Below are 110,780 nucleotides of genomic sequence, written 5' to 3'. Positions count from 1 at the left end.
GGGGCGACGTCTTTTAATGCATCGCAGACGGCCAGGATGCCGGGACGCTCAGAATTCACCTCCGCCGTCCATTTGCTGCGGGCGGATGAAACCTCGTTTGCAGTCCAGTCGGTATCAGCGGTGGCAGGCGCATCAACCAAGAGCGCGGACAAAAAAAGCCTGCGCATCCGCGTATACGGTGGTTCCTGCAGTGTGGTGATCTGTCAGAACTTCTGTGTCCACGTCGATGCGGACAAGGGGTGCAGTGCCGCCAAGATCATCGCGCCACAGATCAGTTTCGGACAGGGTGGTCCCGACAGCGATGATCAGATCAGCGCCGCCGAAAATCTCGGCCGAGGTTGGTCGGGCAAGAAAACTGCCAAAGTTCAGGGGATGGGCCGAGGGGACGACGCCGCGCCCCGCATAGGTCAGAAAACAGGCGGCGCCAAATGCATCCAGAACAGGTCCGGCCAACGCGCTCGTTTCCCCATCCGCGCAGCCACCGCCGAAAACGAAAACAGGGCGTCGTGCTGAGATCAAGCGCGCCGAAATTTCGGAGACATCCAGCGTCCCGCCCGACAGCTTCGCGGCACGTCCACGGGGTCCCTGCGCCTCGGATCGCGCTTCAAGGACTTCAATCGGAATTTGAATATGCTTGGGGCGCGGTCTTGCGCTGTCGAACTCTGTCAGCGCTTGGTCAATGAGCTGATAAGCGGTCTGCGCATCCATCGCGATCTTGGACCAATCCGCAACAGTCTCGGCGGCCGCGCGTTGGTCCTTCATCTCGTGCAGCCGCCCGCGGGCCATGCCCAGATCAGACCTGTTCAGGCACGAGGATAACACCAACAGAGGCACGCTGTCCGAATAGGCCTGCCCCATCGGTGTCATCACGTTCGTCAGGCCCGGCCCGGTGATCACGTAGCACACACCGGGCTTGCCCGATGCGCGCGCATAACCATCCGCCATGAAACCAGCGCCCTGCTCATGGCGCGCCAGAACATGGGTCAGCCCCGCTTCTTCGATACCGCGATACAGTTCCTGATTGTGGACGCCCGGAATGCCGAAGATGACATCGATGCCGCGGTCTTTAAGCATATGGGAAATCTGGGCGCCCAACGGCTTCATCTCGGGGGATGGCATCAATCTCTCCAGAATTGAATTGTCAGGATCGCGTAGACGGCCAGCAGCTCAAGACGCCCAATCAGCATAGCCGCACACAGAATCCATTTTGCACTGTCGTTCAGGCCTGCAAAATTGCCAGCAGGCCCAATCTGATCTCCAAGACCCGGACCGATATTGGCCAAGGCCGTGGCCGCGCCAGACACTGACGTTATCAAGTCCAGGCCTGTCAGCCCCAGAAGGATCGACACAACCCCCAATGACACAATGAACAGCACGAAGAACGACATGACGGAACTCAGGACATCCTGCCCCACCGGGCGGCCCTGATAGCGCGGCTGAAACATGCCATGGGGGGAGTGAATCTTCCGGATCTGCGCCTTGATTGATGCAAAAAGCAGTTGAAAGCGAAACACCTTGATGGAGCACGATGTCGATCCAGCGCATCCCCCAATCAGTCCCATGAAAAAGAAGATAGCGACCGCGAAAGAGCCCCAAGTGCCATAGTCTGCGCTGGCATAGCCCGTGCCTGTCAGGATGGAGACCACGTTGAAGAGCGACGAGCGGAAAGCCGTTTCAAACGCGACCAGATTGGCCTGCATCTGAAAAGCCGTGAGCGTCAGAACAAGGATTAGAAGTGTGATTAGAAACGCGTGGATCTGCGTGTCTCGGAACAAAGGATTGGCTGTCCCTGCGACCAGTTGCACATAGCGCACGAACGGCAAAGCAGACAGGACCATGAACCCGGCGGCGACGTATTCAGCGGCTGAGCTGTAAGGCGCGAAAGAGCCGTCAGTGTTGGCAAAACCACCCGTGGCAATCGTCGTCATGGCATGGACAATGGCATCAAGGGGCACCATCCCGGCCGCCAGATAGGCCAGCGCGCAACTGATCGTCAGCCCCAGATAAATGACCGAGATAGATTGCGCGATTTCACCTGCGCGCGGGAGGATCTTTCCAAAAGTATCAAAGCCTTCCGAGCGGAATATCTGCATCCCACCAATGCGCAGTTCCGGCAGGAACACCATGGCGACAACGATGATACCGATGCCGCCGAACCACTGCAGAAGGCCGCGCCACAGCTTCAGCCCTTCTGGCAATTCCTCAAGGCCCGACAGGACAGTGGACCCGGTCGTGGTCAGGCCCGACATCGCCTCGAAGAATGCGTCTACAAAGCGCGCTTCGGTCGCCCCCAGATAGAACGGGATCGCGCCAAAAACGGGCAGCGCCAACCAAACACCTGTGGTGAGCAAAAACGTCTGCTGAATGGTGAGCCGGTGCCCCACCCCGTTTGACGATGCCAATGCGATCAGGCCGCCCGTCACCGTTGTCAGGATCGCACCCTCGGCGAAGACAGGCCAGTGGCCGTTGCCCACCACAATGTCGAGCGCCATTGGCAGGATCATCGTCGCACCAAGACAGGCCACCAACAGGCCCACGACATATCCTACTGGTCGAAAATCAAACATCTTCGAAAGGCTTGGCGCGCGGTCCAGGCGGTGTCAATCGCTCAGAAGGTAAGAGCCTCAGGATTTTCGTTTAAAGAGAAGCTCCTGCGCTTTCCGGTCCTGCTCGATATTGGATCGTTTTTCGGCCGCGACGGCGCGTCCTGCCTGGACGCCGGGTCTTGCCGCACATGTGTCCAGCCAACGGGCGAGGTTCGGTTTGTCGTCAAGCGTCTGTTGCTGTCCTTCCCACAAGGACGCCCAAGGCCAGATCGCCATGTCCGCAATTGAAAAGAAATCGCCCGCGACGAACTCGCCTTTCGCGAGCTGGCGATCAAGAACCCCATAAAGCCGCGCCGTCTCATTTCTGTAGCGATCCTTGGCATAGGGAAGGTCATTGGGGGGATCCATTGCAGGTGCGTATTTCAGAAAATGGTGCGCCTGCCCCGCCATAGGCCCAACACCCCCCATCTGCCACATCAGCCATTGATCCACTACGATCCGCTCCCGCTCTGACTCGCCGCAGAATTTACCGGTCTTGCGCGCAAGATATTGCAATATCGCGCCGGACTCGAAGATGGAGATCGGGTCGCCATCGGGGCCGTCAGGATCGACAATCCCGGGCATCCGGTTGTTTGGCGCAATCTCAAGAAAGTCAGGCGCGAACTGTTCACCCGCGCCTATATCGATCAGCTTGACCTCATAGGGTAGCCCCATCTCCTCAAGCGCAATTGAGATTTTCCAGCCGTTCGGGGTGGGCCAGTAGTAAAGCTCGATGGTCATGGGATGCTCCGTTACACGTCAATCCCCATGACCATCCTGCGGATAACACCGGGACGCAAGCACCTCACGGGGTGTTGAGGCGCAGAACATGAAGGGATAGTGAACTGCCCGGTCGGCACGAGCGACTTGACCTGAGCGTGGCTCGGGCGTATCCGACACCCGTGGCGCTTTGTTACCGGATTGCGGGCCACGTTAAACAAACCGCTAAAGAGGTCGGATGCTGAAGCCTCCCCCCTTGTCCCGGTGGAGGCTTTTTTATTGGGCACGGCCCGAAGGATACGACGATGACAGACTGGTCCCCGCGCACGAAGGCAGTTCACTCCGGCACCCGGCGCAGTCAGTACGGCGAAATGGCCGAGGCCCTGTTTTTGACGCAAGGGTTCATCTATGACAGCCCCGAGCAAGCCGAGGCGCGGTTTATTGAAACGGGCCCGGACGAGTTCATCTACGCCCGATATGGCAATCCGACAGTGCGGATGTTCGAGGAACGCATCGCGGCGCTGGAAGGCACCGAGGATGCCTTTGCCACGGCCTCTGGCATGGCGGCGGTCAATGGCGCGCTTTGTGGGCTTCTGAAAGCTGGCGATCATGTGGTCTCCAGCCGGGCGCTGTTTGGATCGTGTCTCTACATCCTGGAAGAGGTTCTGACCCGCTACGGCGTTAAGGTCACTTTTGTTGACGGCACCGATCTGCAGCAATGGAGGGACGCTATCAGAGCAGACACCAAAGCTGTGTTCCTTGAAACCGTCGCAAATCCGACCTTGGAAGTCATTGATCTTAAAGCGGTCGCGGACATTGCGCACGCGCAAGACGCTATCGTGATCGTAGACAACGTCTTCGCGACGCCGGTCTTCGCAAACGCCGTGGCGGACGGCGCGGATGTGGTGATCTACTCCGCCACCAAACACATTGATGGCCAAGGACGTTGTCTAGGCGGCGTGATCTGCGGCACGAAAGACTTCATTCGGAAGGTTGCGGAGCCCTATCTGAAACACACCGGCGGATCGCTATCGCCGTTCAACGCATGGGTGATGCTTAAAGGTCTTGAAACGGTCCACCTCAGATGCGGCGCGCAAGCGGACGCAGCTTTGAAGATCGCGCAAGCCGTAGAACACCATTCCAACCTGGCGCAGACGCTCTACCCGCATTTACCATCGCACCCGCAACATCAGGTCGCGACGCGGCAGATGCGGAAGGGTGGAACGGTGATCGCACTGGACATTGCCGCAGGCAAAGAGGCCGCGTTCCGGTTCTTGAATGCGCTGAATATCGTCTCGATTTCCAATAATCTGGGCGATAGCAAGTCGCTGGTTACCCACCCTGCGACGACCACCCACCAACGGCTGACCGAAGACCAACGGGACGCGCTTGGGATCACCGATGGTCTCGTCCGTTTGAGTGTTGGGCTTGAAGATGCGGATGATCTTGTCGCGGACATCGTGCAGGCTCTGGATATGATCTGACACGCCTTCTTGTACGTATATTTCGCGTATTTCATTTTGTTTTGGGCCCAAAGTGCCCCATATGTGAATTGCGCGAACCGTAAGGAGGGACTGACATGAACGTCCACACGCCGGAAATTGACCGCTTTCCCAGCCGAGATGACGCTGAGCGAGCCCTGCAACTGCTAAGGGACTGGGCGCAGAGCGCTTCAGACACCGAGATCACGGATCTTGATCCGCAGATTGGCCAGTTGCGACAGGGCAACGCCGTCGCGAATTATCCTGCCTTGGCACGGGCCTACCCCGAAGATTTTGCGGTCGACGAAGCCTACAAGGCGTCCATGCCGGATCTGCAGAATGGGCCGTCATCGCTGATACGGGGCGCACAACAGCTTATTCAGCACGTCGGTATCTCGAACTTTCGCCTGCCGATCCGGTTCCATACGCGCGACAACGGCGACCTGACGCTTGAGACGTCGGTGACGGGCACCGTATCACTTGAGGCCGAGAAGAAGGGCATCAACATGTCCCGTATCATGCGCACCTTCTACAAACGTGCCGAGGAACGGTTCAGCTTCGAGGTGATTGAGCAGACTTTGGATGCCTACAAGGAAGATCTCGAAAGTTTCGACGCGCGCATTCAGATGCGGTTTTCTTTCCCGATGAAGGTCAAAAGCCTGCGATCAGGGCTGGAGGGATTTCAGTACTATGACATCGCGCTTGAGGTCGTGGATGCGAATGGCGTGCGAAAAAAGATCATGCATCTGGATTACATCTATTCATCCACCTGCCCCTGCTCTTTGGAACTCAGCGAGCACGCCCGTCAGGTGCGCAGCCAGTTGGCTACACCGCATTCTCAGCGCTCCGTCGCGCGGGTGTCTGTTGAGCTGGATTGCGATGCCGATTGCCTGTGGTTCGAGGACCTGATCGAGTTGTGCCGCGACGCGGTTCCCACCGAGACGCAGGTCATGGTCAAGCGCGAAGACGAACAGGCGTTCGCAGAATTGAATGCGGCGAACCCGATCTTCGTAGAAGACGCGGCACGATCCTTCTGTCTGCAACTTCAGGCGGATGAGCGGATCAAAGATTTCCGCGTGATCGCAAGCCATCAGGAGTCGCTTCATTCTCATGACGCGGTTTCGATTCTGACGGAGGGCGAAACCTTCTCGTCAGACAGCCTGGACCCGAAGCTCTTCAACACGCTTTTCCATATCGGTTAGCATGCGATACGTACGGTTTAGAGGCCAGTGTCAGCTTTCGCTGTCGCTGGCCTCTTCTTTGGCGTGGTTCTGGAAAAGTCCCGTCTGCGCCATAAAGAAAACGAACAGCGCCGCCGGAAATCCGAAGGTCTCGATCTTCACCCATGTGTCAGTCGACATGGTTCGCCAGACAATCTCGTTTGCAATTGCAAGTGCTGCGAACATGGCCGTCAGGCGCTTGGTCAGGATCATCCATCCCTCGGGCTCCAGCGGCATCATGTCTTCCATTACATATTCCAGCCAGCTTTTGCGCAAAAGTAACCCCAAACCCAGAATGGCGGCGAAGAACCCATAGACGATGGTGGTTTTTATCTTGAAGAACTTCTCGTCGTTGAACCAAACGGTCAACGCGCCAAAGAAGATCACCATGACTGCGGTCAGCACCTGCATGCGGCTCAGCTTGCCGGTTAGTTTCCAGACAATCGCCATCGACGCCAGCAGCAGCGGAACAAACAGCGCGGTCACGACGATAAAGCCCGAATATTCAGTGCCACCAATGGTGTAGACCTGATCGCGCATACGCAGGTACGCCACGAAGAACAGCAGGACGGGTCCAAGTTCCAGCGCTGATTTAAGGCCTTGAGATATCTGCTTTTCGGCCATTCAGCCCCCCATTTCCACGATGACGGCACCCGCCGCGATCAATGCCATCAGTGCAAGCCTGCGCGGGCCGACACGCTCTTTCAAAACGAACCATCCAATCAGCGCGGCGAAGACGGTCGATGTCTCGCGGAGTACCGCAGCTTCCCCGACCTTGTCGAGACGTGTCGCCATCATAACACCGCCAAAACTGACCCAGGCGATCACAGCTCCGAGAAGTCCGCGCATCATCAAGGGGGCAACATCGGGCTGCACGGCGGCTCGCTTGTATCGCCAGTAGGCCAGACCGGGGAAATCCATTGCTGTAACGAAGAAAAACCACGCGAGAAACGTAAAGGGATCGGGCGTCGCTCGGATCGCATAGGCGTCATAGGTGGTGTAGACTGCGACGAGGATCCCGCCCAGACACGCCCATGCCAACCCGATCTTGAGCGCGCGCGGGTCAAGCTCCTCCTCTGACAGGTTGCGCAATGCCAAAAGCAGGATGCCCCCTGACAAACACGCCACACCAGACCATTGGACGGCCGTAAAATGCTCCCCGAAGATAACGGCTGCGGCCGCCACAGTGACCAAGGGACCCGTGCCGCGCACAACGGGGTAGACCACCGTATAGGCGGCCCGTTCATAGGCCAGCGCCATTGTCAGCTTGTAAAAGAAATGAATGACCAAAGCGCCCGCAAGAAATGCTGCTGTTTGTGCATCGGGCCAAGGGACCAGAAACAGGGCCACCGGGGCAGAGATAATGATCAACCAGAAATCAATTGCGCCGCGTGTCAGCCACGGATCATGGCGGCCTTTCTGAAGGGCGCCAAACAGCGCATGAGCAATGGCGGATGTGAGAGCAAGAAGTGTGGCGAGCCGTGCACCCTCAGGCGTTCCTGCAATCGAAATGAGCCATTCGCTCACTCAGCGGCCCCGGTCAGCGCCCTTGCAAATTCCTCTGGGTCGAACGGCGCCAGATCGTCGATCTGTTCGCCAACGCCAATCGCATGGATGGGTAGGCCAAACTTATCGGCCAGCGCGACCAGAACGCCGCCCTTCGCCGTTCCGTCCAGCTTGGTCATCACAAGACCGGATACATCCGCGATCTGCCGGAAAATATCGACTTGATTCAATGCGTTCTGACCCGTTGTTGCATCTAGAACCAGAAGTGTATTGTGGGGTGCAGTCTCGTCCTTCTTACGGATCACGCGAACGATTTTGGCAAGCTCTTCCATCAGATCAGAGCGGTTCTGCAAACGACCCGCCGTATCAATCATCAACAGATCCGCCCCATCTTGCTGGGCTTTGGTCATCGCGTCAAAGGCCAGTGAGGCGGGATCCGAACCTTCAGGCGCCGTCAGAACAGGCACCCCGGCCCGATCGCCCCAGACCTGAAGCTGTTCGACAGCAGCCGCTCGGAACGTATCGCCTGCCGCAATCACGACCTTCTTGCCAGCCGCGCGGAATTGCGACGCCAACTTACCGATGGTCGTCGTTTTGCCGGAGCCGTTGACGCCAACGACCAGAACCACCTGTGGCCTGTGGGGGTAAAGCGGCATGGGGCGCGCGACGGGCTCCATGATATTCGCAATCTCGCCCGACAGAAGGTTTTTGATCTCATCCGTGGACAGGCGCTTTCCGAACCGGCCTTCCGCCATGTTCGACGTCACACGCAAGGCGGTGTCGACGCCCATATCCGCGCTGATCAACAGCTCTTCCAACTGCTCGAGCATATCGTCGTCCAACTCACGCCGGACAACTGTCTTTGTCTCTTTCCGTCCAAGCAAACGGCCGAGTAAGCCCGGTTTCTCTGCGCTTTCAGGGGGTGTGCTCTCAACTGTGACGGTTTCGGTCGGAATAGGCTCGGGCGAAGGGATAGGAACCACAGGCGGGTCAATCGACTCAGGCGCAGATGGCGCTTCGACCGGTTCAGACGGGATTTCCAGCGGCGGCACACTTTCGGGCGGTTCCGGTGTCTGCGGCTCCTCGACCGGCGGTGGCGTCGCGGGCTCTTCAGTCGGTGCAGGCTCTGGCTGAGGCTCCGGGCTGGGCGGTGTTTCGGGTTCGGGCTGAGGCTTCGGGTCCTCAGGCGTTACCGTAGGGGCAAGCTCTTCCTGCGTCCCACCATCTTCGACGATCGCATCAAGCCCCTCGTCAATTTTGGACGACGAGCGGGTTAAACGGTCTTTTAGCTTACGAAAAAACGACATGGAGCCCCAAGCATCAACGTTGACCTTCACCTAGTACGCCTTGGCGCGGGTGAAAAGCCCAAGAGCTGGATTGGGAAATCAGACCTCTTCGGGAAAGTGCTTCATCGTGAGGCGGATCGGGTTCGGTGCAGCCTGCCCGAGACCACATATGGATGCGTCAGCCATCGCTGTGCAGAGCTCTTCCAACAAGGGCTGGTCCCAAGTATCCGCCTGCATCAGCTTGACCGCTTTTTCACAGCCCACCCGACACGGCGTACATTGCCCGCAGCTTTCGTCCTCGAAAAACCGCAACATATTCAATGCAGCTGCCTTTGCACTGTCTTGATCGCTGAGGACGACCACCGCAGCAGACCCGATGAAGCTGCCCAAGGGTTGCAGCCTGTCGAAATCAAGCGGGACATCATCAATGGACGCGGGCAGAAGGCCAGAAGACGGCCCACCCGGCTGATAGGCCTTGAACACATGGCCCTCAGCCATACCACCTGAAGCCTCGATGATATCGGTGATCGTGGACCCCGCGGGCAGAACGTAAATGCCCGGCCGCGCAATCCGCCCGGAAACAGAGTAGCTGCGCAGCCCCGTGCGGCCATTCTTTTCAACGCTACTCAAAATCTCAGGACCTTCGCGGCAAACCCGCGCGACCCAATGAAGCGTTTCGATATTGTGGACCAGTGTCGGCTTCCCGAAGAGACCAACCTGCGCCACGTAGGGCGGGCGATGCCGAGGAATGCCACGCTTGCCCTCGATGCTTTCGATCATCGCACTTTCTTCACCGCAGATGTAAGCACCTGCCCCACGCCGCAGTTCCACATAGCCCGGCTCTACAAGAGCTGCGACCTCCAAAGCTTTGATTTCGCGCCTCAAAATTTCCAGAACAGCTGGGTATTCGTCGCGCATGTAAACGTAGCAGCGGTGCGCCTCGACCGCCCAAGCGGCGATCAGCATACCTTCCAAAAATAGATGTGGCGTGCGTTCGAGATAGTACCGATCCTTGAAGGTTCCCGGCTCGCCCTCGTCGCCGTTTACAGCCAGATAGCGCGGACCCGGATTGCCGCGCACAAAACCCCACTTTTTGCCGGACGGAAATCCTGCCCCGCCCAAACCGCGCAAACCGCTGTCCAAAACTTTTTGCTGGACATCTTCCCAATCGCCACTTCGCCTTAGCTCCTTCAGGGTGTCGTAGCCGCCCGCCGCGCTATAGGCATCGAAGGTCTGATAGTCCGGAATATGCGGGTGTATGTCACCGGTGTTGATTGCATCCCGCACCATAGCGGGTGTGGCGTGGTCGATATGGTTGTGACCAATCTCAAGCGTCGGGGCGGTGTCACATCGGCCCATGCAAGGCGCCCGGACAACCCGCACCTCAGCCGGATCGAACCCGTCTTCCAATGCCGATTTCAGCGCCTGTGCGCCTGCCAACTCGCAAGATAGGGAGTCGCAGACCCGGATCGTCAAAGCGGGTGGCGGCACCTCGTCTTCGCGGACGACATCAAAATGAGCGTAGAAGGTGGCAACCTCGTAGACTTCCGCTTGGCTGAGGCGCATTTCTTCCGCCAAGGCCCGCAAATGTGCCGCGCTCAGATGCCCGTACTTGTCTTGGATCAGATGCAGGTGTTCGATCAACAGATCGCGCGCAAGGGACCTGTCTCCCAGCAAAATGCGCACCTCGTCCCACGCCTGATCATCAAGCTGGCGTCCCTTCGGGGTCGCACGCCCCTTGCCGCGCCCAGATTTCCAGACACCGGCTTTGGATTTGTCGTTGTGATCAAGCGCCACTGCGGAACCTCCTACCTCATGAGCGGAAACTACACCCCGGTCGGAACCTCAGACAGATGCAAATGCGACCTATTCCGACAGAACCGCGCAAGTTGCGTTCAAATTTGACACGCATTTCGCCGATAGGCGTCAGAGACAGGGCCCAAGGGTGGATTTCACAGCTGGTGTCTGAGATACAAAATTCATGAAAGTATCCTATATTGCCCTCGCCCTTTTGGCCACGCCTGCGGCTGCGACCGACGATCTTGATCTGATCTCACCGTCCGAGTTCGAGGCATTCACATCGGGCAGCACGCTTTATTTCAATCGCCGGGGCGCACCTTACGGCGCGGAGCAATATCTGGGCGGGCGCAAGGTGATCTGGACCTTTCTGGACGGCACGTGCCAGCGTGGCATCTGGTACGCGGCGCAGGACGAGATTTGCTTTGTTTACGATGGACAGGCAGGCGCCCAATGCTGGTACTTTTTCAAGACAGGAGACACCAAATCGGCGCGCGTGGTTGGCGACAATCCTGTCAATGATCTGACAGTTGTAGGACAGGACACCCAGCCGCTGTCCTGTCCCGGTCCAGGTGTCGGCGTAAGCTATACGCCCGCAGGTTGATCTCATTCGTCAAAGAGGGATCCTTGGCTGGGTGGCTTTGACGCGGCTTTGGCTTTTCGGGGAATTGTGGTCGGCGTAAATCGTCCGTCCTTGAACTGAATTTCGAGCGCCTTCGCCGCCTTGGCTGCTTTCTTGGTGGTGACCACTTTCTCATCGGACCAGATCACAGCGTAGCCTCGATCCAATGTGGCTTGATACCCAAGCGTTTCGCGCAACTGGTCGAGACGCGTCAGATCTCTCGTCCAAGTGTTCAACTGCGCGCGCGCTGCCGCGTTGAATGCGCGATTGGTACGGGCCATGCGGTCAGCTTGTGACGCAAGGTCCTGCCTCAGCCGGTGTGGCACCAAGCCTGCAGACATCCGATCAAGCCTGCCATGTTCCCGCTCGACCCGAGTGGTCAGGGCGCGGTTCAAGCCATCGGATATTCTGCTGAGCCGGTCTGCCATTTGACTGGTTTTCTGACGCAGAAGATTGGGACGCAGCGGGGCAGCGGCCCGCTCCAACGCAACGCGTCGGGTCTGGGTCGCAGCGCGCAAGGCCGTTGGCAACCGCACAGCGGCGGCGTCCAATCGCTGAGCGGCGTTTTGTGTCAACTCATCCGGACGGGGCAAAGCCCGCGCCATATCGCGCAGCCGTTGTCCTTTATTCTGTATCATCGTCGCCAACGCACGGGTCAGACGACTGTCATAGCTATCCAACGTCGAGAGCAGCTCAAGACGGACGGGCACGGCCATTTCCGCTGCCGCCGTGGGTGTCGGCGCACGCCTGTCCGACACGTAGTCGATCAACGTCGTATCTGTCTCGTGCCCCACGGCGGAGATCAACGGGATTTCCGAGGCCGCAGCGGCGCGGGCCACGTTTTCCTCATTAAAGCCCCACAAATCTTCGATGGATCCGCCGCCCCGCGCGACGATGATCAGGTCGGGTCTGGGCACAGCACCGCCCTGTTCAAGCGCATTGAAGCCCTGGATGGCGGCTGTCACCTGAGGCGCACATGCCTCGCCCTGTACTGCCACGGGCCAAATCAGGACCTTGCGGGGAAACCGGTCGCGAAGGCGATGCAAAATGTCACGTATCACCGCCCCTTGCGGAGAGGTGACGACACCGATGACATCGGGCAGAAACGGGATCGGCTTCTTGCGTTCGGCAGCAAAGAGCCCCTCTGCTTCCAGAACTTTTTTCCGCTTTTCAAGCATCGCCATCAGCGCGCCAACACCCGCGGGTCGGATGTCTTCGATCACCATCTGATAGCGTGACTGGCCGGGGAACGTGGTCAGACGCCCGACGGCCACAACCTCCATCCCCTCTTCGGGTTGAACCGCAAGGCGGGCCGCCTGCCCTTTCCAGATGACCGATGACAAGACGGCGCGGTCATCCTTCAGGTCCAAATAGACATGACCCGAGCGGGCAATCATCACGCGGCCACACTCACCTTTCACACGGACCCGTCCGAACTCGCCCTCAATGGTGCGTTTCACGGCGCCCGATATTTCGGAGACTGTGAATTCCGGCTCGTTGCGGCCAGGTGCGTCGTCTTCGATGAGGTCCATCTGCTCTGCCCTTGTGATGGCTTTGACGCCAGCTTAGAACGCGGCCAAGCAGAGGGGAAGCAGCGATGAACATCTTGATCCTGGGCGGCGGCGGTCGTGAGCACAGTTTGGCATGGGCGGTAAAGCAGAACCCGAAATGCGACCGCTTGATCGTGGCGCCGGGCAATGCCGGGTTGACGTCCATCGCCGAATGCGCCGCTTTTGATATCGAGGACCCATCTGCGGTTGTGGAGTTTGCGGTGGCGCAGTCCATCGACTTCGTCATCGTCGGCCCGGAGGCACCGCTGGCCGCCGGTGTGGCAGACGCCCTGCGAGCCGCAGACATCCTGACTTTCGGACCATCTGCCGCCGCTGCGAGGCTTGAGGCCTCGAAAGCTTTCACCAAGGAAATCTGCGACGCCGCAGGCGCCCCGACCGCAGGCTACGCGCGGTTCACGGATGCGGCTGCCGCAACCGCCTACATAGAAGATCAGGGCGCGCCGATCGTAATCAAAGCCGATGGACTGGCGGCAGGCAAAGGGGTCGTGGTCGCGATGACCGAGGACGAGGCCATCACTGCCGTTCAGGATATGCTAGGCGGCGCCTTTGGCGAGGCAGGCGCAGAAGTGGTCATTGAAGAGTTCATGGACGGGGAAGAGGCCTCGTTCTTCGTACTCTGCGACGGCACTGACGTCCTACCCATCGGCACCGCGCAAGATCATAAACGTGCTTATGACGGCGATGCTGGGCCAAACACCGGCGGCATGGGCGCATACAGCCCTGCCCCGGTTCTGACCGATGCCAGCGCGGCCCGTGCCTTGTCAGAGATCATCCAGCCCTGTGTTGATGAGATGGCCCGCCGCGGCACGCCCTATCAGGGGGTTCTCTATGCAGGTCTTATGATCAAAGACGGCCAGCCGCGCCTTGTGGAATACAACGTCCGCTTTGGCGATCCAGAATGTCAGGTGCTGATGATGCGTCTGGGGGCTCAGGCGCTGGATCTGATGCATGCCTGCGCTGAAGGCCGTTTGGCGGGACGCCCCGTTCACTGGGCAGAAGACCACGCGATCACTATCGTTATGGCGACTGACGGGTATCCGGGCAGCTATGAAAAAGGCAGCGCCATTCGCGGTCTGGATGAATTACCGGAAGACAGCAAAGCGATGACGTTTCACGCTGGAACCGCTCTGAAAGACGGACAGATCGTTGCAACAGGTGGACGCGTCTTGAATGTTACCGCGCGGGCTGAAACGCTGAGCGAAGCACGGGACAAAGCCTATGAAATGACGCGACAGATCGACTGGCCTGAGGGCTTCTATCGGAAAGATATCGGCTGGCGCGCCCTAGGCGACTAGCGCGTCACATTAATTGCAGGCCATGGCGCGATCAAAGGAGCTTCGATCTACATGGGAAAACAGCGCTTCTGACGCCCATGTCCCGTCCGCGTACAGCGTGCGCATGACAAACCGCCAATCCTGAGAAGCCGTAATCATCTCAGGTCCACCCCCGCAGTCCCTGATGCCGCCTGCGATATCCGGCTCCCCGATGCGGTGGTTGGTCAAGCCAGCCACATCGGCAACAGGTGAAAGCATCTGATCTTCGTAGCGCCAGATCCGCAGAGTTTTGGCCAGATGCGGCCGGTCAATATAGGCGATCTCAATGCGGCCATCACCGTCCAGATCTGCCGCCCCAACGGGCGCCAGCCAGCGATTGCTGCGGCCGATATGAGGCGTCGCAGTTATCTTGCCCTCGGGACCATAGACGGCGAACTGCGCGCCTAGGGCCGCCTGCGTCTCCACCACCAGAACCTCCAACCGACCATCATGATCGAGATCGGCGACACGGGGCGCTACGTCTTCGAACACCCGATCCTGTGGGAGCACGAACTGTCGCGTGGTCCCGTCATCCAGCGTTATCTGAAGCGTGCCCCACTCGATGGCATCCCCAAGGACGCCGTGTGCATAGCGGGTGGTTGGTTCCGTGTATGTGGCGGACGCGATATCCTGCGCGTTCAGCGGGCCCGCGAGGACCCCCGCCAAGACACAAGCCCGGATCAAATCTGCTTTTCAGGCATCCGCACGACGAGCCCGTCCAGATCATCCGTGACTTTCAACTGACAGGTCAGGCGGGACAGTTCGGGATCAGGCTGATACGCGAAGTCCAGCATATCCTCTTCCATTGAGTCCTTTTCGGGCAACTTTCCGACCCATGACTGATCCACATAGACATGACAGGTCGAGCAGGCACACGCGCCACCACAATCAGCTTCGATGCCGGGAATGTTATTGTCCCGGGCGCCTTCCATGACGCTCAGACCGTTGGCCACATCGACCACATGCTCTGTCCCGTTGAACTCGATATAGGTGATCTTCGCCATAGGTGCTGTCCTGTCTTCAAACTGTGCTCATCCGCATTTAGTGCAGCAGCCCGGCATTTGCCAGCCTAAGCTGGTATCGATGCGCCTTAACCGTGGTCCAACAAAGAAAAAAGGCGCCCCGCAGGACGCCTTTTTCATTCTTAGTTCGAGATCGCTTACTCTTCTTCAAGGCTCAGCGCTACAAAACGTGGATCGCCGTCCCGACGGATCAGCATGAGGAACGACTTGCGCCCGGCCTCTCTTGCGTCTTCGACGCGAGACTCCAGATCGGACAGATCCTCGATTTTTTGCTGGCCCGCTTCGACGATCAGATCACCGGCGCGCAGACCTTTGCCGTAGGCGTCGCTATCTTCCTCGACATTCACGACCACCAAACCGCTCTGGTCTTCGTCCAATCCAAGTTGCTCGCGCAGCTCGTCATTGAGCGCAGCAACCGTCATACCCAGAAGCTCTGTCTCGGCCGGATCAGACTGCTGAACAGCAGCTGGAACTGCGGTGTTTTCCGCCTCTTCGCGGCGGCCCAAGGTCACCAAAAGTGTTTCGGTCTCACCCTCACGGACGACGATCACCCGGACCGCCTTGCCAACGGTTGTGTTACCGACCAAGCGCACAAGCTCACGGGTATCGGTCACATCCTTACCATCAAACGTCGTGATAACATCGCCAGCCTCAAGGCCTGCTTCTTTCGATGGGCCTTCGGGAACATCCGTCACAAGCGCCCCTGCAGCAGCGGCAAGACCAAGAGCCTCCGCCACATCATCGGTGACGTCTTGGATACGAACACCAAGCCAACCACGGCGGGTTTCGCCGAACTCCTGCAGTTGGTCGATCACGCGGGTCACGACTTCGGAAGACATCGCGAAACCGATGCCGATGGACCCACCTGTCGGGGACAAGATCGCAGTGTTTACACCAATCACTTCGCCTTCGACATTAAAGAGCGGACCACCGGAGTTCCCCCGGTTGATCGCAGCGTCGGTCTGGATGAAGTCATCATAGGATCCGCTCAAAGCACGCTCCCTCGCGGAGATAATGCCAGCGGATACCGAGAACCCCTGGCCCAGCGGGTTACCAACGGCCATTACCCAATCACCGACGCGGGCGGCATCGCTGTCACCAAACGGAACGAATGGCAGGGGCGTGTCGCTTTCAACCTTCAGAAGCGCGATGTCTGTCTTGGGGTCTGTGCCGATCACGGTTGCGTCCAGACGTTCGCCGGAGAAGAATTCGATCTCAATCTCGTCCGCTTTGTCGATGACGTGGTTGTTCGTCACGATGAAGCCGTCCTCGGAAATCACGAAGCCCGACCCCAGAGCTGACGATCTGCGGGGGCGCTGACCTTCCCGTTGCCGGTCGAGGAAGTCCTGAAAGAAGTCTTCCAGCGGGCTACCTTCCGGCACGATCGGACGTGGTCCGCTGTCGACGCCGGCGACTGTTGTTGAGGTCGTGATGTTCACGACGGACGGGCTGACACTTTCGGCCAGGTCCGCGAAGCTTTCCGGCATCTTCGCCTGTGCGGCGATTGTGTGAGCCAGCATGAACGCAAGCCCCAGAACCAGCGCGGAGATAGCGCGCAAGATGCTTCGCGATCTATCCGGCTGTGTCATGATTTGTGCTGTCACGGCACTCTCCTTCATCATCATGTCTACTCTTGTTATTTCCTGTCAGATCCAAACGCCCCGCCAATGGCGCCTGAGTTGCAGGACAAATGTGAGGCATTTTTGCTCAGTTGCAATATTTGTAGCTCGTTTCACTGAGCACTTGGCGTAAAGATGTGGTGAGCATTGTGACAGTGCGGCAGCCTATGACATAGAGCTTTCTGCACCATCGCTACGCGCCTGCCGTGAAAGCGGATTTGGCGAGCCAGACCAGAATTGTCCCAAATGTAATGGCCGCCAGCCCCAGCATGCGCCGCGTTTCGGGTGGAATTTGCGCCAATGCGCGCAACAGGTCCTCCAAACGCGAAGGGGCCAGTGCAATCACCAGCCCCTCTACAACCAACACCAAGCCGATCGCCAACGCGATATGGCTGATCATTCTTTAGTTCCGTCCGGTGTCTGACTTCAAATAGTCGAAGAACGCATCGTCAGGATTGATCACAAGCGTCGAGTTGCGTCCCTGAATAGCGCGTTCATACGCGTCGAGGGAGCGACGGAATTCAAAGAACTCTTCGTCCTGACCGAAGGCTTCCGCGAAGATTGCATTCCGACGCGCATCCGATTCACCACGGATAATGTCAGCATCCTTCTGGGCTTCCGACACCAATTCAACCACTGTCCGGTCCGCTTGGGCGCGCACACGTTGGGCGGCTTCTTCACCCCGTGCAATCTCGTCCGCAGCTTCCCGTTCCCGTTCAGCCCGCATCCGGGAGAAGGTCGCCTCAAGGTTTTGTTCCGGAAGGTTCGTTTGCTTCAGCCGCACATCGACCACTTCCAGCCCCAGAGGACGCGCACGAGCCCGCGCCTGCGTTGTGATACGCGCCATCAACGTTGCACGGTCTGCCGACAGAATGGTGTTCGAGGTTACTCCTTCCGAACCCAGAACTTCCCGGATCACAGGATTGAGAATGCCTTCCAGACGATCCTCTGCCGCCCGCAGACCGCCGACGCCGACCGCTTGTCGGAACTGCACGACGTCAGAAATCCGGTAGCGGGCAAACGCATCGACAACCAGACGACGGTCATCCGATGGTGTGACCTCGGTCGCAGGCGTATCAAGGGCGCGGATCCGGTCATCATAACGCACGACTTCTTGGATAAGCGGGATCTTGAAACCAAGACCTGGATCTTCTTTCACAGCCTTGATTTGACCAAACTGGAGGACAAGCGCCTTTTCACGCTCGTCGACGATAAAGAGAGATGACAGTGCAATCATGATGACCACACCGACAGCAATCAACAGTACGAGACCCTTGTTCATCAGTTGTTTGTCCCCGTTTCAGCGGCCGCTGGGTTAGAGCGACGCAATTCATTGAGTGGCAGGTATGGCACAACGCCAGATCCCGATCCGTCAGCGGCGCTGTCCAGAATGATCTTGTCCGCATCGCCGTAGACGCGTTCGATCGTCTCAAGCCACAAACGCTTGCGCGTTACTTCGGGCGCTTTGCGGTATTCGTTCAAGACTGCGAGGAAGCGGCTTGCCTCACCTTCGGCCTGATTGACCTGTTGTGCGCGATACGCTTCCGCCTCTTCCAGACGCTGCGCTGCCTCACCACGTGCGCCAGCCAACACGCGGTTGGCATAGGCATCAGCCTGACGCTGCAACCGGTCCCGTTCCTGTTCAGCGGCCTGAACTTCACGGAAGCTGTTGATTACATCGGGCGGCGGATCCGCTTTGTCCAGGTTGAGACGCACGATATTCACACCGGCATCATACTGATCCATCGTACCTTGGATGAGTTGTTGTGCGGTATCGGCAATCGCCTGACGATCCCGGTTCAAAATCGGGGCCAGTTCCGAGCGCGCAATCACCTCACGCATGGCGGACTCAGATACAGCGCGGATCGTCTGTTCCGGCTCGGCTAGGTTGAACAGGAATTTCGCGGGATCATTGATGTTCCAGACAACCTGGAAATCAATGTCGACGATGTTCTCGTCCGTGGTCAGCATCAAGCCACTATCAGCACGACTTCCAACGCCAATATCTTCGGTTTGTTCGCGGGTCACTGGGATGACTTCGGCGGTGACCAACGGCCACGGCGCGAAGTTCAGACCAGGATTGCCGGTCGAGGAATACTCGCCCAGAAAAAGTTCAACGGACTGTTCCTCCGGACGCACGGTATAGAACGAGTTAAACGCCCAGATCGCGACCAAAACGAGACCACCCATGACCCAGGTTGTGCGGGAAAAGCCGCCACCGCCGTCGCCGCCGTCGCCCGTACCATTGGACCGACCGCCACGGCCACCCATGAGCACCCGAAGCTGCTCTTGGCCCTTTTTCATCAGTTCATCAATCTCAGGAATTTGCGGCCCGTCACCACCTGGCCCGCGTCCGCCACCGTTGTTGCGGTTTCCGCCGCGGTCATCACCGCCACGGTTCCCGTCATTTCCGCGGTTTCCGCCGCCCCAAGGTCCGCCATTATTACCGGCCATCCAGTACATTCCCCTTCTAAACTACTCTTGTTTTTGCTCTGCTCACTAATTGGGGTGCAACCCCTTCAATTCAAGCAAACACACCAACCTGTGTCAGGCGCTGCGCATCGGCGTTTTCATTGTCACCATTTCTTCGGACATCGTCGGATGAACCGCGCAGACCTGATCGAATTGCGCTTTCGTCGCCCCCATTTTTACTGCCACGCCCGCAAGCTGGATCATTTCCCCTGCCCCCGGCGCTACAATATGACAGCCCAAGACCTTGTCCGTCTCCTTACTTACGATGAGTTTCATCAAAACGCGATCCTCTCGACCGATGAAAGCACCTTGCATAGGGCGAAATGAGGTACAGTAGATATCGACGGGCTCCTGCTCGCGCGCATCTTCCTCAGTCATTCCTATGGTGCCAAGCTCCGGCTGCGTGAAAACGGCCGACGGGATCAGGTCGTGATCAACAGGTGTCGGATTACCTTTAAACACGGTCTCGACAAAAGCCATCCCTTCCCGGATCGCAACCGGGGTCAGATTGACCCGGTTGGTCACATCCCCGATTGCATAAACAGATGGCTGCGCGGTCTGAGAATATTCGTCTACGATGATCTCGCTGCGGCGACCAACCTCAATCTCTGTATTCTCAAGGCCTAAGTCTTGCGTGTTCGGCGTGCGTCCTGTCGCAAAGAGAACCTGATCAAAAACGGCCTCTCGCCCATTGGAGCTTTTGATCCAGATCGGACCATCCGTGCCGCCATCATCATTGGTCCGCATCTCTTGCTGCTGAAGATTAGACGGCCCCATGGAAGCATCTGACGCCGTGACTGTATGTGAGGTATCATCTACGTCGCCCGCCAAGCGCATCTCGACAATGTTTGTGCCCAGATGAATATTGATCCCGCGCTTGCCCATCATGTCAGAGATCAGCCCGCGCGCCTCGTCATCGAAACCGCGCAAGATCTGCGCCCCGCGGTAATAGAGCGTCACATCGACCCCCAAGCCATGCATGATGCAAGCGAACTCGCACGCAATGTAACCACCACCGATGATCAAAAGGCGCTTGGGCAACTCTTTGAGATGAAAGATATCATCAGACACAATGCCAAGGTTGGCATTGGGCATATCTGGTTTGACCGGATGCCCCCCTGTTGCGATCAGGATATGTTTCGCGGTGACGTCCTTGCCGTCCTTCAACGAAATCGTGTGCGGATCCTTTAAGGTCGCGCGTGTGTCAAAGATTTCGACATCCGAGCTTTTCAGTAGATCACGATACACGCCTTCCAATCGCTCAAGCTCTGATCGAAGATGTGAATGAAAACCACCCCACTCGAAATCGCCGACCTCAACGGACCATCCATAGTCCTTGGCCTCTTGCATTCGGTCACGATATTCAGATGCAAACACCATCAGCTTCTTGGGAACACAGCCGCGGATAACGCAGGTACCACCCAGACGACGTTCCTCGGCCAAAGCAACTTTCGCACCCGTCGCAGCTGCAACACGTGCCGCCCGCACACCACCCGATCCGCCGCCGATGACGAAAAGGTCATAGTCGAAACTCATATCTTTCATTCCTTGCTGAAAAGGCGCGTTTCGGTCACTGGTCAGTCAATGATATCGGCAAACAGATTGTCCGTTTCGCCAACATCGACCTGCTCATGTTCCACCGTTCCACTGTTGATATCGCGGACCTCAACGGAGCCATCACCATTTCCGATGATCACGATGTCGCAAATGTCGATGAATAAGCCATTCTCCACCACCCCCGGGATCTGATTCAGAACAAGGCTTAGCTGCCGCGGATTCCCGATGCGACGCAAATGCAGATCTAGGATGTAGTTGCCCTCATCCGTAATGTACGGCTCATCGCGGTTCATCCGCAGCGACGTCGTCTGACCCAACACGTCTAAGCTGACGAGCGTTTCTTCCACCAACGCCTTGGTCGTCTGCCATCCAAACTTCAATATTTCGACGGGCAATGGGAAGGCACCCAACGCCTCTACCTGTTTCGAGATATCGGCGATGACGATCATCTGATCGGACGCCGTGGCCACGATCTTTTCTTGCAAAAGTGCACCGCCGCCGCCTTTGATCAGATGCAGATTGTGATCATACTCATCCGCACCATCAATGGTAAGGTCCAGCCAGCGGGCCTCGTCCAGCGTCACAATTGGAACGCCCACCTGTTGGGCCAGCTCCGCCGTCCGCTTCGATGTCGCAACACCTGTGAATTTCAGACCTTCATCGCGCACCAGCTCACCCAGACACTTCACCATCCATGCAGCGGTCGAGCCTGTTCCCAAACCGACGCGCATCCCGTCCTCCACATATTCGACCGCGCGCTTGGCAGCGACAAACTTGGCGCGGTCAATGGGCGATAGATCTGCAGTCATGGCATCCGCTCCGGGTTTCTGTGGCGTTCTCTTGGCATATTCGCACGGCGGGTTCGAGAGGCAAAACCGTTAACATAAATGAACCTCATGGGATCGCATCAGGTACGAGAGCCTTGATGACAGCGCCAAGATACGCGCGCGGCAACAGAACCAACATGAAGCGCTGATCGAATGAAAGCTTGACTAGGCCGGTGGTCTCGTTTGACGTTCCGATTTGCGACCATGGGGCAAAAGACAACCCGGTGATGTCGTATTTTAGGCCCTCGCCCTGCCCTTTCACCTGCCCCATCGGAAACAACGAAAACCTTGTTCCCATGGGTAAATCGATCTCGAAGGTCAGCGGCGCCAAAAAACAAATATCAGTGTCACCCACCAACACGCAGGTCTGTTCCGGATGTCGCACTAAGGCGGTACATACCGCCAATTCATGGTCCAGCCGCGCGCCTGTGAAGCCCACAGCCAAGATCAGCGGCGCCGTGATGCGCCGAAGGCATTTCTCGAAATCTGTGCTGTCCTGCTCGGCAATAAAATGAAGGGCTTCCGACGGAATTTTAAGTTTTGCATCAGGCGAAATTGAGTCCATATCGCCGATAACCGCACGCGGCGTATGCCCCGCCTTCAAGGCCGTGTCCGCGCCACCGTCGGCGGCGACGAGAATCGGGGCAATGTCAATCACCTGCTGGACATGGCAAGATTGTGTTGGCGCGCCACCCAAAAGTGTCAAAAACATGTCCGTCTGAACAATTTTGTCATACATATTAATATTATCGACCCTGCGAAGCCCAATCACCGCCGATTTTCCCGTGAAAGCACATTTCGTTAACTGTTTTTGGCTGGGTTTGCGAAATACTGGGTGATAAATCTCTAGAGGTCGAAAGACAACAAGCGAGAGTTTCATGGTTAACGAGAACAAGATCCTTACTGTATCCTACGGGACATTTTCCTGTACGCTAGAAGGGTTTGACGATCCGTTCTCGACCATGAAGGCGATCGCAGAGTATTTCCGCGATCTTGCAGCTGGCGACCGGTTTTTCGGGGCCGAGCCACCACAGCCAGACACCGAGATGCTGCACCGGATTGCAGAACAGACCATTCAGCAGCGGGTGAGCGTCACATCCAACGACGACAATTCCGTGGTGTTGCGGCAGACGCGCAGCCCCGAAGAGCTTCCGCCCCCTGCGATGCCGATGACGCTAGACCTGCCAGACGCGAAAGCCCCGGAGAAGCAAGCTGTGCTTCGGGATCCAAGACCAGAGAACGAAAATTCGGTCGCAGCCAAGCTTGCGCGCATCCGCGCCAGCGTTGATGGCGGTCAAAGCGATACCCCGGATGCCAAGCTGAGTTACAGCGAAGATGAGCACGCGGGCGATCAGACAGCCGCGCAGTCTGCCCTGCGCGACAATATTTTCATGGATGGCGGCGTGCAGACCGCACCGTGGGATGCCGAAAGCATTGAGCACGGTGAGTTGACGGTCGAAACTGATCCTGTCGCTGAAGAACCTGCAGATAAAAAGAGCGATGAGCCTTCTATCGTTGTGGAACGCATTTCGCAGGAAGATCTTTCTGATCCGGCCGAAGAGGACGCCTTAGATGCCGAGCGACCTGAAAAGCTTTCCGCAGACGAGGAAAGCGACCTTCAACGCCTCCTCGAAGACGCCGAAGGCCCCGCCATTGATGGCAATGAAGGCGTAGAAGCTACGCTGGAAGAACAAGGCGAGGCGGAGGATGATCTCCCTTCGGTCAGCGACTCTGAAGGCACTTCGATTTTCAGCGATACCGATGACGTTGCTGAACTTGTGGACGTTCCTGAGAACTCTGCGCCGGACGTCGAACCCATAGATGACCTACCGACCTTGGAAGAGGACGCCATCACAGGTGAACCGGAAAAAGCGGTTGAGCCGGACGCGCCTCTGGCCGCAGAGGAAGCGGAGGACGACCCTGAAGAAGATCACGAGGTCGAAAATGTTCGCGCCTCTCGCTTGCTGCGCCGGAAAGCCTTGACCGCGGCGGACGAGGACGTCGCCGTTGAGCGGTTGATGGATGTGACAAGTTCTCGCCTTGGCGAAAGCGACAGCAGCGTGCGCCGCGCCTCTATCGCCCACCTCAAGGCAGCCGTTGCCGCGACAAAGGCAGACGCCAGTATCGTAGATGAGGCCGCGCAAAAGGAAGAGCGTGAAATCAGCCAGTATCGCGATGATCTTGCGCGGGTTGTCCGACCCGGTCGCCCTGATGTCGAAGGTGGACAAAAAACGGACCGACCAGAACCGCTGATGCTCTTGAACGAGCTGCGCATTGATGAAGAAGAGGCGAAGCGTCGCGGGCCATTCGATGCTGAGGGCAAGCCACGTCGACTTACGAGATCCGAACTGGTGATGCAGGAGGATGCCGAAGACTATGCGGCAATGTCGCACGACAAGACCTATGAGAAGGAGCAGGTGCGTCAGATCGAGGATCGCCCAAGCTTTGAGGACTACGTAAAAGAGAAAGACGCACTGGAAATGCCTGATCTGGTCGAGGCCGCAGCAGCGCATTTCACCTTCGTCGAAGATACGCCCGAGTTCACCCGGCCAATGCTGATGCGCAAAGCGGCGTCGATCTCGGCGGGTGGCAATATCACGCGGGAGGCTGGCCTCAGGGCCTTTGGCTCGATCCTGCGCGAAGGCCGGATCGTTAAGGGGCAGGAAGGCCGCTTTACCCTGTCCAAGAAGTCCCGCTTCTACAGCGGTTGACTATTATCTAGCGGGTATCGTTTTCGGCATCGGGATCCGGCTGCCCTACCCCTTTGAACAAGAACTTGAAGGGCAGAGCCCAGACGATGCCGAGCGCGACGTAGATGATCAGCTCAACGATGAAGCTTGGCCGATCCAGCAGCCCGACCAAACTGACCGCGGCCACAATATAAAGCGGTAGGCCCACGACGAGCACCAGCAGTGACAAGCGTTTGCGGGCTTTGTATCCGAGCGCCATTCCCATCTCCTCAGTCAGCGAACGGATCGGTCACGAGGATCGTGTCTTCCCGCTCTGGTGAGGTCGAAAGTAGGGCAACCGGACACTCGATCAATTCCTCAACACGTCGCACGTATTTGATCGCCTCGGCAGGCAGGTCCGCCCAACTGCGTGCGCCTTCGGTGCTTTCCGACCAGCCCGGCATGGTCTCGTAGATCGGTTTGCAGCGGGCTTGGTGATCGGCGGCGGTGGGCAGATGATCAATCCGTGTTCCGTCCAGATCGTAGCCTACACAGATTTTCAGTTCCTCGAACCCGTCCAGCACATCCAGCTTTGTAAACGCGATCCCCGAGACACCCGATGTGGCGCAAGTCTGCCGCACCAGAACCGCGTCAAACCACCCGCAACGGCGCTTTCGACCGGTAACGGTGCCGAACTCATGACCTCGTTCACCAAGCCGTTGCCCGTCTGCATCATCAAGCTCGGCCGGAAACGGGCCTTCGCCGACGCGGGTGGTATACGCCTTTACGATGCCAAGGACGAAATCAATCGCGCCAGGGCCCACGCCCGTGCCGGTCGCCGCTTGGCCCGCGATTACATTGGAGGACGTGACGAAGGGATAGGTCCCGAAATCAATGTCCAAAAGTGCGCCCTGCGCCCCTTCAAAAAGGATCCGTTTGCCCGCTTTTCTCTTCTCAGACAGCACTTTCCAGACCGGCGCTGCATAAGCCAAGACGGTCGGCGCAATTTCTTCGAGTTGGGCGATGAGGGCCGCGCGATCCACTTCGGGCAGCGCCATACCACGTCGTAACGTGTCGTGGTGCTGAAGCAACCGATCCACACGTTTCTCAAGGGTTTCGCGGTCGGCCAGATCCGCCACGCGAATGGCGCGACGTCCGACCTTGTCTTCGTAGGCAGGCCCGATCCCCCGTCCGGTCGTACCGATCTTGGCCACGCTGTTCTGGTTTTCCCGTGCGCGATCAAGTTCTCCATGAACCGGCAAGATCAGAGGTGTATTTTCTGCAATCATCAGATTGTCCGGGCTGATCTCGACGCCCTGTGCCTGCAGCTTGGCGATCTCATCTTTCAGGTGCCATGGGTCCAGCACGACCCCGTTGCCGATGACACTCAGCTTGCCACCGCGCACAATCCCCGATGGCAGCAAGGACAACTTGTAGACTTCGCCGTCAATGACCAGAGTGTGACCAGCATTGTGTCCACCTTGGAAACGAGCAATGACGTCCGCCCGTTCGGACAGCCAGTCCACGATCTTGCCCTTTCCCTCGTCACCCCACTGGGCGCCGACAACGACAACATTTGCCATGCGCGAGATCCTTTCGGTCTTTGATGAAACCCGCGCTCGTATAACGGCGCGTCCCGTCAAGGGAAAGCCGTAAATGGCGACTTGCACGTACAGCGTCGCCCGACTACATACCCCCGAATACAAAGGTTCCGGGACCCTTCGCTTTATGGAAAATATCGTTCTCACCGTCCACCTGATCATCGCGTTCTGCTTGATCGGCGTTGTGCTGTTTCAGCGGTCGGAGGGCGGCGGCCTTGGTATTGGCGGCGGCGGGGGTGCAACTTCTGGCCGCCCGGCTATTTCCGCGTTGGGTAAGCTAACATGGCTGTTTGGCGTAGCTTTTGTGATCACCTCGGTCACTTTGACCATTCTTGCGGCGCGCAACGCGACGGGCGGATCGGTTCTGGACGGCACAGATTTGACACCGCCTCCAACGACGACGGTGCCTGCAGATGACAATCTGTTGCCGCCCACAATCGGTGACGCACCGCTGGTGCCGCCCCGCGCTGACGATTGATCGTCCACGTCAATAATTTCCACTAAAACTGGGGGCTTACGACTGGCCTCCTACATTATGTAGCGCAACCAGTTGCGGGACGCTGACGAATCCGTTATGTCTTAACTCCCGTGGGTAGAGGTTGATTTGACCTCTCTGCACCAAGAAAATCTAGGGACACGGGGTCACATCAGCATGGCACGATTCATATTTATCACTGGTGGCGTCGTGTCTTCGTTGGGCAAGGGTCTGGCGTCTGCGGCGCTTGGTGCGTTGTTGCAGGCACGTGGCTATACTGTGCGGCTCAGGAAACTCGACCCCTATCTCAACGTTGACCCCGGAACCATGAGCCCATTCGAGCACGGCGAAGTATTTGTCACCGATGACGGGGCCGAAACTGATCTGGATTTAGGCCACTACGAGCGGTTCACCGGTGTCGCGGCCCGCATGACAGATTCGATCAGTTCAGGGCGGGTCTATTCCAATGTGCTCGAAAAGGAACGACGCGGCGACTATCTGGGCAAGACCATTCAGGTGATCCCCCACGTGACAAACGAAATCAAAGACTTCATCTCGATCGGCGAGGACGAAGTCGATTTCATGCTGTGCGAGATTGGCGGCACTGTAGGTGACATTGAGGGCCTGCCGTTTTTCGAAGCGATCCGTCAGTTCAGTCAGGACAAACCCCGCGGCCAGTGCATCTTCATGCATTTGACATTGCTGCCCTACATCGCTGCGTCGGGCGAATTGAAAACAAAACCCACTCAGCACTCCGTCAAGGAATTGCGGTCCATCGGGATAGCGCCGGATGTGCTGGTCTGCCGCTCTGAAGGTCCAATTCCGGAGAAGGAACGGGAGAAGCTCGCACTTTTCTGCAACGTCCGTCCAGACAGCGTGATTGCGGCGCAGGATCTATCGACCATCTATGATGCGCCCTTAGCTTACCATCGCGAAGGTCTCGATCAGGCGGTTCTTGACGCATTCGGCATTGCGCCGGCACCGCAGCCTCAATTGGCCCGGTGGGAAGACGTATCAGATCGCATCCACAACCCCGAAGGTGAGGTGCGTGTCGCCATTGTGGGCAAATACACCCAGTTGGAAGACGCCTATAAATCCATCGCCGAAGCCCTGACACATGGCGGTATGGCCAACCGGGTGAAGGTTAAGATCGAATGGGTCGATGCCGAAATTTTCGAGCGTGAGGACGCTGGCGCGCATCTGGAGGGCTTCCACGCCATTCTTGTGCCCGGTGGCTTCGGCGAGCGTGGCACAGAGGGCAAGATCAAGGCGGCCCAGTTCGCGCGCGAGCACAATATTCCCTATCTAGGCATTTGTCTTGGCATGCAAATGGCGGTCATCGAAGCTGCGCGCAATCTAGCGGGACTTGGGGATGCCGGATCCGAGGAATTCGACCATGAGGCAGGCAAAAAACGGTTTACGCCCGTTGTCTATCACCTGAAGGAATGGGTGCAGGGCAATCACAAGGTCCAGCGCAAAGCGACCGATGACAAGGGCGGCACCATGCGGCTTGGAGCATATGATGCCGTACTGAACGAGGGATCAAAAGTTGCAGCGGTTTATGGCTCCAACACGATCGAAGAACGTCATCGCCACCGCTACGAAGTGGACATCAAATACAAGGATAAGCTGGAAGAACAGGGTCTGGTCTTCTCAGGTATGTCCCCAGACGGCCGCCTGCCAGAGATTGTCGAGGTGAAAGATCATCCTTGGTTCATTGGCGTGCAATTCCACCCCGAACTGAAGTCGAAGCCGTTCGCACCGCACCCGCTCTTTGCCGATTTCGTGAAGGCTGCTAAGGAAAACTCGCGTCTCGTCTGACGCAGGCCCGCCTATCACAAAAAGGGGAAGATCATGGCCAAAGCCTACTGGGTCGCCCATGTAGATGTTCACGATGCAGACACTTATGATGCATACCGCGCCGCAAATGCGGAGCCCTTTGCCAAGTACGGCGCGCGCTTCGTTGTGCGCGGCGGCACGCAGGAGGTCCGGGAAGGCGCTGCCAAGAAACGAACCGTGGTCATCGAATTCAAGGACCTCGCCACCGCTGTCGCATGTTATGAAAGCCCGGAATATCAGCGGGCGAAAGAGATCCGGGACCCGGTCTCGGATGGCGATCTCGTCATTGTCGAGGGATATGACCCGGTCTGAAGCGATTTACAGGGAAGATAAAACACATCAATGATTTCTGACTTTTTCAAACGCCTCGCCGCGCCCGGCCCGTCTGAAACACCTGACGCGGATGCACGCCTCTCATTGACGGCTTTACTGGTCCGCATCGCGAAGGCCGATATGGATTACGCGGACAGCGAAATTCAGCAGATCGATGCGATCATCATGCGCCGGTACGGCCTGGATACGGCAGGTGCCGCCACACTGCGGCAGGAAGCGGAGGAAATCGAGGCCTATGCCGCGGACACCGTTCAGTTCACCCGGACCATCAAGGATGCAGTCGTTCACGAAGACCGCGAAACCGTTGTGGAGGCACTCTGGGAACTGGTGCTTGCAGATGGCGCGCGGGAGGCGGAAGAAGACGGTATCCTGCGTCTTGTCGCGCCGCTCTTGGGGGTGAATGATCTCGAGTCCGCGCTCATCCGCCAACGCGTGCAATCCCGCCACAAAAATGCTGCAGAATGAAGGTTTTGCGTCGTTTCCGATGTATGATCGGCCGGAAACCGCAGACGCCTACGACCGGATTTGGCGCAGCATTCGGGACTATCTGAGGCAAAACAACCTGATCGCACCAGATCATTTGACGCGCAGCGGTGATCCGTGGTCCGACTGGACCCGCAGCGATCTCATTCTGTCCCAGACCTGTGGCTATCCCTATCGCGCGCGTTTGGCGGGAGAAGTCTCGCTTGTCGGGTCGCCTGTTCTGGCTATCCCCGATTGTCCCGAAGGGCAGTATTTCAGTGTTTTTGCGGTGCGGCGGGAAGACGGCCATCTTGCCCCGAAGAAATTCGCAGAGAAGATTCTCGCCTATAATGATCCCATGTCCCAAAGCGGATGGGCCGCACCGCAAACCTACGCTACCACCCATGGGTTCAGTTTTGGCAAGCATACATGCACCGGCTCTCACAGAGCGTCCGCGAAAGCCGTCGCAGACAGCCACGCGGATATCGCCGCGATCGATGTGCTGACATGGCGCCTCATTCAGCGCTACGATCCTTTCGCGGCCGCTTTGACGGTGATCGGCCAGACCGACCCGTCGCCTGCTCTGCCCTATATTACATCGAACACCATGGACGCGAGCGTAATCCGCGCCGCGCTGGATCATGGCTTTGCGACACTCAGCGCCAAAGATTTGGACATTCTGGGGATCACCGGCATCACAACGATCCCGCTGGACGCCTATCTCGCTGTTCCCACGCCCCCTGCCCCTGCGTAACATCCCGCAGACACCAGCAATTCCACGAAATTACGTTGCACGCAGACCAATTTTGGGGATTACTGCGGCATCGGGGACAACACATAAGCGGACCACGTGACGACACCGGACACGCCAGTCATTGAGCTACGCGATTTGCACAAGGCTTATGGGGAGCTTGAGGTGCTGAAAGGAGTCAGCCTGACTGCGCCTGCGGGACAAGTGGTGTCACTCATCGGGTCCTCCGGTTCCGGAAAATCCACATTACTGCGCTGCGCAAATTTGCTGGAAGACAGCCAACAGGGCGAAATTCTGTTTTGCGGTGAAGCCGTAAAGTGGAAAGGTCGCCCTGCCGACAGACGTCCGGCAGACGCAAAGCAAGTCACACGCATCCGGACGAACCTGTCCATGGTGTTTCAGCAATTCAATTTGTGGGCGCATATGAGCATTTTGCGCAATGTGATGGAAGCGCCCGTCACTGTTCTGGGCGAAGATCCATCGGTGGTGGAAACCCGCGCGCGCGCCCTGCTGGACAAAGTCGGGATCGGTGACAAATGCGACGTCTACCCCGCTCAGCTTTCGGGCGGTCAACAACAGCGTGCAGCCATTGCGCGGGCCTTGGCCATGGAACCAAAAGCGCTGCTTTTCGACGAACCGACCTCTGCCCTTGATCCAGAGTTGGAGCAGGAAGTGGTGAAGGTCATCAAGGATCTGGCCGCTGAGGGGCGCACAATGATCATCGTCACCCACGACATGCGGCTGGCCGCTGATGTCAGCGATCACGTCGTATTTCTGCACCAGGGTCTGATCGCCGAGGAAGGCCCGCCCGAAACACTTTTCGGATCCCCACACACCGAGCGTCTGAAGCAGTTTCTCAGCGCGACGGTTCCTGCATAACACACCGTTCAACAAGGAGACGACCATGAAACATATCATTCTGACCACTGCCGCTCTTGCCCTGTCAGCGGGCATGGCACTGGCCGACGGCCACGCCAAAACCATCCGCATGGGCACCGAAGGCGCCTACCCTCCCTACAACTTCATAAATGATGCCGGGGAAGTGGACGGGTTCGAGCGGGAGTTGGGCGATGAGCTTTGTGCGCGTGCTGAATTGACCTGCGAATGGGTGACGAACGAATGGGACAGCATCATTCCCAACCTCGTATCGGGCAACTACGACACCATCATCGCGGGCATGTCCATCACCGACGAGCGTGACGAGGTCATCGACTTCACCCAAAACTACACCCAGCCTGATCCCTCCGCCTATCTTGCTGCATCTGCCGACGTTGATCTGGAAGGCGGGGTTATTGCCGCTCAAACGAACACCATTCAGGCCAGCCATATCGCAGCCTCGGGTGCCACGCTGGTCGAATTTGCAACACCTGAAGAGACCGTCGCCGCCGTAAAAAACGGCGAGGCCGACGCGGTTTTGGCGGACAAGGCATTCCTGGAGCCCATCGCGGAAGCTGAGGCCGATCTGTCGCTGGTCGGCGAGGATGTACTGCTGGGCGGCGGCATCGGAATTGGTGTGCGTGAAAGCGACGGCGAGTTGAAAGAGAAGTTCGACGCAGCCATCCAGTCCATGAAGGACGACGGATCCCTGAATGCGCTGATCGAAAAACACCTGCCAGGTTCGGCCACGTTCTAAGACATCGAGCGGGCGGCCCTCGGGCCGCTCGCCTGCCCATCGGGGCATACGCAAAACCTTCAAGCGCAAGAGCCCGCCATTTTTTCCTATTGCTCAGATCCGGATACCCTTGCTGGCCTGCAATGGCTCAGTTGCTATCTGACGACCGGAAAGCATATGGCCTTCTACTGGTCATTCGGGACGGTTCTGATCCTGTTGGCCATCACAGCCCCGGCGGCCCTGATTTTCGGCTTTGGCGGCGCGGTCGCCGCGCGATCTTCGGTGCTGCCGCTGCGGTGGTTCGGGCGCAGCTACATCGCCATCGTGCGCGGCGTGCCCGACATCGCCTTCTTCCTGTTTTTCGTGATCGCGCTGGATCAAGGCTTCGAATGGATACGCCATCAAGTGCTGTGTCCGGATTGGGATCAACCCATTCGCCAGGGCAATGACTTTGTCGTATGCCAAGCTGCCAAACTGCCGCTCGGCTCTGCGCCACAATGGGTGCACGAGATATACGGTTTTGCGATTGCCGTTTTGACCTTTGCCATTGTCTTCGGCGCGTTTGCGGCCAATGTGCTTTTTGGTGCGATGCGCGCCGTTCCCAAGGCTCAGGTCGAAACGGCGGCTGCCTACGGCATGACCCGCCGCCAGACCTTTCGCCAGATCGTCGTGCCACAAATGTGGGTCTATGCCCTGCCCGGTCTGGGCAACCTGTGGATGGTTCTGATCAAGGCAACCCCGCTTCTGTTTCTCCTCGGCGTCGAGGACATCGTCTACTGGGCCAGGGAGCTTGGCGGCGCAAAGACGCCGCGCTTTACGGATTACCCTCACGGAGATTGGCGGCTCTGGTACTTTCTTGCGCTTCTGGTCTTCTATCTTGCCTTCACCCGTGTCTCGGAGATTTTTCTGGAGCGCCTGATGAAACGTCTCACCCGTGGCCAAGCCACAATGGGCGGCACTGTATGAGTTGCTGGGATACGATACAGGCCTACGGATTGCGCAGCATCGGCATCGGTGAGCGCTTGTTGCCCCGCGATGATTTCACGCTTTGTCAGCAATTCACGCTCATCGGCTCGGGCATGTTGTGGAATATCTACTTTGGGATTTTGGCGCTTGTGGCCGGGTTCTTTCTTGCCAATGCCGTGGCGCTTGCAAAGGCCAGCGCGTCGCCCATTTTAAGCAAACCAGCGAACCTGTTCATTCTGGTCTTTCGTGGCTCACCGCTGTTCATCCAATTCTTCCTCGCCTACTTTCTGTTCCTGAACCTCAAGCAGTCGACCGGTACCTTTTCATGGCTGACTAACGCGGCCGCCGGTGCATTGGTTGTGCTTTTCCTCAACACCGCCGCCTATTCAGCCGAAATTTTCTATGGTGCGCTGCGTTCCGTCCCACGTGGCGAGGTCGAGGCTGCCGATGCCTATGGACTGACGGGCTGGTCAAAGTTCCGCCGCGTGGTCTGGCCAACGACCTTGCGGCTTGCGTGGCCCGCCTACACAAACGAGGCGATCTTTCTGTTCCACGCGACCACGCTGGTGTTCTTTGCCGGGTTTCCTGCGTGGCAGCAAAGGGGCGACGCCCTTTATTACGCAAGCTACTTTGCCGATAAGACGTTCAACCCGTTCGTTCCGTATCCCATTCTGGCGATGTATTTCATTCTGCTGACGCTCGTCATCATCAGCATCTTCGGGCTGATAAATCGCCGCTTGAACCGGCATTTGCCGCAAGAGGCGAGGCGACGGTTGAGGTTCAGACCACAGATTATCCGATGAAGACCATCCGCTATGCCGCATGCGATCTGAACGGTCAGCTACGCGGCAAGCGTACCCTGGCCTCAGACGTAAACAAGCTAAGCGAAGGCACTGCGCGGTTGCCGCTGTCAGTGCTCAACCTGGATCTCTGGGGGGAGGATATCGAAGACAGCCCCCTCCTGTTCGACACCGGTGATGCAGACGGAATATTGCGCCCGACGGGGCGCGGTCCGGTGCCAATGCCGTGGCTTACCAATCCGTCTGAGTTACATCCGATGTGGGTGTTTCTCGAAGACGGCACCCCGTTTGAAGGCGATCCCCGCCATGCGCTTGACCGTGTCCTATCGAAGTTTCGCGACAAGGGATTGTCCGTTCTTGCCGCCACGGAGCTGGAATTCTATCTCTGCGACGGGGCCGAATTGCTTCGGCCGCCCAAAAACCCGCTGACCGGATCGCCCCTGAAGCGGAGCGAGATCACTGGGCTTCAGACGCTTGATGCCTTCGATGCATTTTTTACTGACCTCTATGACGCGTGTGCCGCGATGGAAATTCCAGCTCAGACGACCATCAGCGAAGGGGGTATTGGGCAGTTCGAAGTCAACTTGACCCATCAGGATGCAATGAAGGCCGCCGATGACACGTGGCTGTTCAAGCATATGGTCAAGGGCCTCGCGCGGAAGCATGGGATGGCTGCGACGTTCATGGCCAAGCCTTACGACGAAGATGCGGGCAGCGGACTTCACGTACATTTCTCGGTGATGGGCGAAGCGGGCCATAACATTTTCGACGATTGTACTGCGCGCGGCGCGTTGGCGTTGCACCACGCTGTCGCAGGCTGTCTGAAGGCGATGACCCCCTCGACCCTGATTTTTGCGCCGCATCTGAACAGCTACGCGCGCCTTCAACCCGGCAGCCATGCGCCAACGGCGATCTGCTGGGGCTATGAGAACCGCTCGACCGCGTTACGCATCCCCGGGGGTCCGCCGGCGGCCCGCCGAATTGAACACCGAGTACCGGGTGGCGACATCAACCCGTATCTGATGCTGACCGCAATCCTCGGGGCGGCCATAAACGGCATCGAAGCCGAACATATGCCGTCACCCCCGATAACCGGAAACGCCTATAATCAAAACCTTCCGCAATTGGCTGGTGATTGGCAGACGGCAATCGACCTCTTTTCAACGTCGTCAGAAATCGCCGGGATTTTTCCCGCGACACTTATCGAGAACCTGACCCGGACCAAGCGGCAAGAACTCGCAAAGTTTGCAGCGTTGAGCGAGACAGATGCCTTGGGCCTTGCCCTCGAACGGGTATAGCCCGCGCTTGGGTACTTCTCAGCCTGAGGACAGTTCGATAGGTTGCGCGAAAGAAGACGGAGCAGGTCATGAAAATCGGCATTCTTCAATGCGGCCACACATTGCCGGACACACGTGCACGGTTTGGCGACTTTCCGGAGATGTTCGCAAGTCTTCTGGATGGGCACGGGTTCACCTACGCTGCCTATGATGTTGAACAGATGGTGTTTCCGGAGACCGTAGATACGTGCGACGGATGGCTTTTGACCGGATCGCGCCATGGGGCGTACGAAGATCATCCTTTCATACCGCCGCTCGAACAGTTCATCCGCGACGCGTACGCAGCTGCCGTGCCAATGGTAGGGATCTGCTTTGGTCACCAGATCATCGCGCAAGCACTCGGCGGCCATGTTGAGAAGTTTAAGGCGGGCTGGTCTGTGGGTCTGACGGATTATCGGTTTGAAAGCGAAGGCAATGCAAAGCTGAACGCATGGCACCAAGATCAGGTTATTCGCATTCCCGACGACGCGAAGATCATCGCGTCCAGTGATTTCTGCGAGACTGCTGCCCTCGCTTACGGAAACCGCGCCCTTACCATACAACCCCACCCGGAGTTTGGCGGGGATTTCATCGAACACTATGCCAGCAGTCGAAAAGGAACGTTGGACTATCCCGATGATCGCATGGACCGCGCGCTCGCGCGGGCGTCCGAGCCTGACGATAACGGGAAAATCGCCACTCAGATCGCGGCGTTTTTCAAACAGTCACGCACGGTGAAACATGTCTGATTGGCTGACTTCCATACCCGACGCCGCAAAGTCTTATCTGGAGGGAAGACGGCTGGATGAGGTCGAATGCATCATCTCAGACCTGCCCGGCATTGCGCGAGGCAAAGCGGTGCCGGCCTCCAAATTTGCACGGCAAACGCAATTCTTCCTGCCGAACTCAATCTTCTTTCAGACGATCACCGGTGGATGGGGCGAGGCCGCGGGGGAAGACGGCTTCACCGAGCCTGATATGATCCTGAAGCCGGATCTCGAAACAACAACCGCAGCCCCGTGGACGGGGGACTGGACCCTTCAGGTCATCCACGATGCGACCGATCAGGATGGCGTACCCATTCCGATGGCACCCCGCAACGTTCTGAAACGCGTGGTCGAGCTGTACCGCGCCGAGGGGTGGGAACCGGTCGTCGCACCGGAGATGGAATTTTTCCTCGTCGCCCGCAATCTCAATCCCGCCAATTCCATAGAGCCCATGATGGGCAGGTCTGGGCGCCCCGCCGCCGCGCGGCAGGCTTATTCCATGAGTGCCGTCGACGAATACGGGCCCGTGATCGACGACATCTACGATTTTGCCGAGGCTCAGGGGTTCGAAATTGATGGTATCACCCAAGAGGGCGGCGCGGGTCAGGTCGAAATCAATCTTCGCCACGGCGACCCGGTCAAACTGGCGGACGAAATCTTCTATTTCAAGCGTCTGATCCGGGAGGCCGCGCTGCGCCACGACTGCTTCGCAACCTTCATGGCAAAACCTATTGAGGGTGAACCGGGCAGTGCGATGCATATCCATCATTCGATTACGGATATTGCGACAGGTCAGAACATCTTCTCTGCCGCTGACGGCGGTGAAACGTCCGCGTTTTTGCATTTTATCGCGGGGCTTCAAAACCATCTGCCCAGCGTGATCGCCCTGCTTGCCCCTTATGTGAACAGCTACCGGCGTTACGTAAAGGACCACGCTGCGCCCATCAATCTGGAATGGGGCCGCGACAACCGAACCACTGGCATCCGCGTCCCGATCTCTGACGCGGCCTCGCGCCGGGTGGAGAACCGTCTCGCTGGCATGGATTGCAATCCCTATCTCGGCATCGCGGCATCTTTGGCCTGCGGATATCTGGGACTGAAGCAGGCAAAAGACCCCACAGCCATGTTCAAGGGCGACGCCTATGACGGGGTCGAAGATATCCCCCGTGGTCTGTTCTCAGCACTCGATCTATTCAATGAGGCGTCAGACCTGCATGACATCCTTCACCCCGACTTCGCGCGGGTTTACGGCATTGTGAAAGCAGCGGAATACGATGAGTTCCTGCAGGTCATCAGCCCATGGGAACGCGAACACCTGCTTCTGAACGTATGAACTTGCTCTATGCCAACGACCAGCACGGCAAATACCCCGACAGTTGGTATACGGCGACTGCGACCCCTCTGCCCCCGTTTCCGCCCCTCCGCGGCGAGGCACGTGCCAACTTGTGTGTCATTGGTGCGGGGTACACTGGCCTTTCCGCAGCGCTTCACGCGGCCCAAGCCGGAATGGACGTGATTGTCATAGACGCGCAGCGCGTCGGCTTTGGCGCATCAGGGCGAAACGGGGGGCAAGTCGGGACAACCTTCAACGCCGCGCCCCGTGCTCTTGCCAAAGCCGTCGGCTCCGAAGACGCCGAAAAGCTGATCGAGATGGGGCATGCAGCAGCAGACCTGACGCGAGACCTGTGCGCGAAACATGCGCCCGATGCATCCTTCAAGCCTGGTCTTGTCCATGCGGACCGCACAATCGGTGAATTCTCGGAGACGCAGGAAGAGGTTGAACAGCTTCTCAAGGTGTCAGACTCTGAAGAAATTGAGTTGCTGGACCGCACCGCTTTGCAAGAAATCGTTGGCAGCGAGGGGTATGAAGGCGGCTTTATCAACACCAGAGCCGGTCATCTGCATCCGCTGCGCTACGCTTTCGGTCTTGCGCGGGCATGTGTTGAAGCGGGTGTTCGCATTCACGAGGCGACCGCCGCCCATCGCGTGACATCCCAGCCGTATCCTCTGGTCCAAACCGCGCATGGAAGAATACGTGCAGAGAATATCATCGTCGCCACGAACGGTTACGGTACGGGTCTGACGAAACCGACTGCGTCGCGGGTGATGCCACTCAACAACTTCATCGTCGCGACGCAGCCATTGGGCGATTTGGCACAGTCGGTCCTGTCGCGCGATGTGGCGGTGTACGACAGTCGCTTCGTCGTCAATTATTTCCGGTTAAGCGAAGACAAGCGCCTGATTTTCGGCGGCGGTGAGACTTACGGCTATACATTCCCAAAGGATATTGCGGGATTGGTCAGAAAACCTCTCGTCAGAGTTTTCCCGCAACTTAAAGATGTCGATATCGACTATGCGTGGGGCGGCACTTTGGCGATCACGACATCTCGCCTGCCCCTCATTACGCAGCCCGAGCCGCACATATGGGCGGCATCTGGCTACTCTGGTCAGGGCGTTGCGCTGGCCGGGTTCGTCGGCAAGATCATCGCTGACGCGGTCTCAGGCAATGCCGCCTGCGCGGATCTGTTGAAGCGGCTGCCGACCCGGGCTTTCCCAGGCGGCGGGGCGCTCCGAACTCCGCTGCTGGCACTGGCGATGACATGGTATGCGATGCGGGACCGCTTGGGCGGGTAGATTTCTCATGATATTTATTTTATAAAATCGGAAAGTTAATTTTCGAAAGACTGAATATAATGCGTGACTTCTCTGTTGAAGCCCCCGATCTTTACAGCGCGGAACCGATACCAGCCTCCGCCCAAGCAGCGATTGAAGCACTGCTCGAAAGTGGCGATCTGTTTCGCTACACCACACCCGAGACCTCACCTGCGGCGCTTCTGGAGCGGGCGTTCGCCGAAAAACTGGGTGCACGATTTGCACTTGCAGTCTCCTCCTGCTCCGCGGCGTTGTTCCTGTCGCTGAAAGCCCTCAATCTGCGGTCGGGCGCCCGTGTCCTTATTCCGGCTTTCACCTTTGCCGCCGTGCCGTCTGCCATCGTGCATGCCGGTTGTGTTCCAGTTCTGGTGGAGGTGGATAGCACGTACCGCGTTGATCTGGCGGATCTTGAAGAGAAGGCTATCACCGCTGACGCCATTCTGATCAGTCACATGCGCGGCCATACCTCTGATATGGACGCGATCCTAAAAATCGCGCACACCAACGAAGTGCCGATGATCGAAGATGCGGCCCATTCGCTTGGCACGACATGGAACGGGCGAAACATCGGCACCCTCGGCAAGATCGGATGTTTTTCATTCCAGTCCTATAAGATGCTGAACGCAGGCGAAGGCGGGATGTTGATCACAGACGATCCAGAGTTGATCGCCCGGGCCGTCATCATGTCGGGCGCCTATGAGCACAACTGGAAGAGCCATGCGATTGTACGCAACGCGGCGGAGCCGTGGCAAAACAAGCTACCCCTTTACAACATGCGGATGCAGAATTTGAGCGCCTGCGTCGTCCGCCCTCAGCTGGACATGTTGGACCAACGGGTCGTTCAGGGCCGCGCCAATCACGACCAAGCGGCAAAACGGTTGCAGGACAGCGGCTACTTCACTGTGCCTGCCTCTCTGCCCTTGGAACAGCGAGCACCGGACTCGATCCAGTTCAATTTGGTCGATTTCTCTGAAGATCAGGCGCGGTCTTTCATGGTCAATGCCAAGGAAAACGGTATAACCGCTTCCGTATTCGGTCTGTCCACGGACAACGCGCGGGCGTTCTGGAACTGGCAGTTCATCGATGACATTCCAGAGTTGCCGAAAACCCGCGCGATGCTGTCAAAAGCCTGCGACGTACGGCTCCCTGCCCGGCTTGACCGTGCGGAGGTCGACTATGTGGCAGACGTTCTGATCGACGCAGCGCGGCGCGTGAAAGGCTAATTCAGAACTTCCATCTGCCCTTTGAGCCAAGGCATTTTGTGCAAACAGAAATCGACGATTTCGCTCTGGATCAGCGGTCGAACTGTCTCGGCAATCCGTTCCGGCATATCGGCGACGGAGTCCTTGCGCGCAACCAAGGAGATGGTCCGCGATAGAGGCTCGAAAGGCAGCGGGAAGGTTTCAACACGATCCAGAAATCGCTTTGCCCGAAGAACTCCAAGTGGCGTTAGGATGCTCCACCCTTCGCCCTTGGCGACCATTGCCATGATGGCGTGGTAGCTGTCCAACTCGAACCGATGCGATAAAGGCAATCGCGTGCGCGCGAGATGGGCCGAAATCTGACGCCCCATGACATGGCGAGACGTGTACTGGATCAACGGCATCTGCCGGAGTGTTTCGATGATCTTCGCTTCATCGCGCACGGCGCGCTTCGGGGCCACAACGACAAACGGCTCGTGCAGGAGCGGCAGCACATCCCATATTCCGGACAGGTCATTGGGTTCGGCTGCAATCGCTACATCCAAGCCCCGCGCCTCGAGTTGATCCAGCAGGCGATGGCTGGCACCAGTCTCCAGCAAGAATTGCGCGCGCGGCATCGTCTCCGACAGACTCATCAGAAGCGATGGCGTCACGTCCGCGTCGAAATCTTCAACCACGCCTAATCGAAGTCGCACCCGCGCCGCCATATCCTGCAAAGTCAGTTCGGACACTGCTTCGGCGGCTTCGTTCAGGATTGTTTGTGCACGCTGAAGGAAGGCTTCGCCTGCAGGCGTCAAGGGCATCGGACGCTCCCCCCGATTGAGCAACGGGGTACCAAGGGAGGTTTCCAAGTTGGTCAACTGCTGACTGACTGCCGACGCGCTTGCGCCCAGACGACGGGCCGCTGCCGTAATCGAGCGCTCCTCAGCAGAGGCCACGAATATCTCGATTTGCCAGAGAGTGATCTTACCCGGCGTATCCACCATAGCTCTGTCCCCAACGAGGGTCAGAACCCAATTGCCCCGCGCCCCATCGCACCATAGCTTATGCGCAACCATCTGAAAAAGGCCAGAGATATGCGTGACGAGACACCAAACAGCTGGGAAGCACGCGCCGATGCAGCCAGCTTCTACGGGTTCACTGATCTGCCCTCTGTCCGGGATCGCGGCACGGTCGTTCTGACCCACGGCGAAGGGCCTTACGTGTTCGATGTCCACGGACGCAGGTACCTCGATGCAAATTCGGGTCTCTGGAATATGGTAGCGGGCTTTGATCATCCCGGATTGGCCGCCGCCGCCAAAGCGCAATACGACCGCTTCCCTGGGTATCACGCTTTTTTCGGGCGGATGTCGGATCAGACGGTGATGCTGAGCGAGAAACTGATCGAGGTTTCGCCCTTCGAGGGCGGGAAGGTGTTTTACACCAACTCCGGCTCAGAGGCGAACGACACCATGGTTAAGATGCTCTGGTTTCTGGCCCAGTCCGAAGGCCAGCCGGAACGCCGCAAGATACTCACCCGCAAGAACGCGTATCACGGGGTCACGGCTGTGTCGGCCTCTATGACCGGGAAGCCCTACAACTCCGTCTTTGGTCTACCGCTCGACGGTTTCATCCATCTGACCTGCCCGCATTACTGGCGAGAAGGACGGCCCAGTGAGAGCGAGGCGGCGTTCACCGCCCGCATGGGCATAGAACTGGAGGAGACAATCGCCCGGGAAGGCGCCGATACCATCGCGGGCTTCTTTGCAGAACCTGTAATGGGCGCTGGCGGTGTTATTCCACCCTCTGCCGGGTATTTTCAAACGGTCGTTCCCATCCTGAAAAAGTACGGCATCCCTCTGATCTCGGACGAGGTCATCTGCGGGTTTGGCCGGACGGGGCACCGTTGGGGGTGTGAGGCGTATGAGTTCATGCCGGACGCTATCATCTCATCGAAAAACCTGACCTGCGGCTACTTTCCGATGGGCGCGGTCATATTAGGACCGGAATTGACCGACCGCCTGCAGGCCGCCAGCGACGCGATAGAGGAGTTTCCTCATGGCTTTACGGCATCTGGCCACCCGGTGGGATGTGCGGTCGCGTTGAAGGCCATCGAGGTTCTTTTGGAGGGCACCACCGGTGCCCCGCCGCTGATTGAAAACGTCAACGCGCTCACGCCCGCCTTTGAAGCAGGCCTCGCTCGGCTAGCAAATCATCCTCATATCGGGGAGGCTCGGGGCAAAGGGCTGATGGGTGCGCTTGAGGCTGTCAAAGACAAGTCCAACAAAACGCCCTTCGACAGCCATCTGTCGGTCAGCGAACGCATTGCTAATACATGCACTGACCATGGTCTCATATGCCGCCCTCTTGGACAGGCAGTGGTCCTGTGTCCCGCCTTTATCATGACTGAGGCGGAGATTGCGGAGATGTTCGAGAAGCTTGAGACAGCCCTCAACGCTGTTTTCGACGAGCTGACCTAGCTCTTGTTCATCTTGGCAAGGGCGGCCTGCATCTCTGCCAACTGTTTCTTGATCGCATCAAGTTCGCTGGTGTCTTCGTCCGGCTTTGTCTCTTCCTCCGCCTGAGGCGCGCCCATCTTGCCGGCGCTCCATCCGCCCATCATGGTCTTCAGGAACGCCTCTTGCTGGGCCTTGATCTGGTCAAAACCAGGAACAGCGCTCATCGGGCTCGTCATTTTCTCGACCATCTTGGCCTGCCCCTCCCGCAACATCTCAAAGCTTGCTGCAAGGAAATCTGGCACCATCGTATGTGCATTGGAGGTATAGCTGCGGACCAGATCCGTCAGAACATTTGTCGGCAGAACGTTGTCGCCGCGACTTTCGTGCTCCGCGATGATCTGCAGAAGATATTGCCGGGTCAGGTCATCCCCGCTTTTCAGGTCAACGATCTTCACTTCGCGCCCATCGCGGATAAAACCAGCGATATCTTCGAGTGTCACGTAGTCGCTGGTTTCGGTGTTGTACAACCTGCGGCTGGCATAGCGTTTGATCAGCAGCGGGGTTTCTTCTTGTTGTTGGGCCACGGCGTGCCCTCCCAGATATTGCAGTGCAGAAAACGCTAGCGCAGACATATCCAAAAGGAAACCCACCAAAGAAAAAGGGGCGAACCGAAGTTCGCCCCGTCAGAGTATCACCGTCAGGGAGGATCAGGTGATCATATCTGTGATGCTCGACCTTAGGCTGCTTTTGCAGCTTTCTTGGCTGTTGCAGTCATTTCGTCGGTTGCTTTCTTAACAGCAGCTGTCGCGTCTTCGGACATGTCTTTGCCTGCCGCCATCAGAAGTTCAACGGTTTCCATCTGAACTTTCTTCGCAACTTCAGCGAAAGCGGCCATGTGCTCGGCAGTGGATTCTGCTTGAGCGGAAGCGAAGTCAGTCACTGCTTTGGTGTAGTCAGCAGGCTCTTTCTGCGCTTTGGTCACACCTGTCATTTTGGACAGAGTTTCTTTCGCATACTTCGAGGACAGATCTGTCGACGTTGCGGCAGCGTCCAGTGCAACTTTGGACATTTTCTCGCCCAGTGCTGCGGATGTTTTCATTGCGTCATTCATGACGGACATGTCGACCGGGAATGCAGCCATCATGTCAGACCATACTTTGGTGAAATCTTGTGTTTTAGTAGCCATGTGTAAACTCCTTTAGGTTGAAGCCTTTCAGCGGCTCCTGCTCATCTTCTGCAAATGAATATACGTGCTGCAGTGCAGCATTGCAAGCATTTTTCTGCGTTGCAGCAAAAAAATCTGCGCAGCAGGGATTTAGCCCTTCGGCACGCATCTAACTATCTAAATGAATTTACTTTTTGGGAATGACGTAGCTTCCGGGGGCTTCACCCAAGACAGGATGAGACTTTGTTCCGGGTGCACGTGCAGCGACTTTTTTGCCGGAACGCCCCCTTAGCCACCCTTCCCAACGGGGCCACCATGAGCCTTCATGATAGTCCGCTTCAGCGAACCATGTGTCATCATCTTCCATAGGACCGTCATTGGTATAGTGTCCGTACTTCTTCTTGGAGGGTGGGTTGATGATCCCGGCGACATGGCCGGACTCGGACACGATAAACGTTTTGCTGCGCGACCCAAGCTGCTTCACACCGCGGAAGCTGCCTTTCCATGCTGCGATGTGGTCCGTCTCACACGCTATCGCACACACCGGAACCTTCACATCTTTCAGGCTTAGCGTTTCCCCCAGAATTTTCAGTTCCCCTTTCGCGAGTTGGTTGTCCTGGCACAGCCATCGCAGGTATTCGACAACGAACCGTCCCGGAAGGTTGGTGCTGTCACCATTCCAGAAGAGAAGATCGAAGGCAGGCGGCGCCTCCCCCATCATGTAGCTGCGGATCGCGGGGGCATAGACCAAGTCGTTGGCGCGCAGATAGGAAAACGTTCGGCTCATGAAGAAGGAATGCAGAAACCCTTTCTGCGCAACCTGACGTTCGATCCCATCCACAAAATCGTCATCCAGGAAAACGGCCATTTCGCCCGGATCCTCGAAATCCGTCAGTGTTGTGAAAAATGTTGCGGACTTGACTGACTTGTCCTTCCGTTTCTCCAACAGCCCCAGCACCATGGCCAGCGTCGTTCCCGCAATACAATAGCCGACGGCGTTCACTTGGTCCTCACCAGTGATCTTCTTCACCTCACTGATCGCGGTCAGGTAGCCTTCGTCGACATAGGTATCGATGCCAACATCCGCGTAGGTTTCATCCGGATTGACCCAGCTGACGATGAAAAGCGTATAGCCTTGATCGACAATCCATTTGATGAGTGAGTTGGCGGGCTTGAGATCCATAATGTAGAATTTGTTGATCCACGGCGGAAAGATCACCAGTGGCGTCGCGTGAACCTTCTCGGTCGTGGGCGTGTATTGGATCAGTTCGAACATACGGTTGCGGAAGACGACAGAGCCTTCGGTCGCCGCAATGTTCTGCCCCACCTGAAATGCCTCTTCATCGGCCAGAGAGACGAGAAGATCGCCTGAATTCGCCTCGATGTCGTGGACCAGATTTTCGAGCCCTTTCACGAGGGACTCGCCATCCGTTTCTACTGCCTTGGACAGCGCATCAGGGTTTGTCCCGAGAAAGTTCGCGGGCGACAGCATATCGACGATCTGGCGGGCAAAAAACGACACGCGCCCCTTCTCGGTCGGGTTCAGCCCGTCAAGGTCCCCCATCGCCTGTGTGATCGCCTCGGACGAGAACAGGTACTGCTGCTTCACAAAGTTGAAATACGGGTGACTGTCCCAAAGTTCAGACTTAAATCGACGGTCGCTGGGTCCTTTGTCTTTGGGGGGCTCCAACTTGCCTTGGGCAAGCGCCTGCTGCGCTTCTACATAATGTTTTAACGATTTCCCCCAATAAGAGACTTGCTGTTCAATAATTTTTGAAGGGTTGGTCATCATCTCTGCCATATAGGCTGCGGCGGCCTTGACGTAGACGTCGTTACCTGGCCCCTGAAGTCCGGGATCAGCCAGTTTACGTTGGCCCATGGCGGCGATCAGACGTTTTGACAACTCATCCATTTTCGCAAGGTTTGCGTTAAGACGGGCCAGCTTTTCTGCGTTGTCAACTTCGTCTGACGTGTCGGTTTTTGTTGTCATTGTCACGTTTTCACCATATCCTATGCTGCAGATGCGAAATACCGTCGACTTCCGTGGGGGGCAAAGCGACGACCTGACCTAGCGGTACTATATCCGCGAAAGGAGCGCCCTGTGAAGTACATGGCAACTTACGACATGATGGAGGCCATGCGCCTCACCAATCAGTGGCTCGGGGCGACGGCGCAAGCGTTTGGCGCACATCCTGCTTTGGCATTGTCACCGAATCCCATGATCAAGATGATGGCGGCCTGGGGCGAAGTCACAGAGCGCACTTTCAGCCGCATGGTGGCGAAGCCTGACTGGAACATCCCGACCGTTGTTGGCGAGGATGGCAGGGACCACGTCGTTCAGGTCCAGAAAGTTATGACGCGTCCCTTTGGCGACTTGTTGCATTTTTCCGTGTCCGATCGCCCGCTGATGCCCCGCAAGATCTTGCTAGTGGCACCAATGTCAGGCCACTACGCGACGCTGTTGCGATCCACAGTCAATTCGCTGCTGCCTGATGCGGAAGTTTACATCACCGATTGGCACAATGCCCGCGATATTCCCGTCAGCGTCGGTAAGTTCGACATTGAAGACTATACGCTGTACCTCGCAAATTTTATTCGCGAAATCGGCCCAGACACACACGTAATCGCCGTTTGCCAGCCCGCACCGTTGGCATTGGCGGCGACAGCGTATCTGGCGGCAGAAGACCCCAAAGCACAACCACGGACGCTGACGTTGATCGGGGGACCAATTGATCCTGACGCGGCCGCAACCGATGTGACCGACTTTGGCCGTAGGGTTACCATGGGCCAGCTGGAGCAAATGGCGCTGCAACGCGTCGGCTTCAAATATGCGGGCGTTGGCCGGATGGTCTACCCTGGTCTCCTGCAGTTAGCGTCATTCATGTCGATGAACGGCGAAACCCATGGCCGCGCATTCTCGGAGCAAATCCTAAGGACGGCCAAAGGGGAAGCCGGTGATCATGACCGCCACAACAAGTTCTACGATGAATACCTGGCCGTAATGGACATGACCGCGGAGTTCTATCTTTCCACGGTCGAGCGGATCTTCAAGGGTCGCGAGATTGCGACGAATTCGTTCGTGGTCGACGGCAAACTCGTCGATATTGGCAAGATCACTACCGTCGCCGTGAAGACTGTTGAGGGCGCGGATGATGATATCTCGGCGCCGGGTCAGTGCGTTGCAGCATTGGATTTATGCACAGGTTTGCCCGACAGCAAGAAAGCCAGCCATCTAGAGCCGGGCGCCGGGCATTACGGAATTTTCGCGGGCAAGAGCTGGCGCAACAACATCCGGCCTGTCGTTCTGGATTTCATTGACGCAAACAGCGATGTGCCAGAGCCGAAGAAGCGCCGGAAGTCGGCTAAGAATGTCACGCAGTTGCGGACCACCAAGACCGGCTGATAGGCTTGCAGGATGTAACCGACGGGTAGCATTCGAATGGACCTTGCGTTTTCTTGCGACTGCGGTGCGCTCAGAGGGCATCTTAAGGACAGCAGTTCTAAAACCGGAACCCGGATTGTCTGCCATTGCGGACAATGCAGGCGGGCGCAACTCTATTTCGAACAACCTGATCCAGCGCCTCAAGGGGTGGACCTATTTCAAACGTCCGCCGATAGGGTGATCTTTGATCAGGGCCAAGAGCATCTATCGGTCATGCGCCTACCCAATACAAAACTTCTGCGGTGGTATGCAGATTGCTGCAAGACACCAATGTTCAACGTGGTTGGCGTGCCGCGTATGGCGTTTGCCAGCATTCAATCTCAGCGCCTTGATGATCCGAGTGTTCTTGGACGCATTAAGTCAGAGGGTTTCGTTCGAAAGGCAGATGGTCGTCAGGTCCATAAAGGGATGGGCCATCTCCTGACGGGACTGTTAAGCCGTGCGGCCGCGGCAAACCTAACCGGGACTTGGCGGAAGTCACCGTTTTTCGGTGAAGATGGAAAACCGGCGAAGCCAATCAAGCAGCTCACTAAAGAAGATGTTGCGCATCTGAGTTAGCGGGCCAACCACGTCTCCATTGCCTCGATCACCTCTTGCGGTTGCTCTAACGTTGGAAGGTGCCCCGCATCGGGTACAACCACCAATTCAGCATCTGGAATGAGATCGGCCATAAATGTGTGACGCTTGATCGGGCAGAGCGCGTCATGTTCGCCGCATAAAACGAGTGTTGGCACATCACAGCGGCGCAGCGTGGCCTGCTGGTCAGGGCGGCGTTGTAGGGCACGGGACTGGCGCAGAAAGACCCCCTCGCCTAGATCAAGCGCCATATCCATGACCAGATCCAACACTGCATCGCGGCCATCCCCCGGTGCAAGGTAGTTCGGCTTCATCTCTTCACGCATGACCTCGGGAAGTGCCCCCGCCAAGACACGAACGATCTGCGGCTCCCGTGCAGCAGCGACCTTGGGTGTTTCCGACAATGCATTGGTATCCATCAGCGCAAGCCGGGTCACACGACCGGGGCTCTGTCGCAAGACCTCCATCGCTACAATTCCGCCCATGGACAGGCCCGCCAACGCGAACTTTGAGGGGGCGTTCGTCAATATATCCGCGGCGAGTGCCTCGACCCGGTCGTGAGCTGTGATGGCTGCAAGATGAATCGCGCGATTACGCCCAAAATGCTTGATCTGTGGGCCATACAACCGCGCGTCACACATCATCCCGGGGATCAAAACCAAGGGATCAGACGACGCAGGCGCAAGAACCAGCGGCGTGCTCATGCGCGCGCGTTCGCCAGCCGGGTGCCTTCAACCAAGGCGCCGAGTTTGGCGTAGGCAATCTCGGGATCGACCGCCCCGAACCCCGCAAATGTTCCGAAGCCGCAATCCGATCCGGCAATCACACGATCCGTCCCCATGAACGGCAAGAAGCGTTCAAGCCGTTGCGCGACGACTTCGGGATGTTCCACAAAGTTGGTCGTCGTATCTACAACACCCGGGACCAGTATCTTGCTCGCCGGAATATCATCGACACGGTCGCGAAATACCGTCCACTCATGGGCGTGGCGCGGGTTGGATGTCTCGAACAGAAGCTGGTTCGCATTCACCGACATCAGAGTATCAAAGACCTTCGCCATGTCGATGTCACACACATGAGGGCCTTCGTAATTGCCCCAGCAGATATGAACGCGCACGCGATCCGGATCGATCCCGTCCAGCGCGCCGTTGAGCGCCTCGACGTGAGTTGCAGCGATCTTCAGAAACTCCTCATCGCTGAGATCACCGAAAAGCATGTGTCGGGACAGCGCCAGATCAGGACAGTCGAGTTGCAGATAGAGCCCTGCATCAACGATGGTGCGGTATTCGTCTTTCATCGCGTCGGCCAGAGCCCCCAAGTATTCGTCGCGGGAGCCGTAGTATTCGTTTTGCAGAAACAGAGAGATGACCCCCGGCGACGCGGCGTTCATGAAACCTTCAGCGGCCCCGTGCGCTTCCATCCCGGCCTTCAGGTTCGCGATGTCGGCCAGAAGGTCAGCCTGTCCTTTCGATTTCACCGGGCCGGTGCACATAGGACGGGCATATTGGGGGGTGCCGCCCGCCTCGGCCAAGCGCTTCAGAAAACTCGGAAAGAGCTTCAGGTCGCCCGGAGCATTCCGCGGACTGTCACCCGAGAACCCTGTATAGCGGTCTTTCACATAGGTCGCATAGCTGATCTTCGAGGTCTCTCCGTCGCTGACCACATCTATGCCGGTTTCGACCTGACGGGCGACGGTCGCTGCACTGGCATCTTTCATCACCGAAGCGAAGTCATCCGCATTGTAAGCCTCGCCGTTTTCCCTGGCAAAGATCATATCCACCACGTCCTGTGTGCGTGGCAGGCTGCCCGTATGCGTGGTCTTGATGGTCATTCGCCGCTCCCAGGTTTTTCTTGTTTCATCACGAATGCGCGAGCAGGAAAAGAGCTAACCGGCCGTCCATCCCCCATCAACAAGGATGGAGGTGCCCGTGACCAGAGACGACGCGTCCGACGCCAGATAGACTACGGCGCCCATGATATCTTCAACCACACCGACCCGGGGCAGCTTGATTTTCTCATCAATCCAAGCTCGCTTGGCCGGATCGGCAAATGTCGCTTCGGTCAACGGGGTCAGAATGAAGGTGGGACAGATGGAGTTCACACGGATGCTGTCGGGCCCGAACTCGATCGCCATCGCCTTGTTGAAACCTTCAACGCCGTGCTTCGTTGCGCTATAGACCGCTCGGTCCTGACCGCCCACATGCCCCATTTGGCTGGAGATCTGGATGATTGACCCGCCTCCCCGGGCTTTCATGCCAATCGCGGCCTGCTGCGCCAGGAAATACGCGGCTTTCAGGTTCAGGGCCACCACAGCATCAAAGTCGTCCGGCGTTGTTTCAACCGCCTTCGAATGGCGGGCCAGACCAGCTGAGTTGCAAAGGATATCGAACGGTCCATGGTCCGAGAATGTCGTTTTGACTGCATCCAAGTCGGTGACATCCAAGGCAAGACCGGTCGCGCTATAATCCGCTTGAAGCATCTGTTCCACTGCGGCGTCTACCTGATTGGAACTGCGCGCGGCGATCAGCACCTCGGCCCCGGCCTCTGCCAGTGCCGTGGCGCAGGCCAAGCCGATCCCACGTGATCCGCCTGGGACAAAAGCGCGTTTGCCATCTAGCTTAAAGGACGGGGTTCTGGGCAATGTCATTGGGCGCCTCTCCATGCTTTCGGGATTTCTGGGATTGTAATTCCGCGAAACGGTGGAAAATCTGCGTAGCGCGCCGCCCGGCTTGCATCATCTTCGTCCGGGGTCGCCCCCGCTGCCAGCAGCTTGCCACGTGGCGCAATGTAACTTGAGATTGTCCGACGCGGGATCGGCTCCCATGTTAAATTGAACGCGGCCAGCTTCGGAAAATACCACTGCTCTGAATAGGGCAGATGGTCATGGATCCACCATGCAAGGTCCCGCCAATCCCGCCCTTGGCTGTATTGATCGGCAAACCACGGGATCACGATAGATGCCCCACCAATCCGCGCGTCCCCCTCGTCGCGGTCCCAGATATGGCATTCGCCCGGGTAATCGTTCCGCGCGCAATTCAATTTGTTTTCATTACCGAACCGGTTGAGTGATGGGGATCTGTAACCAGACCGCACAGCAATCTGTCCGAAGGTTTCGTGAAGCGGGTCAAGCAAGGTGGAGCAGAACGCCTTCCCCACCTCAATGGCGAGGTCAGGGTTTTCGGGAATGTTCTGTCTTTCGTGAAAGTTGCCGATTTCAGAGTAGAGAAACTCGCGCATGAAAAAGTATTTCGACAGGCGTATCCGCCCCAATGTCTCAAGGCTCCACATGGAGGCCGGGCGTCTCATAGCTGCGCAACCCAGTTGAGAATGCGATCGACCATCGGAGCGGTCTGGCCCGGACTGAGGATATCGCCTGCAATTACATGGTTGAATCGATCATCCCCCTCCCCCAGTACAACGGGGATCATCGTGGTATCTCCCCCCCAATCTGCGGCGACATCCTTGGTGGCAGACGGCGAGACGACCCAGTCATCCTCGGAATAGACGAAAAGCGCGGGCACTGTCGTTTCCGAGAAGTCTTCCGCACGGGCGTGATCGATTACGGCCGAAAGTGGAACAGTGGCAATCGTAGGATATTGATGGGTCCAGTATTTTTCGTGGGCTTCGCTGCTTGGGGTGAACCCGAGCGTCTCACCCACGACAAGCGGCCCCCAGTAGCGCACAAATGGCCATCGCAGCATTCCCGCTGCCGGGTTCACCACCGCAAAATTCGGGGAGATGAAGACAAGGCCCGCGACGTTTTCCATTAGCGCGGGCTGGGTTGCGGTAATGGCTGTCAAGGTGCCGCCCGTGGAGGTTGAAATCACTAAAACGCGCTGACCAAGCCTGCGGCCAATCGCCAGTGCCTCTGCGGTGTCTTCAAGCCAATCGCCCGCCGTGGGTTCCGCCATCGCCGCCCCGTCCCGGCCGTGCCCCGCGAGGCGGGTGTAAAACAGGTTTGCGCCAAGCGCCTCGGCGACGTTGTCCGAAACAGGACGAATTTCTTCAGACGTCGCCGAAAAACCATGAATATAGATGACAGACAGGTCGGTCTTTTCACCCGGCGCCCCCGCCCAAATGATGCGTTTCTGGACGCCGGGCACGATATCGTCAAAGCGCGCTTCACGGCTGGCAAGGTATTCGTCAAGATCTTCAGGCAACATCTTGGCACTGAAAGATATTTCGGTATCAACGCCCTCACGTGGAGCAAAGACGAAGATCAATGCGATGATCGATGAGAGAAGCAGGCCGGACAGGATCAGCCATTTCAACGCTGTTTTCACCGAATTTGCTCCAGTACGTTGTGGATCGCGTCCTCGATCAATCGCAGGGCTTTCGGCTCTGAAAAGCGGTGATCTGCATCCTTGAGAAGCACCAGTCGCATGTCGGGACCAATCGCATGGTCAAGAAGTCGAAGGGCCACGGACATATCGACATCCCGATCTGCCGTCCCTTGCAAGAAACGCACGGGAAACGGAAGCGGCAGCGGGTCGCGCAAAACAAGCTGGTTGCGCCCTTCTTCGATCAAACGTTTGGTGATGATGTAGGGCTCGCCGTATTCTGATGGTAGAGCCACCTGCCCTGATGCGAGCTCTGCCTTCTGCGCGTCGGTAAAACTGCCCCACATGCTGTCTTCGGTAAAATCCGGGGCGGCGGCTATGGTCACGAGCCCAGCGATCCGATCAGACATTTGTCGCGCCAGCAAAAGCGAAATCCATCCGCCCATCGAGGACCCGACAAGGATTTGCGAACCGTCCGTCAGTTGCGAAATCGCGGCATTTGCATCCTCCGCCCAATCACCAATCGCGCCATCGGTGAAAGCACCAGAAGACTGCCCGTGACCAGAGTAGTCGAACCGAAGATAGGCACGGCCTTGTGCCTTCGCCCAAGCCTCTAGATGAATGGCTTTGGTCCCGGTCATGTCTGATTTGAAACCGCCTAAAAAGACGATACCCGGTCCGGCCCCAGCGGACTGATGATACGCAATTTGACGCCCTTGCGGCGTGGTAAGCACCTTCAGATCAGCCATAGCGCACCTTTATCCCGAACCCCTCGGCGCCTGTTATTGCACGCTAAATTTGCCGCCAAAAGCAGAAGTTTCTGCATTCTATAGGTTACTATATTGTCACGTGACTAGTTTGTCACCTATAAGCGATTCCTATGGATGTGATCTTCAAGGCACTCAACGATCCGGCCCGACGAGACATGCTGGACACCCTGCGCAAAAGGGATGGCCAGACCCTCAGCGAGTTGGAGACGCGCTTCGACATGACCCGTTTTGGCGTCATGAAACACTTGGGCGTGTTGGAAGATGCAAAGCTGATCACAACCAAGAAGGTAGGCCGCTTCAAACACCACTACTTGAATGCCCTACCGCTACAGGAGGTCATTGACCGTTGGATTGAGCCGCTGCTGGCCAAACCCGCGGCACGTGATCTTCTGACCCTCAAATCACAACTGGAAGGAGCTGCCGATATGACCGAAAAACCCGATTTCCGTATGGAAACCTACATCCGATGCACTCAGGACGCGCTATGGGATGCGCTGACGGACGCCGATGCCCACGCCAACTTCAACTTCATGGCGTCTCGCGTAGAACGGGATGGAAACGCCCTTGTCTACTATACGCCCGATGGGAGTGAGATGCTCGTCTGCACCGAGACGCAGCTTGATCCAAAGACCCGGATCTCATCGACTTTCGAACCCCGTTGGGAGACAGATGCCAAGCCATCCAGGTTTGACTACATTATCGCGGCTGAAGGCGATTACTGCAGACTGACATTGGAGCACTATGACCTGTCCTTCCCGGTCGTGGAAGGGGAAGGCATCGCCGATGGCTGGGTGCGTACACTCGCGGGGCTGAAAACCTGGCTGGAGACGGGCGAGAGCGTGAAATATGTAAACTGGGGGGCCGAAAATGGCTGATTTTCCAACGGAACTTGGCATCTTGGTCTGCCTTGCCCTTTTGGCTGCGTCGTTATGGATTCCCTATATTATTGGCGTGAACACCGAACCTGAGCGCGAAGGAGCCGCAGATCCATTCGTCCGCCCCCTTGCTCAATCAGAGATGCGGCCTTGGGTACATCGGGCCTACCGTGCGCATCTGAACCTTCTGGAGCAGTTCCTGCCATTCGCGGTGGTCATCCTTGTCCTCGACCGGGTTGGCGGATTCAATACCATCACCTATTGGACAGCGATCATCTTCTTCTGGCTTCGAGTGGCACATGCGGCGGGTATGATCACGGGATGGGCCACATTCCCGGTGCGCCCCCTTCTGTTCATCGCGGGATGGATGTGCATTCTGGTGCTCGGCTGGCAGGTGTTTGCGTCCATATAGCCGAACGCAAGCAGGCAACCTCTTGACGCGGCCTGAGCGCTTCGGCATTCAGGCCGCTCATATAACCCGCAACCGGGCGTTCCGTGGGCGCCGAACTGACGAGGAGCCCATTTGATGGCCCAGATTTCCCTGACTTTTCCTGACGGTTCTGCACGAGACTTTGACGCTGGCGTGACCCCAGCCGATGTCGCTGCATCCATCTCCACAAGCCTCGCCAAGAAGGCCATTTCGGCCCATGTCGACGGTGCCCATTTCGATCTTCAATGGCCGATCGAAGCAGATGCAAGCATCGCCATCAATACGATGAAAGATGAAGCCCCCGCCCTTGAACTGATCCGCCATGACTTGGCACACATCATGGCCCGCGCGGTGCAGGCGATTTGGCCGGATGTGAAGGTCACCATCGGCCCGGTGATCGAAAATGGCTGGTATTACGACTTTGACCGCGAAGAAGCGTTCACGCCGGAAGACCTTGGCGCTATCGAAAAGAAGATGAAAGAGATTATCAACTTAAGGGACGCCGTCCGGACAGAGGTGTGGGATCGTGACCGAGCCGTTCAGCACTACAAGGTCAACGGTGAGCCCTACAAAGTTGAACTGATCGACGCCATTCCCGGCGATGAGCCGTTGCGGATGTATTGGCACGGGGACTGGCAGGATCTGTGCCGCGGCCCGCATCTGCAACATACCGGACAGGTTCCTGCTGACGCATTCAAGCTGATGTCCGTGGCAGGGGCCTATTGGCGCGGTGACAGCAACCGCCCCATGCTCCAACGCATCTATGGCGTCGCGTTTCAGAACCGAGAAAAGCTAAAGGACTACCTGACCTTTCTGGAAGAAGCGGAAAAACGTGATCACCGCAGGCTCGGGCGCGAAATGGACCTGTTCCACATGCAGGAAGAGGCCCCCGGACAGGTGTTCTGGCATCCAAATGGGTGGACGATCTACACCACACTTCAGGACTATATGCGCCGCAAGCAACGAGCCGCAGGCTATCAGGAAGTGAATACACCGCAGGTTGTAGACCGGTCTCTTTGGGAAAAGTCCGGGCATTGGGACAAGTACCAGGACCACATGTTCATCGTAGAAGTGGATGAGGAGCATGCCCGCGAGAAGGCCATCAATGCCCTGAAGCCAATGAACTGTCCGTGTCACGTACAGGTCTACAATCAGGGCCTCAAATCGTACCGTGATCTGCCGTTGCGCATGGCCGAATTCGGCTCTTGCAGCAGGTATGAGCCCTCGGGTGCGCTGCACGGTATTATGCGCGTACGTGGGTTTACGCAGGACGATGGACACATTTTCTGTCGTGAAGATCAGATTGAGGCGGAATGTGCGAGCTTCATCGACTATCTGGCCAGCGTCTATACCGATCTCGGGTTTGAAAATTTTGAAATCCGGTTTGCGACCAGACCAGAAAAACGTGTGGGCAGCGATGAAAGCTGGGACCATGTCGAAGGCGCGCTGGAGGCTGCGATCAAGGCAACAGGCCACGATTATGTTCTGGAGCCCGGCGACGGCGCATTCTACGGGCCAAAGCTGGACTTCTACTTGACTGATGCCATCGGCCGGGTCTGGCAATGCGGTACGTTTCAAGTCGACCCGAACTTGCCAGAGCGGCTGGACGCCACCTACATCGGGGAGGACGGCGCGAAACACCGACCCTATATGCTGCACCGGGCCTGCCTTGGCTCATTTGAGCGGTTCATCGGTATTCTGATCGAGAATTCCTCTGGCAGACTGCCGTTCTGGCTAGCTCCAAGGCAAGTAGTGGTGGCCTCAATCATCTCTGACGCCGACGATTACGTTCTTGAAACGGTTGAGAAATTGAAAGCAACAGGCATCCGAGCTGAGGCAGATATCCGGAACGAGAAGATCAACTACAAGGTCCGTGAGCACTCCGTCAGCAAGGTTCCTGTGATCTTGGCAGTCGGCAAAAAAGAGGTCGAAGACACGACTGTCACGGTCCGGCGTCTCGGCGAAAAGCAGACCTCTGTGCAATCCCTCGCGGACGTGGTCGCTGGGGTTGCCGCTGATGCGACGCCACCCGATTTAAAGTAACGCAGTCTGTACGTCTTTGCCCCAACCCAGATAAAGTGCGTCAGCCTGGATCACTGGCCGCTTCATCAGGGTCGGGTGCGCGGCCAAAAGGGCCAGCGGATCTTTTCCGCGCTCCGCCTCATTCAAGCCGCGCCATGTGGTCGATTGGGTATTGAGCAAAGCATCGCCGAACGCCGCGTGAAACTTCGAGAGCGTGTCTTGGCTGAGTGGCGCGGCCCGTACGTCAATAAAAGTAACAGTATGCCCTGCCCGCTCCAGCGATTTCAGCGCTTTACGACAGCTGTCGCATGATTTTATACCGTAAAGTTCCATTGATTTTCCTATGTTACAGAGATCGGCGAGCATCTGCCAGTCGACGTGCAGCGGTTATGTGTTATTGATGTTTTAATCAAATACGCTATGTCCCGTTGCGTGACCAAGACTTTACGTTCCGCGCCTTCGCTCAAAGCAGCCGGTCAACTTGAAGACACTGCACCACCCCGCCGCAATAACGTGGGCGGAGATTTGATAGGAGATACGGATATGGCCACCGGCACCGTAAAATGGTTCAACACAACCAAAGGCTTTGGCTTCATCGCGCCTGACGACGGCGGCAAGGACGTGTTTGTGCACATCTCTGCTGTTGAGCGGGCTGGGCTCACCGGGCTGCGCGACGACCAGAAAGTTCAGTATGAAATGATCGAAGGCCGTGACGGACGTCAGTCCGCTGGCGATCTGGTCGCGCTGGACTAAGCTGACCCAATGTGCTGACGTTCAAGCGGCTCGCCCTGGCGGGCCGTTTTGCATTCAAGCCCCTGATCAGGCGGGCTTTTTCGGATTGACCTGATCCCAGTTCTCACCCATGGCGATGATGCAGGACCGTCCGTCCGTATAGGACATCAACGGCGTCCAATTCCAGTGGTCAGAGCGCCAAATCTCCATGTAGGTCTCAGGGCCGCGGCCGAAGGGGCGGCGCCATATTGCAGGGTCAAACGGTCGACCATCTGATCACGTGATCGCGGGGGGGGGGGGGGCGCAGACGACGTCCGCTATAGGGGAAGCCGCCTGCGTTTCCCCAGCACAGAGAAACAGAAGCATCGAAAGGGTAGACCGCACGGAATTCCAGCTCGACCTGTGTTTCGATTTGGCCCTGTGTAACACATTTGTGACGCAAGACCGAGACCGGAATCAGGACGATTTTCCCTCAATTCGGGGGTTCGGACTTGCGTCGGACTTTCATCGGACTTCTGTCGGACCGGAGATCAGGCTGAAGCTCCGGACAAATGTACCGGGCGGCGCAGGTCAGCGCGGCGCCCGAGGCGGGTTACAATCAGTCGTTGTCTTCGAGTTGGTCGAACCGCATCTGAACCAGTTCATTGAGCGTATAATCGGTCGGCTCGACCCCCAACTCGGTGGAGATATAGAACTTGGCCGCTGCGCCCCCGTGGCTGATCTCTTCGCCGACTTTTGCCAGATCAGAGGGGTTCTTGACCGCGCAATTCTCGTCCTCGACCACGTTCTTCATGTAGGCCAGTTGCAGCACGGTATAGTCATCCGCATTCACGCCAAGCTCTTCGGCCAACTGTTCTTTCGCCGCGTCATCGGCAGCCTTGGGAACTGGGTCGAACCCCTCGAACGCCTGAAGAATGGCCGTGCGCTCGGCTTCGGTGCCCACACCTTCCAACTCACAACTCAGGCGGCTGAGCTCCTGCAAGGTGTATTCCTCGGGGTTCAGGTTCAGATCGGCCGCGATGGCGTCTTTCGTCGCCTGCTGTTGGGGGTTGAGCGTTTCGGCCGTAACACCCGATGCGCCGATCAGCGCTGCCAGGGCCGACGTGATCATCAACTTTTTCATGGTAATGCCTCCTCTCATTTTACAATGACCGCACCAACGTCCGATTGGCGCGACGTTGGAAACATACCCGGAGAGGCTGTACGCTGATTGATATGTATCAAGGGGGCGGATCTGGTGGCCAGATGTCAAAGCCCCCGTTGGCGCGCGTCCTCGGGCAAACTGTCCCACCACCCGGCATAAGAGGTGTTCCACGGCGCAAAGCCCCCCTCATCCGGCGCGCCATCATCCCACCAGACGGGACCACGCTCCCCCAAGGCGCGCTTGGCCTGATCCACCCGCGCGCGGGCCTCGGCAATCTCCGCATCATCGGAGGCGTGACGGATCGCGGCGCGGGCCTGCATCAACGCCTTGACCGCCGCCCGCCGTTCCGTGTCGGACAGCCCGGGATCCGTGCAGCGCCAAAGCCGCGACTTCGACACGAAATATCGCCCATCGGGCGTGCGGGGATAGTCCTTCGGCATGGGGGAGAGATAGCCGCATCGCCGGCTGCGGCCAGCGCGGAGGATCAGATTTGGGGATGGTGGATGACGTCACCCACCCGGCGGTTTGAAAGCGGCCGCCGTTGCCGCCCTACGGGCGCCTTTGTCCACGGATCTTTGTTGCAATCCAACCGCCGCAGTCACAACACCTGTAGTCGCCGTAGTACTGCATGTGGTCGTCGTCGGAAAAGGGTACGAGCACCGCCGCCTCGGGTCCGCTGGTCTTGCCGCACTGACCGCATGTCACCTCGATATAGTCGCCCGCGAAAAGATCGTCATTGAACGAAATCGGAAGTTCACCGGGTTCGATCTTCAGCAGGTCATCACGATTTTCAATCTGCTCAAGACGCTTAGAAAACCGCCGGAGCTGTTTCAACTCGACCGCGGGCTGGCCTGGGCTGTCTTCGCCATCTGCAAAATAGGAGCACTGCTTTTCGCGGGTCAGGATGGCGCCCGCGATACGTTCTTCCAGATCGGTCACACGCAAAACAGCCTCAAACCTGAAATCTGATGCCGAACGATCGCGGTCGCCGGCATCGCCCCGTATGCGGATCGTCCAAGGTGCAGGCATAGATGTATCCCGTCGTGAGTTACCGATGTTTTGCATATATCGGCGAGGGACTGAACCTGTTTTCAGAGGGGCGGGGCGGTCCGGATGCGGCATGACATAGGTCTCGGACGGGAAAGAGTTGCGACGCTTAAAACTGACCTCGAAAGGACGGTAGATCATCATAATTGCGAGATTTACGCATGGGGGCCTCCTGTGGTTGGGCCTAGCAAATGTGGCATCGCCGGTTTGGTATGAGCGCGCAGGTACACCAACCTACGATATCTGTTCACCGGTCGTAAACCGAGGGCTCGTGTGACCGGTATTCAATGACGTGGCGGGGTGGGAATGTCTCTTATGACGCGAACAAAACCATCAGTAAAAGTTCGCGGAATAAGGAAAAATCTCAAGCCCGAGCTCAATTTTCATATCGACCAATAGCTTTGCAGTTTCCGGTTTCATACAAGCACCGATATTTCGGTGACCGCTGAGCTGTATAGTCAACGACACATGCGCACCATCATCAACCAAGCTGACGATAAATTCGCGACGTGGTTCCATACGAACCAGAAATCGGTGAAAATTTGAGAAGAAATTGCGATCAGTAACTTCGCGCAAGCTGTAACCCCAGCGACTGTCTCGCCATTTTCCGGGCAAAGGATTGCCGTTCGGCGCCTTTCTGTCGTCACCAAATCTTTTAGCCATATACGGCGTCAATCCCAAACCTTCTGTAATGACATCGGGGTTGATTGTGGGGTGGATGATAAGAAAGTAAATCGAGAAATTATGTGGTTTTTCGTCCATGAAGCCTCAATATCTCGGAAAGGTATGTTAAAGTACAGCAAAAGAAGGGCTTATCTCACTCTGCGGAATTGGGATTTGCAATCCATTTTACGTACTACTTGTCGTACAAAGAGATAAAGATATAGCTCTCGTCACGAGCAACCATCCAAACCAACTCACCTTTAGTAGCGCAAAATGATCTTGAGGGACGCCGTCTATCCCAACGTATATCATACCTATTTTCGTGAACAATATCGGTGCCCAGCAGGCGGCCGCTCGTATCGAAGTGCGCCAAAAGTACCCATGGCTCATTGTCTCCATGTGACAATTCGCTCTCGATAATATGCAGTTGCATTCGCCTGGTTAAACCCGGAACATCATCAAGATCGTTAGAGGCAGAATACGGAGGGAAAAAGCAAACCGAAGAGACTGCTGACGCAAAAAGGTTCGCTCCCGAGATATTTGCCAAATGTTCTGCGCTTCGAACACGGTCGAGATGCAGGTATTGAGATGACGGAAGCTCGAATGGAATTGCATTATAAGCGCGAGTTAATAGACCGAGGTAAATCACACTGATTATACTACCCAGTATGGAAAGTATCAGCAAAGAGACCACGCTTACCGTAACTTTCGCAACCTTCAACATTTTTTCAGCGATTGCGCGAGGGCTGCGAAACCAAATAGGCGGCCCCTTTGGTTCACCCAATAACCCCCTCAAACTCCCGCCATTCGCCCTTGCTCATGCCGGAGGTTTCTTGGGTGACCTTCTCTCCTGCGATCATGCGTTTGACGCACTCGACGGCTTTCCCGCTCAATTGTGCGCCGCCCAAGCGGTAATCCTCGAAGGCGCCGTAGGCGGCGGGGACCCAGTCTTTGACGACCTCGCAGATGGCGTCGGCGTAGACTCGTATCTCGTATTGGGCATGGGCGTCAGCGCGTAGGCGCAGGAAGTGGAACAGGTTGTGCAGGTCCACTTTCCAGTACCATTGGGTGTAGATATTGGCGGGCAGGTTCATGCGGGCCAGTTCGCGGGCCAGGCCCTGTTGGTCGTCCTGTGAGATCATCTCTTCGTAGTGATCGTAGGCGCGGGTGGCGTCGTCGCGCAGGTAGCGCAGGACGCGCTCGGCCTCCTCCCCCGACAGGCTTTCCCCGCGGCCCTGATTGTTGACGACGGATTGGGCGGCGAGGTCATCGGCGGCGGGGATGTAGAACTCGCGGTCCAAGATGGAGTAGCGGGCGGAGTATTCGTTGACGTTGGCCGTGCGGTGGCGGATCCACTGGCGGGCCACGAAGACGGGCAGTTTGACGTGCAGCTTGATCTCGCACATCTCGAACGGGGTCGAGTGCCAGTGGCGCATGAGGTAGCGGATCAGGCCCTCGTCGTTCTGGACGGATTTGGTGCCCTTGCCATAGCTGACGCGGGCGGCCTGCGTGATGGCGCTGTCGTCGCCCATATAGTCGATGACGCGGATGAAGCCGTGATCCAGCACCTCGTGGGCCTTGTAGAGATGCGCCTCCATCCCCGGTACGGTGGCGCGCAGCGTGGGCTGGGTCTGGGCGCGCAGGTCTTCGATCTCTTTGCGTTGGTCGGGGGAGAGGGGCATGGCCGCGCCTTTCTGGCTGATCCTGAGTCGGGTAGGGCTATATTTAGACGTGAACGCGGGCTGCATATCAAGATGATGTTTGGGTTATCCACAGCAACATCCATTGCACCAGCGCGCGGATCGGGGCATTGTGCCCCGCATGGCGGATTGGGGAACACGCAGATTAGAGCGGGGTCTGGGCGGCTGGACGCGTGCGCGCCTGCCGGGCGGCGTGGCGGAGTTCGTCATGTTCGTGCTGAAACAGGGCTGGGCGGCGCTGTTCGGGATCCTGTTTGTGTTCGCCATTCTGGGCAGCACGGTGATCTGGCAGGACGACTGGGCGCTGAGCCGCTATGACGGCCTATTCCTGTTCGCGGTGATCACGCAGATCCTGATGTTGGCCCTGCGGCTGGAGACCTGGGCCGAGGCCAGAGTGATCTTGTTGTTTCATCTGACCGGCACGGCGATGGAGTTGTTCAAGGTCAACGCGGGCTCGTGGACCTACCCCGAGGGCGCCATCTTCATGATCGCGGGCGTGCCCATGTTCTCGGGTTTCATGTATGCGTCGATCGGGTCCTACATCGCCCGGGTGATCCGGATTTTCGAGATGCGGTTCGCGCCCTACCCGCCCTATTGGCTGTCGCTGGCCTTCGGCGTCGCGATCTACGTGAATTTCTTCGCTCATCACTTTTTGCCCGACATCCGGCTGGCGTTGTTCGCGGGCACGCTGATCCTGTTCGCACGCACGCGTGTGTGGTTCTACGTAGGCCGCAGCCCGCGCTGGATGCCGATGCCTCTGGCTGCGTTCCTGTGCGCAAGCGTCGTGTGGATTGCAGAAAATGTCGGCACGATGACACAGACATGGACCTACGCGGGTCAGGATGCGTTCGAGATGGTGAGCTTCGCCAAGATGGGCTCGTGGTATCTGTTGCTGTTTGTGGCCTTCGTCACCGTCACGGTGGTTAGCCGGGCAGCTTTGTCGCAGTCCCCGCTACGTCCGGGCTTGCGCACAGAAATTAACGAGATAGAGCCAGACAGGAAAGCCGCGCTGGAACTCTAGTGATTGTTTGAGGAGATCGAACCAATGAAGATCGAATATCTGCACACGATGGTGCGTGTGAAAGACCTTGAGAAAAGTAAGGCGTTCTACGAGTTGCTGGGCCTTGAGGAGACCCGTCGGACGGACAATGAAGACGGCCGGTTCACGCTGGTTTTCATGTCCCCACCCGGTCAGGAAAATGCCGCCGTGGAGATGACGTATAACTGGGACGGTGATGATGCGCTGCCCGATGACAGCCGTCATTTTGGTCACTTGGCCTACCGGGTCGAGAACATCTATGACATGTGCCAGAAGCTTCAGGACAACGGGGTAACGATCAACCGGCCCCCGCGCGACGGGCATATGGCGTTCGTGCGTTCACCCGACAATATCTCTATCGAGATCCTGCAGATGGGCGATGCCCTTGATCCGCAGGAGCCCTGGGCCAGCATGGAAAACACGGGCCACTGGTAGGCGCATGTTCCTGAGACCAACCCTCCTTGCGCTAGGTCTGATGACCGGCGCAGCCCAAGCGGAGTGCCGCCAGGCGCTGGCGCTTGGTATGGATGTGTCGGGGTCGGTCGATGGATCGGAATACCGCCTGCAGATGGACGGGCTGGCCGCGGCCCTGATGGCGCCCGAGGTGCAGGCACAGGTGCTGCAGGTTCCCAGTGAGCCCATCTGGATCGCCGCCTATGAATGGGCGGGCGCCAGTTATCAGCGGCTGTTGGTGGATTGGGTTGCCATCCGCACGGTCGAGGATCTGCAAACCATCGCAGAGGTGCTGCGCGGCAGCAGACGCCAGCCTGCCAGCACCTCTACAGCGATTGGGGCGGCCATGAGCTATGCCGCGTTCCTGTTTGAGAAGGTCCCGTTCTGCCCACGCTATACGCTGGATCTGTCCGGTGACGGGAAGAATAATGACGGGCGTTTGCCGTGGCAGGTCAACACCGGTCCGGAGTTTCTGGACGTGGTGATCAACGGGCTGGTCATCGGGTCAGATACCACAACAGGCCGCGATGAACGACAGATGGAAGTGATGGAATTGTCCGCCTATTTTCGCCGGAGCATCATCCATGGCCGCGGTGCTTTTATCGAGGTCGCCCGGGGCTTTGAGGATTATGAACGCGCGATGACCCGGAAGCTTCTGCGCGAGACAGAGCGTCTGGTTGTTGGCGGGCTGCAACCGGACGCAGCCGTATCGACCCAGTAATATGGCGTGCTTCAGGCGTTTGGATTGATGGGGCTATCTGCCCGACGGCATTAGGGTATTTATGTTTATGACAAGCACACCTGATGACGCGACGGTGGAGACCGTGAAATACTATCTCTCGCGGGCAGATCATATCTTGGTGCGCCTGTCAGATGAGACCGACCCTGACACGCTATTGGCTGTACGCATTGCGCCCGATATGTTTGACACCGGGTTCAATTTTGCAATTGCCATTCAGTTTGCAGCCCGTGCGCTGTGTCCGCCCGCGGGTCTGGACGTTCCGGAAATCCCGGATCGCTATACATGCGAAACTCTTCGGAAATTTGCAGACGAGATCGCCGATTTGATCGCCCCCATCCGCGCGACTGATCTGGTCCGCGACGTCTCTCATGCTGCGGGCGACGCCGAGTTGTGTCAGACCGCAGCCGATTACGTGACCCGCTTTGCGCTGCCGAACATGATCTTTCACCTCAGCCTTGCCTATGCCGGTCTGCGCCACGGGGGGATGGATATCGGCAAAGCTGATTTCGACGGGTTGCATCGGTACTGAGGTCAGGGGCGTCCGTTCTTCAGCCTGATGTCAGGTCCGCGCCGTCAGACCAGTTGCGGTCGAGATACTCCGCGACGGTGGTCTGTGGGGGAAGATCGAACTCCTCGACGACAGATGGCGCCTCCCACCGGGGTTGATGACTGGCAACCAGCCTGACGAGAGCCAAGATATTGGCTGCGGACGGCGAGACCGGCGTCATCATCCCCTGCCCCAGACGGGCGAACCACGCGGGCAATGTTACAACGCGGACCGGGCGGCCGGTTTTCTTCGACAAAAGCGTCGCGACCTCGCCCCATGTCAGCCACTCCGGACCACCCGCTTCGAGGGTCCGGTTGTAGCTGGCCTGTTTGCCCACGACACCCGCCATCATATGGGCCACGTCTATGGTGGCCACGAATGGCGCGCCATGTGCCTTAACGCCCGGTGCCAGCAGGATGCCCCGCTTTGCCACAAGATTGCCAACGAGGCCCTGCCACATCTTCATGAAGCCATAGTTTCGTTTGGTGGTTGCGTGGGGGTGGTGCGCGGTCGCCTGCCGCGCGCCGGCCATCACAAGCCAGACATCCATGAACGCCGGGTTCCGGACGATCGTGGTTGCGATGGGTGAGCGGGCCAGTCGGTCCTCGATCAGGCGCTTTCCGGCCAGTTCGGGGACGGACTTTTCGTGGTCCCAACAGGGCACAGATGATTGGACCCAGTGGCGCACGCCAGCCTCTTCGGCGGCAGAGATAAAATCTTCGTAGCCGCCCGCCGACATGGCCTTGACGGACATGGTTTTGCCAGAGGGGATGATACCATTGGCCGAAGAAACGACCGTGTCGATCCTGTCCAGCGCTTTGACGAGGCTGGCCCGATCCTCAAGCGCGCCCACCGCATAGTCCAGGGTGCCGCCCGCCCCATCGAGGCCCAGAACCTGCGCGTCAGGTCGTCGGACCAGCGCCCGGACGTAATGCCCTTGATCCAGCAGAAGATGAACGTTCTGCGCGCCGATCTGCCCTGTGGCACCTGCGACGAGAATGCGATGTTTGATCATTGGAATTGGTCCTTTCAGGTCGCCATCGTCCGGCGGCTGCAATGGGCCGCGAAGGCGGCGAGGAGGTTGAGAAGCAGGAAGGCCGGCACGACGAGACCGGGCGCGAGGACCATGGGCCAGTCGAGCATCACCTCAGAGGTTGGAGCGTCGGTGAAGACCCGGAGCGGACCGGGCAGCCCAGATTGCAGCGCCACCCCACCAGGGATGAGAATGAGAAGGACGCCGACGATGTTCCAGAGCACCAGCGCATCCGCCGAAACCGCGCCGCGCTTGACCCGAAAAAAGAGCCACAGCGCGGATAGGCCGAAAGCCAGATCGGTCAGCCCGATTGCTAGTTCCACCTCCAACGGAAAATCCCCGTGAACTGTCTTGATCAGTGTACCGAGGGCCGCAATACGCAGGGCCTGAATGCCGACAAACCAATGATCGGCGGTCCCCGCTGCGATCGAAATCAGTCCCGCTCTTACAAACGGCAGCGCTGCCAGCGTGAAGAGCAAAAGGAACGGGACAACAGGCAGCCAGAGACCCGGCAGGAGCCTTAGGACTGCGGCGCTGTCGAAGGCGCCAGCCTGCGCCATTATTGTGATGCCGTAGCCCCACGCGGACAAGGCCGCCGCGATGAGACCCGCGCTTGCGATGGCTCTGGCTGACCGGGTCCGAAGCGCGATGGCGAGCAAGAAGGCCAGTTGTGCCGCAAAGAGGAACGGGATCATCGATAGCGGCGGGTTCACGGACGCGCTCCGGCCTGCTCGAGGCTAACGACCCGCGCCTTCAGGAGTTCAACCTCATCCCTTTGGCTGTAAGGGGCGTCCGCTGCGGTTGCGTTCAGAACCATGTCGAAGCGGTGCATCCAGCGGGCCACTGTGGTGAGTAGATTTCGAAGCGTCCTCATCGTTTGGTCAGCGCGATTTTGTCAGGTGGCATGTTTCTCTCCGAATGAGAACTTTCATTCTCTAATTTATCAAATTTTTTTACGTCAGGTTTTTCAAAGCTTCCTCGACGAAGGGCTCGATCCTGTCTTTTCCCGCGCGCGCATGGGCCATCAGGAGAATGCCTTGCATCACCCCGACGCAGTAATGGGCCATCCGCTCGGACCGTTCTGGGTCGTAGCCCGCGCGTTTGAGCGCGACGTCAAACCGGCTATGCAGATCAGCCCAGTGCGCATCGATGATGGACTTTACCTCTGCGTGGCTGATGGCTTCATCAGAGGATGTTCTTGCCATGTAGCATCCACGCGCGCCCCCGGGACTGTCGGACAGTTTGACGAAACTCCGAAACAGGTCGCGAATGCCGTCTTTGGTGATGTTGGGGTCATCGAGCGCGCCGAAGAGATGCGGGATCACTGTATTACGGTAATGCTGGAGCGTGGCCAGAAACAGCTGATGCTTGTCACCGAACACGGTGTAGAGCCCCCTGCGGCTAACGCCGGTTTCTGTGACGAGATCATCGTAGCTGGTCTCGACAAAGCCACGCTGCCAGAAAACGCACATTGCGGCATCCAGCGCGGTTTCCGGGTCAAATTCGCGAGGTCTGGGCATTTGGGACTCGTTTGAGAACAATCATTCCTTAACCAGATAGAACCAGTGTCTGACCGTGTCAAGGGACGGGACGCATAGCTGGGGATGTGCGGTGACTTCGTACCTTTGATCGTCCGGACATCTGACCTTATGGTTTGCCTATGGCCCATGACCTCCCTGCGGTTTTTCATCTGCTGCGCCCGCTCTACGAAGCACACGCACATAAGTGCATCGTGCTGCGGGATGACCCGGACGCTTACACTTTGACGACCCATGAGGTGCGCGCACGGGATGGGTATCGCACGGGGTTTGGCGGGGTAGAGATCCGAAAGGCCTACGTCTCTGCTCATCTGATGCCGGTCTATGTGCATCCCGATCTGCTCGAGGGAATAAGCCCTGCCCTGAAAAAGCGGATGCAAGGCAAGTCCTGTTTTAACTTCAAAACGCCAGATACCGCGCTGTTCGCTGAATTGGCGGGATTGATCGCAGCGGGGATCGTGCGGTTTGAGGCAGACGGGCGCCTGTAGGTCAGCCGGGAAGCGGTGTGCGTGCGTCAGCGATGACCTTGCCGCCCAACCCGATAAAGCAGATGCCTGCGGCCTTCTCGATCCGATGCTTGGCGTTTTGCATGCGACGCATCACCGGAGGCGCGGACATCAGCACACTGACCAGTGTGTACCAGACCAGTGAGGATGTGGTGACCAGCCCGATCATCGCAACCATGACCCAGCCTGGCGTTGCAGGAGTGATGGCCGTCGCAAAAACGCTGGCAAACAGCACGATGGCTTTGGGGTTTGTCAGTGTGACCAAAAATCCGAAAGTCAGTGATCTGCCCTTGGTTGGCGACGCAACGGTTCCGAGATCAATCGGCTCTGGCCGGGACCGCAAGAGTTTGATGCCTAGATAGATCAGATAGCCGCCGCCGAGGATCCGAACCAGCCATGTAAGCCATTGATATTCGATCAGTAAGGCAGAGAGACCCAGAATGCTAAGCGTGGCGTAGAGGCAAAGCCCCGCAGATACGCCCACGGTCGTCAGCAGGCCCGCGCGGGTGCCGTGGGTCATCGACGATCGGACGACGGCAACAAAGTCCGGACCCGGCAACATCAACGCCGGGATGAACACAGCGAAGACGGTAGCAAGAACGAAAAGTTCGGACATGGGGGCCTCCTTTTCCGGGAAACTCAGGCGATGATCGGGGTCAGGGCCGCGCCGATGCGGCGGCCTTCGCTGAGAAGGACGTTGTAGGTGCGGCAGGCCGTGGGAGTGGCCATCAGCTCGACCCCGATGCCTGCTTCGTCCAGCGTGTCGCGGAAGGCGGCGGGAATATGAGCAATCTCGGGACCTGTGCCAACGAACAGCACGTCGATTGCGCCTGCTGCGGACAGAATGGCGGCGGTGTCCTCATAGCCGGTCCACGGGATGATCTTGTTGGGCAGCAACACAAGGCCGCCCTCATGCACCTCGCCCCCAATACGGAAAAAGCCGGGGCCATAGCCATCAACAGGCGGTGCGGTGTCATAGGAAATTTCGGTCAGGCGCATGGCATTGTCTTTCAATCAAACAGCGGCAGTCCGGAGATCACAGCAAGCGTGACGACGCCATAGGCGATCCGGCGGTAGAGCATCTCGTAGGTCGGACGGAAGAGATACTGCCCGATCAAGGTAGTCACAAAATACGGGATGGCCAGCAGGACGGCCAGCCAGATGATCGGGGCGGTGGTCAAGCCGCTGATCAAAAGATTGCCGAAGATCACGACATCCAGCGCGGCCAGAAAGAGAATGGTGTTGGCCCGCACAGTGGCCGCGGCCCGCAGGGAGGCGAGGTAGAAGATGATCACCACAGGGCCGGTCAACCCCGTCATACCACCGATAAAGCCTGCGACCGCGCCGATGGCCAGGAGCCCCAGCGCCGCGATCTGGCCGTGGTAGCGATAGCCTGTTGCGACCGAAAGCACCGTCACGCTGGCGATGGCCGCCACAACCCAGCGCACCGTCGCGGGGTCGGTGGCTTGCATCGTCAGGACACCCAAGGGGACGGTCAGAAGCGCGGCCAGCGCCAGAAGGCCCACGTCCCGGCGTTCCGCCTGCCTCCATGCGCGGGGCAGAAGGGCGGCGGTGCTCGCGACGCCGGTCAAGGTGATCAAAACGATCACGTCTTGCGGCGGCAGAAACCGGCCCGCGACAGGCACAAAGATCAGCGCAGTGCCAAAACCGGTGAACCCGCGGACGATGCCCGCCAGCGAAATGGTCAGGATCAGCCAGACAACGCCCGGTGTGGCGAGCGCATCGGCCAGTGCCGTCACGCGTCTATGTTGCCGAACTGGTTGCCGACGCTGCCCGGATCAGGCTTGGACCAGTCCCGTTTGACGCCGAGGAAGAGCAGAATGGCCGACGCCACGAAGATCGAGGAATAGGTTCCAACGATCACGCCCCAGATCATCGCGAAGACAAACCCACGGATCACGTCGCCGCCCAAAACGAAGAGGGAGAAGAGCGCCAGAAGCGTGGTGACAGAGGTCATGAAAGTCCGGCTGAGCGTCTCGTTGATCGACAGGTTCAGGACGTCCTTGAGATCTTTCTGCTTGTACTTGCGCAGGTTCTCCCGCACCCGGTCGAACACAACCACGGTGTCGTTCAGGGAATAGCCGACAATGGTCAAAAGGGCCGCGATGATGGCAAGGTCGAACTTGATCTGCAGCTCCGAGAACACCCCAAGCGTCAGGATCACGTCATGGACCAGCGCGGCCACGGCCCCTACGGCGAACTGCCATTCGAACCTGAGCCAAATGTAGACCAGCACCGCGGCAATGGCGAGAACGACAGCAATTGCAGCCGTTCGCACCAGTTCGCCAGAGACCTTCGGCCCGACACTTTCAACAGATGGAAAGGTCATGTCGGGATCCACCGTGGCCATAGCATCCTGAATGGACCTGACGGTCGCTGCGGTGACGCTCTCGTCGCCCTCCTGTGCCTCGATCCGGATCATGGCCACGTTCTGGTCATCCTCGAAGGTCGGATCAAAAACCTCGGTGATCGAGATGTCCCCCAGTTCCAGCGCGGCCAGTGCATCGCGATAGGCAGCAACGTCGACGGGTTGAGCGCTTTCGGTTCGGATGGTTGTCCCGCCCCGGAAGTCGATCCCGTAATTCAACCCTTGGATCAGGAACGACGCGAAGCCCACGAAGATCAGCAGCACCGAGAGACCCAGCGTCCACTTGGCGCGGCCGAAGAAATCCCAGGAGGTTTCCGAGGGAACTAGTTTCAGGCGCATCTCAGACCTCTATCGTCTTGGGGCGTTTGCGTTCGTACCACATCACAATCATTATCCGGGTCACGTAGATCGCGGTGAAGACCGAGGTCAAAATACCCAGTCCCAGCGTGATCGAGAAACCGCGCACGGGGCCGGAGCCCATGATGAACAGGATCACGGCGGTGATGAACGTGGTGATGTTGGCGTCGAGAATGGCGCTCAGCGCTTTTTCATAGCCTAACTCAATGGCGCGCGCGGGGCCCTTCGCTGTCTTCAGTTCTTCGCGGATCCGCTCGAAGATCAGCACGTTTGCATCAACGGCCATACCGATAGTCAGGACGATGCCCGCGATCCCCGGCAGGGTCAGCGTCGCCCCGATCAGACTGAGCAGGCCAAAAATCAGCCCCACATTTATGATCAGCGCGATGTTGGCAAAGATCCCGAAGAGGCCATAGCTCAGGAACATGAAGACCAGCACGGCCGCGAAGGCCACGATGCAGGCGATCTGGCCCGCGTCGATGCTGTCTTGGCCCAGTTCCGGCCCGATGGTGCGTTCCTCAAGGAAAGTCATCTCGGCGGGCAAGGCCCCTGCCCTCAAAAGAACGGCCAGTTCGGTGGAGCTTTCAACGGTGAAATTCCCGGTGATCTGACCGGAGCCGCCTGTAATTGCCTCGTTGATGCGGGGCGCGGTGATCACTTGCTCGTCCAGTACGACCGCGAAGGGCGATCCCACATTGTCTGCGGTGTAAAGTCCGAACTTGCGCGCGCCCGCCGGATTGAACCGGAATGTCACGGAGGGTTGGCCGTTCTGGTCGAAGGCCGGTTGGGCGTCGGTCAGTTCTTCGCCGGTAACGACAGGGGTTTGTTCGAGGATGTAGAACGTACCCGGCTCATCAATATCGGGATGAATGATATTGCGCGGCCCCGGTCTGGTGTCGGGGTCGCCCGTCACGCTGACAACCGGATGGAAGGTGAGCTTGGCGGTGGTGCCGATCAGCGACTTCAGTTCCTCTGCCGATCCGATGCCTGGAACCTGAATCAGAATGCGCCGCTCGCCCTGACGTTGGATCGTGGGTTCCCGCGTGCCGACCTCATCCACGCGGCGGCGGATGATCTCCAGGGATTGCTGCATCGTGCGGTCGTTTGTGGCCAGTTTTTCCGCATCGGTAAGCTGAATGGTCAGTGTATCGCCCGTGCTTGACACCTCGATATCGGTTGTTCCGGCGCCGGTCAGGCTGACGACGGGCGTGGCGAGGGTTCGAACCAGCCGCACCGCTTCGGCCATCCCCTCGGGTTGGGAGATACGGACGCGCAGCATCCCGTCCGGAGCGTTTTGGCGGCGCACTGTGCCCACGGTGTCCCGTGCGTCGCGTAAAACGTCGCGAACCGACGGCCAAAGCGCATCCATGCGCCCGCCATAGACATCCTCAACCTCTACTTCGGCCAGCAAATGCGCCCCGCCCCTCAGGTCCAGCCCCAGATTGACGAGGGCGGAGGGCAGGAAACTTGGCCATCCCGCTGCGTCTGCCGCCAGTTCGGGCGAGTTGGGCACACCCATTTCAAGGGCCGCCACGGCGTCATTGTGCTGTTCAACGCGGGTGTAGAAGGTGTTGGGCAACGCCAAAGCGAGCCCGACAGCGACGGTCAGCCAGATGACCACGCGCTGCACAAAGGACATCTGGAGCATGGTTTACTTCGCCGGTTCGGTCTTGTTGAGAACTTGGGCCACAGTGGCTTTGATCAGACGCACCTTGACGCCTTCTGCGATCTCGACCTCGATCTCCCCATCGTCCTTCACCTTGGACACTTTGCCAACAATGCCGCCTTGGGTGACGACCTGATCGCCCCGACGCAGGGCCTCGACCATCGCCGCGTGCTCCTTCACCTTCTTTTGCTGCGGCCGGATCAGCAAAAAGTACATGATCGCGAAGATCAGGATCAGGGGGATGAAACTGCCGATCGCGCCACCCGCGCCCGCAGCTTGTGCATGGGCGGGTGCAGTCAATGCGACAAGGGAAAGCGTCGTCGAAAACAGGCTCTTTGAGAACATCTGCGGTCCTTTTGTCATGCGGGGTTGTCCCCGATCTGAATTGCCGCGCACCCTAGCTGTGGTACGGAAGGCGTGCAACGGGTTTACGCCCGCAAAGACGCCCCCTACCGTGCCCATATGGGCAACGCGTGGCGGAAACAAAGGGATGTGGTTCAAATGAAGTGCGGACGGATCTGCTCCGGGCTGCTGGCGATGCTTCTGGGCATCACTTTTGCGGGTGCGGCTGTGGCGGACGGGCGTCCCCCATTGGCCACGGTGGACGAACTGGAGCGCTGGCAGGCCGTGGGGCGCGTCAGCCTTGGCGGGTTCAAGTCGAAAGGCCTGTGTTCCGGCACGCTGATTGCGCCGGACAAGGTGATCACAGCGGCCCACTGCGTACATGACAGCAAGACCGGTCAGCCCTTTCCGCCCTACCGGCTGACATTTATCGCGGGCTGGCATCTGGGCGAATACCGGGCGGCGGCAAAGGCGAAATCGGTTGTGGTTCACCCGGCCTACCGGCCCGATCAGGTGCGCGACAAGCAGATCACCCAGCGCTCGCTGATAGGCTCCGATCTGGGGCTGATCACACTAGCGGAGCCTCTGGCGGATGTGATCCCCCTGCCCCTCGCCGCCAGCGATCTGATGATCCCGGACGACCAGCCGGTTGGCCTGATGGGCTACCGCAGGGACCGCCCCTATGCGCTGAGTTCCTACCAGAATTGTCTGGCCCGCCCGCGGGGCTTCACGTTGCTAAGCCTGAATTGCAAGGTGATCAGCGGCACCTCCGGCGCGCCCGTGATGATGGAACAGGCCGATGGCTGGGCCCTGATCGGCGTGATTTCGTCCCGCGTCGACGGCAACAACCCCCTAGAACGCGCCCTCGCCGCCCGCGCGGACACCGCGGCGTTGAGGGTGTTCGCGTCGGACTGAGCTCTCTAAATCTACCATAATTTTTACATATCATTTGATGAGTATACTATGAAAACTGAACATTCCCTTGAAAATATTTCGGCTCTAGAAAAAGGGTCAAAAACGATTTGGCTACTGCTACTATCTTATATCGTATTCTCAATAGTAACGCTTTTTGGAATCGACGACGCTGATTTCTTTGTATCTTCTAAGGAAACGAGTTTACCCTTGATAGGTGTTTCGGTTCCGACAGAGCAATTTTTCTGGTTTGGGCCAGCCATACTCGCGGTACTACATGGATACCTACACCTGTATCTCATGAAGTTCTGGTACGCACAAGGCAATGCAAAATTAAGAATACGCGGCGACAAGCTCTCAGAGCGGATTTTTCCCTGAACTGTGTCATACGCCGCCCTTTGGTTCCGTGGCGATCATACGGCTTATGGGAAGCATGCAGCACGCCTCTCCAGCTACATGCTAGTTTTCTTGATTTACTGCAGTGGCCCGCTTACTCTTCTCTTATTCTGGCTTAGATCAATGCCAAAGAGGGATGCTTTTTTGACGCTTGGCTGGTGTGGTTTACCGCTCATTTTTACGTTAATAGTTACTACAGTCAGCTTTAGAAAATTTCTAGGAAATATTAAAAATAGCGGAAACCCTTCTTCCAAACCCGCTATTGCATTCACCTTAATAGCAACTTTCAGTATTGCAGTTGTCAGCTGCATATCAACGGAATGGGCGAGGAGATACGAGAGCCCAGAATCTTACCTCAAAAAGGGTTTCAATCAGCTCATTGCAAGTGTAAGTCTAGCCGGCGTTCAGATAGCCAACCTTCCATCTCATTGGAAGAATTACGACGATGCCAAAAAGAATTCAGGGACGAATTTTGCAAACAATTTGGCATTGATGCAGTGCCATGTGGCTCTTCTGGTATATCGAGCGAACGTCTATCAAATGTCGTTAACACAGCGAGAGAACGTTGGTGCAAGGAAATGCTGGAGATACAGCCCCAAGCAAGTGGTGAGTGCTCCTCCTTTTTTAAAAGTTTTGATCAACTATTTTCTCAGCATTGGAATATCAAACGTTCGGCTCAACGAGGTACTATCTCCAGGTCGCTGCTGAAGGGAGCCGACCTCAGACACGCTGACCTCCATTCTGTCGGTTTGGAAAGAGTGGATTTAATAGGCGCACATTTAAACGGCGCCATTATGCGGAAGGCCCGGCTTGAAGGGGCGCGGTTAAAGGACGCGGATCTGACGGGTGCAAAGCTCCGCGAAGCAAGTCTTCAAAACTCGAACTTAAAGAATACCATTTTTCACCATACAAACCTGATACGCACTCGACTAGAATATGCAAATCTGACAGATGCTGACCTCAGCTTCGCAGATTTATCTGATAGCGTAGTCTCTGATGGTACTATTTTTAACGGAGCGCGTCTTCGAGGAAAGGATCATTCGAACGTTGATTTTCATCAGGATCATGTTGACTCTATGTTTGGAGACGGCAGCGTCAAGCTACCAAGCCACATCGCGCGACCTTCGCATTGGCCAGCGGCAGAACTGTCCGGTGACTTATTCGAGCAGGAGTACAAGAAATGGCGCGAAGATCCTGAGCCTTACATCCCGCCTGAAAAGCCGTATAAGCCACAGCACTGAAATTCCAACTGAGGACGATATCCATGCATGACATCCGCATGATCCGTGAGGCGCCTGAGGCGTTTGATGCAGCCCTTGCACGGCGGGGTTTGTCGGGGATGTCCTCTGAGATCCTGGCGCTGGATCAGGCGCGGCGGGGGAAAATCCAAGCGGCAGAAGAGGCAAAGGCGGCGCAGAATGCGGCCTCCAAGCAGGTGGGCGCTGCCAAGGCCAAGGGCGATGAGGCAGAATTTGAGCGGCTGCGCGCGTTGGTTTCGGCCAAGAAAGACGAGGTCGCCCGGTTGAATGACGAGGCAAAGGCGGAAGACGCCAAGCTGACCGATCTGCTGATGGGTCTGCCCAACCTGCCTTTTGATGACATTCCAGAGGGCACCGATGAGGACGACAATGTCGAGCTGCGCCGATGGGGCACGCCGCGCGACATGGATTTCTCGGCGAAAGAGCATTTCGAGATCCCGGCCGTTCAGTCCGGCATGGATTTCGAAACAGCGGCCAAGCTTGCGGGCTCCCGCTTTGTGGTGCTCAGGGGTGCCGTTGCGCGCATCCACAGGGCGCTGGCCCAGTTCATGCTGGACACCCACGTCGACAAGAACGGCTGTCAGGAAACGTGGGCACCGGTACTGGTCAACGAGGCGATGATGTATGGCACGGGTCAGTTGCCGAAGTTTGGCGAGGACAGCTACCAGACGCGCGAAGGTATGTGGCTGATCCCCACATCCGAGGTGACGCTGACAAATCTGGTGAACGGTCTGACCGTGGATGAGGCGAGCCTGCCCCATCGCTACACCGCCCATTCCCAGTGCTTCCGGTCCGAGGCGGGCAGTGCCGGGCGCGACACGGCAGGTATGTTGCGCCAGCATCAGTTCGAAAAGGTGGAAATGGTTTCGATCACCCATCCGGATCAATCCCGCGATGAACTGGACCGCATGACCAAATGCGCCGAAGGAATATTGGAGGCGCTGGGTCTGCCCTACCGCACCATGGTGCTGTGCACCGGCGATCTGGGCTTCGGAATGCACCGAACCCACGATCTGGAGGTCTGGCTGCCCGGTCAGGGCAAATACCGCGAGATCAGCTCCTGCTCGGTCGCGGGCGCGTTTCAGGCCCGCCGGATGAACGCGCGGTTCAAGCCCGCTGACGGTGGCAAGCCCGAGTTCGTGCACACGCTGAACGGCTCTGGCCTGGCGGTCGGGCGCACGCTCATTGCGGTTCTGGAGAACGGCCAGCAGTCCGACGGTTCTGTCACGCTGCCAGACGTGTTGGCGCCCTATCTGGGCGGCAAAACCACTGTGGCGCCGGACGGCACGCTCCGCTAGGCGCTTGGCGGGGTTTCCTCGGGCACCCCGCCCAAAAGCGCCATCAGAAGGGTGGTCTGGGGCACCAGCTTGATCGCAGGGCTTTCCCGCTTGAAGTGATGATCAAGCCCTGCCCGAATGTGATCAGCGTGTGCATCAGTGATCCAAAAGCCCAACCGCGCCAATTGTGAAAACCGCTCATGCTGCTCGCGATTGGTATAGAGCGTGCCGCGCCCCTTGGGTTCGAACCGCATTTCACAGGCCGCAATCAACGGGGCTTCGGCGTTCAACTCACCAAGCTTCGAGAGCTGGCTGTGGGGTCTTTCCTGCGAGACGATCTGGACGATGTTCGGGTTCACAACGGCGTCCTGCCCCAGATCAATGTCGGCATCCGGCACAATGAAACGAAGTTCGAACTGTCCATCCTCATTGACCGGGCCGCTTGTCCAGTTTCCGCTGGTGTGATCAGGCTTCAGGGCGAACATGTCAAACACCTGCTCGGGCGGAAGGTCGATCACCGCGCGGTTTTCCACATTCGGATCCGCATCAAGCTCGTCCAAGCGGCAAACCAGAAGCAAAAGACCCATCCAGCAGATCAACAGCGCGATGGTGGCAATCACCAGAACGATGCCAAGCCCGATGCCCCACCTGCCGCCGAAAACAGTCTCGAAGATCCAGACCAGGGGGCCCGACAAAGCGAGCAGCACCGCGATGATAAGCGCGAGTGGCAGCACCTCCATCCAGGAGGCAGGCAGCCAGACCGAGAGACCTGCGAAGGCCAGCGCACAGATCACGAGGACCGGCAGCGCGGGCAAGGTCGGGGCGCCAAAAAGATACGGCACCGCAAGCCCCAGCGCGACAATCAGCGTGGAAACCGCGATGACGCGGCGAAGACGAAACAATCTATACGGGGCGTGAAGCGTCCAAAATGTCATGGAAGCCTTATTTCCAAAGAGTGCGGCGAGAATTTGACCTGGCATCAGGGCTGCTGGGGGACAGCAGATACCCCTGACACTCACGGCTCCGGCTTAAAAGGAAAAGAGCGGCAAAGCAGGCGTTCATACGAAGCGCAAAGAAAAAGGGGGTGAAGAGTCCAAAAGATCACTCACGCAAGTCGCAACGAAGGTCGGGAGGGAGTCCGACTTGCTCATTGGTCGGGGCGCAGCGAACGACCGCTAAGCAGTAACTTAGGGGTTTTCCTTAGTGTCTTGATCAAGAAGGTCGCTCCTGTTACTTAGGAATATGTCTAAGTATGATCCTAACCTCGATCTTTGCTTCTCAGCACTTGGTGATCCGACACGGCGCATGATCCTTCAGCGCCTTGCGCGGGGTGAGGCGTCTGTGAGCGAACTGGCCGAGCCTCACGACATGGCGTTGCCGTCGCTTATGGAGCACCTGAAGAAACTGGAAGCGGCCAACCTCATCACTTCGAAGAAAGAAGGGCGTACCCGGATATGCGAATTGGCCCCCGATGCCTTCACGCCTGCAAAGGACTGGTTGAGCGAGCAGAGCGCGATCTGGGAGGGACGGCTCGACCGCTTTGACGACTACATCAAGAACCTGATGCAGGAGAGAACAAAATGAAACTCGACCCGGAGACTGATCTGACCTTTACCCGCACGATCAAAGCGCCCCGCACCCTACTGTGGGAATGCTGGACGACGCCTGAGCACATCAAGCACTTTTTTGTTCCCAAGCCTTACGGAGTTGACGCCTGCGAGATCGACCTTCGGGTCGGCGGCAAGTTCAACACGACGATGAATGTCGAAGGCAATCTCATGGAGAATGAAGGTGTGTACCTCGAAGTGGTGGAAGGCGAACGATTGGTGTTCACGGACACCTACAGCGAAGGATGGAAGCCTGCCGCTGATCCCTTCATGACAGCGATTATCGAATTCGCAGACGATGGAAACGGTGGAACGACCTATACGGCGACTGCGCGACATCGCTCGCCGGAAGCCCGTCAGAGCCACGAAGATATGGGGTTCTATGATGGTTGGGGTACGGTCGCCAATCAGCTTGAGGAATACGCGCAATCACTCAAATAGTTTTAGAGCGAACGTTGCGCCGAAGTCAGTTTTGTCCACATGACCGGCGTCGATCCAAGCGGCTTTGAAACGTCGGTTGGGGCCGGGACTGCGGGGCGATTGTGTCAGTTTGGCGTGACGCCACCGGCTGGCGGGCCCGGAAACGCTACGGCACGCCATCACAGGCGTGCGAAATTGCGCGATTTCCAAGTTGAACCAAACCGCTTTGCCGCGCATTAGGGTTCTATGATCAAAGCACTTCTCGTTCTTGCGGCGGCCATCGCCTTTGCGGCGGCTCCATTCCTCGTCACCAGCTTTGACGGGTTTGATCCCAACCAATATCCGATCCCGCAGGTCGACCCGCCGGTGCAGCCGGAGGGGTACGCGTTTTCGATCTGGGGGGTGATCTACCTGTGGCTCGTTGTTCATGCGGGCGTTGGTGTCTGGCGGCATGCCGAGGATCCGTCGTGGGACGCCACGCGGTGGCCGCTGATCGTCAGCCTAGGCGTGGGATCGGTCTGGTTGAGCGTGGCCACCGTCAGCCCGGTCTGGGCAACGGTCTTGATCTGGGTGATGCTGATCTCAGCGCTTTTTGCGTTGCTTCAGTCCCGGGGCGGCGGTCCGGTTTGGGCGCTTGGCCTGCCGCTGGGTCTCTACGCGGGCTGGCTGACGGCCGCATCTTTCGTGTCGATCGGATTGCTCGGCGCAGGCTACGGCGTTCTCTTCGGAGAGGTACTCTGGGCCTATATTGCGTTGACGTGTGCTTTGGTCCTCGTCTATTTCGTGCAGATCCGGATCAACGGCATATGGACCTACGGGTTTGCCGCGGGCTGGGGGTTTCTGGCAATTGCGGTGCAAAATGTCGGGGCCAATCTTGGCCTTGTCGTCGCGGCCTCGCTGGCTGCCGTCGCAGTCGCAGTGACCATTGCCGTCCAGATCAGACGTTAGATCACCGCGCCCATCGCTTTACCGTTCCTGCAGGCTCGTCTAAGCAGGGTAAAACCACGAAAAACAGGCGGGCAGCATGCGGATACTAATCACCAACGACGACGGAATCAACGCGCCCGGTCTCAAGATTTTGCAAAACATCGCCGAAGAGGTCGCAGGGCCTGATGGCGACGTCTGGACTGTTGCACCCGCCTTTGAACAATCAGGCGTCGGCCATTGCATCAACTATGTTCACCCCACGATGATTTCCGAGTTCGGGCCGCGTCGCTTCGCGGCTGAAGGCTCCCCCGCCGATTGTGTCCTTGCGGGCCTTTTTCACGTGATGAACGGCAATGCACCCGATCTGGTTCTGTCGGGTGTGAACAAGGGCAACAACTCCGCCGAGAATGTCGTCTATTCCGGTACGATCGGGGCAGCGATGGAAGCTGCATTACACCGGGTGCCTGCCATTGCCCTGTCCCAGTATTTCGGACCGGACAATGCATCCCTTGAGAACGGGTTCGAAGCGGCGGCAGAGCACGGCGCGGCTCTGGTGCGCAAACTGATTGATGGGGGCGCGTGGGGCGGCGAGACCTATCAGACCTTCTACAACGTGAACTTTCCGCCCGTTGCGGGGGGCGGTGTGAAAGGCACCCGCGTGGTTCCCCAAGGGTTACGGCCCAAAGGTGGCTTCGGCATTCAGCCGCATCAGGCCCCGAACGGCCGCAATTTCCTCTGGATCCGAGGAAGCGCGCAAAACGTGGCGTCGGGCGACAACACGGATGCAACGGTCAATCTGGACGGCTATATCTCGGTGACGCCCATGCGGTGCGATCTGACCGCCCATGACCTGCTTGACGATGTGGCCCAAAGGCTCGAATGACGACGCCCATGACAGATGATCAAGACACCACCGACGCAGAGCGCAAGATGCAGTTCATGTATACTCTGCGCTCCAAGGGCGTGCGGGATGTGCGCACCCTGACGGCGATGGAAAAGGTGGACCGGGGTCAGTTCATCACGGGCCATTTTGCGGACCGTGCCTACGAGGACATGCCCCTGCCGATTGCATGCGGGCAGACCATCAGCCAACCCTCGGTCGTGGGCCTGATGACACAAGCGCTGAATGTCAGTCCGCGCGACAAGGTGCTGGAGGTCGGAACTGGCTCTGGCTATCAGGCCGCGGTCCTCAGCCACTTGGCTCGCCGGGTCTATACGATTGATCGCCACGCCCGGCTGACCCGTCCCGTGCGCAAGCTATTCGAGACGTATGATTACACCAATATCACGGTGCTTACAGGCGACGGCAGTTTCGGGCTGCCCGAGCAAGCGCCCTTTGATCGCATCCTTGTGACGGCCGCCGCCGAAGATCCTCCCGGTCCGCTCTTGGCGCAATTGCGTGAGGGGGGTATCATGGTGGTACCGGTTGGCCAGTCTGACGCGGTGCAAAGCCTGATAAAAGTGACCCGCACCCCGGAAGGTTTTGATTACGAAGAGCTTTTGCCGGTCCGTTTTGTGCCCTTGATCGAAGGCATGGGACAAGAGTAAAAAGAAGCATAAGGCCCGGACAAAAGGGTCGGCTATTGAGAGTGAGAGACAGGCTATGCGGAACAGGCGGTTCAGCAAATTCTTGCCGGTGTGCGTTATTGGATTAGGCCTTACGGCATGCTCCCAGCCAATCGGTGAAACCTTTGCCAATCTGGATTTCGATTTACGCGACGCAGGCGGCGGGCTCGACACGTCGGAGGCGGCGCGCCAAGCGACCGTGGCCCGGCCGGAACCGGACAGCCGCGGCGTCATCTCCTACCCTACCTATCAGGTGGCCGTCGCCCGGCGCGGTGACAATGTCAACGATCTGGCCACGCGCGTCGGCGGCGATCCGGTCGAGATCGCGCGCCTGAACGGATTACAGCTCAACGACGCGCTCAACAATGGCGAGGTCGTGGCCCTGCCCGCAAGCACCCCGGTCCCCGTCGTTATGACAGACGGCGCAGGCGCGCGGGCGCCGTTGGATGTGGGTCGGATCGCGACGACGGCCCTGGACCGCGCGCCCCAATCCAACAGTCGGATTGCGCAGGCCACGCCGTCCCGGCGCATCGACGGACCTGAACCGATCCAGCATCAGGTGGCCCGTGGCGAGACTGCGTATTCCATTGCGCGTCTTTACAATATCTCCCCCCGTGCCCTGTCGGACTGGAATGGGCTGGGCCCTGATCTTGAGGTCCGCGAAGGACAATTCCTGCTGATCCCCGTGACGAGCACCACAGAGGTGGCCACTCAGGTGGCCGCGGCCCCTGCGGTCGTCAATCCTGCGCCGGCCAGCGGAACCCCGACCCCGACACCAACGCCCCCTTCGGCCAAGAAGCCTTTGCCGGATGAGGACGTGAAACCAATCAAGGCGGCCCCTGCTGCGGCGTCTAAGGCCACCGGCCTGCTGACCCCGACAGAGGGTGACGTGTTGCGGGGCTACAAGAAGGGTACGAATGACGGCATCGACATCGCTGCACCTGCGGGTACACCCGTCAAGGCCGCCGCTGACGGTACGGTTGCGGCGATCACACGCGATACGGATCAGGTGCCGATCATGGTGCTGCGCCACGCGAACGACCTGCTGACGGTGTACGCCAATATTGACGGGATCACAGTCAATAAAGGCGATCGGGTCACGCGCGGACAGACGGTTGCGACGGTCAAGGAAGGCCGGCCGTCGTTCCTGCATTTCGAGGTGCGGGAACAGTTCGAGAGCGTCGATCCGGCGAAATATCTGAAGTAAAAACCAGCGGGGCGTGCGACTAGATCGCGACGCCCTGCCGTCCGGCCAAATCCGTAAAATACTGCCATGCCACGCGGCCGGAGCGCGCGCCGCGCGTTTGCTGCCATTCGATGGCTTCGGCCTGCATTGTGTCGTCATCAATCGAGATACCGTGGGCCGCGCAATAGCCCCTGATCATGGCGAGATATTCGTCTTGGGTGCACGGGTGGAAGCCTAACCAGAGGCCAAACCTGTCGCTCAGGGACACTTTCTCTTCCACCGCCTCGGACGGGTTTATGGAGGTGGAGCGTTCGTTTTCGATCATGTCGCGGGGCATCAGATGCCTGCGGTTCGACGTGGCATATAGGATCACGTTTGCCGGACGCCCCTCCACCCCGCCATCGAGGACGGCCTTCAAAGATTTGTAGTGTTCGTCGTCATGGGAAAAGCTCAAATCATCGCAAAAGAGGATGAAACGCGTGTCCGCCTCGCGCAGATAGCTGAGCAGCCGCCCGATAGAGGGTAGATCCTCGCGCTGAATCTCGATCAGTTTGAGAGGCAACCCCTCGGACACGACGGCACCGTGAATTGCCTTGACGAGCGAGGACTTCCCCATTCCCCGCGCACCCCAAAGCAGTGCATTGTTGGCGGCGAACCCTTTCGCAAACTGTCGGGTGTTGGCGGCCAGCGTGTCCCGCGCGCGGTCGATGCCAATCAGAAGGTCCACGTCGACGCGGTTGACCACGGCAACGGGTTGCACGCGATCTGGTGCTACATGCCAGACGAAGGCGTCAGCGGAACTGAAATCAGGAACAGGCGCTGGCGGCGGGGACATCCGTTCCAGCGCGCCTGCGATCCGGTGCAGGGCGTCGTCGCTCAAGGACGACGCTCCTCTATTTCTTCCTCGCCCAGATCATCCTCGTCATCTTCATCCCACAATCCCTCTTCGCGCAACCGAACCTCGCGCTCTTTCTCGACGCGGCGCACAAGGAAGATGGAAATTTCGTAGAGACCGTAAACCACAACAAAGAGGATCACCTGAGTGATAACATCGGGCGGCGTCACCAGTGCGGCGAGCACAAGAATGGCGACGACCGCGTATTTGCGCACATTGCCCAGACCTTCGGATGACACGAGCCCGGCCTTGCCCATCAGGGTCAAAAGCACCGGCAGCTGGAAACACAGACCGAACGCAATGATGAATTTCATCGTCAGGGAAAGATATTCTTCGGCAGACCCTTGGAATACAACGCTTGCGGGTGCGACTGCGCCATCTGCAACCTCGCCGGTGGGCGCAAACTGCTGGAAGCCCAGGAAGAAATCGAAGGCCAGTGGCGTGACGACATAAAATGCAAAAGACGCGCCCAGAAAAAACATCACTGGAGACGCAATGATGAAAGGCAGGAACGCCGATTTCTCGTTCTTATAGAGCCCGGGTGCCACGAACCGCCACATCTGGTGAGCGATGAAGGGGAATGCCAGGGCAAAGCCACCCAGAAGCGATATCTTGATGGCGACGAAAAAGCCTTCCTGCGCCTTGATAAAGATCAGGCCACAATCCTGTCCCAGCTCGTTCAACTCGCCGCAAATCGGATTGGTCAGGAAGTTGAAGATCGGATTCCACACTGTGAAGCAGATGATCATGCCCACGAGGAAGGCCAGCACAGAGCGGATCAACCGAGTGCGCAGTTCCGCCAGATGCTCGATCAGCGGCGCGCTGCTGTCTTCGATGTCGTCGGCCTCGGCGCTCATGTTTCCGCTTTCGGTGGCGTTGTTTCGGCCTCAGCGGCAGGGCTTGCGGCAGACTCCGGTGCGGGCGCTGGCTTGGGTGCGTCAGCCACCTTCTCCGCGGCCTCTTCCTTCGCTGCGCGCGCTTCGGCTTTCTTGGCAGCAGTCTCGCGGATCTTCGCCGCTTTTTCCGCACGTTCCTTGGCCAGTTTGCCGGTTTCGCTGTCAGGCGACCACTTGTCGAAATCAGCAGCTTTCTTCACGGCGTCCAGCCCCATCTTCTTGGGATTGGCCACGTCGCGCAACGTGGTTGTCACGTCCTTCACGCCAGCATCGTCTGCGGCGGCTTCCATCGCTTGGGAGAACTCGCGGGCCATACGGCGCATCTTTGCAGTGAACTGTCCCAAAGTACGGAACATGCCCGGCAGGTCCTTCGGGCCCACCACGATCAGCGCCACGAGGCCGATCAGCAGAAGTTCGGTCCAACCGATGTCAAACATAACGGGTGCCTAGTCTCAGGCCTTATCTTTTTCTTCTTCGGGCGTGATGTCGCGCACCTCGGCGGCGTCATCGATCTCTTTCTTGCTGTCATCTACGCCGCGTTTGAATGCGGTGATGCCTTTGCCCACTTCGCCCATCAGCGACGAAATTTTGCCGCGTCCAAAAAGAACCAGCACGACGACGGCAATCAGCAGAAGGCCCGGCAGTCCGATATTGTTCAGCATAAACGTTTCTCCCTTTGCAGCGCTTGGGGCTGGAAGCCCGCGCGCGTGTCTCTGTCCTGCCCGTCTATCTAGGCCTTCGCGGCCCCGGGGAAAAGCGTCAAAGCGGCTTTGCCCCCCCTCGAGCGCACGTTTTTTGCACCCGAATTGCACGAAGGCCCGCTTGGCAAAACTCTCCTGACAGGTTTATGTCAGGAGTGCGGAGATACAAAGGCCTCATCCAAACAGAATCATTAGGAGCGTTTAATGAGCCGTCTTTTCTGCACCGCCATTGCCACAACCATCGCCTTTGGCGCGCCCGATCTGGCGCGCGGCCAGAGCGCGGAGACGACCCATGTGGCCGAGATCGTGACCTTCCGCGTGGCGGATGGGATCTCGGACTGGGATTTCATCGCCGCCGCCAAAACGACCGAAGCCTTCGTGCAGGCCGCGCCGGGCTTCATCAGCCGGACTTTGTCGCAGGATGAGGACGGTCTGTGGACCGACTACGTCATCTGGGCCAGCATGGACGATGCCAAGGCAGCCGCCGAGGCTATCATGAAAGATGATACGGTCCTGCCTTTCCTGAACGCGATCAAGCCCAACAGCGTGGCGATGCGGCACGCCGAAATCCTGATCCAGATGGAGTGACATGCGCCGCACGGACCGCCTTTTCGATCTGATCCTGATCCTGCGCGACGGGCGATTGCACCGCGCCGAAGATCTGGCCGACGCGCTGGAGGTGTCCGTGCGGACGATATACCGCGACATGGATACGCTGGTCCTGTCCGGCGTGCCGGTCGCGGGCGAACGGGGTTTGGGCTACATGATGACGGCGCCCATCACACTGCCGCCGCTGAACCTGACATTGACTGAATTGGAGGCGCTGCATCTGGGCATGGCGGTCGTCGGTGAAGCGGCAGATCCCGAATTGCAGGAGGCCGCGCGCAGCCTGTCTGCCAAGATCGATGCGGTTCTACCCGAAGATCGGTCCAGCCCGCCGTCCGGCTGGGGTTTTGCGGTTTATCCGTTTGCGGATGCCGCCGGTGGATTTCGGTACATGCCGCAGATCAGGCAGGCGATCCGCGCGCGGCAGAAATTGCAGATTGCCTATGCGACGCCCGATGGAAACAGAACCGAGCGGGTGATCCGGCCGTTGCAGATGGAATACTGGGGCCGCGTCTGGACAACGACCACATGGTGCGAGCTTCGCTCGGATTTTCGGGTCTTTCGCATTGACCGCATCCGCGCGCTGTCCGTGCTGGCGGAACTCTTCGTGGAGGAGCAGGGAAAATCACTGGCCGATTACATCGCCCTTCAGGTCAAAGCAGGGGTCCCGCCAGAGGACAGATCCTGACGCCATTAAGCGGGACCTAGGGCCGTTTGTAGGTCGAGACCATCCTGTAGTCCTTCTTGGGTCCGACGACCCGCCATGTGCTGGTCCAGACCGGCCAGCGGGTGAAATCATAGCTGACATGGTAGAGGTCCGGGTCGCAATGATGGTTGTCGTCGGGCATGGATCTGTGCGTTTCGATCACATGAAACGGCCTGCCGTCATCAAACAACACCGCGATGTTCGTCACCGGCCGATCAGGTCCGTCCTCGACCTTCATCATCGTATGTTCGGGTCGCCAGATATAGCGGCGGGTCGCCGTCAGAGGCGTTTGATCACCGTAGACCAGCGTCCCCTGCTCTTCATAAATCAAGCCATCCGGCTTCGGCAAAAAGTTCACTGTGCCCGACAAGCGTCCGGTGACGTCTGCCTGCGTATCTTCAATGACGCGGCTCAGAGACCACGTTCCTTCGAACTCCTCCAATGCAGGCACACGTGTCATTTCTACTCCAAGTACAAGCCTTCCGTACTGCTCCCGTCTTCGGACAAAAACCTTAAAGTCACGTCACCGGTCGCGGTTGTCGCTCTCTCCACCTTATAGCAGGCCCATCCGTCGCTGGGCGGCCACTGGCTGCAGTACGCATCCCCGCGCACGGCCGAGTACCCCCAACTGTCCCGCACGCTGGTGTAAAGCGTCCGCCCCGACGCGAAGAATTTCTGCGTTGCGCCCTCGTACTGCAGCACCCTGTCGGTCAGTGCGATCTCGACAGTGACCCCGCGCAGGGGTTCCCACTCCTGTGCCCCGGCACCCCCGGTCAGGCCGATCCCTATGAGAAGCGCGGTGAGTGAGCGCATCTTGTCCTCGCGTCTTGTGGCAGGATGTCAGCCAGTCTAAGACGCCCGCGACAGGCAATCAAATCACGAAAGAACGTTATGATCCCTCGTTACTCCCGCGCTGAGATGGTCAATATCTGGTCACCCGAGACGAAGTTCCGCATATGGTTCGATATTGAGGCCCATGCGTGTGATGCGCAGGCGGATCTGGGTGTCATCCCACGCGAGAACGCGCAAGCCGTCTGGAAAGCCAAGGATGTGGAGTTCGACGTGGCGCGGATCGACGAGATCGAGGCCGTCACGAAGCATGATGTGATCGCCTTCCTGACCCATCTGGCCGAAATCGTTGGCGAGACCGAAGCCCGGTTCGTGCATCAGGGCATGACCTCGTCCGATGTGCTGGATACGACCTTCAACGTCCAGCTTGTCCGGGCTGCCGACATTCTGCTGGCCGATATGGACGGATTGCTCGCAGCGCTGAAGCGCCGGGCCTATGAGCACAAAATGACTGTGCGCATCGGACGCTCGCACGGGATCCACGCGGAACCGACGACAATGGGGCTGACCTTTGCCCGGTTCTACGCCGAAATGGAGCGGAATAAGCGCCGTCTTGAGATCGCACGTGACGAGATCGCCACCGGAGCCATCTCAGGCGCGGTCGGGACGTTTGCCAATATTGATCCGGCGGTCGAGGCTCATGTGTGCGATAAGCTGGGCCTCGCGCCCGAGCCGATCAGCACGCAAGTTATCCCGCGGGATCGCCATGCAGCCTTCTTCGCGGCCTTGGGCGTGGTTGCCTCGTCCATCGAGAATGTCGCAACCGAGATCCGTCACATGCAGCGGACAGAGGTGCTGGAGGCGGAAGAGTTTTTCTCGGCCGGTCAAAAGGGCTCTTCGGCGATGCCGCACAAACGCAATCCGGTGCTGACCGAAAACCTGACCGGTCTGGCCCGGCTGGTGCGTATGGCTGTCGTTCCTGCGATGGAGAATGTGGCGCTCTGGCACGAGCGCGACATTTCCCATTCCTCTGTAGAGCGCAATATCGGCCCGGACGCGACGATCACGCTGGATTTCGCGCTGGCCCGCCTGACCTCCGTGATCGACAAGCTGGTGGTCTATCCAGACAACATGCTAGCCAACATGAACAAATTCCGCGGTCTGGTGATGAGCCAGCGCGTGCTCCTGGCCTTGACCCAGGCCGGCGTCAGCCGCGAGGACAGCTACAAGCTGGTTCAGCGCAACGCGATGAAGGTTTGGGAGGAAGGCAAGGATTTCAAGACCGAGCTTCTGGCGGACACCGATGTTCTGGCTGCGCTCAACCCCGACGAGATCGAGGAAAAATTCGATCTGGGCTATCACACCAAACATGTCGACACGATCTTCGAGCGTGTGTTTGGCGAAAAGCCCCCCGCATAGAGGGACCAATGCGAGGGGCGGTTGGATCGCGTCCTATCTGGACACGATCTTTTCTTCGACGGTGACCCGACGGACCATGACCCGGCCATCGGGCAGCAAGATCCGCTCTTCCGTGGTACGCGGCTGGCTGGTTTGAGCTGTACTGGTCTGTGGCACGGGTTGTGTGACCGACGTGGTGTCCTGCTGCGGGTTCAGCACCCTGCCCGACCCGTTCAAAAACGTAACGTTGCGCGTGCCGTCCCGGCCGGAAAACAGACCGGGGCTGTCCAGATCCACCGCAGAATTGTCAACGAAGTCCACGGGCTGCCCCGCTGAACAGGCCGCCAGACCCAGTGTCACGGCGACCAGCGGGACAAACGCTATCCGAAAGCAAGCCATCAGAACCGCAACCGCGCGCCGAGGATAAGCGCTGTCAGATCATCGGGCTGCGTACCGAGGCTGGGATCATCGAACTCGTAGTTGCGGATGCCGCCATAGACCTCAAGCCCTACATCTTCGAAGTTCTGAACCGCGAAAAGGCCGTAGCTTTCAGACGAGGTTTCATCGCTGGGCGTACCAAACTCCTGCTGGGCGATGTCATCACCATCGTAGTAATCGATGGAAAACGCAGTCTCACCCACGGCAAAGATGCTCGTCCGGTAGCCTGCTTTCACATAGTAAAATTCAGGCTCCCGCTCATCGGTGCGATCATCACGCCCGGTGGCCACGGTGAAGTTGAAACCACTGCCCAGAAGCACGGATGCCGACGCGCTGATGCGGCTGTCGATATCCTCTTCCATGGGTTGGGCATAAGCGATGGCACTCTGAAACTCGGTCGCACCAAACTCTGCCGCGTATCGCAGGGCCACGTCCCATTCGTCGTTTGATCCGGCAGAGACGCCAAGCTGGAAGCCACCGAAATTCGGCGTGTCGTAGCGAATGCGGTCTTCGCGGCTGAGACCATCGAGGTTGGAAAACGCATCACCGACGCGGCGAGATCCCTCGTTCAGGCTAAGAGACCCAGCCAGATCCGCGACCGAACTGTAACCAACGATGGACGTCCCGGACAGGTCGACCTCCGCCGAGCCGTTGGACGCCGTGTTGCCCTGCCCCAGCGAGAGTTTCCCGTACCGCGCGCTTTCGACATACAAATCGAGAATCCGTTCGTTGAAGCGGAAATCGCCGGAACCTTCGTTGAAATCCGCGCCGTTGCTGGCGGAGGACGTGTTGCTTTCCGCCTCCAGTTCGATCTGCGCGCCGAAGGTAAGCTCAGGCCCCTCGTATTCCGCGATAATCCCGAACCGGGTTGAACTGTTGTCGTTGTCGACAAAGAACACCTCGCTGTCGGTCCCGTTGTCCCCCAGAAGGGCACCCCGGTTGACCTGTCCGTAAAGGCGAACAGTCGTACCGCGGTCATTTGTCTGAACAACGCTGGTGTCTTGGGCAAAGGTCGGAACTGATAAGGCAAGTACAGACGCGGCGGAACCCGCGCTTAAAGCGATAAATTTCTTCATGGGATTGCCTCTGAAAGCTGCAGATACCCCACCGCTACAAAACCTTAACAGCTTGTAAACATGAAGGTTTTATGTCGACTCGGGCGAATACCTGTCAAACCAAATCCGTTCAATTTACTTTGTTGAAATGTGCTGTTTTTAAGCTTGGATGAAAGTTTTGAATACGTTGCTCCACTTACGCTGACGTAAGGTCAACTTATTGTGTGATAGATCACAATTTTACGCAAAATATTATACTTCCGAGCGCTCTGAACACGCCCGCGTGAGCGGTCTTCAATAAAACGATCACCTTTTCGTGAGGTCACGGATCGCACACGATTTCGGCATCATGAGCGGCAAATCAGGCACGATCGGCGGCAAATGGCCCCCGGGCTTTGGGACCGCCTCAAGATGTGCTAGGCTGCGATTGTTGAAATTACGCAAGGATGCATTCGTGATGAAGATAAAGCTCGCTCTGACTGCCCTCGCTCTGGCCTTGGCCCCTGCCATGGCTGCCGCTGAAGGCTGTTCATACGGTCAAGCCAAGAACACCAGTTGCAAAGATGGCGCTGTATGGGATGCCACCTCTGGAACATGTGTCACGACCCCGACTGGCTAACGCCAGCGGATTAAGCGGAGTTCACCTCCCGCGTAGCCGGGCACTCTGCAAGTCGCGTTTTGGATTGACCGAGACGCGGCTTATCTTTGTAACCAGGTCCAAGTTTAACATCGGAGGCAGATGATGCCGTCACTTCTAAAAATCATGCTGGCAGCGACCGCTTTTGCCCTTCCGGGTCTGGCATTTGCCGCCGGATCAGCGGACAGCACCCCGCCTAAGGTCACAAAGACACTGACCGTCTGCGAAAAGGGTCAGGTCTATGACTATGACACCAAGAAATGCGTCGATGCCGAAAGCAGTCTGATCGACGATGACATGCGTTACGATGCCGTGCGTGAGTTGGCCTATGGGGGTGCCTATGACCGCGCCGCGCTGGTTTTAAGTGCGATGTCTGATCCGTCTGAAAGTCGGGTGATGACCTACAAAGGATTTCTCGCGCGCATGCAGGGCGACATGGATGCGGCAATGGCCTTCTACGCAGCCGCATTGGAGCAGGATACGAACAACATTCTGGCCCGATCCTATATGGGCCAAGCCTTCGTCAACACGGGCGAGACCGCCCTGGCACAAGCGCAACTGACGGAGATCCGCGCGCGCGGTGGACGCAACACATGGGCAGAGTTCGCCCTGAACAGCGCGCTGAAAACCGGGAAAACCTTCGCCTACTGATCGCATCCGGTGATGCACGAGCAGATTAGCGCAATTTGAGATAGATTACGCGCATCTTCCGTCGCAAATGCGGCACTCCCTAACCGTCATTTAACCTCATTCCCCCATCTTGCATCGGCGAGATGGAAGGGTTGGACTGACATGAACACGTTGATGATACCTCAGATGGGCGCGATGCAAAAATCCGCGCTGGACGGTGTCGTTCTGTCTGGTCCGGATGGGTTGTCGGGCTCCCAGAAAGCCGCAATCATCCTGCAAGTCGCGCTGATGGAAGGGGGCAGTCTGAATCTCGCCACCCTCAGCGATGAGATGCAAAAGAAACTGGCGCTGGAGTTTGCCACGATCAAACACGTGGACGAAAGCGTAATCTTGACTGTCATTACAGAGTTTGAAGCCGCATTACAGCGCGGTGGTCTGGACTTTCCAACCGATCTGGCCCAGCGGCTTGAAAGCCTGACCGGCACCATCAGCGATGATGCCCTTGCCGACTTGCGTGAGAGCTTCGGCATTCAGGGCACGACCAACCCGTGGGACGACATCGGCGCGATGGAAGACGAAAAACTGGCGGAGATGGTCACAAACGAAAGCGCAAAGATCAGCGCTTTGATCATGTCCAAACTCGGTCCCGTGCGTGCGTCCGAAGTCCTTGAAGCCCTTCCAGAAGATGTCGCAACCCGCATCACCCTTGCAATGGCCGACACGGGTCACGTGCCCCCGAGAACAGTTGCCGTTGTAGGACTGACCCTTGGTCAGTACATCGGCAAAACAGAGGAAACGGCGTTTGCGGAAGACCCCGTTGTGCGTACCGCGGCGATGTTAAACGCTGCGGCTGCCTCTACACGGGATAAGCTGATCGACGCCTTGGGCGATCTGGACGCAGGCTTCGCGGGACTGGTCCGAGCGGCGATCTTCACCTTCGAAGATATCCCCGCACGGGTTGTGGTGACCGATGTGCCGAAGATAACCAAAGAGGTTAGTTCGGACGATCTTGTGGTGGCGCTTGTTCACGCGCAGGAAAACGCACCGGAGGCCGCAGAATTTATTCTGGGGAACATGTCCACCCGTATGGCGGATCAACTGCGCGAGGAAATGTCCGAGAGCAATGCCGTCGACACGAAAGCTGGCGAGGCGGCCCAAGGCCTCGTTACCCGCGCAATCCGAGAGCTGGAAGAACGGGGCGACATCGTCTTACAGACGCCATTGGAATTTGACGAAACACCTATGTAGTTGATCTGCTGAACCTTGGTTAGAAAAGAGTTTCCACCAGCAACCACTACAGACGGCGGAGCGAATGGCATGTGCGCTCCCCACGATGCTTGCAGACTGCCGGGATGCTTGTCCAAGATATATACGTGTCAAGGGACGCTTGGCACGAAAGCTCTGGCGATAACAAAACAGGACGCAGTTTATAGCTGGTCAGATGCGGATGGCGTGACATAGGTTACGATCTCGCTGCAGTCGCGCCATCATTGCTCTCGCACCAAAAACAATCATCCGCCGCGATGCATCCCGGAAAACTCGCTATTGGTGGGATTGACAATTTTCGTCGCCTTTCTCCAACTGATCCCAGTGCGTTGGTCAACGGCAAGTTGATGAGCATTTCGCCAAAGACTGATCTTTGGCCGTCGACCCTTGTCGCCCCAGTCAACATCACATTCCAAATGTTCGATCGGAGCACCGCTGTCGGAAATATTGTAGAACGGCATGTCCACAGCCAACCATCCAAAGCTCCCAAGCGATGACTGATCGTCACCGAATGTTTCAGTGTATTTTTCGAAACTTTCTTTGGATTGGGTAACCCAAACTCCCCAAGTAAATGGTTCGTTCACCCCTTTGATCGGAATATCCAAAACTGCGCGAATGCACTGAATTGATGATCCATTGGTATCGTCCGATGCAGGTTTAATCTGACAGAAGTAATCACCGATACGAACACGTCCGGCTCGCTCGGCTTCGGGAACATCATAGTAGTAAGTTGGGTATTTGAGGGAAAATGACGGTGAGCCTTCATGGACCTTTCCACACTCAAAGCATTTGTATTGAAACTGCTTTTTGCCAAACAATCGTCCAATCAATTGACGCCCTTTCCCAATCACGTCCGCAAAACAGACCTCGTCTGCGTGTTGGTTAGATATCCGGGTTGCTGATAGTCCAAAACGCAAGACAACCCGCCAACATAAAAAACGCCACCTGTTTCCAAGCGGCGTTTTTTAGACTGCATCAAACCAAATCTGCAGGTCTCACATCAATGGGCGACCGCACCGGATCCATCCACGTCGCCGGACCGAAGGCTCGCAGCGGCTGCGGCTTCTTCTTCTGCGGCTTCATCCCATTCAATCGCCTCAGGCACCGAGACCAGCGCGTGCTTCAGCACGTCGCGGACGTGAGCCACCGGAATGATCTCAAGACCGTCTTTGACGTTATCCGGAATATCGCGCAGATCCTTTTCGTTCTCCTGAGGGATCAAAACCGTCTTGATCCCGCCGCGCAGCGCCGCCAACAGCTTCTCTTTCAAGCCACCAATGGCCAGCGCATTGCCGCGTAAGGTTACCTCACCCGTCATTGCAATGTCCTTGCGCACCGGGATCTGGGTCAGAACCGACACGATCGAGGTTACCATTGCCAGACCTGCGGACGGGCCATCTTTCGGCGTCGCCCCCTCGGGGACGTGCACGTGGATGTCGACCTTATCGAAACGGGGCGGCTTCACGCCGATTTCGGGCGCAATTGACCGCACATAGGACGAGGCTGCATCGATGGATTCCTTCATCACATCGCCCAGCTTGCCCGTGGTCTTCATGCGACCTTTGCCTGGCAGACGCAGCGCCTCAATCGAGAGCAACTCCCCCCCGACGGAGGTCCATGCCAACCCGGTCACAACCCCAACCTGATCATCGGCCTCGGCTAGTCCGTAGCGGAACTTCTTGACGCCCAGAAAGTCATCAAGGTTATCCGGCGTGATAATCACCTTTTCCTCGGCTTTCCGCACAATCTTGGTCACAGCCTTCCGCGCCAGCTTCGCGATTTCGCGCTCTAGGTTCCGAACCCCCGCTTCGCGGGTATAGGTGCGGATCATTTCCAAAAGCGCCTCGTCGGTCAGTTCGAACTCGCCTTTGCGCAAACCATGGTTCTTGATTTGCTTGGCGATCAGATGCTGCTTGGCAATCTCGGATTTTTCATCCTCGGTGTATCCCGCCAGCGGAATGATCTCCATCCGGTCCAAAAGTGGTCCAGGCATATTGTAGGAGTTCGCCGTCGTCAGGAACATCACGTCACTGAGATCATATTCGACCTCAAGATAGTGATCGACAAAGGTTGAGTTCTGTTCAGGGTCCAGAACCTCAAGCATCGCGGACGCTGGATCCCCCCGGAAGTCCTGACCCATTTTATCGATCTCATCGAGCAGAATCAGCGGGTTGGTAGTTTTCGCCTTTTTCAGCGCCTGAATGATCTTACCGGGCATCGAACCGATATAGGTCCGGCGGTGGCCCCTGATCTCGGATTCGTCCCGAACGCCGCCAAGCGAAATGCGGATGAACTCGCGTCCCGTCGCCTTGGCCACGGATTTACCCAGCGACGTCTTACCAACACCCGGAGGGCCGACAAGGCACATGATCGGGCCCTTCAGCTTCTTGGAGCGCTGCTGGACCGCGAGATATTCAACGATCCTTTCCTTGACCTTTTCAAGCCCGTAATGATCGTCATCAAGCACCTTCTGCGCCCGGGTCAAATCCTTCTTGACCCGCGACCGCACGCCCCACGGGATGGCCAGCATCCAGTCGAGGTAGTTGCGCACGACAGTGGCCTCGGCCGACATCGGCGACATATTCTTCAGCTTCTTCAGCTCCGCATCAGCCTTTTCACGGGCTTCTTTGGACAGCTTCGTGGCCTCGATCTTGGCTTCCAACTCCGCGACCTCGTTCTGGCCGTCTTCACCGTCGCCAAGCTCCTTCTGAATGGCCTTCATCTGCTCGTTCAGATAGTACTCACGCTGCGTCCGCTCCATCTGCGTCTTGACTCGGGACTTGATCTTCTTCTCGACCTGAAGAACGCCCATTTCGCCCTGCATCAAGCCATAGACCTTCTCAAGCCGTTCGGACAGCGTAAGAGTTTCCAGAAGCTCTTGTTTTTGTTCGATTTCGACGCCCAAATGGCCTGAAACCAGATCGGCCAGTTTATACGCATCCTGGGTTTCTGCGACCGAAGACAACGCCTCATCGGGAATGTTCTTCTTAACCTTGGAGTAACGCTCGAATTCCTCACCAACGGAGCGGACAAGTGCGTCGACCAATGTCTGGTCGCCAAGCTCTTCTTCCAGCTCAATGGCGTTTGCTTCAAAAAAGTCCTGGCTGTCGAGATAATCCAGAACCTTCACCCGCGCGCGCCCTTCGACAAGCACCTTCACCGTGCCGTCCGGAAGCTTCAAAAGCTGCAGGACGTTTGCAAGCACGCCAATATCATAAATGCCGTCCGAGGTTGGGTCATCCACAGTCGGGTCAATCTGGCTCGACAGCAGAATTTGCTTGTCGTCCTTCATCACCTCTTCCAGCGCCCTTACAGATTTTTCGCGCCCGACAAAAAGCGGCACGATCATGTGAGGAAACACCACGATGTCGCGCAACGGCAGCACCGGGTAGGATTGGTAGTTTTGCTCGGTCATGTTGTATCCTTTTTGGCAGAATTGCGGGGTCCCGCGTGCGGCAACCTGCGTGCAATCCCCTGAGGTCGTCGGGATCCGACTTTGTGTCGTATCGATCCCGTTTCAGTTATAAGAAATGGGCGTTGTGAGTGTGAGTTCAAGCTTTCGGCGCAGTCTGCCTTTCCCCGCCGGGCGGAGCAAGCCAAGAGTCGTGTCATGGAGGCCGGAGGCTTAAGATTTGCTTTAGCGGGAATTCGCTGCAAGAATAGGCGGAAACACGGCATACTGGCCAGAGTCGATAGGCGTGTTTACGCCACGTGACGCGTTCATGGCCTAATGGCATGTTCCTGACATATTAAGGCCGCGACTTGGCCAACAAAATTTATAGATTAAAAATACGTAACGAGCATACGGGCAACATGCTGAAAATTCTGAAACGCCATTATCGCCGCCTCTTGATGTTTTCTGCGGGCATGTCGGTCTTTTCGACCGTTCTTTTGGCGCATGCAACTGCTGGTTTACCAGACGTTGCGTATCTCGCATTTTATGTCATGTCGCTCGGGTTGTTCGCGGCCCTGTCCATCGTCGTGTATCGCCTGCGTCCAGAACGCCGCAGCGTCCTTGAAGTCGCTGGTTTTTCCGGGCTGATCACCGCGTTGGCGATCCTGTATCTGCCACTTCCGGGTATTACGCCTGTGATATCAGGCACCGTGCTGTTTCTGCTCGTTTTGTTCGGTCTATCGCGGTTTTTGCGCTCAAAGATGTCTTTGCAGATGGGCGAAGGGCTTGTCTGGAAAGACAGGCATGGTGCTGAACTGCCCTATCCTGCCCGCCTTGCGTGGATGCACCTGATCCCCGGAGCGACCGAATTGAAGGGGCACTCCACCGGTATGCTCAGCGCCATGGAAGAGGATGAGGAAGATCCCAATGTCATTCATGTCACCTTCAGCGGCAGGGGGCAGCGCAACGCCAGTTACAAGCTGACCTATCTGGAGAAGGATCCGCCCGTGACGTGTCGTTTCCTGTTTGAAGGTAAAGAAGCGGATGGCAACAAGGTTCACGGTATTTTCGCCGCCCATATCAATATTCTCGACCACAGAACCTGCTTTATCGCCGTGAATGAAGAGCGGATGGGACTGTCTCTTGGGGCTTATATCGAACGCTGGTTTGACGACGTGATGGGCTATCAGGTTGACCGTTTGCGCGCCACGCTCGATAAATACCACGGCGACGGTCAAGGCATTACAAAGCCGATGCCGAAAACGTCCGAAGCCTAGAGCGGCTCAACATCGCCCAAAGCACGGGTGGCGTGGAAATCTGCCACGAAAGTCGCCAAATCCCCCGCTGCAATCGCCGCCCTCAGACCAGACATGAGATCCTGATAGTACTGTAGGTTGTGCCATGTCAGCAGCATGGAACTTATGATCTCCTGCGACCTAAAGACATGGTGCAGATAGGCCCGCGAGTAGTGCTGGCAGGCCGGACACCTGCACTCTGTATCCAGCGGCCGCGGATCATTCTGGTGGCGCGCGTTCTTGATGTTCAGGACCCCTCGCCGCGTGAACACCTGCCCCGTCCGACCGGACCGTGACGGCAGGACGCAATCGAACATGTCGATACCGCGCTGGACTGCGCCGACAATGTCGTCGGGTTTGCCGACGCCCATCAGGTAACGGGGCCGGTCGTCGGGCAACATCTCTGGCGCGTAGTCCAGAACGTCGAACATGAGCTCTTGCCCCTCCCCAACCGCGAGGCCGCCGACCGCGTAGCCCTCAAAGCCGATCTCCCGCAATTTCTCCGCACTTTCGGCCCTTTGATCCTTGAAGACCGAGCCTTGCTGAATGCCGAACAGCGCATAGCCCGGACGGTCGCCGAATGCCGCGCGAGACCTGTTGGCCCACCGCATGGACATCTGCATGGATCGCAGGCTTTCGGCTTCGGTCGCGGGAAAGGGTGTGCATTCGTCAAAACACATCACGATATCGGAGCCGAGCAATCGCTGGATTTCCATTGACCGTTCGGGCGTCAATTCATGTTTGGAGCCGTCAATGTGGGATTTGAACGTCACGCCTTCTTCGCTCATTTTCCGCAGACCGCTCAGGCTCATCACCTGGAAGCCACCGCTGTCGGTCAGGATGGGACGGTCCCAGTTCATGAATGTATGAAGCCCCCCCAAGGCGTCGATCCGTTCCGCGGTTGGGCGCAGCATCAGGTGATAGGTGTTGCCCAGCAGAATATCAGCCCCGGTCGCGCGCACATTCTCAGGCATCATCGCCTTGACCGTTGCGGCCGTGCCCACCGGCATGAAGGCCGGTGTCCGAATGTCGCCGCGCGGCGTCTTGATCAAGCCGGTCCGGGCGCGGCCATCTCTGGCGGAAAGGGCAAATTCAAATCGCTGTGTCATGTCGGCACGCTTTAGGCGAGAACCTGACGGACGCGCAAGTCCGCCTCTGAAAACATCCCGCACCCCCGAACTGCGCGGATTTTTTACGTTTTTTTTCGTTGCCGGCCGCCCTGTATAGAATTTATCAGGGTTAACGTAAGGTAATCAGTTAGGAAAATATCCCATGAAAGTCCGATCATTCCTTCAAGGCGCGCTTATCGCATGCGCGATCCCGTCTTTGGCACCTGCTGCAATCGTTTCGTACAGCCAAACGGCATCAGACGGCGCAGAGGGGTTTAGCGATGGCGGCGAAATTGCCGGCGGCTTTTTTGACGCGTTTCTATTTTTTGATGCGTTCGATACCTCCTTAGGCACGTTTGTCAGCGCGACATTCGACATAACTGCAAGCATGGAAGTTTTCGGCGAGTGGGTCGCGGACGACTTCATCCCGGACGGCTTGCCGAGTTCCTACGAAACATTCGCAGGCGTACGATTGGTCACGCCGCCGGGATTCGAAGCAGACGCATCAGCGAGCGCAAGCAGCCCCTTCACGGAAGTGGAAGCCGGGACGTCCAGCGATTTTGACTACGCCGCAGTGCTGGATACCACCCTGATATCAACCGCACCCGCAGCTGCAACCGGCACCGGTGGTGGCTTCTTCGATGTAGAAACGCTTCATGTTTTTGACGGTTTTGGGGAGTTCGGCTTTTTCTTCAGTGGCTATGATGCCCGTGTCGAAGCGACGCTGACTTATTCCTATGACGACGGCACGCCCACGCCGCCAGCTATTCCACTGCCCGCTGGCGCCCCGCTTCTGATCGCGGGCCTGGGTGCCCTGGCGATGATGCGGCGGCGCAAGGCTTAGTTTCTGTCGCTCAACCGGATCAATCTGTCGGGGCGGACCGCGAAAACACACACGTGATCCGCCCCGTGACGGAACGCCTCTGGACGCTGCCCGCGACAATCCCTAGATTAATGCTCAACAATAGACATTGGATGAGCACATGGACCAACCGACCGAACAGCTCCAAGGCGCGCCATTGATCAAGCCGTCCTCAACGGATCACCCGTTGCATGAGGCTATCGTGGAGGCCTGTCGATCCGTCTACGATCCCGAGATTCCGGTCAACATCTACGATTTGGGTTTGGTCTATACGATCGACATCAGCCCCGAGAACGATGTGGCCGTGATAATGACGCTGACCGCGCCGGGCTGTCCGGTTGCGGGCGAAATGCCTGGTTGGATTGCGGACGCTGTTGAGCCCCTGCCCGGCGTGAAAACAGTGGATGTGCAACTGACATGGGAACCGCCCTGGGGCATGGAGATGATGTCAGACGAGGCGCGCCTGGAATTGGGCTTCATGTAATCGTCAGGGCACGGTCCACGCTCTTGAGATGAAAAATGACGCCGCTTATCTTAAAGTGGCATGAATGAAAGGCAGACGCGATGTTCGCCATACCGGGAAAACAGGCTGTCACGATGACCGACAAGGCCGCGGCACAGATCTCGCGGCTGATGGAAAAAGACGGCCGCAAGGGGCTGCGCATCGGCGTAAAGAAAGGCGGCTGTGCGGGCATGGAATACACCATGGAATATGTGGACACCGTCGATCCCAATGATGAGGTCGTAGAGCAAGGCGCCGCCCGTGTGATGATTGCGCCGATGGCGCAGATGTTCCTCTTTGGCACGCAGATCGATTATGAAACCGGGTTGCTTGAATCAGGCTTCAAGTTCAACAATCCGAACGTGTCAGAAGCCTGCGGCTGCGGCGAGTCAATCAAGTTCGACGAAAGCCTTTTCGAAAAGTGAGTCTCGCCCCAGCGGACATAGAATTTGCGCTGGAACTTTTCTCGGACATTCCAAATGTGACCACCCGAAAGATGATGGGCGGTTTATGTCTCTATTCGGATGGCACCATCTTCGCTGTTCTGCGCTCGGATGGGCAATTGTTGGTCAAAGCAAAGGGTGATGTGGTCGACACATTGGAGGCCGAGGGCGGAATACGCTGGACCCATACCCGCAAGAACGGCACAAAGACATCGATGCCATACTGGACCGTGCCGGATCAGTATCTTGATGACCATAGCGCGGCGACCGATTTGGCACGTCGCGTGCTCCACCACCTTTAGGAGAGCCGCATGCGCCGTAAACTTGCTGCCGGAAACTGGAAAATGAACGGGACATCCGCCGATCTGGATCAAGTTGATCAGATCATTGAAGCGCATCCCGATCCGGCCGTTGATATCCTCATCGCGCCACCCGCGACCCTGATCAGCGGTATGGTCGTTCAAGCGGCCTCGCACCCGCTAGCCGTCGCAGGACAAACCTGCCACGTGGCCGAAAACGGCGCGCACACGGGCGATATATCCGCGACGATGCTGAAAGACGCAGGCGCGTCCCATGTCATTCTTGGTCACTCCGAACGGCGGACCGATCACGAAGAAAGCGATGAAACCGTCCGTGCGCAGGCCCGTGCCGCGCTCGCCCAAGGCCTGAAGGTCATCGTATGCATCGGCGAGACGCTGGAAGAACGCGAAGCGGCAAACACGCTGGAGATCATCGCCGGTCAGTTGGCCTCATCCTTGCCCGATGTCATCACGGGCGAAAATACGGTCATCGCCTACGAGCCGGTTTGGGCGATAGGCACGGGCAAGACCCCGACACTGGACGAGATTGGTGATGTCCATGACTATATCCGTTCACGCCTCGAACAGCGCTACGGGTCCGGCGTCGGCAAATCGATCCGATTGCTCTATGGCGGCTCGGTCAAAGGCAGCAACGCCGCCGAGATCTTCGATGTGTCGAACGTGGACGGCGCTCTTGTGGGCGGGGCGTCCCTGACGTGCGCCGATTTCTCACCCATTATCAGCGCTTTGGAAAACAGCATTCAGACCTGACAAAACCGCGGCAGGGTGACATGAAAACCGTTGCGCAGGATCCAACCGAAGACGCATTTGTTCAAAACCCTTACGCGTTTTACGACGAACTGCGCGGCTTGGGGGATCTGGTCTTCTGGGATGAGTACGATATGCCCATGGCCCACAGCCACAAGGTCGTGTCGTCCCTGCTTCGGGACAGGCGGTTTGGGCGGAAGAACCCAATGGAAGTGCCACCCGCCCCCCATACACAGCCGTTCTACGAGATCGAGGCCCACTCGATGCTGGAGCGGGATCCGCCCTGCCATACGCGGTTACGGGGCCTCGTCCTGCGCGCGTTTACGTCTCGGCGCATTGCCGGCCTGCAGCCCGAGATACAGGCTTTGTGTCACGATCTAATCGATCAGTTTCCGCGCGATCCGTTCGATTTGCTGACCGCCTACGCCACGCCCATCCCCGCAATTACTATCGCCCGGCTTCTGGGTGTGCCGGAGATCCACGTATCCGAATTGCTGAACTGGTCCAACGCGATGGTCATGATGTATCAGGCCCGCCGGACCTATGCCGACGAGGTTGCCGCATCGGATGCAGCGACGGAGTTCGCGGCGTTTCTGACGGATTACATCGACCACCGACGCAAAATCCCCGCCGACGACCTGATCACGCATCTCATTGGCGCTGAAGAACATGGCGAGACTTTAAGCACGGCCGAATTGATATCGACGTGCATTCTGCTGTTGAACGCCGGACATGAGGCCACCGTGCATTCCATCGGAAACGGCGTGAAGCACTGCCTTGAGACCGGGTGCCGGCCAAGCGCGGATCCTGCCCCTTTTGCAGAGGAGGTGCTGCGCCTTGATCCGCCGCTTCACGTGTTCATGCGCTACGCCTCCGAGGATGTGGACGTCTTCGGTCATTCCTTCGCGAAGGGCCAACAGGTCGGATTGATCCTTGCCTCCGCGAACCACGATCCGTCAGCATTTGAAGCGCCCTCCGAGTTCAGACCGGGGCGTGCGTCACCGACCCATGCGAGCTTTGGGGGCGGCATCCACTTTTGCGTTGGTGCCCCGTTGGCCCGGCTGGAATTGGGACTGGCCTTGAACACCTTGTTCGAACGCTGTCCGAATTTACGTCTCGATGCGCCGCCGCGCTACGCGCCGAACTATCATTTCCACGGATTGTCGGAACTGCGGGTCAGTCTTTAGCCCGGAAAGACAAGGCACCGATCTCGCCGCATGGTCAGCCAAAGGGCCGTACCGGGCTTGGGCAGGAACACGGCCGGGACAGTCGCCGTCAGAATGGATCCGTCCTGATCCATCCGAAACTCCACCAGACTTTCGCGCCCCATGAAACGGGCGCGCTCCACCACACCGCGGGCGGGAACCCCTTCGCTGGGGGTCGGATTGGGGCCCCGTCCCTGGCGGTCGAAATCAATTCTGAGGTGTTGGGGCCGGATAACGATCTCCACCGTTGCGCCGTCGGAATGCCCGGGCGTCAAAAACTGGCCGAAGGGCGTGTCGGTCAGCGCGCCGTTCGACTGCCCTCGGATCACGTTGATATCGCTGAAGAACGCCGCCGCAGCTTTGTCCACGGGCGCGTTATAGATGTTGTAGGGATTGCCCCGCTGGACGATCTTTCCGTCCCGCATCAGCGCAATTTCATCGGCCATGCGCATCGCCTCATCGGGCTCGTGCGTGACAAGGAGAACGGCAGTGCCCTCTTCCTTCAGAACACTCAGCGTCTCGTCCCGAATGCCATCGCGCAAGCGATTGTCCAGCCCCGAGAATGGCTCATCCATAAGCATCACTTTGGGTTTCGGCGCGATCGCACGTACCAGCGCCACCCGCTGCTGCTCCCCCCCTGATAGCTCATGCGGGTATTTCTCTGCAAAAGCCGACAGCCCCACGCGTTCGAGAAGGTCATGCGCCCGTGCACGATTTTCGGCCTTAGCCCCAGTCAGCCCGAAGGCCACGTTCTGGGCGGCAGTCAGGTGCGGAAACAAAGCGAAATCTTGAAACATCAACCCGATCGAGCGCTGTTCCGGCGGCACGTGTGTCCCCGGCCCGCACACCAAGCGATTGTCGAGATAAATCTCGCCCGCGTCCTGCCGCTCCACCCCTGCCACGATGCGCAACGTCGTCGACTTACCGCAGCCCGATGGGCCAAGCAGACAAGTGATTTGTCCTGCCGCTACGGTCAACGAGATGTCGTCAACAACTGACGACGCGCCAAAACGTTTGACGATGTTTCTCAGATCAAGTCTGGGGGACACGCCTGCCTCATGTATATCCGATGAAAACCATCAGATTAGCTCAGAGGCTGCGATACCAGCCTCATCCCTTCCGGGCAACCCTTGCCCCGAGGATGACAGCGGCAAAGCCAATCACCAGCACCAGCACGCAAATCCAAAGCAACTGCTCATACTTGTGTGCGCTCGGCAAAATCTGCGCCAAGGTGGGCCACGCCCGCAGGAAATAGACAACCGCACCCACGATGGCTGCCGCGAAGCTGACCAGATAGGCCCAAAGCGGCACATCCCAACGGAAGACGAAAACGCCAACCATCACCGGTGTCAGGAACATGGACGCGGTGCCACTGACGGCCACGGCATCAAACAGGGTCGCGTTGTTCCAAAGGGTGAGCGCCCCGCCCAGAACCATGAACACGACCATGGCAATGCGCCCGCCGTTCAGGCTGCGCGGTGCAAGGCGCAGTTCCTCGACCGACAAGCGTGCAGCAGAGCTCATCGCACTGTCGAGGGTAGATAGGGCCGAGACCAACAAGGACACCATGAGCGCGACGAAAACCCAATCGGGGAACATCACGCGCCATGCGACCAGCAGATCGGCGTCCCGGTCCAGCACCGCCGCCTGAACGCCAAACAGACCAAAACCGATGATGCAAAGTGTGGACAGCCAGAACGCATGAATGAATGACGACCGCGTCGTTTTGGGGTCCGCTAGAAAGCCGCGGTCCATCATGACCGGATCGTGTGCGGGATAAGAAAACGCCTGCAACAGCGCCACAGCCAGAAGGATCCAACCGGGCCGCGTACCGCTGACGCCCTCGGCGGTCAGAACCGCGCCCATCGAGAAGTTCGGATCGAGGAGCAGGAACGCCAATGCGAACCCGAAAATGCCGAGAAAGCCCAGCATCTGAACAACGTCGGTGCGCAGAGCCGCCGAGAGACCGCCCCATGCGGAGTAGGAAAGCCCAAGCGCCGCGACAGCCACAATGGAAATGGTCCCCGCGCTTTCAATCTCGGGCATGACAGCTGAGAAAATCATGCCGACCACCAGCAGGTTGGCAAAGACTTCGCTCAGCAGACGCAGGGCGATCACCGCGTTATAGGTGGTCCTTCCCGTGCTGCCGAACCGTACACCCAGCCAGTCCTGCACCGACCCGGCACCGCTTCGCCGGAGATGCCCCACGATGTAACCGCCCGTCAAAAAGGATAAGTAGTAGGCGGCATATGCCAGCGTGCCGGGCATCCCATAATAGTAGCCTAGGATCGCGGAATTCATGAGGGACCGCGCAAAGATCCAAGTGGTCACCTGGCTGAGGACCAGCGTCCAAAGGCCCGGCGCGCGTCCGTCTGTGCGACCTGAGTAGAACCCTTCCACTGTGGCCCGGCGCGGGGCTGCCAGAAACGAAGCAATGACGAACGCGGCAAAGAGGCCGACAATGGTGGTACTGAGCATGAGGGGAAAAGTCCGTGGGCGAGAGATTGTTCCGTTCCTGCTAGCAAACCCAAAAGCGCAGCGCGACCTGCCATTTCGCCTGAAACGCAATTGTGACGGTAGGGAGACGGTGCTTGCAGTACAGGGGGACCCCATCTAGCGTGGCTTAATTATTGGAGTTGGATCATTTATGTCGGAGACAAAACCGACCGACGGCTATGTTGTGGCAATCGGGGCGTCAGCAGGCGGGCTTGCCGCGGTCAAGGATCTCATTGCGCATCTTCCGAAGGATCTGAACGCCGCCGTGGTGATCGCCATTCACAGCGGACCAAAATCAAAACTGGCAGAAGTGCTGGAAACAAAGAGCCCGCTGCCGGTCAGGCGCATCCAGAATGGCGACAGCCTGAGAAACGGACATATCTACGTGGTCCCCGGCGGTCAGCACGCGTTTTTCCGCGAAGGCCGCCTCACCCTATCTGATGCGGTGAGCGATTCTGGGTTCAGGCCCTCAATCGATGCCTTATTCATGACGCTGGCGGCAGAGCACGGCAAACACGGTATCGCCGTTGTATTGTCAGGCACGATGAACGACGGCGTCCGGGGGGCACAGGTGATCTACGACATGGGCGGCACCACGGTCGTGCAGGATCCGGAGGATGCGGAGTATGACAGCATGCCTCTAAAGGTCATTCACATGGATCACCCCAAAGAGATTCTGTCCGCGAGCGACTTGGGTAGTTGGTTAAGCAAGCGCATCGGGCGGTCAGAGAACTGACGCCGCTTGTCCCGATTGGTTGAACGTCCGGGTTCTTTCGCCAGCGCTGACATAAGGACGCAGATCAGAGCGTCGCGTTTACGCCGCCCCCGTCCAAAAGAATGTTCTGGCCCACGATAAATCCCGCGTGTTGCGAGCATAAAAACGCGCAAGCCGCCCCAAACTCTTCCTTTGTCCCATAGCGCCGTGCGGGAATTGTCGCCTCCCGCTGGGCCTTCGCCTCATCGATGGAGATACCCTGACTGTCAGACACACCAGAATCCAAAGCGATGGCGCGGTCGGTGGCATGGATGCCTGGCAATAGATTGTTGATCGTCACACCCGATGGGGCCACCTGACGGGCCGTCCCAGCGACGTATCCGGTCAAGCCGGCCCGCGCGGAATTTGACAATCCCAGAACGGCGATCGGTGCTTTAACGGACTGGGAGGTGATGTTGACCACGCGCCCCCACCCCTTGTCCATCATACTAGGCAAAAGCGCCTTCATCAGCTCGATGGGCGTCAGCATGTTTGCATCAAGCGCTTTGATGAAATCTTCACGCTCCCAATCATGCCACATGCCGGGGGGCGGACCGCCTGCGTTGGTCACCAGAATGTCGGCATCCTCTGCGGCGCTCAAAACCTCGGCTCGGCCAGCGTCGCTGGTAATGTCGGCCGGAACTTCTGTTACATCGACGCCATGCGCGTCCCGCAACCGGGCCGCCGCATCGCGCAAGGGGCCCTCGGACCGGGCGTTCATCACCAGATGGACACCCGCTGCTGCCAAAGCCTCGGCACAGCCAAATCCCAACCCTTTGCTGGACGCCGCAACCAGTGCCGTCTTTCCCGCTATTCCAAGATCCATTCTGCGTCCTCCGGTACTATGATAAGACCGGAGGTAGCATCGGCATCCGCGCGGGAAAAGGCATTAGCGATCTGACGCGTCACTCAGCGCCGTAGAAGAACTCTTCCCGGACGATCTTGCCGCCGTTCACATGGTAAAGACCAATTTCCTTCATATCGGAGATTTCGCCGCTTTCTTTGTTTTTCGCCTTCACCTCGAAGATCACGGCGAACTTGTCATCGCCATGGGGAAACGGATCGGACGTCTTGGCGTCAATCACCTCAAACGTGCTGTCCCACCATGCATGCTTACCTTTGATGGCCTCGATACCTTTGGCCTCGCGACCGTCGCCCATATCCTGCGCTTCGACCGACACGATGTCGGGCGCATACAGCTTGTCGAGGTTTTCCGTTTCACGACCTTCACGACACCCGGCGACCAGTTCCTTGGCAATCTCATTCAAACCCATCTTCATTCTCCCACATATGTTCTCTTAATGTTCTCACATTGCCCGAGTCGGTTAACAGAAACAAGACAGCAGCCTTTCCCTTTTCAGGCGGCTCCGGTTCGGAGCGCGGCATTTGCATGGGCATTTTCGCAAAACACCTTGACCCAAGCCGCGTGGGCCGCAGTTCGTGACATGCAAGACCGCGCTGTCCGGATCCATGTTCAGGAACACTGATGTCCCAATACCCCAGAACCTTTTCTCATATCGGACTGTCCGTGCCGGATGTCGACGCCGCCATGAAATTCTATGCCGATGTGTTGGGCTTCTACGTCATCATGCCGCCAACCGATGTGATCGAAGACGGCAGCGATATCGGAACAATGTGCACCGACGTGTTCGGATCGAACTGGAAGAAGCTGCGGATCGCGCATCTGGCCACGGCAGATCGCATTGGGATCGAACTGTTTCAGTTCGATGGCAATCACACGCCGGAAAACAACATGGATTTTCGCCAGACCGGCACGTTTCATTTCTGCATTCAGGACCCGGACCTTGAAGGGCTCTTGGAAAAGATTGTGGCTGCGGGTGGAAAGCAAAGGATGCCCGTGCGGTACTACTACCCCAACGAAAAGCCCTATCGCATGGTCTATGTGGAGGACCCGTTCGGCATCGTGTTTGAGCTTTACAGCCATTCCTACGAGCTGACCTATTCCGCGGGCGCATACAGCTAAGCACCTGCTGTCGCGCAGCAGGATGGACCGGGTCCGGCGAAATAGATGTCGGGTGCCGCGCGGGCCCACTTCCCCTTCCCTGCGGCCGTCTCTATATGCTGTCCCATGTTAGACCGTGCCTCCAACCAGCCAGAGCTGCCGCCCGAGATCGCGCGGCGCCGGACCTTTGCCATCATCTCGCACCCCGATGCGGGCAAGACGACGCTCACAGAGAAATTCCTTCTTTATGGCGGCGCAATCCAGATGGCAGGACAGGTGCGCGCGAAGGGGGAAGCGCGGCGCACACGATCGGACTTCATGCAGATGGAGAAAGATCGCGGCATCTCGGTCTCTGCCTCTGCCATGTCCTTTGATTTCGGCAAGTATCGGTTCAACCTCGTCGACACACCCGGCCACTCTGATTTCTCGGAAGACACTTACCGCACCCTGACCGCTGTCGATGCGGCGGTCATGGTGATCGACGGGGCCAAGGGGGTGGAGAGCCAGACCCAAAAACTCTTCGAAGTGTGCCGTTTGCGTGACCTTCCAATCTTGACCTTTTGCAACAAAATGGACCGCGAAAGCCGCGATACGTTCGAGATCATTGACGAAATTCAAGAAAACCTCGCGATTGACGTTACGCCGGCCTCTTGGCCCATCGGGGTCGGGCGGGACTTCCTTGGATGCTACGATCTTTTGCGCGACAGGCTTGAACTGATGGACCGGGCAGACCGAAACAAGGTCGCCGAAAGCATCCAGATCAACGGTCTAGATGATCCGAAACTCGCCGAACACGTGCCCGCAGAACTCTTGAGCAAATTCCTCGAAGAGGTCGAGATGGCGAAAGAGCTCTTGCCACCGCTCGACCATCAGGCCCTTTTGGACGGGACGTTGACACCGATCTGGTTTGGATCGGCCATCAACTCCTTCGGGGTACAGGAGCTTATGCAGGGCATTGCCGAATACGGCCCCGTTCCCCAACCTCAACCCGCAGAGCCGCGCCAAATCGCGCCGGACGAAAAGAAAGTCGCGGGCTTCGTATTCAAGGTGCAGGCCAACATGGATCCCAAACACCGGGACCGTGTGGCTTTTGTGCGCATGGCTTCGGGGCATTTCAAACGCGGCATGAAACTGACGCATGTCCGGTCGAAGAAGCCGATGGCAATATCGAACCCCGTTCTGTTTCTGGCCAGTGACCGGGAGCTTGCGGAAGAGGCGTGGGCCGGTGACATTATTGGTATCCCCAACCACGGGCAGCTTCGGATCGGCGATACTCTGACCGAGGGCGAAGGTCTGCGCGCAACGGGAATCCCCAGTTTTGCGCCGGAACTCTTGCAAACCTGCCGTGCGGGCGACCCCCTGAAGTCCAAGCACTTGGAAAAGGCGCTGATGCAGTTTGCCGAGGAAGGTGCCGCCAAGGTGTTCAAACCGGCCTTCGGCTCGGGCTTCATCGTGGGTGTCGTCGGTGCGCTGCAGTTCGAAGTGCTCGCCAGCCGGATCGAGTTGGAGTACGGCTTGCCGGTGCGCTTCGAAGCGTCGCAATTTACTTCAGCCCGCTGGGTGACCGGCTCGAAGGAGGCCGTCGATGCATTCGTTGCCGCCAACAAACAGCATATAAGCCACGACAATGACGGCGACGTTGTTTACCTGACCCGCCTGCAATGGGACATCGACCGGGTCGAGCGGGACTATCCCGACATCACGCTCTCCTCCACGAAGGAGATGATGGTGTGATCCGACCAGCTAACGCGTTCGGACAATTGAAACGGGCGGCGGTTGCGGCTTGCCTTGCGGCCGCCGTCTCGCCTGCGTCTGCCACGGCGGATGAGGCCGGATGGGCCGCGTGGGACCTGTTGCGCCAGATTGAAGTGAAAGAGGTCGAAACCCCTACAAGCTGGCACGCCGAGAAAACCTTCCCCGAAGAGTTGCTTCGGTCGACCGAAAATTTCCGGATCACTGGCTATTATATGCCCGTCCAAGCGCAAGCCTACGTCACACAATTCCTCCTGGTGGAAGACCCTGCGGATTGCCCTTTCTGTGGCACGGGCGGCTACGGTCCGACCCTGGAAGTCGAACTCGTAACCCCCTTACCGGACATGGCACCGGGCACGGAGATCACGGTCGCTGGAACATTGGATCTGGTTGAAGACCCAGAGACATTTCAGACTGTACGTTTGATCGCGGCGCAAGCCGAACAAGCCAACTGACGGCTATAGTAAGCCATTTTTTTTAACCTTTAGACTGTTTCAGCGCTGAAAACAGTGTTCAGCAGGGTGTCAAACTGATGCTCCGGGCGGATCTTTACGAAAAACACATAATGTTGATGGAACCAAAAAAGTCTATTTAAATCATAGATATAGAAGTATTTTATGTTCTTTTCACGGCGAATGCGTTTACTTTTAGGCGGAAAAGTGCCAAAAATTAACGGTGCCTTAAGCATTATGTTAGTCCCAACTTGCGAGAGTAAAATGTATAATATTCGTTCCATGGCGTTGGCGTCTGCTGTTGTAGCGGCTTCGGCCTTCTCAGCATCCGCGGACTCTATCGATCCAGAAAGCTTCAGCGCAACGCTGGAAGTTGGCGAAAGCACTACGATAGAGAAAACCGTGACAATCGACGCAGGTCGCCCAGACAGCGCGCGTCTTGATGTTATGTTCCTTGTCGACACGACCGGCTCAATGGGCGGTGTCATTGGTAGTGTGCGCACAAACGCATCCGCTATTCTGAGCGAGTTGTCAGGCTTTGGCGATGTCCAGTTTGGCGTAGCTGAGTATCGCGACATCTTCGATAGCACGACCTACAGGGTCGCTGCAGATCTCACCGATGACACGGCAGATGTGCAAACTGGTATCAACTCGCTGTTTGCAAGCGGCGGTAACGACGAACCGGAATTCAATATGGGAGGGTTGACGCTGACTGCGGAAGATACCGCTTGGCGTGATGACTCCACCCGCATCGTTGTGTGGTTCGGAGATGCTCCCGGTCACGATCCGCGGATCTTCGATGGCACAACTTACACGGAAGCCGGTGCGCTTGCCGCGCTTGCCGCAGAAGACATCATCGTGCACGCTGTGGACTCCAGCAGATTGGACTCCACAGGGCAAGCCACACGTATCACTGACGCAACCGGCGGTGAGATATTTGATGTAGCATCGTCCGGCGCAGGCGTTGCAGACGCGATCATTGATGCGATCGATACAACCTTCGACACATACTCCACCGTCGACCTTGCGTTGTCGGGCGACAGCAGCTGTGTCGATGTGGATATCAGCGAAGGCTACGCGGGTGATTTCGATCGGGAAACGTCCCGTGATTTCACATTCGACGTAACATTTACAGGCGCAACGCCAGGCACCTGCGACTTCCAAATCGCGGCGCTGATCGATGGTGGCGCAGTTGCATTCGAAGATGACAGCATCACAGTGACAGGCGGCACACCGGTTGTGCCCCTGCCTGCCTCGCTGCCGCTTCTCGCTGGCGCGCTGGCATTCGGCGGCTTCATGAGCCGTCGCAAGAAGTAAGCTTTGCTGCTGAAACACAGGAAAGGGGTGGCTCCGGTCACCCCTTTTTCATTAAGGCCATTTTAATTAGACAGACTATCATCCTAAAATTATCGTAGACTTCAGAACCACGGGAGCCGGAGATGCAGATCCTTTTGTTCAAATCGGCCGCGATAGCGGCGTGCTTGATGGCCGCATCAGCAATCAATGCGGCAACGAGCGAATTTGAACTGGAGAACGAGCTTAGCTTACCCGGTCAAATTGGGACTGCGGAACTCTCGAGAATAACGGACGACATACGTCAGGGCCGTGCCGAAGTCGCGCTCGATAAAATCAATGCTCTGATTGCCGGCGGCATGAAAACAGGGCCCGCCTACGAAATACAAGGTCTCGCTCTCGGCAAGCTGGGTCGAATCGAAGAAAGTCTTGCCGCTTTCGATATTGCAAAGCGGCTTCAGCCGACCAGCCCATCTGTCTTTACCAATGCCGGCCTTGTCCATTGGGCCCTTGGTCAAACAGGGGCCGCACGCGACAACTTTGAAGCCGCACTTTTGCGTGACCCTAGAGATCGACGTGCAAATCAGTATATGGGGAAAATTGCAGAGTCAGAGGGACGCACAGAGGACGCCATTCGTCATTACGAGACCGGTATTTCCGGAACGCAAGAGCGCTATCTCGGCGTTAAACCCGACCTCGCTTTGTTGCATATTGAAACCCAGAACGTAGATCGCGCACTCGAGCTGATGACCCCGTGGGCCGATGCGCCGGACGCTCCTGACGTAGTTCTGGAAGTGATGGCCCGCGGCGAAGTCGCAAACGGCAACCGCGAGGCGGGCATCGCCCTTCTAGATCGTCTTGTCGCACGCGGCACAAGCAGTGATGCACTGGTCCGGCGTGCGCGTTTTCACCTGACTGATGGCGAGATGACCGAAGCCGAGGACCTCTTGCAACGTGCTCTCATCGCATTTCCGAAAAATGCGGCAGTCTTTTTCGAATACGGGAACCTGATGGGTGCGCTCGGGCGATACGACGAGGCAGTCGGACACTACGAAGCCGGACTAGAACATGACCCCGAGAACAAGGCGCTTCTGAAAGGCGCAAGCCTCGCAAACTATCGTATGGAAAGTTTGGATGAGGCCCTGACATACGCCAACAGGTTGGTCGAGGCTGGAAAACCGGACGCAGCGGATCATCTTTGGCGCGGAATCGTGTTTGAGAAAGCAGGCGGTTCGGAGGCAGCGATCACCGACTACCGTGCTGCGGTAGCGCTAGATCCTACGAATTGGACCGCGTTGAACAATTTGGCCTATCTGCTCACTGACGATGAACCCCAAGAAGCAGTGCGTTACGCGCAGTCTGCCCTGAACCTTGCACCTCAAGCCGCGCACCAAGCGGTAGAAGATACTTTGGGGCTAGCTCAATACCGCGCTGGCAACATAGAAGCCGCCCAGAGCATTTACGAGAGCCTCCATGCTAAAGCGCCAAAAGCGGCCCTGCCCGCATACCGCCTCGGCGTTATCTTGATATCTGCCGGTGAAAGCAGCAGAGGGCGCGATCTACTCGAAAAATCGTTGGCCTTAGGATTGTCTGGATCTCAAGCAGAAGACGCGCGCACCCGCATGCAGCAGGGCGGATAATCTAGTCCAACGACGCATCCATCGTAATGTCCGCGTTGAGCAGTTTT

125 protein-coding genes and 1 riboswitch (2 of these 126 running past the window's edge) are annotated in these 110,780 nt (G+C 57.8%); of the genes, 60 read left to right on the top strand and 65 right to left on the bottom strand.

Annotated elements, in window-relative coordinates:
* The 4 genes in view from KIN_RS22615 to KIN_RS14985 are tightly spaced (at most 57 nt apart) and all read right to left on the bottom strand, a layout consistent with a single transcriptional unit that may run on beyond the window.
* Positions 1-167, bottom strand: the start of a protein-coding gene (locus KIN_RS22615) for a thiamine pyrophosphate-dependent enzyme (RefSeq protein WP_306439010.1). The gene continues 487 nt to the left of window position 1, outside the view; the window shows 167 of its 654 coding nt (coding positions 1-167); it begins with the start codon at positions 165-167; the stop codon falls past the left edge of the window.
* On the bottom strand, positions 133-1,119 hold the full coding sequence (locus tag KIN_RS22610; protein WP_306439009.1) for a thiamine pyrophosphate-binding protein: 987 nt from the start codon (positions 1,117-1,119) through the stop codon (positions 133-135). The genes KIN_RS22615 and KIN_RS22610 overlap by 35 nt, the downstream gene beginning before the upstream one ends.
* Positions 1,119-2,567: a TrkH family potassium uptake protein gene (locus KIN_RS14990; RefSeq protein ID WP_159808514.1), complete on the bottom strand. Its 1,449-nt coding sequence runs from the start codon at positions 2,565-2,567 to the stop codon at positions 1,119-1,121. The genes KIN_RS22610 and KIN_RS14990 overlap by 1 nt, the downstream gene beginning before the upstream one ends.
* 57 nt (positions 2,568-2,624) lie before the next feature.
* Positions 2,625-3,326: a glutathione S-transferase family protein gene (locus KIN_RS14985; RefSeq protein ID WP_159808512.1), complete on the bottom strand. Its 702-nt coding sequence runs from the start codon at positions 3,324-3,326 to the stop codon at positions 2,625-2,627.
* 151 nt (positions 3,327-3,477) lie between these two features.
* Positions 3,478-3,555, top strand: a riboswitch (SAM riboswitch).
* A 55-nt stretch (positions 3,556-3,610) separates the two neighbouring features.
* Between KIN_RS14985 and metZ the strand changes: the two genes are divergently transcribed.
* Together metZ and folE2 are read left to right on the top strand one after the other, a co-directional pair.
* On the top strand, positions 3,611-4,789 hold the full coding sequence (metZ, locus tag KIN_RS14980) for an O-succinylhomoserine sulfhydrylase (protein WP_159808510.1): 1,179 nt from the start codon (positions 3,611-3,613) through the stop codon (positions 4,787-4,789).
* A 95-nt stretch (positions 4,790-4,884) separates the two neighbouring features.
* Entirely contained in the window at positions 4,885-5,988 is a 1,104-nt protein-coding gene (gene folE2 / locus KIN_RS14975) for a GTP cyclohydrolase FolE2 (protein ID WP_159808508.1), read from the top strand.
* A 30-nt stretch (positions 5,989-6,018) separates the two neighbouring features.
* Here folE2 and KIN_RS14970 read toward each other — a convergent pair whose 3' ends face one another.
* The 4 genes from KIN_RS14970 to KIN_RS14955 form a co-directional block, all read right to left on the bottom strand.
* Complete coding sequence (locus KIN_RS14970) at positions 6,019-6,630, bottom strand: inner membrane-spanning protein YciB (protein ID WP_159808506.1); 612 nt, start codon at positions 6,628-6,630, stop codon at positions 6,019-6,021.
* Entirely contained in the window at positions 6,631-7,533 is a 903-nt protein-coding gene (locus tag KIN_RS14965) for an EamA family transporter (protein WP_159808504.1), read from the bottom strand.
* The gene (gene ftsY, locus KIN_RS14960) at positions 7,530-8,819 is read right to left on the bottom strand and encodes a signal recognition particle-docking protein FtsY (RefSeq protein ID WP_159808934.1); all 1,290 of its coding nucleotides are present in this window, start codon (positions 8,817-8,819) and stop codon (positions 7,530-7,532) included. Before ftsY ends, KIN_RS14965 begins: the two co-directional genes overlap by 4 nt.
* Before the next feature lie 78 nt (positions 8,820-8,897).
* Positions 8,898-10,595, bottom strand: a complete 1,698-nt coding sequence (locus tag KIN_RS14955; protein WP_159808502.1) for an NAD(P)H-dependent oxidoreductase subunit E — start codon at positions 10,593-10,595, stop codon at positions 8,898-8,900.
* 184 nt (positions 10,596-10,779) lie between these two features.
* On the opposite strand from KIN_RS14955, the gene KIN_RS14950 reads away from it, so the two are divergent.
* Entirely contained in the window at positions 10,780-11,199 is a 420-nt protein-coding gene (locus KIN_RS14950) for a hypothetical protein (RefSeq protein WP_159808500.1), read from the top strand.
* A gap of 2 nt (positions 11,200-11,201) precedes the next feature.
* Here the strand turns inward: KIN_RS14950 and xseA are convergent, their stop codons facing one another.
* Entirely contained in the window at positions 11,202-12,749 is a 1,548-nt protein-coding gene (gene xseA / locus KIN_RS14945) for an exodeoxyribonuclease VII large subunit (RefSeq protein WP_159808498.1), read from the bottom strand.
* A gap of 65 nt (positions 12,750-12,814) precedes the next feature.
* On the opposite strand from xseA, the gene purD reads away from it, so the two are divergent.
* On the top strand, positions 12,815-14,083 hold the full coding sequence (gene purD / locus KIN_RS14940; RefSeq protein ID WP_159808496.1) for a phosphoribosylamine--glycine ligase: 1,269 nt from the start codon (positions 12,815-12,817) through the stop codon (positions 14,081-14,083).
* A gap of 9 nt (positions 14,084-14,092) precedes the next feature.
* On the opposite strand, the gene KIN_RS14935 is transcribed toward purD, so the two are convergent.
* The 9 genes from KIN_RS14935 to KIN_RS14895 all read right to left on the bottom strand — a co-directional run bounded on the left by KIN_RS14935 (position 14,093) and on the right by KIN_RS14895 (position 22,337).
* Positions 14,093-14,767, bottom strand: a complete 675-nt coding sequence (locus tag KIN_RS14935; protein WP_243144940.1) for an FG-GAP repeat domain-containing protein — start codon at positions 14,765-14,767, stop codon at positions 14,093-14,095.
* Positions 14,768-14,781: 14 nt separating this feature from the next.
* Positions 14,782-15,105: a 2Fe-2S iron-sulfur cluster-binding protein gene (locus tag KIN_RS14930; protein WP_159808494.1), complete on the bottom strand. Its 324-nt coding sequence runs from the start codon at positions 15,103-15,105 to the stop codon at positions 14,782-14,784.
* A 155-nt stretch (positions 15,106-15,260) separates the two neighbouring features.
* Positions 15,261-16,742 (bottom strand): Do family serine endopeptidase, encoded by a 1,482-nt coding sequence (locus KIN_RS14925; protein ID WP_159808930.1) that lies wholly within the window; start codon positions 16,740-16,742, stop codon positions 15,261-15,263.
* 193 nt (positions 16,743-16,935) lie between these two features.
* A complete protein-coding gene (locus KIN_RS14920; RefSeq protein ID WP_159808492.1) occupies positions 16,936-17,142 on the bottom strand; it encodes a DUF2065 domain-containing protein in 207 nt (68 codons plus the stop codon).
* 3 nt (positions 17,143-17,145) lie between these two features.
* Entirely contained in the window at positions 17,146-18,024 is an 879-nt protein-coding gene (gene hflC, locus KIN_RS14915) for a protease modulator HflC (RefSeq protein ID WP_159808490.1), read from the bottom strand.
* A complete protein-coding gene (gene hflK / locus KIN_RS14910; protein WP_159808488.1) occupies positions 18,024-19,196 on the bottom strand; it encodes an FtsH protease activity modulator HflK in 1,173 nt (390 codons plus the stop codon). Before hflK ends, hflC begins: the two co-directional genes overlap by 1 nt.
* Before the next feature lie 93 nt (positions 19,197-19,289).
* Complete coding sequence (locus tag KIN_RS14905; RefSeq protein ID WP_159808486.1) at positions 19,290-20,750, bottom strand: FAD-dependent oxidoreductase; 1,461 nt, start codon at positions 20,748-20,750, stop codon at positions 19,290-19,292.
* Between the two features lie 41 nt (positions 20,751-20,791).
* Positions 20,792-21,580: a ribose-5-phosphate isomerase RpiA gene (gene rpiA / locus KIN_RS14900; protein WP_159808484.1), complete on the bottom strand. Its 789-nt coding sequence runs from the start codon at positions 21,578-21,580 to the stop codon at positions 20,792-20,794.
* 85 nt (positions 21,581-21,665) lie between these two features.
* Positions 21,666-22,337, bottom strand: a complete 672-nt coding sequence (locus KIN_RS14895; protein ID WP_159808482.1) for a thiamine diphosphokinase — start codon at positions 22,335-22,337, stop codon at positions 21,666-21,668.
* A 139-nt stretch (positions 22,338-22,476) separates the two neighbouring features.
* Between KIN_RS14895 and KIN_RS14890 the strand changes: the two genes are divergently transcribed.
* A complete protein-coding gene (locus tag KIN_RS14890; protein WP_159808480.1) occupies positions 22,477-24,309 on the top strand; it encodes a hypothetical protein in 1,833 nt (610 codons plus the stop codon).
* A gap of 7 nt (positions 24,310-24,316) precedes the next feature.
* Here KIN_RS14890 and KIN_RS14885 read toward each other — a convergent pair whose 3' ends face one another.
* Together KIN_RS14885 and KIN_RS14880 are read right to left on the bottom strand one after the other, a co-directional pair.
* The gene (locus tag KIN_RS14885; protein ID WP_159808478.1) at positions 24,317-24,547 is read right to left on the bottom strand and encodes a DUF2842 domain-containing protein; all 231 of its coding nucleotides are present in this window, start codon (positions 24,545-24,547) and stop codon (positions 24,317-24,319) included.
* Positions 24,548-24,557: 10 nt separating this feature from the next.
* A complete protein-coding gene (locus KIN_RS14880; RefSeq protein ID WP_159808476.1) occupies positions 24,558-25,850 on the bottom strand; it encodes an adenylosuccinate synthase in 1,293 nt (430 codons plus the stop codon).
* A gap of 145 nt (positions 25,851-25,995) precedes the next feature.
* Here KIN_RS14880 and secG point away from each other — a divergent pair, with 145 nt between their 5' ends.
* The 14 genes from secG to KIN_RS14810 all read left to right on the top strand — a co-directional run bounded on the left by secG (position 25,996) and on the right by KIN_RS14810 (position 39,064).
* Positions 25,996-26,346: a preprotein translocase subunit SecG gene (secG, locus tag KIN_RS14875; protein ID WP_159808474.1), complete on the top strand. Its 351-nt coding sequence runs from the start codon at positions 25,996-25,998 to the stop codon at positions 26,344-26,346.
* A gap of 174 nt (positions 26,347-26,520) precedes the next feature.
* Positions 26,521-28,164 carry a CTP synthase gene (pyrG, locus tag KIN_RS14870; RefSeq protein ID WP_159808472.1) on the top strand — a complete coding sequence of 548 codons (1,644 nt, stop codon included), beginning with the start codon at positions 26,521-26,523 and terminating at the stop codon, positions 28,162-28,164.
* A 33-nt stretch (positions 28,165-28,197) separates the two neighbouring features.
* Positions 28,198-28,494 (top strand): DUF1330 domain-containing protein, encoded by a 297-nt coding sequence (locus tag KIN_RS14865; protein ID WP_159808470.1) that lies wholly within the window; start codon positions 28,198-28,200, stop codon positions 28,492-28,494.
* 30 nt (positions 28,495-28,524) lie between these two features.
* Entirely contained in the window at positions 28,525-28,980 is a 456-nt protein-coding gene (locus tag KIN_RS14860) for a tellurite resistance TerB family protein (protein ID WP_159808468.1), read from the top strand.
* Positions 28,967-29,731 carry a phosphate/phosphite/phosphonate ABC transporter substrate-binding protein gene (locus KIN_RS14855; RefSeq protein ID WP_243144939.1) on the top strand — a complete coding sequence of 255 codons (765 nt, stop codon included), beginning with the start codon at positions 28,967-28,969 and terminating at the stop codon, positions 29,729-29,731. Before KIN_RS14860 ends, KIN_RS14855 begins: the two co-directional genes overlap by 14 nt.
* 96 nt (positions 29,732-29,827) lie before the next feature.
* The gene (locus KIN_RS14850) at positions 29,828-30,607 is read left to right on the top strand and encodes an ABC transporter ATP-binding protein (protein ID WP_159808466.1); all 780 of its coding nucleotides are present in this window, start codon (positions 29,828-29,830) and stop codon (positions 30,605-30,607) included.
* Between the two features lie 25 nt (positions 30,608-30,632).
* Positions 30,633-31,361: a transporter substrate-binding domain-containing protein gene (locus KIN_RS14845; RefSeq protein ID WP_159808464.1), complete on the top strand. Its 729-nt coding sequence runs from the start codon at positions 30,633-30,635 to the stop codon at positions 31,359-31,361.
* Between the two features lie 78 nt (positions 31,362-31,439).
* Entirely contained in the window at positions 31,440-32,306 is an 867-nt protein-coding gene (locus tag KIN_RS14840) for an ABC transporter permease (protein WP_159808926.1), read from the top strand.
* Positions 32,303-33,109, top strand: coding sequence for an ABC transporter permease (locus KIN_RS14835; protein WP_159808462.1), 807 nt, complete (start codon positions 32,303-32,305; stop codon positions 33,107-33,109). Before KIN_RS14840 ends, KIN_RS14835 begins: the two co-directional genes overlap by 4 nt.
* Positions 33,106-34,404 carry a glutamine synthetase family protein gene (locus tag KIN_RS14830; protein ID WP_159808460.1) on the top strand — a complete coding sequence of 433 codons (1,299 nt, stop codon included), beginning with the start codon at positions 33,106-33,108 and terminating at the stop codon, positions 34,402-34,404. Before KIN_RS14835 ends, KIN_RS14830 begins: the two co-directional genes overlap by 4 nt.
* A gap of 68 nt (positions 34,405-34,472) precedes the next feature.
* Positions 34,473-35,171 carry a type 1 glutamine amidotransferase gene (locus tag KIN_RS14825; RefSeq protein ID WP_159808458.1) on the top strand — a complete coding sequence of 233 codons (699 nt, stop codon included), beginning with the start codon at positions 34,473-34,475 and terminating at the stop codon, positions 35,169-35,171.
* Entirely contained in the window at positions 35,164-36,522 is a 1,359-nt protein-coding gene (locus tag KIN_RS14820) for a glutamine synthetase family protein (RefSeq protein WP_159808456.1), read from the top strand. Before KIN_RS14825 ends, KIN_RS14820 begins: the two co-directional genes overlap by 8 nt.
* Complete coding sequence (locus KIN_RS14815) at positions 36,489-37,823, top strand: NAD(P)/FAD-dependent oxidoreductase (protein ID WP_306439008.1); 1,335 nt, start codon at positions 36,489-36,491, stop codon at positions 37,821-37,823. Before KIN_RS14820 ends, KIN_RS14815 begins: the two co-directional genes overlap by 34 nt.
* A gap of 59 nt (positions 37,824-37,882) precedes the next feature.
* Positions 37,883-39,064 (top strand): DegT/DnrJ/EryC1/StrS family aminotransferase, encoded by a 1,182-nt coding sequence (locus KIN_RS14810; protein WP_159808454.1) that lies wholly within the window; start codon positions 37,883-37,885, stop codon positions 39,062-39,064.
* On the opposite strand, the gene KIN_RS14805 is transcribed toward KIN_RS14810, so the two are convergent.
* Positions 39,061-40,029, bottom strand: coding sequence for a LysR family transcriptional regulator (locus tag KIN_RS14805; RefSeq protein ID WP_159808452.1), 969 nt, complete (start codon positions 40,027-40,029; stop codon positions 39,061-39,063). The two genes, KIN_RS14810 and KIN_RS14805, sit on opposite strands and share 4 nt — an antisense overlap.
* A 90-nt stretch (positions 40,030-40,119) precedes the next feature.
* Between KIN_RS14805 and KIN_RS14800 the strand changes: the two genes are divergently transcribed.
* On the top strand, positions 40,120-41,502 hold the full coding sequence (locus KIN_RS14800) for an aminotransferase (protein ID WP_159808450.1): 1,383 nt from the start codon (positions 40,120-40,122) through the stop codon (positions 41,500-41,502).
* Here the strand turns inward: KIN_RS14800 and phaR are convergent.
* The 3 genes from phaR to phaC all read right to left on the bottom strand — a co-directional run bounded on the left by phaR (position 41,499) and on the right by phaC (position 44,636).
* Positions 41,499-42,113 carry a polyhydroxyalkanoate synthesis repressor PhaR gene (gene phaR / locus KIN_RS14795; RefSeq protein ID WP_159808448.1) on the bottom strand — a complete coding sequence of 205 codons (615 nt, stop codon included), beginning with the start codon at positions 42,111-42,113 and terminating at the stop codon, positions 41,499-41,501. The genes KIN_RS14800 and phaR overlap by 4 nt on opposite strands.
* 104 nt (positions 42,114-42,217) lie before the next feature.
* The gene (locus tag KIN_RS14790) at positions 42,218-42,667 is read right to left on the bottom strand and encodes a phasin, PhaP (protein WP_159808446.1); all 450 of its coding nucleotides are present in this window, start codon (positions 42,665-42,667) and stop codon (positions 42,218-42,220) included.
* Between the two features lie 166 nt (positions 42,668-42,833).
* Positions 42,834-44,636, bottom strand: a complete 1,803-nt coding sequence (gene phaC, locus KIN_RS14785; protein WP_159808922.1) for a class I poly(R)-hydroxyalkanoic acid synthase — start codon at positions 44,634-44,636, stop codon at positions 42,834-42,836.
* 111 nt (positions 44,637-44,747) lie between these two features.
* Between phaC and phaZ the strand changes: the two genes are divergently transcribed.
* Together phaZ and KIN_RS14775 are read left to right on the top strand one after the other, a co-directional pair.
* The gene (gene phaZ / locus KIN_RS14780) at positions 44,748-46,049 is read left to right on the top strand and encodes a polyhydroxyalkanoate depolymerase (protein ID WP_159808444.1); all 1,302 of its coding nucleotides are present in this window, start codon (positions 44,748-44,750) and stop codon (positions 46,047-46,049) included.
* Between the two features lie 36 nt (positions 46,050-46,085).
* Positions 46,086-46,646: a DUF6151 family protein gene (locus KIN_RS14775; protein ID WP_159808442.1), complete on the top strand. Its 561-nt coding sequence runs from the start codon at positions 46,086-46,088 to the stop codon at positions 46,644-46,646.
* Here the strand turns inward: KIN_RS14775 and KIN_RS14770 are convergent.
* The 6 genes from KIN_RS14770 to KIN_RS14745 are packed head-to-tail and all read right to left on the bottom strand — an operon-like array spanning position 46,643 to position 51,693.
* A complete protein-coding gene (locus KIN_RS14770) occupies positions 46,643-47,368 on the bottom strand; it encodes an alpha/beta fold hydrolase (protein WP_159808440.1) in 726 nt (241 codons plus the stop codon). The two genes, KIN_RS14775 and KIN_RS14770, sit on opposite strands and share 4 nt — an antisense overlap.
* Complete coding sequence (locus tag KIN_RS14765; protein WP_159808438.1) at positions 47,365-48,495, bottom strand: cobalamin-independent methionine synthase II family protein; 1,131 nt, start codon at positions 48,493-48,495, stop codon at positions 47,365-47,367. The genes KIN_RS14770 and KIN_RS14765 overlap by 4 nt, the downstream gene beginning before the upstream one ends.
* A gap of 54 nt (positions 48,496-48,549) precedes the next feature.
* Entirely contained in the window at positions 48,550-49,311 is a 762-nt protein-coding gene (locus tag KIN_RS14760; RefSeq protein WP_159808436.1) for an SDR family NAD(P)-dependent oxidoreductase, read from the bottom strand.
* Entirely contained in the window at positions 49,308-49,952 is a 645-nt protein-coding gene (locus KIN_RS14755) for a hypothetical protein (protein ID WP_159808920.1), read from the bottom strand. The genes KIN_RS14760 and KIN_RS14755 overlap by 4 nt, the downstream gene beginning before the upstream one ends.
* Positions 49,953-49,966: 14 nt before the next feature.
* On the bottom strand, positions 49,967-50,947 hold the full coding sequence (locus KIN_RS14750) for an alpha/beta hydrolase (protein WP_159808434.1): 981 nt from the start codon (positions 50,945-50,947) through the stop codon (positions 49,967-49,969).
* A complete protein-coding gene (locus tag KIN_RS14745) occupies positions 50,944-51,693 on the bottom strand; it encodes an alpha/beta hydrolase (protein WP_159808432.1) in 750 nt (249 codons plus the stop codon). The genes KIN_RS14750 and KIN_RS14745 overlap by 4 nt, the downstream gene beginning before the upstream one ends.
* Before the next feature lie 131 nt (positions 51,694-51,824).
* On the opposite strand from KIN_RS14745, the gene KIN_RS14740 reads away from it, so the two are divergent.
* The 3 genes from KIN_RS14740 (at position 51,825) to thrS (ending at position 55,062) form a co-directional block, all read left to right on the top strand.
* A complete protein-coding gene (locus tag KIN_RS14740) occupies positions 51,825-52,589 on the top strand; it encodes an ArsR/SmtB family transcription factor (RefSeq protein WP_159808430.1) in 765 nt (254 codons plus the stop codon).
* Positions 52,582-53,001 (top strand): MAPEG family protein, encoded by a 420-nt coding sequence (locus tag KIN_RS14735; RefSeq protein WP_159808428.1) that lies wholly within the window; start codon positions 52,582-52,584, stop codon positions 52,999-53,001. Before KIN_RS14740 ends, KIN_RS14735 begins: the two co-directional genes overlap by 8 nt.
* Positions 53,002-53,115: 114 nt before the next feature.
* Positions 53,116-55,062, top strand: coding sequence for a threonine--tRNA ligase (thrS, locus tag KIN_RS14730; RefSeq protein WP_159808426.1), 1,947 nt, complete (start codon positions 53,116-53,118; stop codon positions 55,060-55,062).
* On the opposite strand, the gene KIN_RS14725 is transcribed toward thrS, so the two are convergent.
* Positions 55,054-55,374 (bottom strand): arsenate reductase family protein, encoded by a 321-nt coding sequence (locus KIN_RS14725; RefSeq protein ID WP_159808424.1) that lies wholly within the window; start codon positions 55,372-55,374, stop codon positions 55,054-55,056. The two genes, thrS and KIN_RS14725, sit on opposite strands and share 9 nt — an antisense overlap.
* 210 nt (positions 55,375-55,584) lie before the next feature.
* Between KIN_RS14725 and KIN_RS14720 the strand changes: the two genes are divergently transcribed.
* Positions 55,585-55,794: a cold-shock protein gene (locus tag KIN_RS14720; protein WP_159808422.1), complete on the top strand. Its 210-nt coding sequence runs from the start codon at positions 55,585-55,587 to the stop codon at positions 55,792-55,794.
* A 66-nt stretch (positions 55,795-55,860) separates the two neighbouring features.
* Here the strand turns inward: KIN_RS14720 and KIN_RS22575 are convergent, their stop codons facing one another.
* The 7 genes from KIN_RS22575 to thyX form a co-directional block, all read right to left on the bottom strand.
* Entirely contained in the window at positions 55,861-55,983 is a 123-nt protein-coding gene (locus KIN_RS22575) for a hypothetical protein (protein ID WP_279285273.1), read from the bottom strand.
* A 388-nt stretch (positions 55,984-56,371) separates the two neighbouring features.
* Positions 56,372-56,896 carry a hypothetical protein gene (locus KIN_RS14715; protein WP_159808420.1) on the bottom strand — a complete coding sequence of 175 codons (525 nt, stop codon included), beginning with the start codon at positions 56,894-56,896 and terminating at the stop codon, positions 56,372-56,374.
* A gap of 125 nt (positions 56,897-57,021) precedes the next feature.
* Positions 57,022-57,357, bottom strand: coding sequence for a hypothetical protein (locus tag KIN_RS14710; protein WP_159808418.1), 336 nt, complete (start codon positions 57,355-57,357; stop codon positions 57,022-57,024).
* A 109-nt stretch (positions 57,358-57,466) separates the two neighbouring features.
* Entirely contained in the window at positions 57,467-57,946 is a 480-nt protein-coding gene (locus KIN_RS14705; RefSeq protein WP_159808416.1) for a hypothetical protein, read from the bottom strand.
* Between the two features lie 351 nt (positions 57,947-58,297).
* Positions 58,298-58,726 (bottom strand): DUF4279 domain-containing protein, encoded by a 429-nt coding sequence (locus KIN_RS14700; RefSeq protein ID WP_159808414.1) that lies wholly within the window; start codon positions 58,724-58,726, stop codon positions 58,298-58,300.
* Between the two features lie 94 nt (positions 58,727-58,820).
* Positions 58,821-59,411, bottom strand: a complete 591-nt coding sequence (locus KIN_RS14695) for a hypothetical protein (RefSeq protein WP_159808412.1) — start codon at positions 59,409-59,411, stop codon at positions 58,821-58,823.
* Positions 59,404-60,309: an FAD-dependent thymidylate synthase gene (thyX, locus tag KIN_RS14690; protein WP_159808410.1), complete on the bottom strand. Its 906-nt coding sequence runs from the start codon at positions 60,307-60,309 to the stop codon at positions 59,404-59,406. The genes KIN_RS14695 and thyX overlap by 8 nt, the downstream gene beginning before the upstream one ends.
* Before the next feature lie 139 nt (positions 60,310-60,448).
* On the opposite strand from thyX, the gene KIN_RS14685 reads away from it, so the two are divergent.
* The 4 genes from KIN_RS14685 (at position 60,449) to KIN_RS14670 (ending at position 63,090) form a co-directional block, all read left to right on the top strand.
* Positions 60,449-61,348, top strand: coding sequence for a DUF817 domain-containing protein (locus KIN_RS14685; protein WP_159808918.1), 900 nt, complete (start codon positions 60,449-60,451; stop codon positions 61,346-61,348).
* 24 nt (positions 61,349-61,372) lie between these two features.
* Positions 61,373-61,801, top strand: coding sequence for a VOC family protein (locus KIN_RS14680; protein WP_159808408.1), 429 nt, complete (start codon positions 61,373-61,375; stop codon positions 61,799-61,801).
* 4 nt (positions 61,802-61,805) lie between these two features.
* Positions 61,806-62,540 (top strand): DUF1194 domain-containing protein, encoded by a 735-nt coding sequence (locus tag KIN_RS14675; protein WP_159808406.1) that lies wholly within the window; start codon positions 61,806-61,808, stop codon positions 62,538-62,540.
* Between the two features lie 67 nt (positions 62,541-62,607).
* The gene (locus KIN_RS14670; protein WP_159808405.1) at positions 62,608-63,090 is read left to right on the top strand and encodes a DUF1993 family protein; all 483 of its coding nucleotides are present in this window, start codon (positions 62,608-62,610) and stop codon (positions 63,088-63,090) included.
* Positions 63,091-63,109: 19 nt separating this feature from the next.
* Here the strand turns inward: KIN_RS14670 and KIN_RS14665 are convergent, their stop codons facing one another.
* The 4 genes from KIN_RS14665 to KIN_RS14650 form a co-directional block, all read right to left on the bottom strand.
* Positions 63,110-64,123, bottom strand: coding sequence for an SDR family oxidoreductase (locus KIN_RS14665; RefSeq protein ID WP_159808403.1), 1,014 nt, complete (start codon positions 64,121-64,123; stop codon positions 63,110-63,112).
* A 14-nt stretch (positions 64,124-64,137) separates the two neighbouring features.
* On the bottom strand, positions 64,138-64,854 hold the full coding sequence (locus KIN_RS14660; protein ID WP_159808401.1) for a DUF8737 domain-containing protein: 717 nt from the start codon (positions 64,852-64,854) through the stop codon (positions 64,138-64,140).
* Complete coding sequence (locus KIN_RS14655; RefSeq protein ID WP_159808399.1) at positions 64,851-65,015, bottom strand: hypothetical protein; 165 nt, start codon at positions 65,013-65,015, stop codon at positions 64,851-64,853. Before KIN_RS14655 ends, KIN_RS14660 begins: the two co-directional genes overlap by 4 nt.
* 79 nt (positions 65,016-65,094) lie before the next feature.
* The gene (locus KIN_RS14650) at positions 65,095-65,661 is read right to left on the bottom strand and encodes a TetR/AcrR family transcriptional regulator (protein WP_159808397.1); all 567 of its coding nucleotides are present in this window, start codon (positions 65,659-65,661) and stop codon (positions 65,095-65,097) included.
* Between the two features lie 140 nt (positions 65,662-65,801).
* Here KIN_RS14650 and KIN_RS14645 point away from each other — a divergent pair, with 140 nt between their 5' ends.
* A complete protein-coding gene (locus tag KIN_RS14645) occupies positions 65,802-66,167 on the top strand; it encodes a hypothetical protein (RefSeq protein ID WP_159808395.1) in 366 nt (121 codons plus the stop codon).
* A 1-nt stretch (position 66,168) separates the two neighbouring features.
* On the opposite strand, the gene KIN_RS14640 is transcribed toward KIN_RS14645, so the two are convergent.
* The 6 genes from KIN_RS14640 to yajC are packed head-to-tail and all read right to left on the bottom strand — an operon-like array spanning position 66,169 to position 70,942.
* Positions 66,169-66,801 carry a LysE family translocator gene (locus tag KIN_RS14640; RefSeq protein WP_159808393.1) on the bottom strand — a complete coding sequence of 211 codons (633 nt, stop codon included), beginning with the start codon at positions 66,799-66,801 and terminating at the stop codon, positions 66,169-66,171.
* Positions 66,802-66,824: 23 nt separating this feature from the next.
* A complete protein-coding gene (locus tag KIN_RS14635; RefSeq protein ID WP_159808391.1) occupies positions 66,825-67,184 on the bottom strand; it encodes an Mth938-like domain-containing protein in 360 nt (119 codons plus the stop codon).
* An 11-nt stretch (positions 67,185-67,195) separates the two neighbouring features.
* The gene (locus tag KIN_RS14630) at positions 67,196-67,945 is read right to left on the bottom strand and encodes a sulfite exporter TauE/SafE family protein (protein ID WP_159808389.1); all 750 of its coding nucleotides are present in this window, start codon (positions 67,943-67,945) and stop codon (positions 67,196-67,198) included.
* Positions 67,942-68,913: a protein translocase subunit SecF gene (secF, locus tag KIN_RS14625; RefSeq protein WP_159808387.1), complete on the bottom strand. Its 972-nt coding sequence runs from the start codon at positions 68,911-68,913 to the stop codon at positions 67,942-67,944. The genes KIN_RS14630 and secF overlap by 4 nt, the downstream gene beginning before the upstream one ends.
* Before the next feature lies 1 nt (position 68,914).
* Entirely contained in the window at positions 68,915-70,579 is a 1,665-nt protein-coding gene (secD, locus tag KIN_RS14620) for a protein translocase subunit SecD (RefSeq protein ID WP_159808385.1), read from the bottom strand.
* Between the two features lie 3 nt (positions 70,580-70,582).
* Complete coding sequence (gene yajC / locus KIN_RS22570; RefSeq protein WP_159808916.1) at positions 70,583-70,942, bottom strand: preprotein translocase subunit YajC; 360 nt, start codon at positions 70,940-70,942, stop codon at positions 70,583-70,585.
* A gap of 156 nt (positions 70,943-71,098) precedes the next feature.
* Between yajC and KIN_RS14610 the strand changes: the two genes are divergently transcribed.
* The 4 genes from KIN_RS14610 (at position 71,099) to serS (ending at position 74,804) form a co-directional block, all read left to right on the top strand.
* The gene (locus KIN_RS14610) at positions 71,099-71,854 is read left to right on the top strand and encodes a trypsin-like serine peptidase (RefSeq protein WP_159808383.1); all 756 of its coding nucleotides are present in this window, start codon (positions 71,099-71,101) and stop codon (positions 71,852-71,854) included.
* 48 nt (positions 71,855-71,902) lie between these two features.
* Positions 71,903-72,229 carry a hypothetical protein gene (locus tag KIN_RS14605; RefSeq protein WP_159808381.1) on the top strand — a complete coding sequence of 109 codons (327 nt, stop codon included), beginning with the start codon at positions 71,903-71,905 and terminating at the stop codon, positions 72,227-72,229.
* A 596-nt stretch (positions 72,230-72,825) separates the two neighbouring features.
* Positions 72,826-73,488, top strand: a complete 663-nt coding sequence (locus tag KIN_RS14600; protein WP_159808379.1) for a pentapeptide repeat-containing protein — start codon at positions 72,826-72,828, stop codon at positions 73,486-73,488.
* 23 nt (positions 73,489-73,511) lie between these two features.
* Positions 73,512-74,804 carry a serine--tRNA ligase gene (gene serS / locus KIN_RS14595; RefSeq protein WP_159808377.1) on the top strand — a complete coding sequence of 431 codons (1,293 nt, stop codon included), beginning with the start codon at positions 73,512-73,514 and terminating at the stop codon, positions 74,802-74,804.
* Here serS and KIN_RS14590 read toward each other — a convergent pair.
* Positions 74,801-75,718, bottom strand: coding sequence for a hypothetical protein (locus KIN_RS14590; RefSeq protein ID WP_159808375.1), 918 nt, complete (start codon positions 75,716-75,718; stop codon positions 74,801-74,803). The two genes, serS and KIN_RS14590, sit on opposite strands and share 4 nt — an antisense overlap.
* Before the next feature lie 307 nt (positions 75,719-76,025).
* On the opposite strand from KIN_RS14590, the gene KIN_RS14585 reads away from it, so the two are divergent.
* From KIN_RS14585 to KIN_RS14560, 6 genes are all read left to right on the top strand, one after another.
* Entirely contained in the window at positions 76,026-76,367 is a 342-nt protein-coding gene (locus KIN_RS14585) for an ArsR/SmtB family transcription factor (protein WP_159808373.1), read from the top strand.
* On the top strand, positions 76,364-76,831 hold the full coding sequence (locus tag KIN_RS14580; protein WP_159808371.1) for an SRPBCC family protein: 468 nt from the start codon (positions 76,364-76,366) through the stop codon (positions 76,829-76,831). The genes KIN_RS14585 and KIN_RS14580 overlap by 4 nt, the downstream gene beginning before the upstream one ends.
* Positions 76,832-77,056: 225 nt before the next feature.
* Complete coding sequence (locus KIN_RS14575) at positions 77,057-77,758, top strand: TspO-related membrane protein (protein ID WP_159808369.1); 702 nt, start codon at positions 77,057-77,059, stop codon at positions 77,756-77,758.
* A gap of 76 nt (positions 77,759-77,834) precedes the next feature.
* Positions 77,835-78,620 (top strand): 5'/3'-nucleotidase SurE, encoded by a 786-nt coding sequence (gene surE / locus KIN_RS14570; RefSeq protein ID WP_159808367.1) that lies wholly within the window; start codon positions 77,835-77,837, stop codon positions 78,618-78,620.
* Positions 78,621-78,628: 8 nt separating this feature from the next.
* Positions 78,629-79,285, top strand: a complete 657-nt coding sequence (locus KIN_RS14565; protein WP_159808365.1) for a protein-L-isoaspartate(D-aspartate) O-methyltransferase — start codon at positions 78,629-78,631, stop codon at positions 79,283-79,285.
* Positions 79,286-79,340: 55 nt separating this feature from the next.
* The gene (locus tag KIN_RS14560) at positions 79,341-80,510 is read left to right on the top strand and encodes a M23 family metallopeptidase (protein ID WP_159808363.1); all 1,170 of its coding nucleotides are present in this window, start codon (positions 79,341-79,343) and stop codon (positions 80,508-80,510) included.
* A gap of 19 nt (positions 80,511-80,529) precedes the next feature.
* Here the strand turns inward: KIN_RS14560 and KIN_RS14555 are convergent, their stop codons facing one another.
* Genes KIN_RS14555 through KIN_RS14540 form a run of 4 tightly spaced genes read right to left on the bottom strand, consistent with a single transcriptional unit; the run spans position 80,530 to position 82,942 of the window.
* Positions 80,530-81,369: an ATP-binding protein gene (locus tag KIN_RS14555; RefSeq protein ID WP_159808361.1), complete on the bottom strand. Its 840-nt coding sequence runs from the start codon at positions 81,367-81,369 to the stop codon at positions 80,530-80,532.
* Positions 81,366-82,241, bottom strand: coding sequence for a twin-arginine translocase subunit TatC (gene tatC / locus KIN_RS14550; protein ID WP_159808359.1), 876 nt, complete (start codon positions 82,239-82,241; stop codon positions 81,366-81,368). The genes KIN_RS14555 and tatC overlap by 4 nt, the downstream gene beginning before the upstream one ends.
* Complete coding sequence (tatB, locus tag KIN_RS14545) at positions 82,238-82,717, bottom strand: Sec-independent protein translocase protein TatB (protein WP_159808357.1); 480 nt, start codon at positions 82,715-82,717, stop codon at positions 82,238-82,240. The genes tatC and tatB overlap by 4 nt, the downstream gene beginning before the upstream one ends.
* 15 nt (positions 82,718-82,732) lie before the next feature.
* Complete coding sequence (locus tag KIN_RS14540) at positions 82,733-82,942, bottom strand: twin-arginine translocase TatA/TatE family subunit (RefSeq protein WP_159808355.1); 210 nt, start codon at positions 82,940-82,942, stop codon at positions 82,733-82,735.
* A 243-nt stretch (positions 82,943-83,185) separates the two neighbouring features.
* Between KIN_RS14540 and KIN_RS14535 the strand changes: the two genes are divergently transcribed.
* Positions 83,186-83,569 carry an antibiotic biosynthesis monooxygenase family protein gene (locus KIN_RS14535; protein WP_243144937.1) on the top strand — a complete coding sequence of 128 codons (384 nt, stop codon included), beginning with the start codon at positions 83,186-83,188 and terminating at the stop codon, positions 83,567-83,569.
* 1 nt (position 83,570) lies between these two features.
* The gene (locus KIN_RS14530; RefSeq protein ID WP_159808353.1) at positions 83,571-84,275 is read left to right on the top strand and encodes a helix-turn-helix transcriptional regulator; all 705 of its coding nucleotides are present in this window, start codon (positions 83,571-83,573) and stop codon (positions 84,273-84,275) included.
* Positions 84,276-84,291: 16 nt separating this feature from the next.
* Here KIN_RS14530 and KIN_RS14525 read toward each other — a convergent pair whose 3' ends face one another.
* Together KIN_RS14525 and KIN_RS14520 are read right to left on the bottom strand one after the other, a co-directional pair.
* Entirely contained in the window at positions 84,292-84,753 is a 462-nt protein-coding gene (locus tag KIN_RS14525; protein WP_159808351.1) for a DUF6314 family protein, read from the bottom strand.
* 2 nt (positions 84,754-84,755) lie between these two features.
* The gene (locus KIN_RS14520) at positions 84,756-85,106 is read right to left on the bottom strand and encodes a hypothetical protein (protein WP_159808349.1); all 351 of its coding nucleotides are present in this window, start codon (positions 85,104-85,106) and stop codon (positions 84,756-84,758) included.
* Between the two features lie 78 nt (positions 85,107-85,184).
* Between KIN_RS14520 and purB the strand changes: the two genes are divergently transcribed.
* Positions 85,185-86,501 (top strand): adenylosuccinate lyase, encoded by a 1,317-nt coding sequence (purB, locus tag KIN_RS14515; RefSeq protein WP_159808347.1) that lies wholly within the window; start codon positions 85,185-85,187, stop codon positions 86,499-86,501.
* A gap of 33 nt (positions 86,502-86,534) precedes the next feature.
* Here the strand turns inward: purB and KIN_RS14510 are convergent, their stop codons facing one another.
* Both KIN_RS14510 and KIN_RS14505 read right to left on the bottom strand, forming a co-directional pair.
* Positions 86,535-86,879 carry a hypothetical protein gene (locus KIN_RS14510; RefSeq protein ID WP_159808345.1) on the bottom strand — a complete coding sequence of 115 codons (345 nt, stop codon included), beginning with the start codon at positions 86,877-86,879 and terminating at the stop codon, positions 86,535-86,537.
* Positions 86,879-87,994 (bottom strand): porin, encoded by a 1,116-nt coding sequence (locus KIN_RS14505; protein ID WP_159808343.1) that lies wholly within the window; start codon positions 87,992-87,994, stop codon positions 86,879-86,881. The genes KIN_RS14510 and KIN_RS14505 overlap by 1 nt, the downstream gene beginning before the upstream one ends.
* A gap of 436 nt (positions 87,995-88,430) precedes the next feature.
* Here KIN_RS14505 and KIN_RS14500 point away from each other — a divergent pair, with 436 nt between their 5' ends.
* From KIN_RS14500 to KIN_RS14490, 3 genes are all read left to right on the top strand, one after another.
* Positions 88,431-88,592, top strand: a complete 162-nt coding sequence (locus tag KIN_RS14500) for a chitin-binding domain-containing protein (RefSeq protein WP_159808341.1) — start codon at positions 88,431-88,433, stop codon at positions 88,590-88,592.
* Between the two features lie 123 nt (positions 88,593-88,715).
* Positions 88,716-89,261: a tetratricopeptide repeat protein gene (locus KIN_RS14495; protein WP_174239125.1), complete on the top strand. Its 546-nt coding sequence runs from the start codon at positions 88,716-88,718 to the stop codon at positions 89,259-89,261.
* A 141-nt stretch (positions 89,262-89,402) separates the two neighbouring features.
* Entirely contained in the window at positions 89,403-90,488 is a 1,086-nt protein-coding gene (locus tag KIN_RS14490; protein WP_159808339.1) for a FliG C-terminal domain-containing protein, read from the top strand.
* Positions 90,489-90,751: 263 nt separating this feature from the next.
* On the opposite strand, the gene KIN_RS14485 is transcribed toward KIN_RS14490, so the two are convergent.
* Together KIN_RS14485 and lon are read right to left on the bottom strand one after the other, a co-directional pair.
* On the bottom strand, positions 90,752-91,423 hold the full coding sequence (locus tag KIN_RS14485) for a DUF2199 domain-containing protein (RefSeq protein ID WP_159808337.1): 672 nt from the start codon (positions 91,421-91,423) through the stop codon (positions 90,752-90,754).
* A gap of 83 nt (positions 91,424-91,506) precedes the next feature.
* A complete protein-coding gene (lon, locus tag KIN_RS14480) occupies positions 91,507-93,921 on the bottom strand; it encodes an endopeptidase La (protein WP_159808335.1) in 2,415 nt (804 codons plus the stop codon).
* Between the two features lie 398 nt (positions 93,922-94,319).
* Here lon and KIN_RS14475 point away from each other — a divergent pair, with 398 nt between their 5' ends.
* On the top strand, positions 94,320-95,177 hold the full coding sequence (locus tag KIN_RS14475; RefSeq protein WP_159808333.1) for a hypothetical protein: 858 nt from the start codon (positions 94,320-94,322) through the stop codon (positions 95,175-95,177).
* Here KIN_RS14475 and tgt read toward each other — a convergent pair.
* Positions 95,174-96,304: a tRNA guanosine(34) transglycosylase Tgt gene (tgt, locus tag KIN_RS14470; protein WP_159808331.1), complete on the bottom strand. Its 1,131-nt coding sequence runs from the start codon at positions 96,302-96,304 to the stop codon at positions 95,174-95,176. The genes KIN_RS14475 and tgt overlap by 4 nt on opposite strands.
* A gap of 163 nt (positions 96,305-96,467) precedes the next feature.
* Between tgt and KIN_RS14465 the strand changes: the two genes are divergently transcribed.
* The 6 genes from KIN_RS14465 (at position 96,468) to KIN_RS14440 (ending at position 100,365) form a co-directional block, all read left to right on the top strand.
* A complete protein-coding gene (locus tag KIN_RS14465) occupies positions 96,468-97,148 on the top strand; it encodes a VPLPA-CTERM sorting domain-containing protein (RefSeq protein ID WP_159808329.1) in 681 nt (226 codons plus the stop codon).
* A 139-nt stretch (positions 97,149-97,287) separates the two neighbouring features.
* On the top strand, positions 97,288-97,650 hold the full coding sequence (locus KIN_RS14460; protein WP_159808327.1) for an SUF system Fe-S cluster assembly protein: 363 nt from the start codon (positions 97,288-97,290) through the stop codon (positions 97,648-97,650).
* A gap of 80 nt (positions 97,651-97,730) precedes the next feature.
* Positions 97,731-98,093, top strand: coding sequence for a HesB/IscA family protein (locus KIN_RS14455; RefSeq protein WP_159808325.1), 363 nt, complete (start codon positions 97,731-97,733; stop codon positions 98,091-98,093).
* Positions 98,090-98,413 (top strand): TfoX/Sxy family protein, encoded by a 324-nt coding sequence (locus tag KIN_RS14450; protein WP_159808323.1) that lies wholly within the window; start codon positions 98,090-98,092, stop codon positions 98,411-98,413. Before KIN_RS14455 ends, KIN_RS14450 begins: the two co-directional genes overlap by 4 nt.
* A gap of 9 nt (positions 98,414-98,422) precedes the next feature.
* The gene (tpiA, locus tag KIN_RS14445) at positions 98,423-99,181 is read left to right on the top strand and encodes a triose-phosphate isomerase (RefSeq protein WP_159808321.1); all 759 of its coding nucleotides are present in this window, start codon (positions 98,423-98,425) and stop codon (positions 99,179-99,181) included.
* Between the two features lie 20 nt (positions 99,182-99,201).
* A complete protein-coding gene (locus KIN_RS14440; protein WP_159808319.1) occupies positions 99,202-100,365 on the top strand; it encodes a cytochrome P450 in 1,164 nt (387 codons plus the stop codon).
* On the opposite strand, the gene KIN_RS14435 is transcribed toward KIN_RS14440, so the two are convergent.
* On the bottom strand, positions 100,362-101,432 hold the full coding sequence (locus KIN_RS14435) for an ABC transporter ATP-binding protein (RefSeq protein ID WP_373281659.1): 1,071 nt from the start codon (positions 101,430-101,432) through the stop codon (positions 100,362-100,364). The two genes, KIN_RS14440 and KIN_RS14435, sit on opposite strands and share 4 nt — an antisense overlap.
* 61 nt (positions 101,433-101,493) lie before the next feature.
* Entirely contained in the window at positions 101,494-102,861 is a 1,368-nt protein-coding gene (locus KIN_RS14430) for an SLC5/6 family protein (RefSeq protein WP_159808317.1), read from the bottom strand.
* Positions 102,862-103,030: 169 nt separating this feature from the next.
* Here KIN_RS14430 and KIN_RS14425 point away from each other — a divergent pair, with 169 nt between their 5' ends.
* On the top strand, positions 103,031-103,615 hold the full coding sequence (locus KIN_RS14425) for a chemotaxis protein CheB (RefSeq protein ID WP_159808315.1): 585 nt from the start codon (positions 103,031-103,033) through the stop codon (positions 103,613-103,615).
* Positions 103,616-103,679: 64 nt separating this feature from the next.
* On the opposite strand, the gene KIN_RS14420 is transcribed toward KIN_RS14425, so the two are convergent.
* Positions 103,680-104,459, bottom strand: coding sequence for an SDR family oxidoreductase (locus KIN_RS14420; protein WP_159808313.1), 780 nt, complete (start codon positions 104,457-104,459; stop codon positions 103,680-103,682).
* Between the two features lie 79 nt (positions 104,460-104,538).
* Complete coding sequence (locus tag KIN_RS14415; RefSeq protein WP_159808311.1) at positions 104,539-104,907, bottom strand: nuclear transport factor 2 family protein; 369 nt, start codon at positions 104,905-104,907, stop codon at positions 104,539-104,541.
* 212 nt (positions 104,908-105,119) lie between these two features.
* Here KIN_RS14415 and KIN_RS14410 point away from each other — a divergent pair, with 212 nt between their 5' ends.
* The 5 genes from KIN_RS14410 (at position 105,120) to KIN_RS14390 (ending at position 110,733) form a co-directional block, all read left to right on the top strand.
* Positions 105,120-105,617: a lactoylglutathione lyase family protein gene (locus KIN_RS14410; RefSeq protein ID WP_159808309.1), complete on the top strand. Its 498-nt coding sequence runs from the start codon at positions 105,120-105,122 to the stop codon at positions 105,615-105,617.
* A gap of 105 nt (positions 105,618-105,722) precedes the next feature.
* Positions 105,723-107,330, top strand: a complete 1,608-nt coding sequence (locus KIN_RS14405) for a peptide chain release factor 3 (protein WP_159808307.1) — start codon at positions 105,723-105,725, stop codon at positions 107,328-107,330.
* Entirely contained in the window at positions 107,327-107,803 is a 477-nt protein-coding gene (locus tag KIN_RS14400) for a hypothetical protein (RefSeq protein ID WP_159808305.1), read from the top strand. The genes KIN_RS14405 and KIN_RS14400 overlap by 4 nt, the downstream gene beginning before the upstream one ends.
* A 261-nt stretch (positions 107,804-108,064) precedes the next feature.
* Positions 108,065-109,117, top strand: coding sequence for a VWA domain-containing protein (locus tag KIN_RS14395; RefSeq protein ID WP_159808303.1), 1,053 nt, complete (start codon positions 108,065-108,067; stop codon positions 109,115-109,117).
* A gap of 122 nt (positions 109,118-109,239) precedes the next feature.
* Positions 109,240-110,733: a tetratricopeptide repeat protein gene (locus KIN_RS14390; RefSeq protein ID WP_159808301.1), complete on the top strand. Its 1,494-nt coding sequence runs from the start codon at positions 109,240-109,242 to the stop codon at positions 110,731-110,733.
* Position 110,734: 1 nt separating this feature from the next.
* Here the strand turns inward: KIN_RS14390 and KIN_RS14385 are convergent, their stop codons facing one another.
* Positions 110,735-110,780: the final stretch of an OsmC family protein gene (locus KIN_RS14385; protein ID WP_159808299.1), read on the bottom strand. The gene runs 380 nt beyond the window's last position; only the last 46 of its 426 coding nucleotides appear in the window; its start codon lies off the right edge, out of view; it ends in the stop codon at positions 110,735-110,737.

The organism is Litoreibacter roseus, assembly GCF_009811795.1.
Lineage (GTDB): Bacteria > Pseudomonadota > Alphaproteobacteria > Rhodobacterales > Rhodobacteraceae > Litoreibacter > Litoreibacter roseus.
The sequence above is the reverse complement of the archived record's forward strand: the minus strand, read 5'-3'. Positions and strand labels throughout refer to the sequence as shown.

Coding starts and splice junctions, on each gene's coding strand:
- KIN_RS14740 (WP_159808430.1), top strand. CDS start 51,825: ATGGATGTGATCTTCAAGGCACTCAACGATCCGGCCCGACGAGACATG.
- KIN_RS14805 (WP_159808452.1), bottom strand. CDS start 40,029: ATGGTGGATACGCCGGGTAAGATCACTCTCTGGCAAATCGAGATATTC.
- KIN_RS14390 (WP_159808301.1), top strand. CDS start 109,240: ATGCAGATCCTTTTGTTCAAATCGGCCGCGATAGCGGCGTGCTTGATG.
- KIN_RS14685 (WP_159808918.1), top strand. CDS start 60,449: ATGGCGGATTGGGGAACACGCAGATTAGAGCGGGGTCTGGGCGGCTGG.
- KIN_RS14715 (WP_159808420.1), bottom strand. CDS start 56,896: ATGAAAAAGTTGATGATCACGTCGGCCCTGGCAGCGCTGATCGGCGCA.
- KIN_RS14845 (WP_159808464.1), top strand. CDS start 30,633: ATGAAACATATCATTCTGACCACTGCCGCTCTTGCCCTGTCAGCGGGC.
- KIN_RS14575 (WP_159808369.1), top strand. CDS start 77,057: ATGATCAAAGCACTTCTCGTTCTTGCGGCGGCCATCGCCTTTGCGGCG.
- KIN_RS14405 (WP_159808307.1), top strand. CDS start 105,723: ATGTTAGACCGTGCCTCCAACCAGCCAGAGCTGCCGCCCGAGATCGCG.
- KIN_RS14905 (WP_159808486.1), bottom strand. CDS start 20,750: ATGAGTTTCGACTATGACCTTTTCGTCATCGGCGGCGGATCGGGTGGT.
- phaR (WP_159808448.1), bottom strand. CDS start 42,113: ATGTCTGCGCTAGCGTTTTCTGCACTGCAATATCTGGGAGGGCACGCC.
- folE2 (WP_159808508.1), top strand. CDS start 4,885: ATGAACGTCCACACGCCGGAAATTGACCGCTTTCCCAGCCGAGATGAC.
- KIN_RS14530 (WP_159808353.1), top strand. CDS start 83,571: ATGCGCCGCACGGACCGCCTTTTCGATCTGATCCTGATCCTGCGCGAC.
- purB (WP_159808347.1), top strand. CDS start 85,185: ATGATCCCTCGTTACTCCCGCGCTGAGATGGTCAATATCTGGTCACCC.
- KIN_RS14810 (WP_159808454.1), top strand. CDS start 37,883: ATGCGTGACTTCTCTGTTGAAGCCCCCGATCTTTACAGCGCGGAACCG.
- surE (WP_159808367.1), top strand. CDS start 77,835: ATGCGGATACTAATCACCAACGACGACGGAATCAACGCGCCCGGTCTC.
- KIN_RS14770 (WP_159808440.1), bottom strand. CDS start 47,368: ATGAGCACGCCGCTGGTTCTTGCGCCTGCGTCGTCTGATCCCTTGGTT.
- KIN_RS14665 (WP_159808403.1), bottom strand. CDS start 64,123: ATGATCAAACATCGCATTCTCGTCGCAGGTGCCACAGGGCAGATCGGC.
- pyrG (WP_159808472.1), top strand. CDS start 26,521: ATGGCACGATTCATATTTATCACTGGTGGCGTCGTGTCTTCGTTGGGC.
- serS (WP_159808377.1), top strand. CDS start 73,512: ATGCATGACATCCGCATGATCCGTGAGGCGCCTGAGGCGTTTGATGCA.
- yajC (WP_159808916.1), bottom strand. CDS start 70,942: ATGTTCTCAAAGAGCCTGTTTTCGACGACGCTTTCCCTTGTCGCATTG.
- KIN_RS14495 (WP_174239125.1), top strand. CDS start 88,716: ATGCCGTCACTTCTAAAAATCATGCTGGCAGCGACCGCTTTTGCCCTT.
- KIN_RS14865 (WP_159808470.1), top strand. CDS start 28,198: ATGGCCAAAGCCTACTGGGTCGCCCATGTAGATGTTCACGATGCAGAC.
- KIN_RS14930 (WP_159808494.1), bottom strand. CDS start 15,105: ATGGCGAAGATCACCTATATCGAGTTCAACGGGACAGAGCATGTGGTC.
- KIN_RS14725 (WP_159808424.1), bottom strand. CDS start 55,374: ATGGAACTTTACGGTATAAAATCATGCGACAGCTGTCGTAAAGCGCTG.
- KIN_RS14540 (WP_159808355.1), bottom strand. CDS start 82,942: ATGCTGAACAATATCGGACTGCCGGGCCTTCTGCTGATTGCCGTCGTC.
- metZ (WP_159808510.1), top strand. CDS start 3,611: ATGACAGACTGGTCCCCGCGCACGAAGGCAGTTCACTCCGGCACCCGG.
- KIN_RS14455 (WP_159808325.1), top strand. CDS start 97,731: ATGTTCGCCATACCGGGAAAACAGGCTGTCACGATGACCGACAAGGCC.
- KIN_RS14735 (WP_159808428.1), top strand. CDS start 52,582: ATGGCTGATTTTCCAACGGAACTTGGCATCTTGGTCTGCCTTGCCCTT.
- KIN_RS14510 (WP_159808345.1), bottom strand. CDS start 86,879: ATGGCTTGCTTTCGGATAGCGTTTGTCCCGCTGGTCGCCGTGACACTG.
- KIN_RS14885 (WP_159808478.1), bottom strand. CDS start 24,547: ATGGCGCTCGGATACAAAGCCCGCAAACGCTTGTCACTGCTGGTGCTC.
- xseA (WP_159808498.1), bottom strand. CDS start 12,749: ATGGACCTCATCGAAGACGACGCACCTGGCCGCAACGAGCCGGAATTC.
- KIN_RS14560 (WP_159808363.1), top strand. CDS start 79,341: ATGCGGAACAGGCGGTTCAGCAAATTCTTGCCGGTGTGCGTTATTGGA.
- secF (WP_159808387.1), bottom strand. CDS start 68,913: ATGCGCCTGAAACTAGTTCCCTCGGAAACCTCCTGGGATTTCTTCGGC.
- tgt (WP_159808331.1), bottom strand. CDS start 96,304: ATGACACAGCGATTTGAATTTGCCCTTTCCGCCAGAGATGGCCGCGCC.
- KIN_RS14420 (WP_159808313.1), bottom strand. CDS start 104,459: ATGGATCTTGGAATAGCGGGAAAGACGGCACTGGTTGCGGCGTCCAGC.
- KIN_RS14610 (WP_159808383.1), top strand. CDS start 71,099: ATGAAGTGCGGACGGATCTGCTCCGGGCTGCTGGCGATGCTTCTGGGC.
- KIN_RS14760 (WP_159808436.1), bottom strand. CDS start 49,311: ATGACATTGCCCAGAACCCCGTCCTTTAAGCTAGATGGCAAACGCGCT.
- KIN_RS14425 (WP_159808315.1), top strand. CDS start 103,031: ATGTCGGAGACAAAACCGACCGACGGCTATGTTGTGGCAATCGGGGCG.
- tatC (WP_159808359.1), bottom strand. CDS start 82,241: ATGAGCGCCGAGGCCGACGACATCGAAGACAGCAGCGCGCCGCTGATC.
- KIN_RS14825 (WP_159808458.1), top strand. CDS start 34,473: ATGAAAATCGGCATTCTTCAATGCGGCCACACATTGCCGGACACACGT.
- KIN_RS14775 (WP_159808442.1), top strand. CDS start 46,086: ATGGACCTTGCGTTTTCTTGCGACTGCGGTGCGCTCAGAGGGCATCTT.
- KIN_RS14925 (WP_159808930.1), bottom strand. CDS start 16,742: ATGAAGGAGAGTGCCGTGACAGCACAAATCATGACACAGCCGGATAGA.
- KIN_RS14465 (WP_159808329.1), top strand. CDS start 96,468: ATGAAAGTCCGATCATTCCTTCAAGGCGCGCTTATCGCATGCGCGATC.
- KIN_RS14525 (WP_159808351.1), bottom strand. CDS start 84,753: ATGACACGTGTGCCTGCATTGGAGGAGTTCGAAGGAACGTGGTCTCTG.
- rpiA (WP_159808484.1), bottom strand. CDS start 21,580: ATGACTGCAGATCTATCGCCCATTGACCGCGCCAAGTTTGTCGCTGCC.
- KIN_RS14815 (WP_306439008.1), top strand. CDS start 36,489: ATGGGAACGCGAACACCTGCTTCTGAACGTATGAACTTGCTCTATGCC.
- KIN_RS14765 (WP_159808438.1), bottom strand. CDS start 48,495: ATGACCATCAAGACCACGCATACGGGCAGCCTGCCACGCACACAGGAC.
- KIN_RS14500 (WP_159808341.1), top strand. CDS start 88,431: ATGAAGATAAAGCTCGCTCTGACTGCCCTCGCTCTGGCCTTGGCCCCT.
- KIN_RS14985 (WP_159808512.1), bottom strand. CDS start 3,326: ATGACCATCGAGCTTTACTACTGGCCCACCCCGAACGGCTGGAAAATC.
- KIN_RS14605 (WP_159808381.1), top strand. CDS start 71,903: ATGAAAACTGAACATTCCCTTGAAAATATTTCGGCTCTAGAAAAAGGG.
- KIN_RS14490 (WP_159808339.1), top strand. CDS start 89,403: ATGAACACGTTGATGATACCTCAGATGGGCGCGATGCAAAAATCCGCG.
- KIN_RS14580 (WP_159808371.1), top strand. CDS start 76,364: ATGAAACTCGACCCGGAGACTGATCTGACCTTTACCCGCACGATCAAA.
- KIN_RS14590 (WP_159808375.1), bottom strand. CDS start 75,718: ATGACATTTTGGACGCTTCACGCCCCGTATAGATTGTTTCGTCTTCGC.
- KIN_RS14890 (WP_159808480.1), top strand. CDS start 22,477: ATGGTTAACGAGAACAAGATCCTTACTGTATCCTACGGGACATTTTCC.
- KIN_RS22610 (WP_306439009.1), bottom strand. CDS start 1,119: ATGCCATCCCCCGAGATGAAGCCGTTGGGCGCCCAGATTTCCCATATG.
- KIN_RS14565 (WP_159808365.1), top strand. CDS start 78,629: ATGACAGATGATCAAGACACCACCGACGCAGAGCGCAAGATGCAGTTC.
- ftsY (WP_159808934.1), bottom strand. CDS start 8,819: ATGTCGTTTTTTCGTAAGCTAAAAGACCGTTTAACCCGCTCGTCGTCC.
- KIN_RS14680 (WP_159808408.1), top strand. CDS start 61,373: ATGAAGATCGAATATCTGCACACGATGGTGCGTGTGAAAGACCTTGAG.
- KIN_RS14410 (WP_159808309.1), top strand. CDS start 105,120: ATGTCCCAATACCCCAGAACCTTTTCTCATATCGGACTGTCCGTGCCG.
- KIN_RS14700 (WP_159808414.1), bottom strand. CDS start 58,726: ATGGACGAAAAACCACATAATTTCTCGATTTACTTTCTTATCATCCAC.
- KIN_RS14820 (WP_159808456.1), top strand. CDS start 35,164: ATGTCTGATTGGCTGACTTCCATACCCGACGCCGCAAAGTCTTATCTG.
- KIN_RS14720 (WP_159808422.1), top strand. CDS start 55,585: ATGGCCACCGGCACCGTAAAATGGTTCAACACAACCAAAGGCTTTGGC.
- lon (WP_159808335.1), bottom strand. CDS start 93,921: ATGACCGAGCAAAACTACCAATCCTACCCGGTGCTGCCGTTGCGCGAC.
- KIN_RS14415 (WP_159808311.1), bottom strand. CDS start 104,907: ATGGGTTTGAATGAGATTGCCAAGGAACTGGTCGCCGGGTGTCGTGAA.
- KIN_RS14705 (WP_159808416.1), bottom strand. CDS start 57,946: ATGCCTGCACCTTGGACGATCCGCATACGGGGCGATGCCGGCGACCGC.
- KIN_RS14800 (WP_159808450.1), top strand. CDS start 40,120: ATGCGTGACGAGACACCAAACAGCTGGGAAGCACGCGCCGATGCAGCC.
- KIN_RS14600 (WP_159808379.1), top strand. CDS start 72,826: ATGCTGGAGATACAGCCCCAAGCAAGTGGTGAGTGCTCCTCCTTTTTT.
- KIN_RS14475 (WP_159808333.1), top strand. CDS start 94,320: ATGCTGAAAATTCTGAAACGCCATTATCGCCGCCTCTTGATGTTTTCT.
- tpiA (WP_159808321.1), top strand. CDS start 98,423: ATGCGCCGTAAACTTGCTGCCGGAAACTGGAAAATGAACGGGACATCC.
- thrS (WP_159808426.1), top strand. CDS start 53,116: ATGGCCCAGATTTCCCTGACTTTTCCTGACGGTTCTGCACGAGACTTT.
- KIN_RS14645 (WP_159808395.1), top strand. CDS start 65,802: ATGGCCCATGACCTCCCTGCGGTTTTTCATCTGCTGCGCCCGCTCTAC.
- purD (WP_159808496.1), top strand. CDS start 12,815: ATGAACATCTTGATCCTGGGCGGCGGCGGTCGTGAGCACAGTTTGGCA.
- KIN_RS14635 (WP_159808391.1), bottom strand. CDS start 67,184: ATGCGCCTGACCGAAATTTCCTATGACACCGCACCGCCTGTTGATGGC.
- KIN_RS14460 (WP_159808327.1), top strand. CDS start 97,288: ATGGACCAACCGACCGAACAGCTCCAAGGCGCGCCATTGATCAAGCCG.
- thyX (WP_159808410.1), bottom strand. CDS start 60,309: ATGCCCCTCTCCCCCGACCAACGCAAAGAGATCGAAGACCTGCGCGCC.
- KIN_RS14520 (WP_159808349.1), bottom strand. CDS start 85,106: ATGCGCTCACTCACCGCGCTTCTCATAGGGATCGGCCTGACCGGGGGT.
- KIN_RS14745 (WP_159808432.1), bottom strand. CDS start 51,693: ATGGCTGATCTGAAGGTGCTTACCACGCCGCAAGGGCGTCAAATTGCG.
- KIN_RS14640 (WP_159808393.1), bottom strand. CDS start 66,801: ATGTCCGAACTTTTCGTTCTTGCTACCGTCTTCGCTGTGTTCATCCCG.
- KIN_RS22575 (WP_279285273.1), bottom strand. CDS start 55,983: ATGGAGATTTGGCGCTCTGACCACTGGAATTGGACGCCGTTGATGTCC.
- KIN_RS14970 (WP_159808506.1), bottom strand. CDS start 6,630: ATGGCCGAAAAGCAGATATCTCAAGGCCTTAAATCAGCGCTGGAACTT.
- KIN_RS14860 (WP_159808468.1), top strand. CDS start 28,525: ATGATTTCTGACTTTTTCAAACGCCTCGCCGCGCCCGGCCCGTCTGAA.
- KIN_RS14650 (WP_159808397.1), bottom strand. CDS start 65,661: ATGCCCAGACCTCGCGAATTTGACCCGGAAACCGCGCTGGATGCCGCA.
- KIN_RS14670 (WP_159808405.1), top strand. CDS start 62,608: ATGACAAGCACACCTGATGACGCGACGGTGGAGACCGTGAAATACTAT.
- KIN_RS14990 (WP_159808514.1), bottom strand. CDS start 2,567: ATGTTTGATTTTCGACCAGTAGGATATGTCGTGGGCCTGTTGGTGGCC.
- secG (WP_159808474.1), top strand. CDS start 25,996: ATGGAAAATATCGTTCTCACCGTCCACCTGATCATCGCGTTCTGCTTG.
- KIN_RS14920 (WP_159808492.1), bottom strand. CDS start 17,142: ATGATCAGCCATATCGCGTTGGCGATCGGCTTGGTGTTGGTTGTAGAG.
- secD (WP_159808385.1), bottom strand. CDS start 70,579: ATGCTCCAGATGTCCTTTGTGCAGCGCGTGGTCATCTGGCTGACCGTC.
- KIN_RS14505 (WP_159808343.1), bottom strand. CDS start 87,994: ATGAAGAAATTTATCGCTTTAAGCGCGGGTTCCGCCGCGTCTGTACTT.
- hflK (WP_159808488.1), bottom strand. CDS start 19,196: ATGGCCGGTAATAATGGCGGACCTTGGGGCGGCGGAAACCGCGGAAAT.
- phaC (WP_159808922.1), bottom strand. CDS start 44,636: ATGACAACAAAAACCGACACGTCAGACGAAGTTGACAACGCAGAAAAG.
- KIN_RS14675 (WP_159808406.1), top strand. CDS start 61,806: ATGTTCCTGAGACCAACCCTCCTTGCGCTAGGTCTGATGACCGGCGCA.
- KIN_RS14830 (WP_159808460.1), top strand. CDS start 33,106: ATGAAGACCATCCGCTATGCCGCATGCGATCTGAACGGTCAGCTACGC.
- hflC (WP_159808490.1), bottom strand. CDS start 18,024: ATGAACAAGGGTCTCGTACTGTTGATTGCTGTCGGTGTGGTCATCATG.
- KIN_RS14895 (WP_159808482.1), bottom strand. CDS start 22,337: ATGTATGACAAAATTGTTCAGACGGACATGTTTTTGACACTTTTGGGT.
- tatB (WP_159808357.1), bottom strand. CDS start 82,717: ATGTTTGACATCGGTTGGACCGAACTTCTGCTGATCGGCCTCGTGGCG.
- KIN_RS14655 (WP_159808399.1), bottom strand. CDS start 65,015: ATGAGGACGCTTCGAAATCTACTCACCACAGTGGCCCGCTGGATGCAC.
- KIN_RS14835 (WP_159808462.1), top strand. CDS start 32,303: ATGAGTTGCTGGGATACGATACAGGCCTACGGATTGCGCAGCATCGGC.
- KIN_RS14755 (WP_159808920.1), bottom strand. CDS start 49,952: ATGTGGAGCCTTGAGACATTGGGGCGGATACGCCTGTCGAAATACTTT.
- KIN_RS14395 (WP_159808303.1), top strand. CDS start 108,065: ATGTATAATATTCGTTCCATGGCGTTGGCGTCTGCTGTTGTAGCGGCT.
- KIN_RS14430 (WP_159808317.1), bottom strand. CDS start 102,861: ATGCTCAGTACCACCATTGTCGGCCTCTTTGCCGCGTTCGTCATTGCT.
- KIN_RS14855 (WP_243144939.1), top strand. CDS start 28,967: ATGCTGCAGAATGAAGGTTTTGCGTCGTTTCCGATGTATGATCGGCCG.
- KIN_RS14535 (WP_243144937.1), top strand. CDS start 83,186: ATGAGCCGTCTTTTCTGCACCGCCATTGCCACAACCATCGCCTTTGGC.
- KIN_RS14880 (WP_159808476.1), bottom strand. CDS start 25,850: ATGGCAAATGTTGTCGTTGTCGGCGCCCAGTGGGGTGACGAGGGAAAG.
- KIN_RS14440 (WP_159808319.1), top strand. CDS start 99,202: ATGAAAACCGTTGCGCAGGATCCAACCGAAGACGCATTTGTTCAAAAC.
- KIN_RS14710 (WP_159808418.1), bottom strand. CDS start 57,357: ATGCCGAAGGACTATCCCCGCACGCCCGATGGGCGATATTTCGTGTCG.
- KIN_RS14790 (WP_159808446.1), bottom strand. CDS start 42,667: ATGGCTACTAAAACACAAGATTTCACCAAAGTATGGTCTGACATGATG.
- KIN_RS14950 (WP_159808500.1), top strand. CDS start 10,780: ATGAAAGTATCCTATATTGCCCTCGCCCTTTTGGCCACGCCTGCGGCT.
- KIN_RS14585 (WP_159808373.1), top strand. CDS start 76,026: ATGTCTAAGTATGATCCTAACCTCGATCTTTGCTTCTCAGCACTTGGT.